Raw genomic sequence first — 115,343 nt, 5'->3', positions numbered from 1 at the left:
AAAGCGATAGCGCACCAATACCCAGGCCAAGATCACGCCAAACACAACATTGACAAGCGCTGCAATGAAGGCTGTGCCAAAGCTCGTTTCAAGCGCTTTTATGGTGCGTTCGTCAGTGACGATACGCCAGAACCCCGACAGGCCGACATCGGTTGAGCGCAGCACGAGAGCCGCAAGCGGAATAAGAATAAGAAGGGTCAAATAGGCGACACTAAAACCGAGTGTCAGTCCGAAACCCGGAATGACACTCGGTTTTCTGAAATGCCACCCTGCTCTGACCGGTGCAGGGCGCGAAGACATCAATATTTGTTCCCTTTTATTGATCTTGCGTGTGACTGCGTCCTAGTGGGTCGAAATTAAACCACCAGCCGGATTATTTTGCGGGCTTGTATATCTGGTCGAATGTTCCACCATCGCCAAAGTGATAAGGCTGCGCCTTGGCCCATCCGCCAAAGATTGGATCATCGATCGTCACGAGCTGCAATTGTGGAAACTCGCGCTTCTGGTCAGCAGGTACGACGTCCGGCTTGGATGGACGGTAGAAATGCTTGGATGCAAGCGCCTGACCTTCCGGCGAATAGAGATATTCGAGATAGGCCTCTGCAACTTTGCGGGTGCCATTTTCATCGGCATTCTTGTCGACCAGCGCCACTGGTGGTTCTGCGAGGATGGATTGCGGTGGAACCACGATGTCAAAAGCATCTTCACCGAATTCAGCGATCGAAAGATAGGCCTCGTTTTCCCAAGCCAACAACACATCGCCAAGCTGGCGCTGCACAAAGGTCGTTGTCGAACCGCGTGCACCGGTATCAAGCACAGGCACGTGGCGGAACAATTCGCCGATATAATCCTTTATCTTAGCTTCATCGCCGCCATACTCCTTATAAGCCCACGCCCAAGCCGCCAGATAATTCCAGCGTGCACCGCCCGAGGTTTTCGGATTGGGGGTAATGACCTCGACACCGTCCTTTACCAGATCACCCCAATCCTTGATGGCCTTGGGATTGCCCTTGCGAACGAGGAAAACGATCGTGGAGGTATAGGGGGAGGAATTGTCCGGAAGACGTTTGCGCCAATCCTTGTCGATTTTCCCGGAATGTTCGACAATCGCGTCGATATCACTTTCCAGAGCAAGCGTCACGACATCAGCCTTAACGCCGTCAATGACCGAGCGTGCCTGTTTGCCCGATCCACCATGGGAAACGCGGATGGTCAGATTTTCGCCTGTCTGATCCTTCCAGTGTTTTGCAAAGGCCGCGTTGTAATCCTTGTACAGCTCACGCGTCGGATCATAGGACACATTCAGCAACGTCTGATCGGCATGGCTTGCCTGAATAGTTCCTGCCAGTGACGCCGTTGCCACAAAAGCTGCAAGCGTTAATGAGAATCTCGATATGTTGTTCGACATGTTCAGGGCCACCTCTCCGCGTTTCATTCATCAAACAGTATCAGAGGTCTGAGCTCACAGGATGCCACAAGGTTTCTCTTATTTGAAAGCAGTTCGGAAATTATGAGCAATCCTAATGGATTGTGAGGAATAAATTTCTACCTCCCTCCTCCAATACCTGGAAGGAAGGTAAGAATTATCAATGTTAAGATAGAAGAGATGCCGGTTCTAAAATTGGCAGTTCCCCGGAAAAGGTGGGACCCGGATTGGGATTGCGGGGGCAAATTTAGTCCGGGTCCCGGCCGATCTAACGACCAGCAGAGCTAAAACGGATAAAGATGGATTAGGTTCCCGTACAAAATTGAAATTTTAAGACTTTTTTCTGCTACGCATTGCCAAACTGCTTGCGGCGAACAGAGTTTGATATTTGCAAAGACAACTATTGCCATATTAAGGCGCATCCCGAAAAGTGTGAAACGGTTTTCGGACAAAGATGCGCGTTAAAACAGATAATTAGAGCACCGATCTGATCCAATCAGATCGAAACGCGCTCTAGGGTCCAGACTCAATTGAGCCACCATGTGACGATGGCAGCGATATAGCATGTGGCTGTAAAGTTCAGCATGAGCTTGTCATATCGTGTCGCGACCCTCCTCCAGTCCTTGAGGCGGCAAAAGGTGCGTTCGATGATGTTTCGGCGGCGGTAGGCAATTGGGTTGAAAGGTTTGATCCGCTTACGGGTCGGATTATTTGGAATGACCGGTTCAGTGCCGCGAGCTTTGAGAAAATCGCGTAACGCGTTGCTATCGTAAGCCGTATCGGCAGCGCACAGGTTGCTTGGCGGCAGTGGCTCAAGCAGTGGGATGGCAATGGGAGCGTCACCGCGCTGCCCAGGGGTTATTCTCAGTGCGACTGGGCGGCCACAACCATCGACAACAGCATGTATTTTTGTCGATCTGCCGCCTCGCGATCGACCGATGGCTTGAGCTTCCGCCCCCCTTTTCCGCCAGCAGCAGATCGGTGCGCCTTTGCGGTGGTGCTGTCGATCATGTGAATGTCGCGATTGGTCGTCTGCACCAGTGCTTCGAATAGTTGCCGCCATATGCCTTTGGCAGACCAACGATGGAAACGATTGTAGATGGTTGTCGAGGGACCGTAGACAGCGGGGCAATCCTGCCACCGACAGCCAGTGCGCAGCACATGGATGATGCCGCTAATCACCCGGCGGTCGTCAGTTCGATGCGCGCCGGGTTGGTTCGTTGGAAGCAAAGGAGCGATCACTGCCCATTGCCGATCATCAAGCCAGAATTCTCCTGCCATGCTCCAAAACTCCCGTTATCAGGAGAGTGAATCATGAAGAAGTAATTTGATCAAATGTTTAATTGGGTTTGGAGCCTAAGGCGTGAGGATAGCACCGACAGGCCAGATAACAGGTCGGGCGAAGGAGAAGTCGTTATGCAAAAAGGCCTATACAATACAGGTATCGCAACCGTCATGACAGTTCTCACGGCAAGCCCGGTTCTGGCGCAATCAATCAGCCGGGATTCCATTATTCGCATCGACTACGTCTGCGAACGCGGCGTTGTCGTGCCGGTCACCTACATTCATGCAGGCGAGGAACCAGCTTTCGCGGTCCTCGACGCTGAAGGCAAGATGGTCGCGCTGCAATGGCACGACGCTCTCAAAAAATATGTCGCCATGGATGAGCAAGACAGCTATCGCTGGGCTGAAAAAGACGGCAAAGCCATCTTAAGCCACCTCGAAGCCGACGATTCAGCCAAAGAGGCGACAATTCTCTCGTCCTGTCGCGCTGACGATAGTGAACAATAAAGCATTTCCGGCAAAAGCGGGAACCGCTTTTGCGTTCGGAAATGCGTAAAAATAAATAATCAGAGCGTTTCGAACGGTTCGGTTTTAACGAAACCGCTCCAATGATCAGGGGACGAGATAGTGCTTGTCCCACTGATCCTGCGGAACTTCATCACCAATATCATAGTCGAATGATACGACGTTGATGTGCTCGTCATCCGTCTTGCAAACGAAAGCGAGCTTATACCAATGCTCGCGACTGCGAAACGCAGCACCTTCAGCCTGAATGCTGTTCTTTCCCGCTACTGGATCAGAAAAAGCATAGGCCAGAACCTTGTCGACCGAAAACTTTCTCTCGTCCCGGCTGATCCGCTCCATCGCCTCGACATCGCAGCGCTGTTCAAGACGCGTTGCAGGATCGAGCTTTTCAAGCTGAGCCTTTTCGAGCGCTGTCATAGCCATGGACGGCGCACTCACAGAAACGACGACCGACATAGTAATGAACGACAAAAGGTGAGCGACGAATGAATTCGGGATCAGAGCAGATAAAAATTTCATGAGATTTCGGGCAACTCGCTTCGCAAGAGATTTAAGAAAGAGGTTAGAGCATCCAGTTGAGATTGAATCGTTAGAACTGCTCTATCTATTTTTTTGCATTATTCGACACAAAACCGCTTCGCACTTTTGTTGGAAATTCTTTAATAACACACTCTTTGCGTCAGCTTGTCGACCATCACGGCAATTTTATCGGCCTTCATCCCCACAAGATCGCCCCGCGCTGTCAGGAAACATTCTCTTCAAACAAGGTGCGATCACGGCCCGCTTCTTTAGCAGCATAAAGTACCTTGTCGGCACGTTCCACAACTTGCCAGAGGTCATCCTGGTTTCGAAGCCTGACAACACCAAAGCTGCATGTAACGTTTGCGCCACTTGAGAGACGCGAAAATTCGCGTGCCTTGACGCTTTCCCGTATCTTCTCGACCAAGGCGAATGCGGCATCTGACGGCATGTCATTGAGATAAAGAATAAACTCCTCGCCGCCGGTACGTGCCGTCAAATCACCGCTCCTTAAATGCGACTGGAGAACATCGGCAAACTCTTTCAACACAACGTCGCCCGTTGCGTGACCATAAACATCGTTGATCGTTTTGAAGTAATCGATGTCACAGGCCACAACCCAACCCGAAACATTGCTGCGCCCCATAGCCAACATGCGCGTTTCCAGCCCACGTCGGTTGAGAAGCCCTGTGAGGGGATCGCTATCGCGCTCATTAACCAGCTCATTGAATCGATCAGCGCTTGCTGCTGCAAACAACACCAGACCCGCAATAACCGCTGCAACGGCTGTCGAAAAAACTGTCCATTGCCAGAAAGGCGTGAAGGCAAAATCGACCGGCGTATCTTCACTGACAATGGAATGCGCAGTCAGCAGTGTGCGTGGAAAAAATTGCACCGCCACCAGAACCAGCATGCCCAGTATGAGCTTGTCAGCAGGAGAACCATGAACGAGGCCGCGCAGATACCAGACAATACCCAGAATCACACATGCAAGCCCGAGATTGAGAACATACACCCGGCCAAGCAGGCTTGGATGGGGATACAGAAAATAGATAACGCCACCCAGGACGAGCGTAAGACTTGCAGCGCAGAACCAGAGCGGCAAACTGAGGCCTGATCGGCGTAGAATCCCATGCCCGCCTGCCAAAGCACCAAGCACGTAGACTGTGGCCGTCAACATCGTGTTCTGACCATCATCAGCGGGTATATCGACAAGCTGAGCAAGCATGGCCAAGCCAATGCAGAAAAAGCACAACGCGCACCACAAAAGATAGCGACGCAGTTGATCTGCAGCCCAGACAATGACGAAGGCCAGTGAAAACAGGAGCAGAACGGCTGGCAGTACATAGAGCATTTAATTATTATCTTATTTCAACTGTTGGAGAGTCTTATCGCCTTCCTTCATTAAAAACACAATTCAGTAAATTAGAATGGCCATCGAAACGCAGACTGTTCCGATGAAACGCTCTTGATTTCAAGTATCCGCCCGTGCTTGAAACCTGCAAACGCAATCGGCACTCTAGCTGTATGACCACTAGGCATTGAATAAGCGGTCAAACGGCAATTTGCCGCGAAAGGAAGAGATATGAAGCCCGTTTTCCTGCAACTGCAATGCACGCCTGGCAAGACTTATGAAGTTGCGGACACGCTCTTTCAGCGTGAGATCGTTTCGGAACTCTATTCGACGAGCGGCGAATATGACCTTCTCGCCAAAATCTATGTCGCTGAAGGTGACGATATCGGCAAGTTCATCAATGAAAACGTGCTGAACATTCCAAACATCGTGCGTTCGCTGACCACCCTCACATTTACCGCGTTTTAGAGCACGTTTGACTTGGCCGAATCCGATACACGCGTCTCGAGGTTGTAAATAGCCCAGCAGTAAAGATTTGATTCACCATTAGTCTATTATCCTGATCACTCAGGGAACCTCCCTGTGTCCTTGCGCATTGACTCTGTGATAGCCCGCCCAAATGGGCTTCACGAAAGATTAGATCGAAAGCGACACTGGAAAGAAGATGGATAATCTTGAACATAGGCGAGTACTGGTCGTAGAGGACGAAATTTTCGTCGCCCTCGACGTGGCCGCCACTGTAGAAGATGCCAACGGAACGGTTGTCGGTCCCGTGGGTACCGTAAGGCAGGCCATAGATATTATAAATAAACAGGATGTCGACGCAGCTATTCTCGACGTCAACTTGGCTGATGGCGATCTGGAACCCATTCTTGACAGGCTGAAAAGCCGGAACATCTTCGTAGTCATTCACACAGGCGGTGGATTGCCTGCGCATCTCGCGGCTCGCTATCCGGAAATGCCCGTTTTCCAGAAACCCGTTCCACCTTACGTGCTGACAAGAGCGTTGGCCTCAGCACTTACACCCAACATGGCTCAAGGCGTCTGATGCGTCAAAGCTTCCCCGATTTTGCAACCGTGTTGAAAGAAGTTGAAGCGGATCGCGACAGCGATGATCAGTTACTGCGACCAACTGTTAATCTCGCGTCTGCAGTGTTTTCTGCCGGGTTCAATCCTGTTTCAAACGGGTCTTACACGACAGAAAGTATTGTTCCTCAATTTGATCTTCAAGACGTTGATAATGATCGGGACAAGCTTGAACGCGAAATGTGTGACCTGGCAAAGCGAATGGAAATCCAGTCGCAAGCATCCATTAGCAAGGAACTCAATCTGCGGCCTGAGATGAAACGGGCAGAACTTCAACGTCTGCGCCGCCTGTTCGCTGCGCAAAATCACCCTGACCGGTTGCCACAAGAGTTTCGCCTTGCCGCAGAACAACGCATGAAGACAGCCAATGCGCTGCTTGATAGCGCCATGGTAACGGCTGGAAGTTAAAGCTTCTCGTTTTCCGCCTATCTCATCCAGAATCCACGTCGCCGGTTTTGGGGTGCGCAGCCAATCAAAGAAATTTCGTTACGTTTGAGACGCTAAATCTTTTGCATTATATCAATACTATGCTAGATTGTTGTTGTCGGTGTCTGCGATTGCTATTGCACGCCTGAACTTTTCCGCTGAACGCAATGTCCTTAAAGGATCGCGCCCGGTGCAAGCGCTGGGGCAATTTGCGCTTTGCTCTGCGGGAATGGTTCTGCCATACCGGCATCACAGGTTAGCGCATCCCGAAAAATGTGAAGCAGTTTTCGGATAAGATGTGCATCACAAAGTAGAATAGAGCGCATTTCGACCCTATTTAAGGGGCGAGGTTCACTCTGAGATAGTCCTAAAAGGTTTGAAAATGCCTCCTTATCGTTCGCGTACTACCACCCACGGCCGCAATATGGCTGGCGCGCGCGGCCTATGGCGCGCCACCGGCATGAAGGATGAGGATTTTGGCAAGCCAATTATTGCTGTGGTGAACTCGTTCACCCAGTTTGTGCCAGGCCATGTGCACTTGAAAGACCTCGGCCAGCTCGTCGCGCGTGAAATCGAAGCGGCTGGCGGCGTTGCCAAGGAATTCAACACCATTGCGGTCGATGACGGCATCGCGATGGGCCATGACGGCATGCTCTATTCGCTGCCATCGCGCGAGCTCATCTCCGACTCAGTTGAATATATGGTCAATGCTCATTGCGCCGACGCGATGGTCTGCATTTCCAACTGCGACAAGATCACTCCCGGCATGCTGATGGCGGCACTGCGCCTCAATATCCCGGTCGTGTTCGTTTCCGGTGGCCCAATGGAAGCCGGCAAGGTCGTCTGGGACGACAAGGTCAAGAAACTCGACCTCGTGGATGCGATGGTTGCAGCCGCCGATGACAGTTACACCGACGATCAGGTCAAGCAGATCGAGCGCTCCGCTTGTCCGACCTGTGGCTCGTGTTCAGGCATGTTCACAGCAAACTCGATGAACTGCCTCACCGAAGCCCTCGGCCTCTCGTTGCCCGGCAATGGCTCGACGCTCGCAACCCATGCTGACCGCAAGCGCCTGTTTGTGGAAGCTGGTCATCTGATTGTCGATCTCGCTCGCCGTTATTATGAGCAGGACGATGAAAACGTACTGCCACGTTCGATTGCAAGCTTCCCGGCCTTTGAAAACGCCATGACGCTCGACATCGCCATGGGCGGCTCGACCAACACGGTTCTGCATCTGCTGGCAGCTGCACAGGAAGCTGAAATCGACTTCACGATGGCTGATATCGACCGTTTGTCGCGCCGCGTGCCGGTGCTCTGCAAGGTCGCACCCGCCAACAACACCGTTCACATGGAAGACGTGCATCGTGCAGGCGGCATTATGGGCATTCTCGGTCAGCTCGACAAAGCGGGCCTGATCAATACTGCGCTCCCGACCGTGCACAGCGAAACCATGGCCAAGGCGCTCGACCACTGGGACGTCACGCGCACAAAGAGCGAAATGGTGCACAAGTTCTATTCCGCCGCTCCCGGCGGTGTGCCGACACAGGTCGCCTTCTCACAGGATCGCCGCTTTGACAGCGTCGATGCCGACCGCGAAACAGGCGTTATCCGTTCCAAAGAACATGCTTTCAGTCAGGACGGTGGTCTGGCTGTGCTTTATGGCAATCTGGCCGAAGATGGCTGCATCGTGAAAACGGCAGGCGTGGACGATTCCATCCTGAAATTCTCCGGTCCTGCGCGTATCTTTGAAAGTCAGGACACGTCCGTCCTTGCAATTCTGAACGGTAAGATCAAGGCTGGTGACATTGTGCTCATCCGCTATGAAGGTCCGCGCGGTGGCCCTGGCATGCAGGAAATGCTCTATCCAACCAGCTATCTGAAGTCGAAGGGTCTGGGTAAGGCTTGCGCGCTGATCACCGATGGACGTTTCTCGGGTGGCTCTTCGGGCCTTTCGATTGGTCACGTTTCGCCGGAAGCAGCTGAAGGTGGCACGATCGGTCTGGTACGCGAAGGCGATATCATCGATATCGACATCCCGAACCGCAAGATCCATCTGGCCGTTGATGATGCGACGCTGGCCGAACGCCGCGTCGAGCAGGAAGCAACGGGCTGGAAGCCGCTGGAAGAACGCAAGCGCAAGGTTTCGACCGCGCTGAAAGCCTATGCCTCCATGGCAACCAGTGCTGCCAAGGGCGCTGTGCGGAAGTTGCCGGATTGATCGGAGAGATTATTTAAGGCGGCGCGAGCCGCCTTTTTATTGCAACCTTGAGTAACTCCCACGTTATACCATCAATCGGAGAATCACTTGATGGTGAGGGGTATAATTAGTGGTGCGAGAAAATTTTAAATCCAATAAGGCGCTTTTGTGCGCAGTATTCCTTATACCTTTTATAATGGGCGCTATGTCGTTTTATCTGGACGGCATACTTGGTCTGGGCGGAAATTTTCGGGAACTGACCGTCATCGCCCCCGCTATTGTAGTTCTCATAGCATCGCTTCAGGCACTTAATTCCGATGCACTGATTAACGGCCACACACTTCCCTCTCGGGGGCTCCTGTTCGTCGGCGCTTTGCTGCTTCCCCTCGCGCAGCTAGTTTATCTGTTACGCACACGCAAACCGTTGCGCGCCATCTGGCTGCTCATCCTGTTCTGGATAACATTGTCTCTGTCGCTCTTCGCGGGCGCAATCGCCTGTTTGATCGTCGTCCTGATTGTGAATCAATTCTGACGTCTCAACATCCAAACCAGACATGGCAATATCCCTGTTATCGGTTGCCAAGCGCGCCAGTCACCACAGGCATCAAATCATTCTTCACAGATTCCGGCGTAAACGGCCCGACATGCTTGTAGATAATCTTGCCATCTGGGCCGACGAGAAAAGTTTCGGGCACGCCATAGACGCCCCATTCAATGGCTGAGCGTCCGGCACGGTCGGCTCCGACTGCAGCGAATGGATTGCCGAGATCGCCCAGAAAGCGGCGCGCGTTTTCCGGCTGGTCCTTGTAATTGAGGCCGACCACGCGGATGCGTTCATCCTTGGCGATTTCCATCAGCAATGGATGTTCCTGACGGCAAGGTACGCACCACGACCCCCAAACATTGACCAGTGTGAGCTTGCCTATAAAATCTTCGCTGTTGAGACCCGGCACAGGCGCACCATCGCGCACCAGGCCCTCGACAGGCGGAAGACTCGTCTGCGGTGCCGGTTTGCCAATCAGTGCCGAAGGAATGGTCGTATTATCCTTGCCTGACAGAAGCTGTACGGCAAAAATTGCGGCCAACCCGACAAAGATCAGTAGCGGCAGCAACGCCACCCATGTGCGTGATTTTTTGGCCGCATCGGTTTTCTGCACCGTCTCGGTCATTGCGCTGAACCTTTAGCCGAACGGCGGCGCACGCCCTGCGCCTCGAGCCGTTTCAGCTCATTCTTCAGCATACGCTGATCGATCAATATCCAGCCAATGGTGATGGCAAGTGCTCCTGCGGCAATACCATAGGACGTTACAACAAAAGCCATGTGGCTCATTGAACTGCCTCCCCTTGGGTCTCGGTACGTTCTCTTTTCATACGGCTGCGGTCGGCATTGCGAGCCGCGAGCTTTTTCATCATGGCCACGCGACGGCGCCAGATTTCATTGCGCATCGCCATCATGTGCAGCGTGAGAAACAGCAGCGTGAAGCCAATCGCCATCACAAAAAGCGGACGCAGCATGGAGCCGTCAATGGTCGGGCCGTCCATGCGGAAGACAGAGGCTGGTTGGTGCAAAGTATTCCACCAGTCGACCGAGAATTTGATGATGGGGATATTGATGAAGCCGACCAGCGTCAGAACCGCAACAGACTTGGCGCTCTTGGTGGGATCATCCACGGCGCGCGACAAAGCGATAATGCCGAGATACATGAGAAACAGCACGAAAACGGAAGTCAGCCGTGCATCCCACACCCACCACGTTCCCCACATCGGCTTGCCCCAGAGCGAACCTGTGGCCAGCGCCAAAGCAGTGAACACTGCACCCAAGGGTGCGGCTGCGCGAATAGAAACATCGGCCAGCGGATGACGCCAGACCAATGTACCCAGCGATGAAATAGCCATAATTGAGTAACACATCATGGAAAGCCATGCGAAAGGCACATGAATATACATGATACGGACTGTAATGCCCTGCTGGTAATCCTCTGGCGACAGGAAAACCATATATAGCCCGACGGCTAGAAACAGGGCAGACAGAAGCCCAAGCCATGGCAAGACCCTGCCCGCAAAGGTCAGGAAGCGTGTGGGATTTGCCAGATCAAGCCAGCTTGTGGTTTTCGCGATGTCTTTCGTCATGCGCTATACTTAACCTCCCCCCGTATGCCGTTCAATTGACCGTAATCAACTGCGTCAATCCGCCAAACATTATAAGTTTGGAAAACCGGCTCCCGCTTTTCGGGATCACATTATATTTGAGCATTATCCTACGCAAAACCGCTTCACACTTTTGCTGGAAATGCTTTAGTCCGCCGAACTTTTTAATGAAGCTGCTGCAGCCAGCGGACCCAAAACCGCGAAAAACAAAGTGAGTGCACACAGAATAAGGAATGGTGCAAAAAAGGGGGCCACGGCATCAGTCGCGCCATAAGACGCAGATACGCCAAAAATCAGCACCGGAATGGTCAATGGCAGTACGATGACAGAAACCAGCAAACCACCGCGCGGCAAGGCTACGGCCAATGCCGCACCCACCGCTCCTATAAAGGCAATCGCCGGAGTACCGACCAGAAGTGTGAGTGCTGTCGCAGCCGTGGCGGTTGCATCCATGTTCATGAACAGCCCTAACATCGGCGAAGCAATCACCAGCGGCAATACGCTTGCCACCCAATGGGCCAGACATTTCACAAAAACGGTAAATGCCAGCATATGCCGATCAGCGCCAATCAACAGCAGATCAAGCGAACCATCCTCGCGATCGGCCTGAAACAGCCGGTCCAATCCCAGCAATGTTGCCAGCAATGCACCGATCCACAGCATGGCTGGGCCGATGCGCGACAGGAGATTGAGATCAGGACCGACGCCGAACGGCATCACCGAGATCACAGCGAGGAAGAACAAAATTCCAATCAGCGCGCCGCCTCCGGCGCGAAAACTCAGGCGCATATCTCGGATAAAAAGCGCCAGCATCACACAGCCTCAAGCGAATAGTCGGCCATATCGAGCGACTTGATGCCAATGTTTCTTTCAAACGCAGTTTCGGACGCGAAACCAGCTTCTGAAATGGTGTCTAAGCCCAACGGGATATGCGTGGCGGCAATAACCAGTCCGCCGTCTTGCATATGTCCACGCATGAGCCCTGCAAAGCGCGCCTCTGATGCTTTGTCGAGCCCAGCAGTCGGCTCATCTACAATCCACAACGGGCGATGACTGACCAGCAGCTTGGCAATTGAAACGCGCCGCTTCTGTCCCGTGGAAAGATAACCGAAAGGCAAATGCTCGACGCCAGGCAAATCAACTGCCTCAAGCGCCTCGTCAATACCAAGGCGTGGCTCGCCATTGAACTTTTGCCAGAACAACAGATTCTCTCGCACACTCAAGGCAGGTTTCATGGCATTCTGATGGCCGAGATAGTGGCAAGCCGCGCGAACAGGAAGCGCGGTTCCTTCATCAAACAACGTAATCGTACCTTCTTCCAACGCAAGAAGACCGCATATGATTCGGAGCATTGTTGATTTGCCAGAGCCGTTCGGACCTGTGACCACCAGCGCTTCGCCGGAAGACAATTCGAAGGAAAGGGCAGAGAAGATCGTCTCGCCGCCGCGCTCACCCGCCAGATTTTCGGCCTCAAGCCGCATTTTCTCTCCTTAGAGCGCCAGGCGCTCTGCAAGGCGCACAAAGGGTCGCTCTAACAGTTAAACTTGCTGCATATTTTTATCTTAAACTGATTCAAGTTTAAGAAATTATGCAATAGGCGCGTCCAGCTCGGGCTAAACACGAGGATCGCAACATTTCGCCGCAAGGGAGCAAATTCACGATATTCTGTCTGGAATCGTTTTAGGAAACTCTCTATATGAGGGCTACCATGCCAGCGGTCGGTGTGGAAACGAATTTTGGCCGATCTCAAAGACTTGGGGCCCGTGAGGGCACAGGTTTCGGGACGGACAGCGGAAATGACTGCACCCGCACCTTTAGCGCGTCCTTGAAACGCAGCAGAGGCGTTCGTCCTGGTTTTCCGGCCAGTAGCATGAAGGACGAACGCAGTGTCACACATTGACAGCTTTAAATGCCGCAAAACCCTTACCGTCGCCGGTAAGGAATATGTTTATTACAGCCTGACCGAAGCCGAAAAGAACGGCCTCGAAGGCATCTCCAAGCTCCCGTTCTCCATGAAGGTTCTGCTCGAGAACCTGCTCCGCTTCGAAGATGACCGCTCTGTCAAGAAGTCGGACATCGAAGCCGTTGCCAAGTGGCTGAATGATCGCGGCTCGGCAGGCGCGGAAATCGCCTACCGCCCGGCACGCGTACTCATGCAGGACTTCACCGGCGTTCCCGCCGTTGTCGATCTGGCAGCCATGCGCGACGGCCTGAAGAACCTGGGCGGCGATCCGGAAAAGATCAACCCGCTGGTTCCAGTTGACCTCGTCATCGACCACTCAGTCATCGTCGATGAATTTGGTAATCCGCAGGCTTTCAAGGCCAATGTGGACCTCGAATATCAGCGCAATGGCGAACGTTACCGCTTCCTCAAGTGGGGGCAGCAGGCGTTCAAGAACTTCCGCGTTGTTCCTCCGGGCACAGGCATCTGCCATCAGGTGAACCTCGAATATCTGGCACAGGCCGTATGGACCAAGGAAGAAGACGGCGTGACCGTTGCCTATCCTGACACCTGCGTTGGTACAGACAGCCACACAACCATGGTCAACGGCCTTGGCGTTCTGGGCTGGGGTGTTGGCGGTATTGAAGCTGAAGCCTCGATGCTGGGTCAGCCTGTTTCCATGCTGCTGCCGGAAGTTATCGGCTTCCGCCTGACCGGCAAGGTCAAGGAAGGCGTGACAGCAACCGATCTCGTGCTCACCGTTACACAGATGCTGCGCAAAAAAGGCGTGGTTGGTAAGTTCGTTGAGTTCTTTGGTCCGGGTCTCGACAATATGACCCTTGCCGATCGCGCAACCATTGCGAACATGGGCCCTGAATATGGCGCGACCTGTGGTTTCTTCCCGATCGACAAAGAAACGCTGAACTACATGAACACGACCGGTCGCGAAGAAGACCGCATCGCGCTCGTTGAGGCTTATTCGCGTGCACAGGGCATGTGGCGTGAAGCAGACAGTCCTGATCCGGTATTCACGGATATTATCGAACTGGATATGAGTGAAGTCGTTCCGTCGATGGCTGGTCCAAAACGGCCAGAAGGCCGTATTGCGCTGGAAAACATCGGATCGGGCTTCGCAACCTCACTTGAAACCGAATACAAGAAGACCACCGGCCAGACTGCGCGTTACGCTGTTGAAGGTGAAGATTTCGATCTCGGTCATGGCGATGTGGCAATTGCCGCAATCACCTCCTGCACCAACACCTCCAACCCAAGCGTGCTGATTGCTGCTGGTCTTCTGGCCCGCAACGCAGTTGCCAAGGGCCTCAAGACCAAGCCTTGGGTCAAGACCTCGCTTGCTCCCGGCTCTCAGGTGGTTGCCGCTTATCTTGAATCCGCTGGACTCCAGAAGGATTTGGATGCGCTTGGCTTCAACCTCGTCGGCTTCGGCTGCACGACTTGCATCGGTAACTCCGGTCCATTGCCTGCACCGATCTCCAAGACGATCAACGAAAAGGGCCTGATCGCGGCTGCCGTTCTGTCCGGCAACCGTAACTTCGAAGGCCGCGTTTCGCCGGACGTGCAAGCAAACTACCTTGCTTCGCCGCCGCTCGTCGTTGCTCACGCTCTTGCCGGTACGGTCACCAAGGACCTGACCAAGGAGCCGCTTGGTGAAGATCAGGACGGTAACCCTGTATTCCTGCGCGATATCTGGCCTTCATCAGCTGAAATCCAGGAATTCATCGCCAAGAACGTTACCCGCAAAATCTTCTCCGAGAAGTATGCGGACGTGTTCAAGGGCGACGAAAACTGGCAGGCCGTTCAGGTTCCTGCTGGCCAGACTTATGCATGGGACGACAACTCGACCTATGTGCAGAACCCACCTTACTTCGTGGGAATGGGCAAGTCGGCAGGTCAGATCGGCGACGTCAAGGGTGCACGCATCCTCGGCCTCTTCGGCGACAAGATCACCACCGACCACATCTCGCCTGCCGGTTCGATCAAGGCACAGTCGCCTGCCGGCAAATACCTCATCGACCATGGCGTCGGTATTGCCGACTTCAACCAGTACGGCACACGTCGCGGCAACCACGAAGTGATGATGCGCGGCACCTTCGCCAACATCCGTATTCGCAACCACATGCTGGGCGAAAACGGTCGTGAAGGCGGCTACACCATCCATTACCCGTCGAAGGAAGAAACCTCGATCTACGACGCGGCCATGGAGTATAAGGCAGAAGGTGTGCCACTCGTCGTCTTCGCGGGCGTCGAATATGGCAACGGCTCGTCGCGTGACTGGGCTGCAAAGGGCACCAACCTGCTCGGCGTCAAGGCCGTGATCGCACAGTCGTTTGAGCGTATCCACCGCTCCAACCTCGTTGGCATGGGTATTGTGCCTTTCGTCTTCGAAGAAGGCACAAGCTGGCAGACACTGGGTCTGAAGGGCGACGAAATCGTCTCCATCGAAGGCCTTGCCGATGTACGCCCACGTCAGAAGGTCGACGCTTCGATCACCTATGCCGATGGTACAGTGAAGAAGGTTCCGCTCATCTGCCGTATCGATACGTTGGACGAGCTCGACTACATGAAGAACGGCGGCATTCTGCAGACCGTTTTGCGCGATCTCGCTGCTTAATCAGCGATGCGCTTCAAACTAAAAGCCGCCGGAGCAATTCGGCGGCTTTTTCTATCTTATTGGCCTGAACGGATCATTTCGCGGATTTTGACGGCCTTTTCGAAATGATCGAGAGTGTGGATCTTTATCCACCACTCAGCGGCTTCCATAAGAAGCTCTGGCTCCGTGTTTTTGTTGGCGAAGAATGCATAGAACGAAATGCCGACCGTATCGCCCTTCTTCGCAATCTTCTCATCGCAGATGGCAATGGCCGTTTCTCTCAAACTCGGTCTCATTCTCAATCTGCCTTTTATTAAAGCGCGACGCTGCACATATACCCAAAAAGCCAACTGCCGCGTATGGGAGACATATCTTAGAGCGTGTCGCGCTTAATCGCACCCATGGCGCTCGCTCTAGATTCTTTTAATTGTCGCATGTTCGCGGGAGCCCAAATGAATCCATTTGGGCTCCCGCGAACATGCTTTAGTGAGGTAAAAGAAACACACTGTATGCAAATCTCACTGCAACGTGAATTCCTATTGATCGTCGTAGTTCCTACATAATAGATGTCAGCGTCAATTATTGTAGGATGAACCCAAAGTGACCTTCCATTACCCTTTCCATGGGACACATACATGGCTTTCCGGCGACTATGTTCCCGGCTTGCGCGGTGTTTGTGCTGCATTGGGGCTGGCGTTCACCGGTTGCCTATCAATGCAGGGCGTAGCGAAAGCTCAGGATAGCAGCACGCGAACATCTGTTCTCGAACTCTATACCAGCCAAGGCTGTAAATCCTGTCCGCAGGCTGACAAGAATTTGGCGAAATATGCCGACGACGCCAATGTCCTGGCTCTATCGTTCCACGTTAATTACTGGGATTACATGGGCTGGCGTGACACGCTCGCCTCACAGGACAATACAGACCGCCAGAACGCCTATCGCAATTCTTTCAATGCCAAGATGGTCTATACGCCTCAGGCGGTCGTCAATGGCTCATCGGAAATGAATGGTGGCGATGCTGAGATCGTGAAGCAACATCTCGATGCGAGCAAGCTCAACGTACCTGTTTCGATCAAAAAGCTGGATGATGGGCGCTTGTCGATTGAGATTGCGGCCGGCGAAAAACCAAAGAAACCCGTGCATGTCGTTATGTTCTACCTGCGCGATTCGGTTACCATTCCGATCGACAAAGGTGAGAACGCCGGACAGTCCGTTACCTATCGTAATACGGTGTCGGACATCAATACGATTGGCATGTGGGATGGCCAGGCTTTGAAAATCGAGCTGCCAGCTTCCGAGCTGACCCGGAAGGATGTGACCGGCTGCGCTGTGGTTTTGCAGCAAAGTAACAGTGACAAAGCGCTCGGTCCAATTCTGGGTGCCGCAATATTCAAGCAGAAAGTTCCGCTCGGGCTTTAGGAGCCGTTTCGGAAGCGATCCTTAAACACAGCAACATCTAAGCCCGTTATGGCTGATACTTTATCATTTGCGGGAATGTTGCATCTGTCTGAGTGGCTAGAGCGCCGTGCGCCTTCTTGGGCGCACAAAGGTCGCTCTAACACTCTATATTTACAGCATAATTTTACCTTAAACTGATTCAAGTTTAAGGAATTATGCTGTAGGCCAATGAAGGTTGGTTCGGCTCGGGCAGTCCTTTGGGCGGGGGGCTTGGGGTCGGACATACCCGAACCGAACCGTCTCAGGCAACATGGTGATGCTGACGTCATAATCAGGCCGGAATGCGAAGTTGACAAGGCCAAAATGTGGCTGGCGATCACCATTGAGAACAGCTTTTCTCTTTTCGTGAACAGCTAATATACAACAAATTGGGGGTCCGTTTTTGTCGATCAGCTCATAGAAAGCCGACCGTATCAGCGCTTGATCTTGCAATCATTTTACAAAAGCATCACCTTACCGTCATGAGCTGATTTGATCGGAGCTCCTGCATTCCCTTTACGATCACCTTGGCATTCCTCACACTCATGGCACTCCTGACGGTGAAAGGAAGAAAATGGATATACCAAGCGCTGCGAATGAAGATAAGTCTTCGCATTCGCCCTCTCATCCATCGGCGACGCCAAAAATTGTCCCTTTAGCGCAATCACGTCCGCCTGCTCCCACCGTAAGCTTTGACAGACACGAACTTGGTAAAATCCTGAACATTTATGGACGCATGGTCGCCACAGGTGCGTGGCGCGACTATGCGATTGACCATCTGGCCGATAGGGCAGTGTTCTCGATCTTCCGACGAGCAAGCGAGGTTCCACTGTTTCGCGTGGAGAAAAATCCCAAGCTAGCACAGAAGCAGGGTGCTTATTCGGTCATCGCTGCAAGTGGCCTCATCATGAAGCGCGGACACGAGCTCGAACGCGTGCTTCGTGTCTTCGATAAAAACCTCAAGCTGGTCGATAATTGATCAGCTAAGAGGAACCTTACCCGGATCAACTGTGCAGCCGCCGTTGAGCGACAATTGCATGAGAACAGTATCGAGCCAGCGTCCATGCTTGAAGCCCGAACCCTGAATACGTCCGCTATGGATAAAGCCGAGGCTCTCATGCAGCTTCACCGATCCGATATTGTGCTCGCCATCACCAATCACGGCCAGAAGCTGTCTGAAGCCTAAGGCGGTCGCGCGCTTAATAAGCTCGCCAAGCAGCAGCTTACCGATACCCTTCCCTTTCGCATCCGGGGCGATATAGATCGAGTCTTCTGCAAGCCAGCGATAGGCAGGCCGGGTACGGAAATAGCTGATATAGGCATAGCCCAGCACCAGCCCATTTTCTTGCGCAACAAGAATTGGAAAGCCTTGCTCGGCAAACACGTCGAAGCGAGTTTTCATAGCTTCGACAGTGGGCGCTTCGATCTCATAAGAACCAGAACCGTTCAACACTGCCTCGGTGTAGATCGCAGTAATGGCATCAATATCGGTGGGCTGAAAATCGCGGATATGGAGCATGTCTTAAGCCAGAGGTCAGATTCAGATTACTCCTTCAACATGCCTTGAAGACGCTCAATTGAAAAGCAAAAAGGGCAGCGTTTCCGCTGCCCTTGTGCGTAATTCAATTCCAGCTCTATTAGTCACGGTTACCCATGAACTGCAGCAGGAACATGAACATGTTGATGAAGTCGAGATACAGACGCAGCGCGCCCATAACGATCTTGCGGCCCTGCGTGTCCGAAGCATCGCCTTCGTAGTACATTTCCTTGATCGACTGCGTGTCGTAGGCAGTGAGGCCTGCGAAGATCAGAACGCCGATCACCGAGATTGCAAACTGCAGCGCGGTGGAGCCAAGGAAGATGTTGACGACAGAGGCGATGATCAGGCCGAACAGGCCCATCATCAAGAACGAGCCCATTGCGGAAAGATCACGCTTGGTCGTGTAACCGTAAAGCGAGAGCGCTCCGAAGGAAGCAGCCGTTACGAAGAAAGTGCGCACGACGCTCTGTCCGGTATAGACCAGGAAGATCGACGACAGCGACAGACCAACGAGGGCTGCATAGCCCCAGAATACGGCGTTAGCGGTCGAAACCGACAGACGTTCGATACGGAAGCTCAGGAAAAATACTGCTGCGAGCGGTGCAAGCATGACCACCCAGCGCAGAGGAGACGTGTAAAGTGCTGCACCAAGTGCAGTAAGCATCTTGCCGTTTGCCATCTGCGCGACAGCGGCAGACGGGTCGTTGGTCACTGCCAGAGATGCGACGGCGAATGCAGCAAGGCCGGTAACGGCCAAGCCGATAGCCATCATGTTGTAGACACCCAGCATGTAGCTGCGCAGTCCCTGATCAATGCTTGCATCAGCGCGAGCGCCGCCTACCGGCCTCTGCTGCGCCTGAATATTGCGAAAGTCAGCCATGACTTAAATCCTCTTGCCTTGTCCCGTCCGGTGTCGGGGCTTGGCTCATTTCGAGCCGCTCCCAGGCGCCGCTGGCGGGACCCCAGCATGCCTGCGTTTATTATGGGCATTTCAGAGCTTACGTACAAGTACTACCTGTAAAAAATCGTGATAAGGCAGCTTGAAAACTCAAACGCATTCTCCATGCTATCCAATCATTTAGCCGGTATTTAGCCCAATTATGATCCAAACATTACAAATGGTTCATATGGTTCGCAGCACGGTTGCAGGTTTCTGACCCAACACTCGCCATGTTCCAGCAAGGCCGAAACCAACGGTGAGGACCAGTGCAACCGCGACTGTCATCAGAGCCACATCCGGCAGGAACTGCGCTTTAAGCTTCATCACTTCCACCACAACATACCAACCGGCCGCACTTCCTGCGACCAGTGCAAATACCGCCGTTGCAAGCCCGAGCAGCATGTATTCGACAATATAAGCGGCAATGAGCGTGCCACGCGTGGCACCCAGCGTTTTAAGCACAACGGCATCGTGAACGCGGGCTCGATTGCCCGCAGCCAAGGCCCCGCCAAGCACAAGCACTGAGGCCGCAAGCGCAATCGATGCAGCCGCACGGATTGCCGTAGCAAGCTGACTGATCAGATCATTGGCAACATCAAGCGCATCCGTCACGCTGACAGTGGTGATCGCTGGCCAGGTTTTCGTAACCTGTCGCAGCACATCAGGCGCAAGGTTCTTCTGACCATCAGGAATGGTCAAGGTTGCAAGCCAAGTGGCGGGGGCCCCGGCAAAGGTATTGGGCGAAAACACCATGACGAAATTCATCGCCAGCGTTTCCCATTGCAACTGCCGGAAACTTGCAATTTTTGCATTGATGTTGCGACCAAGCACATTAACCGTGACGGTATCGCCCAGCTTCAGGCCAAGCTCCTTGCCTTCGCGTTCTGCAAAAGACACGAGCGGCTCGCCGCTATAATCTGTTGGCCACCAAGCCCCCTCTGTGAGGGTTGAATTTTCAGGAACCTTGTCGGCAAAGGTGATGCCACGATCGCCCCGCAATACCCAAGCAGCTTCCGGCGGAATGGTCATATCGCGTACATTCGTGCCGTTAAAGGCCACAATACGTCCACGCAGCATGGGACCGGAGGTAAGCTTGCCGTCGGGCACGATGCCGCTCACAAGCTTGGTGAAGTCACCGATGTCGTTGTTCTGGATATCGACAAAGAAGAAATCTGGTGCCTGAGCAGGAATGTTCTCCGTCACCTGACGGCGTAGATTGCCGTCGATCAGTGCAATCGCCACCATGAGTGTAAGACCGAGGCCGAGCGACAAAACCACCGAAGGAGTCAGCGCGCCTGGACGATGAATATTGCCGACCGCAAGGCGAACGGCCGTTGAACGCATGCGCGGTGCACGGCGGGCAAGCCAGCGGATAGCGTCAGCCACCAGTCGCAAAACACCGAAGGCTGCAATCGACGAAACGATAAAGATAGCCGCGATCCGGCGGTCATAGGCGACGTAAAGCGCCAGCCCCGCCAAGGCCGCAATCAGCAAAACAGCAAGGCTGAGATAAAGGAATGGTGGGAAGCCACGCTGCTCAAAACCCTGTTCGCGGAAAAGTGCTGTCGCCGGAATATTGCGCGCGCGGCCCAGCGGTATGATTGCAAAGGCCAGAGTCGTGATGAGGCCGAAAACTGCAGCAAGTGCTAACGCATCCGGGAAGAAGCCACCTCCACATGCGACGGGAAGATAATTGGCGAGCGCTGCCGCCGCCGCAAAGGGCATGATCGTCGCCAGAACCAGTCCTATTGCAATGCCGATGAGACCGATCACCATGATCTGTACCAGATAGACCAGCACGGCAAAGCGCGCAGGCGCACCCAATGATTTGAAGGTCGCTATCACACCGCGCTTGCCGTCGAGATAGGCACGAACGGCATTGGCAACCCCGACACCACCAACGATGAGGGCGGTCAGTCCGACCAGTGTGAGAAACTGTGAGAAGCGCTCGATATTGGCGCTCAGCGCCGGTGCGGCGTTGGCGCGCGAACGGATATTCCAGCCTGCATCCGGAAAATCGGTACCTGCCCGCTCACGCAATTGCGCGATTGCTGAGTCCGGCGCGCCATCTGGCAATGCAACCTTGTAGATATGATCGACAAGGCTTCCAGGCTGGATCAGTCCTGAAGCACGTAAACCATCCATTGAGACCAGAAAGCGCGGCGCGAAATTAAATCCCGATGATAAGAGATCGGGTTCGCTTTCAATCAAAGCACGCAGTTCAAAGGTTTCGGAGCCGAGCAGCACTTTCGCACCAAGCGACAGGCCCATTCGATTGAGGAAATCCTGACTGACCGCAGCACCATAGGTCCCATCCTGCTCTTTGGTCATATCCGCAAGCGACTGCTGGGGCTGCACTTTCAGCTCACCATAGAGCGGATAGGCAGCATCCACCGCCTTAACCTCAACGAGCGACTGATCGGTGCCGTCCGGTATGCGCGCCATGGAGCGCATGGTGGCACTTTCCGCAAAGCGGCCCTGCTGCTCGATAAAGGCGCGCTCATTCGTGCTTGCCTCACGTTGATTAAGCGAAAAGCTCATATCACCGCCGAGAATGCTCTGACCTTCCGAAGCAATGCCTGTGCTAACAGAACGCGCGACGGAGTTCACACCGCCAATGGCTGCGACGCCCAGCGCGATACAGGCGAGAAAAATATAGAACCCGGATAAACCACCGCGCATTTCACGTAATGCAAAACGCAGCGCGAGTGAAAAAGACTTCGTAAATCTCATACGCCAGCCGCCGCTTTTTCGAAAACAACAGCATCTGCGGCGGACACCTCAATGCGTCCTGAACGCACTGGGATCTCATGGTCGCAGCGTGCAGCCAGAGACGGATCATGTGTGACCAGCACCATGGTCAAACCGTTTTCGCGCTGCTTGGAAAACAGCAGATCAGTAATCTGGCGACCCGTCGCCGTATCGAGATTACCTGTCGGTTCATCCGCAATCAGGATTTTGGGGCTTGGCGCAAGTGCACGGGCAATCGCCACGCGTTGCTGCTCACCACCAGAAAGCTCTGAAGGATAATGCGTGAGGCGCTCGCCAAGACCGACAGCAATAAGCTCTCGTTCGGCCACTTCAAATGCATCCTTGCGTCCGGCAAGTTCCAGAGGCACGGCAACATTTTCCAGCGCTGTCATATTGGGAATGAGGTGGAAGGACTGGAAGACGATCCCGATATTGGCACCGCGGAATGCCGCGGCTTGATCCTCGGTCATCTTGCTGATTGTCTCGCCTGCAATCTTCACACTTCCGTTATCGACATGCTCAAGACCAGCCAGAACCATCAAAAGGGTAGACTTACCCGAACCCGATGGACCTACGATGCCGACGGACCGTCCCTGGGCAATTGAAAGTGAAACGCCCTTGAGGACATGGACCGATGAAGCTGCATGTCCAAGTGTGAGATGAACGTTCTCAAGTTCAATAATCGGGCCAAAAATCGGGGGAGTCACCTGTTCCGTCACGCGTTTTTCTTCCTATATGAATATTGAAGAGCCAAAGCGCGCCACAAAATTGAACTTGTTTTGCGCCAGAAATTGAAGAGAAGTCCGAGGAGAAGTTCTTCGGGTGATTTTCCTACCTTGTTGCTAGATATGGGTTGCTGACAATGCGTTTCAAACTCTCGATCCCGGCATGGCTGTCGATTTTTGCGATAGTTGGATATTTTCTTGCCACAAGCTTGCCTATCGCACACGCTCAGGAAGAGCCGACTGGACTCGAAGACGCACTGCCTACCGAGCAGCTGGCGCAGGTGAAAATTGTTGGTTTCGGCGATAGTTTAATGGCGGGATATCTTCTGCCTTCCAATGCGGCATTCCCGCAGCAGCTTGAAAAAGTGCTTGATGAAAAGGGCTACGAAGTCACCATTGAGAATGCGGGCGTGTCGGGCGACACAACCACCGGCGGCCTTGCTCGCATCGACTGGTCGATCCCCGATGGCACCGACCTGGTGATCCTTGAACTTGGTGCTAATGACGCATTGCGGGGAATTTCACCTGACATCACCGAGAAAAATCTCGATGAAATGTTGTCGCGCCTTAAGACACGCGGCATCTCCGTTATCCTCGCAGGCATGATGGCGCCGCCCAATATGGGCAAGGATTACGCTGATAAATTCAATCCGATCTATCCCAAGCTCGCCCAGAAATACGGCGTGCCACTCTATCCCTTCTTTCTGGAAGGCGTTGCCGCACAAAAGGAATTACAGCTGGAAGATGGCATGCATCCCAATGAAAAAGGGATTGAAACCATGGTCGCGAAGTTTTTGCCTATGATCGAGAAGAACCTGAAGGATATACAAAAGACGGGGACATCCGGCGGTTGATATTGTGGGGCGAGATAAACAGCTTGCCTCCGACAGCGAAGAATGATTCGCTAGAAGATGTAGAACGATTCGAGGAGGATGCCTTATGCCGCGTCTCTTTACTGCCCTCGAAATCCCGCGCGACGCCGCGCTTTCGCTCTCGTTATTACGAGGCGGTCTTCCCGGCGCGCGCTGGATTGATGTCGAAAACTACCACATAACCCTGCGTTTTATTGGAGATGTGGAAGGCCACGTGGCCGATGAGATTGCCAATGCGCTTGATCGCGTAAGGCGTCCCGAATTCATGCTCAACCTGTCGGGTGTCGATGCTTTTGGCTCCAAAAAGCCGCACAGCATCTATGCGGGCGTATCCCCCTCATCTGAACTCAACGCATTGCAAGGTGAAATCGAACGCATCTGCCAGAGGCTTCGCATTCCTGCCGATCCGCGCAAATTCATACCCCATGTGACTTTGGCGCGATTGAGAAATGCCCGCATTGATGATGTGGTGCATTATCTCTCTTCACGCGGCAACTTCTCGACACTACCCTTCAAAGTAGGTCGCTTCGTGTTGATGTCGTCACGTGATTCTGTGGGCGGTGGACCTTACGTTGTTGAAGAGGCCTGGCCTTTGATCGCTGCATCACGCCAGAACTGGTCAGCCAACGCATTGGAAGACGCCAGGATCATCCGGTAAACCTCTTCGAAATCCCCGATCTGACCGTAATAAGGATCGGGGATTTCAACCGGCCTTCCTTCGGCGATGTCGGTGAGAAGTCCGACACGGGCACTCGCGTTTGCTGGCTGTCGCTGGCCGATCATCCGCATGTTGTAGTGATCCATACCCAAAATAAGATCAAAACGCGTGAAATCAGCGGCGATCAGCTGACGGCAACGTTGGGCTGAGATATCAAGACCATGACGTGCAGCAACCCGGATCGAACGATCGTCAGGTTCTTCGCCTGTGTGATAACCATTTGTACCCGCAGAATCGATCAGCACATGATCAATTCTGCGCTGTTTCAGCACTTCGCCCATCACACCTTCTGCAAGCGGCGAACGGCAGATATTGCCTGCACAGACAAAAAGGATACTGGTCGGGGCTGAATGGGTCACGAAACTCTCGCAGCTATGATAAGTTGATACCAGGGACCCAACATAGGCAAAAGACGATGGCACGCAACAGGTTGACAGAAGAAGAGCTGAAAGAAGCGCTCACTGACCTTGAAGGCTGGCAGAAAGTCGAAGGCCGCGAAGCCATCCAAAAAACTTTCAAGTTCAAGGATTTCAATGTGGCTTTCGGCTTCATGACACGCGTAGCGCTTCACGCCGAGAAGCTCGACCACCATCCAGAATGGTTCAATGTCTATAATCGTGTCGATGTTACGCTTTCGACCCATAGTGAAAACGGTATCACGGAACTTGATATCAAATTAGCGCGCAAGATGAATACATTTATCTGAATCTATTCAAACCTTTGAAATATAAACTATAATAATCTTTTTCTGGAAGTTGAAGCTGCCATCACGGTTTCGGCATGAGTAAGGCAGCACCTTCGCCAGATCGACCTTTTCGTTCCAGTTCTGCCCCAACGCACCGCCATTCACGCTTCTGATAAAAACGTCACCAATGGCAATGGCCGAATGAAATATGTGCCCGGCTCTGACATCATAGAAGCCGATTGCTCGTCCATAGGGTAGCGCCGAATAGCCATTCCACAGCTCTCCAGCTTTGAAATTCAGCAACGGAATCCAGTTTTGTCCAGATGTGCCGCGTAATGTATGCTCTGAAATACCAGCGCCCAGTAGGAACCGCATATAGGCGGTAATGTCGTAGCAAATGCCATCCATTACATCGATATTGACCTGATCGCCAATATCCTGTGCCGCGGCCAGTTGATGACCGCGATAGAACTGACTTGACCGGTCGGTGCGCACAAAGTTTTCGCCATAGCCGGTTAGATGCATAGAAAATCTCCACTTAATCAGATCGGGCAGATCGAGAAACCGCTCCGTTTTGGCTAAGGCTATATTCCTGTGATTTGGGAGAGTTGGTGTAGCTGACGGTTCTCTCAGGGGAACCACAACCCCAAATCTTGAAAAGTGGTCGCAATATTCCCATCTGCAGTATCGTCATGTCTTAGCTAAAAACCGCATCCCGAAAAAGTGAAACAGTTTTCGGACGAAGTGTGCGGTAAAAAGCGCGTTAACTGGCTGACAGGAGTTTGAACGAAAGATGGATAGCGTCAAAATTGATGAAATCCTCGAACCCGGCGATGAGGGCGACTTCAACAATCGCAGCGAGCGGGTGAAAAAAGGATTCTGGAAGACCGCACGCCGTGCCGGTCGCATGGTCCCGTTCATGGATGAGGTCGTGGCTGCCTATTATTGTGCGCTCGACCAGAACACACCGACGCGCGTGCGTATGACACTGATGGCAGCGCTTGCCTATTTCGTTCTGCCTTTCGATGTCATCCCCGATATGTTGGTCGGCATCGGCTTTACCGATGATATTGCAGTGCTGATGGCGGCTCTGACTGCAGTTCGCACGCATATTACCCCGGCACATAAAATTGCCGCCCGTGAGGCCCTGCGCGACGAGGAAGAGGCAGCTTAAAGCAACCTCCAGTCTTCACATTTTTGTTATGGGGCATCATCACGATGATGATGCATTGACGCGATATGACAAACTCTTGCCGCTTTCTTTTGGATGAAGTTGGCAACGGGATCGCGGGGCCTTGGCCTGACTGCTCAAGTTTTCTTTCAAAACTTCACCGTTTGGTAACCCAGATTAAGGCACATTAAGGGTCACCAAACGGGACGGCGTGTTGAACGGCGACATCCCGATATTCGACTTTGAAGCAAACGAAAGAGAACCGGTAAAAAACCATGCTTGGAAAATCGATCGTCGCGGCTTCGGTGTTCACGATTGCAATGGCGGGCTCGGCTCTCGCCCAGACACCGACCCAGATTAAGCAGTTCGACGCCTGGGGCGCCTACAGCTATCAGTCAGGCAATGGCAAGGTTTGCTATGTCCTGTCCGTTCCGACGCAGAAAGCGCCAGCCAATGTTGATCACGGCGACAACTTCTTCCTCGTGAGCCAGAAGCCAGGGCAGAACATCAGCTTTGAGCCACAGTTCATGGCTGGCTACGAGCTGAACGCCAATGCGAATGCCAAGGTCATCGTCACCATTGGAAACCGCAATTTTACAATGTTCGTCAACGGCAAATCCGGCTGGATGGAAAACGCCGCCGAAGAGCCACAGCTGATTGCAGCGATGCGCGGTGGTTCAGATATGAAAGTGCAGGCACAGTCCAAGCGCGGCACCAAGACCAATTACACCTATTCGCTCAAAGGCATTTCGGCAGCACTCGCAGCCATTCAGAAGTGCAAATAAGCCAGTCGGTTCAAGCTAAATTACTAAGCCGGGGCTCCGCTCCGGCTTTTCTTTTCGATACCGAACCTATCATACTGCATATCAGCTAAAACATAGAGCGGGATGACGGAGCGAATATTGTGTGCTATGTCCGCGCGCAACAGGCTCGCATAATCAAATGAACGAGCCCATATATCCATGTAATCGGTAGTGTTTATCGGCGCGCTTTATGCGGCGTCCTCAACAGTTGAAAACAGATGTCCATTTCATTCGACTTAACCATTGATGATACGCGCGACCAGCTTGCCCGCCATGTGCGCGCAAATATGGAGCAAAAGCCGTCGCTCATCGGCATGTCGCGTGAAGAAATGGCCGAGGAGCTGCTCAAGGTCGGCGTGACGCCAAAGCAGGTCAAGATGCGCATCGCGCAGCTCTGGCATTGGCTCTATGTGCGCGGCGTGTCCGACTTTGCAGATATGCGCAATATCTCCAAGGACCTGCGCGTTCTTCTGGCCCAGCATTTCACCATTGCGCGTCCGGAAGTCGTTGAAGAACAAATCTCGCAGGATGGCACGCGCAAATGGCTGTTCCGCTTTCCGCCTCGTGGCGCTGGACGCCCCGTCGAAATCGAATGCGTTTATATTCCTGAAGAAGGTCGCGGTACGCTCTGCATTTCCTCACAAGTGGGCTGCACGCTGACCTGCACTTTCTGCCATACCGGCACACAGAAGCTGGTACGTAATCTCACCTCAGAAGAAATTCTGGCACAGTTGATGACGGCCCGGGACCGGCTTGGCGATTTTCCAGACACGAACACGCCAGACGGCGCCATCGTTCCGGCCGAGGGACGCAAAGTTACCAATATCGTTATGATGGGTATGGGCGAGCCGCTTTATAACTTCGAGGAAGTGAAAAAGGCTCTGCTGATTGCGTCTGATGGCGATGGGTTAGCGCTTTCCAAGCGCCGCATCACGCTTTCAACTTCAGGCGTTGTGCCAGAAATCTACCGCACCGGCGAAGAAATCGGCGTGATGCTGGCAATTTCGCTTCATGCGGTGCGTGATGAATTGCGTGACCTTCTGGTACCGATCAACAAAAAATACCCGCTGGAACAACTCCTCAAGGCTTGCCGCGAATATCCGGGTCTGTCGAATGCCAAGCGCATTACGTTTGAATATGTGATGCTCAAGGATGTGAATGACAGCATGGAAGACGCCAAGCTTTTGGTAAAGCTTTTGCGCGGGATTCCTGCCAAGATCAACCTGATCCCATTCAACCCATGGCCTGGCACCAACTACCAGTGTTCCGACTGGGAGCACATTGAACGCTTCGCTGATTACGTGAATGCTGCAGGCTACGCCTCGCCGATCCGTACCCCGCGCGGCCGTGATATCCTTGCTGCCTGCGGTCAATTGAAGTCGGAATCGGAACGCATGCGCAAGAGCGAACGTCTGGCGCTCGAAGCCATGATGATTGCCGGACACGGAGACTAAGCGCGTTTGACCGATACATTCGATTACATCACGCGTTTTGTTGTTATTGTTTTCGGCTATTGCTGCGCGGTTCTCGCCGCAGGCTATTTTCTTGCCGCGGTTCTTTACGGCCAGTTCGACCTCAACGCGTTGCTCCGACACGATGTTGATGGTAACGCCGCTTTCAACCCTTTTGTTGGAAATTGGGGCTCTGAAGGTTTTCAGGCTGCATTGCACTTGGGTGGATTCTTCTTTGCAGGTATTGCAGGCGTATTCAGCTTTTTCCCAGTACTTGGAATGGTCATCTATAGTGAGACCAAGCCTGTAACATCTTCGCTTTTCTATTGCGTAGGTGGACTGTTGATCAGCTTGTTTGCCATGATCTCAATCGGCCTTTTCACATGGCAGATGGAACCGATCGATTCATTCTCTGTCATGCTTTACACCACCGTCGCCTGCTCTGGCATTGTCGGCGGCTTCGTTTATTGGCTGATTGCCGGTCGCAAAGCCGGACGATTGTTAGCCCGCCCGGCTGAATAGCGATTTACTTAGCCTGTGCGGTGATGATTTTCAGCGCGAACGCTGAGAAAACACCGGCGAAAAGCCAATCCACAATCCGTGTGACCGTTGGGTTTTTCTTGAGAAGACCGGCAAACCTGTCTGCTGCAACCACCATAGGAATGGTGAAAGGCAGCGCTAGCGGAATGAACGACAGGCCAAGGAAGAACAGTTTTCCCATGGCGTGCGGATCATGTGCGGAAACAAACTGCGGCAGGAAGGTCATGTTGAACAGAATGATCTTCGGGTTGAGCAGATTGATGCCAAGCCCCGTCGCCCAATTCTGAACCAGCGTATGCTTCTTGCCGCCGTTTTTTTCCGGCGAGAATGCCGAACCTTTGCGGATCGCCTGCACTGCAAGCCAGACGAGATAAACTGCACCCACCACCTTCAATGCAGTGAAGGCTGCAGGCGAAGCGAGGATGAGCGCTGAAAGCCCAAGCGCTACCATGCTCGTATGCACAACAATGCCGGTGCTTGCGCCTGCCATACAGGCAAAACCGGCTGCCTTACCTTCAGACAAGGCACGACCGACAAAAAGCGTCATATCCGGGCCAGGCGTTATGGATAAAATTGCAGTGGCGATCACGAACTGGACGAAGATGGTCCATTCGGGAATGAAGGTCAGATTTGTCAGAAAAGACATCGAGAGGCACTCCGAGAATTCGCGGCAAGCTAACGCGAATTCATTTCCGCCGCTATAGGATTTTTTAAGCCTTCTTGGAGACTCTTATTTATGCGTATGCGACCCACCCGCGATAGGTGAAAGACGCATAAAAAAGGCTCAGATTTTTGAAGCCCGCATCATGTATCAGCGTCTCATCCTGTTGCGGCGTAAGAATATGCAAACGCTCATTGATTGCAGCACTGGCTTTCACTGCACTTGCCAGATCGACACCGGAATCATTCAAAAAGGCAGAATAGCGCGACAGCCACAATGCTCGCTCATCAGCATCCTCTTGCTCAAAACTGAAATGCGCCATGATAAATGGTGCGTCGAGTTTCAGACGTCGATAAACGTCTGCAAGAGTTTGTTTGCGCGTTTTCTCATCCAGAAAATGCATGGTCAGCAAACAGACTGCTCCATCGAACGGTCCCAGAGCTGCGCTGTCGATATAGCCTTCCTGGAAATTCACGCGGTCCGTATTAGGGCCAAGACTTTGCCGCGCCAATTTCAGCATTTCTGCGGAAGGATCGACACCTTCAAAGGTCCAATGCGGATGATTTTCAGCAAATAGCTTGAGTTCAAGACCACCACCCGCGCCCAACACCAGAATACGTGCGGTATCGGGGACGTGTTCAGCAAGCAGCAAACGAGTCATGCGCTGCATATCCCGAAAACCCGGCACAGCCTTCGGCGGCCCTTCTACATAATGCGCGACAACCTGCGGATCGGTAAATGGATTGCTTGATTTAATCATGTAACTTTTATAGTTACAAATCAAGATGGCAGTCAAGACTGTCCATATTGGCAGATGAAGCTTTCTTTTCGCCGACAAAGCGCCATCCGGCTTGCGCGCGGCTTAGCAACTGATAAAAGAACTGCAACATCCTGTTCTACAGCCCTTTGGGCTACAATCGCATCTCAGACGGAAGTGAACTATGAGCAAGCTGAAAGACGTTAAAAAGGTCGTTCTCGCCTATTCCGGCGGTCTCGACACCTCGATCATCCTGAAATGGTTGCAGACTGAGCTTAACGCAGAAGTCGTCACCTTTACCGCCGATCTTGGCCAGGGCGAAGAGCTTGAACCAGCACGCAAGAAAGCTGAAATGCTGGGCATCAAAGAAATCTTCGTTGAGGACGTGCGCGAAGAATTCGTGCGCGATTTCGTCTTTCCGATGTTCCGCGCCAATGCCGTTTATGAAGGCGTCTACCTGCTCGGCACATCGATTGCCCGCCCGCTGATCTCCAAGCACCTCATTGAAATCGCCAAGAAGACCGGCGCCGACGCTATTGCGCACGGCGCAACCGGCAAGGGTAACGATCAGGTTCGCTTTGAGCTTTCCGCTTATGCGCTGAACCCGGACATCAAGATCATCGCTCCATGGCGCGACTGGACATTCAAGAGCCGCACGCATCTGCTCGAATTTGCTGAACAGCACCAGATCCCGGTTGCCAAGGACAAGAAGGGCGAAGCGCCGTTCTCGGTTGACGCAAACCTGCTGCACTCTTCGTCTGAAGGCAAGGTTCTGGAAGATCCGGCAATCGAAGCGCCAGAATATGTGCACATGCGTACGATTTCGCCAGAATCAGCACCTGATACACCAACCATCATCAAGATTGGCTTTGAAAAGGGTGATGCCGTTTCGATCAATGGCGAACGTCTGTCGCCTGCCACACTGCTTGCCAAGCTCAATGATTATGGCCGAGACAACGGCATCGGTCGTTTAGACCTTGTTGAAAACCGTTTCGTCGGCATGAAGTCGCGCGGTGTCTACGAAACCCCAGGTGGAACGATCCTGCTGGCTGCCCACCGTGCCATCGAATCGATCACGCTCGACCGAGGGGCTGCGCACCTCAAGGATGAGCTGATGCCACGTTATGCAGAGCTGATCTATTACGGCTTCTGGTTCTCACCAGAGCGCGAAATGCTGCAGGCCGCTATCGACCTCAGCCAGCGCCACGTTGAAGGCGAAGTCACGCTCAAGCTCTATAAGGGCAATGTGATCGTGACTGGCCGTGAAAGCGATAAGTCGCTTTATTCCGACAAGCTCGTCACATTTGAAGACGATCAGGGCGCTTACGACCAGAAGGACGCAGCAGGCTTCATTAAGCTCAATGCACTTCGTCTGCGTACACTCGCAGCACGCGACCGTCGCTAGGCCTTTAAAAGCACGACAAAAAGCCCGCCTCCCGGCGGGCTTTTCAATTCAAGAATACCTAAAAGACACACAGACATGAGGCATGAGATTTTGCTTCTCTATCTGGCCCTGCCTGCCTGTATTTTACTCGGCATTTATCTGCTGATCCGCTGCGTTTCCATCCTATGGAAAATCATTGCGCCTAATGTCCGTTACCGTTTTCCAGCTGATAGCCAGACGCAAAATTTTCATTTGCCAAAGGTAGGGCGATATATGATCAGCATCGTGTTTCCGCCGTTCACTGTTCTCACAGGAACGGCTTATTTCTCAGCCCAATTCACTATCAAAGCACGCGCGTCTGGCACACGGGTTCCCTATCATTCCGCGAGCCGTTCTCTGCTAAGCGTCAGGCGTACAGATATGCGCGGCTATGCTGCTCACGCCTTGGGTTATTTTGATTGCAACGTGTCGGGTGATTACGAGATTACCTGTCTTAATCCTGAAAATATCCGTGCGAATTTCCAGCTGGAAGTATCACCTCACGTTTCCTTTCTGAAGCTCGCGCCAGTCATTTTAGGAACCATTCTTGCAGCAGGAATGAGCATAGGTGGAACGATTGTTTCGCTACTTTGGATGACTGGCAGGATTGGTTGAGATTCAGCTGGCGTGCTTGATACCCGCCAGCATCTTTTCCTCGCCGGGGCGCAAGGTCAGCACCCGAACGCCATTGGCAGTGACAGCCACAGTATGCTCGAACTGCGCCGACAATTTTCCGTCGCGCGTTACCACCGTCCAGCCGTCCTGTTTCGTCTTCACCTTGGCTGCGCCTTGATTGAGCATTGGCTCGATGGTGAACACCATACCTTCACGCAAACGCTCACCTGTGCCCGGCTTGCCAAAATGCAGAACCTGCGGCTCCTCATGCATCTCGCGTCCAATACCATGCCCGCAATATTCGCGCACCACACTGTACTCATGACGCTTGGCGTATCGCTCGATGGCATAGCCAATATCGCCCAGCGTTGCACCGGGACGCACAGCGGCAATCCCCTTCCACAGTGCCTCATAAGTCACACGGACCAACCGCGAGGCAAAGGGAGCAACTTCACCAATCATGTAAGTCTTACTGGAATCGGCGATATAGCCATCCTTCTCCAACGTGATATCGAAATTGATGATCTCGCCATTCTCTATTGTGTCATCATTCGATGGCATCCCGTGGCAGACGACCTCGTTCTTCGAGGCATTCAACACATAGGGATAATCATACTGCCCTTTACTGGCGGGTCGCGCATTCAGATCCCGCGTGATGTAATCCTCGACCAGATCATTCACCTGCATCGTTGTCATGCCAGCAAGCGGCGTGCGGTCAAGGAGCGCAAAAACCGAGGCCAGCAATGCTCCCGATACTGCCATCTTTTCCACTTCGGCAGACGTCTTGGTCATGTTGGCCTGACCACCATGACGGAAAGCTCTACCTGCGCTGCACGCAATTGCATCTGAACAATTTCATTGAATGACATGTCGGGATTGGCCTGCGCCAGCATGCCGATTTTCATCCAGTATTCGGCTTGTGCATTGATCGAGCGACACATGACATCGCTCGCCTTGCGCACTTCCTCATGCAGTTCGTCGTCAATTTTCACAATGCCCATAGCCCTACCCAGTTAAGTGATCCGTATGCGAAATATATATGTTTCGTATATACGCGTTTATCAGGTTTTCTCAATCATCGTTGTATCATAAAATGAATTGATTTTAATATGGCGCCATACTATATGGTGCCGTATGGATATTATAGAGCAAAAACATCACGCCCTGTTGAGCGAACTGAAACGTCGGAACAGCCCTTCTATGGGCGACCTCAAAACCTGTTTTGAGGTCTTATCTCTAGCTGCGGCAATAGACCGGGATTGCGCCAATAGGCTCGCGCCCCACAAGCTTTCTGAAGGTAAGTTTGTTCTGTTGTTTTTGTTGCAGAACGCACCTGATGGCCTTTCTCCGCACACACTTTCAGAGCGCGCGGGTGTAACACGCGCGACGATCACCGGCCTGCTGGATGGGCTGGAGCGGGATGGCTTCGTCAAGCGTCATTCCGACATGCAAGATCGCCGTAAGCTGACTATCCAGCTGACTCCCGAAGGCGCCCAACTGGCGCAACAGCTTTTCGATGAGCATACGACGTGGATTGCAAGCCTGATGAGCGATCTTTCTCTCGGCGAACAACAACTTCTGAGCACATTGCTACGTCGCATCTGGAGCCGCACCGATGCGGGACGCTCTTTCAAGATCAACGACACCTTAAGGGAAATGACATGACCTATTATCTCGCCGAGCTTTATTCTCCGAAATCGAGCTGGCACGCACTGAGCCCTGAAGACAGGCAAGCCTTCTTTGAAAAAGTCGGCGTAGGTATGGGTGGTCTTGCAGCTCTTGGTATCGAAGCCCTGGCTCTAGGTCCCGTTGATGCAACAAAGCCTTATGCACCGAAACAGAGCTTCTTTGCCATCTGGCGTTTTCCAGACGAAGCAGCACTCGATATGTTGATTGCCGGAATCACTGCTACCGGCTGGCACGATTATTTTGACACCATCAATGCAACAGGCGCAGGCACTGATCTTCCCGGCCATCTTGCGCAATTGGCAGCTGTGCCTTTCAAAGAAGCAGCCTGACCTGATAGATCCGCGGCTATAAATGCTCCGCCTTAGGGTCCAGACTCAATTGAGCCACCATGTGACGATGGCAGCGATATAGCATGTGGCTGTAAAGTTCAGCATGAGCTTGTCATATCGTGTCGCGACCCTCCTCCAGTCCTTGAGGCGGCAAAAGGTGCGTTCGATGATGTTTCGGCGGCGGTAGGCAATTGGGTTGAAAGGTTTGATCCGCTTACGGGTCGGATTATTTGGAATGACCGGTTCAGTGCCGCGAGCTTTGAGAAAATCGCGTAACGCGTTGCTATCGTAAGCCGTATCGGCAGCGCACAGGTTGCTTGGCGGCAGTGGCTCAAGCAGTGGGATGGCAATGGGAGCGTCACCGCGCTGCCCAGGGGTTATTCTCAGTGCGACTGGGCGGCCACAACCATCGACAACAGCATGTATTTTTGTCGATCTGCCGCCTCGCGATCGACCGATGGCTTGAGCTTCCGCCCCCCTTTTCCGCCAGCAGCAGATCGGTGCGCCTTTGCGGTGGTGCTGTCGATCATGTGAATGTCGCGATTGGTCGTCTGCACCAGTGCTTCGAATAGTTGCCGCCATATGCCTTTGGCAGACCAACGATGGAAACGATTGTAGATGGTTGTCGAGGGACCGTAGACAGCGGGGCAATCCTGCCACCGACAGCCAGTGCGCAGCACATGGATGATGCCGCTAATCACCCGGCGGTCGTCAGTTCGATGCGCGCCGGGTTGGTTCGTTGGAAGCAAAGGAGCGATCACTGCCCATTGCCGATCATCAAGCCAGAATTCTCCTGCCATGCTCCAAAACTCCCGTTATCAGGAGAGTGAATCATGAAGAAGTAATTTGATCAAATGTTTAATTGGGTTTGGAGCCTAGAGAGGCTATCTGATAAAACCAGATCGAAATACCCTCTAAAACGGAGCATTTTTCTTATCCACATTTCCTCACAGCTGATGCCGCTTGACTCTTGCTTCACACGATTCAATACTAGAACATATAGAGAACAAACGATGGAATCTAAACGTGAGCGGCATCGACATCGCGGCGTTGCGGCGCATGGTTACGGCCATTGAAGGCAACGACCCACAAGACAGTTTTGCAAATGAGGCACTCACGGGCTTCGGACGTGCGCGCAGCTTCACACTTGGTTTTCCCGGTACAGATGATGCTTTTCCGCATGGTCTTGCAGGCGATGCGCTGCATGAGGTTTTTGCTGAAAACCCCAGCGCACATATGGCGGCAACTGGCTTTGCACTGGCGCTTGCGTTGCGGGCTTCGCAGGCACAAAGGCCGATCATATGGATCGAGGAAGAAAGCGCATCAAACGAATATGGCGGACTTTATCCTCCGGGCCTTCATGCCTTCGGTATTGATCCGTCGCGTCTTTTGATTGTGCGATGCCCCACTGCACAAGACGTGTTGAAGGCGGCGGGTGATGTATTGGAAGCAGGCAACGGCAGCAAGGCAGCGTACCTCGTTGCGGGCATCGTTGCCTCAGTGACAGGCAAACCGAAGTGTCTCGATCTCACAGCCTCGCGCCGTCTGCTTCTAGCGACCGAGACGGCCCAGCTTCCAGCGATTTTACTGCGTAGCCATCGGAGTGCAGTGCAAAGTGCCGCTGTCAGCCGTTGGCGTATAGCCCCTGCTCCGTCGCAGACCAGTGGGGCAAATGCGCCAGGAAAACCTGCCTTTGCAGCCGTTCTGGAGCGGAATCGCCACGGCACATGTGGTCAGTGGATCATGGAATGGAACAATGAAACCCTTGAATTTGGTGCAAGAGAAAGAGCAGGCCGAGCGTTCGTTCCTCGCACTCTGGTTCCCCTTTCTGCCGACGGATCGGTTACGCCGCGTCGCATCGCCTGAAGCTGTGCGTAATCTGCCGCTTGTCGTCACTGAACGCACCGCCAATGCGCTACGAGTGACAGCAGTGGATGCAGCTGCAGCCACGCTCGGCATCTTTCCCGGCATGGCGCTGACTGATGCACGCGCACGGGTGGAGATGCTTGATGTGGCACCTGCCATGCCGGAGCGCGATGCAGCTCTCGTCAATCACCTTGCTCATTGGTGCGAGCGTTACACGCCACTTGTGGCGTTCGACCCGCTGCATGGTTTGATGCTTGATATTACGGGTTGTGCCCACCTCTTCGGTGGGCTTGCAGCCATGCGTATTGATGTGACGAAGCGCATGGAACGAGCAGGCTTGTGCGTACAGGCAGCGATTGCCGATAATGCTTTTGCCGCACGGCTTCTGGCGCGCGGAACCAAAGGCGGTGTGTTTGACCTGGCACAAGCCGATGCGCTTTTGCCTCGCCTGCCGCTTTCTTCCCTTGAACTGGCAGAGGCCAGTGAGACGGGTCTCAAACGTGCAGGCCTCAAGCGCCTTGGCGACGTCATGCAGCTTCCGCGCTCTGCCCTTACGGCCCGTTTCGGTCCTGATCTTGCGGCCAAGCTTGACCGACTGGCACGGCAGACGCGCGCGCCGATTTCGCCACTGCGTATGATGTCGCTTGCCACTGTCGAGCACAGGCTTTCGGAGCCGATCACCGTCATGGAGCTTATTGAGCAGATATTACAGGAACTGGCACAGGAACTGTTCGCGAGGCTTGAAAAAGACGGTAAGGGCGCAGTCCTCATTGAAGCATCTTTTTTTCGGGTGGATGGTCAGGTTCGCCATATTCGGATTGAAACGGGTCAGCCTTTGCGCGACATCCGGATTTTCTGGCGTCTTGCGCGCGAGCGGCTGAATGCGCTGACAGATCCGCTCGACGCGGGTTTCGGCTTCGACATGATCCGGCTTGCCGCCCTTCGCAGCATCACACTCGCGCAGCATCAGACCGGACTTGATCAGCACGAAGAAGACGATGCCGGCTTCAGCCAGCTCATTGATCGATTGTCAGCACGGCTGGGTCCACAGCGCGTTCTGGTCACATTTCCACGAGATACCCATATGCCAGAGCGTGCCTTTGGCCTGCGAGCTGCTCTTCATTCGACGCGTCAAAATGAGGCAAGTTATCAAAGTGCTGCCGTCCTGCCAGGCGATCCGCCTGCACGACCTATAAAGCTGTTTCATCCACCACAGCTGATTGAGACAACAGCCGAAGTACCCGACAGTCCACCCTCGTTCTTCATATGGCGTCGGGTCCGTCATCATGTGCGTCTTGCCGAAGGACCTGAGCGGATAGAACAGGAATGGTGGCTCTCTATCGGTCAGACAGCCCAGGACTTGCGCGATTATTATCGGGTTGAAGACGAAGACGGCCAGCGATTCTGGATTTTTCGCGAGGGGCTTTATGTGGGCGATAACCTGCCACGCTGGTTCCTGCATGGGTTATTCGCATGATAAACCGCTATTATGAAATGGCTGCGACCTCCAATTTTTCATTCCTCAGTGGTGCATCGCATCCGCAGGAACTGGTGGAGCAAGCCTATGCACTTGGGCTATCCGGTATAGGAATAGCCGATCGTAACACGCTGGCCGGGGTGGTACGGGCGCACGCTGCCTGGAAGAGTTTTCGCGACACGTGCAGCTTCCGGCTTTTCATCGGTTGCCGACTGACCTTCATTGACGGAACGCCGGAGATGGTGGTTTATCCGCGTGATCGTTCAGCCTATGGTCAGCTTTGCCGGTTGCTCACAGAGGGCAAGACACGCGCTGCAATCAAGGGCGAATGCCATCTTCTTTGGGCAGACTTACAGTTTCGGGCACGACAATTCCAGATCGCTGTGTTTCCTTCCGAAAATCCGGGACTTGAGTTTTCAACCCGGTTGGCAGGCATCGCTACCGCAGCACCCGGCTGCGTCTGGCTGGCGCTTGCCATGCCGCATCAGGGGCAGGACGGACGACGCGCAGAACAGACTGCCCGTATTGCAGCCGAAACCGGTGTGCCTCTTCTCGCCACTAATGACGTGCTTTATCATCATCCCGACCGCCGCGCTTTACAGGATGTGTTGACCGCAACACGCCATCACACATCCGTTTTTGCCGCTGGTCGGCTGCTTGAGAAAAATGCCGAGCGCCACCTGAAACCAACCCATGAGATGGTGCGGCTGTTTCGAAACTATCCGCAAGCAATCGATGCCACGTCCGACTTCACTACCCCCATCACCTTCCAGCTCGATGAACTGAGCTATGATTATCCTGATGAGCCAGTGCCACCAGGCAAGACACCGCAACAGCATCTGCATGATCTCGCATGGGAGGGTGCTGCCCGGCATTATGGTGCGGATACGATACCGGAAAAGGTCAAAGGGCTGATCAACAAGGAACTAGCGCTGATCGAACAGCTCAACTATGCGGCCTATTTTCTAACCGTCAATGACATTGTGCAATATGCGCGCTCCAAGAAAATTTTGTGTCAGGGGCGCGGCTCAGCAGCCAATTCCGTGGTCTGCTTCTGTTTAGGCGTTACCGGCGTGGACCCGACTGAAGTGGATCTTCTGTTTGAGCGTTTCATTTCGGCCGAGCGCAAGGAACCGCCGGATATCGACGTCGACTTCGAGCATGAGCGGCGCGAAGAGGTCATGCAATATGTTTATGAACGTTATTCCACTGATCGTGCGGCCATTGTAGCGACTGTTATCAGTTATCGTTCGCGCAGCGCCATTCGTGATGTCGGCAAGGCACTGGGACTGACCGAAGACGTCACAGGCGCGCTTGCAAATACAGTCTGGGGCATATCGGGCGGTGGGATCGACAAACAGCATATCCGACAGGCGGGGCTTGACCCCGACAACCCGATCATAAGGCGTGCAGTAGAACTGGCGCTGGAGCTGATCGGCTTTCCACGCCATCTTTCGCAACATGTCGGCGGCTTTGTGCTGACCCGTGACCGCCTGGACGAGACTGTGCCAATCGGTCCTGCGGCGATGGACAAACGTTCCTTCATCGAATGGGACAAGGACGACATCGACGAAGTGGGCTTGATGAAGGTCGATGTGCTGTCACTTGGCATGCTTACCTGTATCCGCAAAGCCTTCGATCTCATTCACACGCATAAGCCTCAGCATTATGATGGCAAGAAGCTGACGCTCGCCACACTGCCGCGCGAGGACAAAGCCGTCTACGACATGCTTTGCAAAGGCGATTCGCTCGGCGTGTTTCAGGTGGAAAGCCGCGCACAGATGAACATGCTGCCACGCCTGCGCCCACGAACATTCTACGATCTGGTGATTGAAGTTGCCATCGTGCGCCCAGGCCCTATTCAGGGTGATATGGTGCATCCCTATCTGCGGCGGCGGAACGGTTTGGAGCCGGTGATATACCCCTCTCCGTCACCAGAGCATGGGAAGCCCAACGAACTACGCAATATTCTGGAGAAAACCAAAGGCGTGCCGCTGTTTCAAGAGCAGGCCATGCGTATTGCCATAGAGGCGGCAAAGTTCACGCCCGATGAAGCCAATCAGTTGCGCCGTGCCATGGCAACCTTCCGCAAGATGGGCACCATCCATACCATGCAGGAGAAGATGATCGACGGCATGGTGAACCGTGGCTACGACCGGACGTTTTCCGAGAACTGCTTCAACCAGATCAAGGGATTTGGCGAATATGGTTTTCCCGAAAGCCATGCGGCGAGCTTTGCGCACCTCGTCTATATTTCCGCATGGCTTAAATGCCATCATCCAGAGGTGTTCGCGGCAGCTCTTCTGAATTCCCAGCCCATGGGGTTTTATGCGCCTGCCCAGATCGTGCGCGATGCGCGCGAGCATGGTGTGACGGTGTTGCCTGTTGATGTGAATTTAAGCCAGTGGGACAATATTCTGGAGGATACGCTCGATATTCGACCAGCGCTTCGGCTCGGCTTTCGCCAAATCGATGGACTATCCGAAAATGCTGCAAAACTTCTGATTGCCGGTCGGCATGAGTCTTACCGTACCATTGAGGACATGCATCGACGCCTGCGGATTGACAGGCGCGCCTTCACGCTGCTTGCCGATGCCGATGCTTTCGGCTCACTCGACATTGACCGGCGCGCAGCCCTCTGGGCCGTACGTCGTCTGCCCAATGATGAAACACTGCCACTGTTCCGTGCCGCCGAAACAAGTGAACTGGCGGAAGAGCCAAAAGCCCACCTGCCAGCGATGGCAGCGTCCGAACATGTGATTGCCGACTACGAGACGACGCGACTTTCACTCAAGGGACATCCGCTACAATATCTGCGCGAAGGTCTGGCTGCGACAGGAGTCTCGACCTGTCACGCCGTGCAAGAGGGAGGCAATGGCCATCGCATGAAAGTGGCCGGTATTGTCACCGTACGCCAGCGTCCCGGCAGCGCCAAGGGCGTGGTGTTTCTCACCATCGAAGACGAAACAGGCATTGCCAATATCGTCGTCTGGCCAAAAATCATGAAGGCTTTTCGCCGTGAGGTGATGGGCGCTCGTCTCATCCGCATTGAAGGCCATGTCCAGCGCAGCCCTGAAGGCGTCGTGCATCTGGTGGCCGCAAAGCTCGAAGACCATTCAAACGCACTGATCGACTTAAGCGGTCGCGACCCGCAACGGCTCATTGCGCCATCACAGGCTGCGCATCACCCGAGAAACGTAAGAATTATGCCGAAATCCCGCGATTTTCACTAGAGCATTTCTGGATTAAGTTGAAGCATGATAAATTCTCTAACTATTTGTTTTTACGCACATCTTGTTTCGAAAACCGGCTCCCACTTTTCGGGACGTGCTCTAAAATAGCTAATTCCATGTGCCTACAAAGAACACCGCACAATAATGCAGTGCTGCGCCAACCACGACGAAGCCGTGCCAGATGGCATTCTGAAACCGCAGGCGTTCCCACACATGAAAGATCACCCCCAGAGAATAAACCATGCCGCCTGCCGCAATCAGCCAAAACACGGCCGAAGGCAATGATTGCACCATGGTGTCATAGACCATGACACCACTCCAGCCCAATGCCAGATAAAGCAGGATCGACAACCGATCAAAGCGACCCGGCATGAACAGCTTGAGCATGATGCCAACAAAAGCCACGCTCCACACAAAGAGCAAAAGTGGTATGGCGCGATCACCCATATGGACAGCAAAGGGCGTATAAGTTCCAGCGATCAGCAGATAGATCGCCGAGTGATCGAAGCGACGCAGGAACCATTTGGTGGGTGAAACCGGCCAGATATTATAGACCGCAGAAATTCCGAGTGCTGCAAGCAAGCTCGCGAGATAGACGCCGGACGAGATCAACGTGGCTGCAGACATGTTCGGCAGGAAATAAATGAGCATTGCAATGGCACCCGCAAAAGCAAGCGCCACTCCCAGCACATGGACCACACCATCTGCCCAAAGCTCGGCCCGATCATATTTCCATTTAATTGGATAAGGCAGTTTTACATCCATCACACACGCTCACGTCTTTAAGGCATGTCTCCCAAAAGTGGGCATCAGTTTTGGGAGACACCGCAACACTCTTTTGTTAAAGCATTTCCAGCAAAAGTTGGAACCGGTTTTGCGTTCGGAAATGCGTAAAAACAAATAGTTACAGCGGTTCCAACGATTCAATATTAACTGGAACCGCTGTAAGACAGCAAACTGCCATCGCTTTGCAGCGTCAAGATGACAGTTTGTCGGATGGGGCTATTGCGCGGAAGGCGTATAGGAAGCCTGAATTGGTGCGACACCTGGCAACGGAGCAACAGCTGCATCTGGCAGAGTTGCCGTTTCGGATGACGCAGCGGCAGCATCGCGGGTCGGACCGGTACGCTTCCAGCTGCCATCAAGCCCGGTTTCCTGCAACAATCCCTTGCGCTTAGCATCGTAATAGTAGCCGCGTGCATAGAAGCGAACGGCCTGACCTTCATCACCACCGGCAACCTTATAGGCACCCGAGAGGTAACGAACCGCGTATTTCAGATTTGTTTCGGCGTCGAGAAGGCCCTTGGCATTGCCCTTATAACCCATGCCGCGCGCAGTTGGATGGCTGATCTGCATCAGTCCCCAATATGGTCCATTGCGCGCGCCCGGATTGAAGCGGCTTTCGCGATGCACAACGCGGCGCACCAGACGCTCCGGCACATCATAGGCAACAGAATATTTGGTAATCAGCGCATCGAGTTCTTCCGGCGCGTGATCGGGTGTCTCAAACGCCATGTTAGCAGCCATGGAAGCTGGAGAGGCTTCCGCCTGCGCACCAGCATAGGCCATCATTGGCTCGGACTGGCCGCGAATGCCCGGAATAGGGACATTGGTCGGGAGAACCGGGTTTTCCAGCGATGCAACTGTCTGCATTCCATCAGCAGGAGTAGCCGCATCCGCAACTGTGGTTGCGCCTGCGGCTGGAGTTGCCGTGTCGCCCGTTGCAGATGCGGTAGCCGTTGAATTTTCAGCTGGCGAAATCAGTGCGGTCTTTGCAGGCTTTCCGTCACTTGTCGTGTTACAGGCGCTGAGAGCAACTGCACAACCAAGGAGAAGAACGCCTTTAAGAAAGGTCAGAGAAAGCGGTTTTGATTGAGCTTTTATACGCATGAGTGACCGATCCTATGAATCGAAATCTTGTTCGATACGTTTTTCGAGTTCAACCAGATCGGCTGGTAGAGGCATGCCTGTGGCTTTGAGCGCATTGAGCTTTTCGCGAACTGTCTCGCGAATCTCATGAACGTCCTGCGGCTGGTTAACCATCTGCTCAAACAGCAGAGCAATTTCCGCCTTGATGTCCTCGAATGCCATAAGACCCTCTTGGCTTGAGCGGGTCCGTTTTGCGACCCGGTTCAGTCAATATTCTTTCAATCGATAACCGTCATCTACCACGCAAAATACGTGAAGCGAAAGCCCAGAACGTCACGGACGTGTCAAAATGAATATTTCAATCGGTAACAGAACGCTCTTAAACCTTACAAAATACGCGGCAGCATCGTATCTATCGCATTGAATTCATGCGCGAAAATTCCAAAGTCATCCAGGCCGAGACCACCATCGGGATCGAACAGATAAATGCTCATCCAGACGAGCGCACATGTCAGCAAAATCGCCAATATCGTCAAAAGCAGAAGGCGGCGACCGAGGGCGGCTTTGTGGCCGGCTCCGTCCTGTGGTGTCTTGTTCATGTTCAATCGTCGTTTGTGGCGTTCAAATCTTCGGGCGGTGTACCATGTTCTGACGGTGCTGCAAGGTATCCTTGCTGCACGAGCGATTTACGCAAAATATGGATGATGGCCTCGGTCTGGTTCAGACCGGGATGCTTTTCGTTGATAAAGCGCTCAAGGGCGTCATGTATGTCAACGGGAAGATAGGTGCTCATCATTCCTCCTTCGAAAGGTTCTCGATACGCCAATCATTTCTGGCTGTTTCTGGCCGTTTCAGGACAGGATTTCGTCAAACAACTTTCACCGAAATCGTGCCGACACCATCCACATTTCCCTGCAGAATGTCTCCCCGCTTCACGGCACCCACACCGGCCGGTGTGCCGGTATATATCAGATCACCCGGTTGCAAGACAAAGAGAGACGAAAGATACGCGATGGTTTCGGGCACTTTCCAGATCATCTGGTTGAGATCACCTGCCTGACGCTGCTCGCCATTGATTTTCAGCGTAATTGCGGCTGATTGCGGATGACCGACTTCAGACACCGGCACGATGGCCGAGCAAGGTGCTGAATGTTCGAAGGCTTTCGCCACTTCCCACGGGCGACCGGCCTTTTTAGCTACAGCTTGCAAATCGCGCCGCGTCATATCAATACCGACCGCATAGCCATAGACATGATCAAGTGCCGTCTCGACCAAGATATCGCTGCCGCCTTTCTTGAGCGCCACAACCAGCTCGATCTCGTGATGCACGTCTTCGGTCTTTGGCGGATAGGGGAAATCGCCACCATCAATCACAAGGTTATCTGGGTTTTTCTGGAAGAAAAAAGGCGGATTACGGGTTGGATCGCCGCCCATTTCGATGGCGTGATCGGCATAATTCTGGCCCACGCAATATATGCGATGCACGGGAAAACGTTCTTCAGTGCCCTTCACAGGCACAAAAGTCTGCGGTGAGGGCGCGAAAACATAATTGGTCATGAATGGCTGATCCCGTGAGAATTCTGATGCATTTCCAGCACAAGTGCCTGAGCTTATTTGCGTGGGATAATGCGTAAAAGAGTTAGTGCAGTTCCAAAGATTCTATCTTAACTGGAGCCGCCTGCCTGCATCATGCAGGCAGGAATCGGCTGCTGCAAGTCTCGATAATACAAATTTCCGTCACGTCTTATGTCGAAGCGACCACGTATTCCGCATCGCGTGAAGTCGAAACCACGAGTTCGGCATTTGGAATATCATTGGAAAGCGCCCGCTCCCGGGCTGCACCTTCAGTATGCCCGTAATCGAGCCACCGCTGGATAAGACGACGCTCCAGTTCCGCAAAAGGCACGTCCAGAAAAATAGTCATATCGAAAAACGGCGCAAGGCGCGTCCATGGCTCCTGGTTTAGAAGCAGATAATTACCCTCAACCAGCAGAACCTGATGCTCGCCCCTAACGATTGATGCGCCAGCACGCGCCAGATCCAGCGTGCGGTCAAAAGCTGGAATGACGATGTCTTCAGAGGCTTTTTTCAAGCGCTCCAGAAGTACTGCAAAGCCTGCGCAATCAAAGGTCGGCGGCGAGCCTTTGCGGCTGCGCAACCCACGCTCATCTAGGATTGCATTATCGAGATGAAACCCGTCCATGGGCACGACCACGGCAGGTCCAACACCGTCTTTATTGATCGCGTCCCGCAGAAAATCCGACAGGGTTGACTTGCCCGCGCCGGGAGGTCCAGCGATCGCGACAATCAGACGATCTTGCTTGTTTGAAAGCCGTGCAAGAATTTCCGCAGGCAGACTTTCAGCTGGACAACGTGTCATAGGATGGAGCCTCAATCGAAAATTAGAAGAGTTTCTGTAAAACAGCACACAGTTTGTTATTTTCAAACAATAAGTTTGATCTATCTTGTCTTGCAATGACCGCAAAGACTGATCACTTGCTAATTCAAATTATTGAATCGAATGGGAAAATTATGACTGTCAAAACAGTTGCCACCACGCCCTTTCAGGATCAGCAGCCCGGCACCTCCGGACTGCGCAAGAAAGTCCCGGTTTTCCAGCAGCCCAATTATGCTGAAAACTTCATCCAGTCAGTTTTCGATGTGCTGGAAGGTTTCAAAGGTAAAACCCTTGTGGTCGGCGGCGATGGACGCTTTTACAATCGCGAAGTGATCCAGAAAGTCATGAAATGCGCTGCTGCGAACGGCTTTGGTCGCATCATGGTCGGTCAGGGTGGTATTCTTTCGACCCCTGCCGCATCCAATATGATCCGCAAATACAAGGCTTTCGGCGGTTTGATTCTCTCTGCGAGCCATAACCCCGGCGGGCCCAACGAAGATTTCGGTATCAAATACAATATCGGGAATGGTGGCCCGGCACCGGAAAAGATCACCGAGGCGATATTCGCCCGCTCCAAGGTGATCGATCAGTATAAAATCGCTGAAGTTGCAGATATCGATATCGACACGATTGGCACGGCCAAAATTGGCGAGACTGAAATCGTCATCTTCGATCCGGTTACGGATTATGCCGAACTGATGGAGAGCCTGTTCGACTTTGACGCAATCCGCGCCATGATCAAGGGCGGCTTTGGCATCAAATTCGATGCCATGCATGCCGTCACCGGCCCTTACGCCAAAGAAATTTTCGAACGTCGCCTCGATGCACCAGAAGGCAGCGTGATGAATTTCATGCCGCTGCCGGATTTTGGTGGCCATCATCCGGACCCCAACCTCGTCTATGCCAAAGAGCTTTACGACCTGCTGATGTCGGATAATGCGCCCGATTTCGGTGCAGCATCGGATGGCGATGGCGACCGCAACCTCATTATCGGTCGTGGCGTCTTCGTGACCCCATCCGATTCGCTCGCCATGCTTGCAGCCAACGCGCATCTGGCGCCGGGTTACAAAGATGGCATCAAGGGCATTGCGCGCTCTATGCCGACGAGTGCCGCTGCTGACCGTGTGGCGGAAAAGCTCGGCATCGGCATGTATGAAACACCAACTGGCTGGAAATTCTTCGGCAATCTGCTTGATCATGGCAAGGTCACGATCTGCGGCGAAGAAAGCTCCGGCACCGGCTCAGATCATGTGCGCGAGAAGGACGGGCTATGGGCCGTTCTCCTCTGGCTCAACATTCTGGCCGTGCGCAAGGAAAGCGTAAAAGCCATCGTGGCAGAGCATTGGGCGCGTTTCGGACGCAACTATTATACGCGCCATGATTACGAAGCCGTTGATTCCGACATAGCAAAGAAGCTTGTTTCTGATCTACGCGGCAAGCTTGCAAGCCTGGCTGGCGCGAGCGTTAATGGCCTCAAGATCGAGAAGACCGACGATTTCGCCTATCGTGATCCGATCGATCATTCGGTAAGCGAACATCAGGGCATCCGCATCTATTTCGAAGGCGGGTCGCGCGTCGTTTTGCGTTTGTCAGGCACCGGCACATCGGGAGCCACTATCCGCATTTATATCGAGCGCTACGAAGCAGATCAGGCCAAGCACAATCTGGATACGCAGGAAACTTTGGCTACTCTGATTGACGCCGCCGAACAAATCACTGAAGTGAAAAAACGCAGTGGACGAACCGAGCCGAGCGTAGTTACCTAAAGCCTGTTTCCACTCTTGGGAGACGAACTATAATAAAAAGGGCCCGAAAGGGCCCTTTTCTAGTTTAGTCAAAAACAATCGCCGGAGCGGGCTTTCCAGCTCCCTTGCCCGCCTTCATGTTTTCCCAAACTTTGCGAGCGATGTCGCGATAGATCACCGCATGTTCGCTCTCCGGCTCCACGACTGTAATTGGCGTGCCATTATCGGAATGGGCGCGTACATCCATGTGAAGCGGCACTTCCCCCAGAAAAGGCACGTTCAGCCGTTCAGCTTCCTTGCGTGCACCACCATGGCCGAAAATATCGTAACGCGTGCCGGTATCAGGCGCGATGAAATAGCTCATATTCTCCACAATGCCCAAAAGCGGTACATCCACCTTACGGAACATGTTAAGGCCCTTGCGCGCATCGATCAAAGCCAGATCCTGTGGCGTAGACACGATGACTGCGCCCGCGAGCGGAACCTGCTGCGCCATGGTGAGCTGTGCGTCGCCAGTGCCGGGAGGCATATCGACGACGAGTACATCCAGTTCGCCCCACGCCACTTCACGCAACATCTGCGTCAGCGCCGAAATGACCATCGGCCCACGCCAGATCATGGGCGTGTCTTCTTCCACCATGAAGCCCATGGACATGACCTTAAGGCCATAATTTTCCATCGGCTTCAGCGTACGGCCTTCAATCGTTTCGGGTCGCCCCGAAAGACCGAGCAGGCGCGGCATGGAGGGCCCGTAAATATCTGCATCAAGAATGCCGACCTTAAGCCCATTGGCCAACATGCCGAGCGCGAGATTGACCGCCGTCGTAGATTTACCAACGCCGCCCTTGCCTGATGCAACAGCGATGATCGCCCCAACACCGGGAACGCCGGGCTTGCCAGCAGGACGTGGCGGGGAAGCATGACTATGGGCGGCGGCAGGAGCTGGAGCCGGTCGTGGTTGAGGTTTCGGTGGTGGTGGAGCATCATCGCTGGTCCGACCACCTTTCTTTTCCGCAGTCAGCGTCACCAGCGCACCGGACACGCCCGGGATTTCCTTCACTGTTTTTTCAGCGGCAAGCCGCATCGGCTCAAGCGCATTCGCACGATCCGCCGGGACTGTGATGGAAAAGAAGACCTTGCCGTCGGCAATAAAAATATCCGACACCAGACCGAGCGACACGACATCGCTTTCAAAATCTGGACCTGTCACGGCCTTTAGCCGTTCCAGAACCTGTTCACGCGTTACGCCTGACATTATTCAAACCTCGTCTGCAGCAAGTCCTCGTCTGCAACACGCATTGAGCTTGCCCGCTTTGCATGTCTTGAGATAATCCAGTTTTAGCCAAAAGGCCAATAGATCCGATAAAAGAGTTTCCAGCAGGCAGGTGACATCATGGCTAAAGCCGTCCATTCAATGATACGCGTTCTCAATGAGGAAAGATCCGTTTCCTTCTACGATCAGGCCTTCAGGTTGAAGATCGCAGAGCGTATCGATTTTGAAACTTTCACGCTGATCTATCTGCGCAATGAGGAAACTGATTTTGAGGTCGAGCTGACCGTCAACAACGGCCGTACTGAACCTTACAATCTTGGCGATGGTTATGGACATCTCGCCGTTGTCGTCGATGATCTTGATGCCGAATACACACGCTTCATGGAGCTAGGGCTCAAAGTCGGCAAGCTCGTAGACTTCAAGAATGGTGATGTGCAGGTCGCGCGCTTCTTTTTCGTGGAAGACCCGGACGGTTACAAGATCGAGGTCATTCAGCGCGGCGGGCGATATGTGTAATTAGGCAGTAAGGCAGTATTGCCGTTAGAACCTTACACAACCAAACATGCTGCCCTATTCCCTTAAAGCGCTGCTATTTGACGCTTGGCAAAGACGGCCATGATGAATTAGTTAAAGCTCTGCACAAAGGAGAAGCTGAGAGTTGAAGGCCGGTGCTACACATTTGCGGGTGATGCTGGCAGTACGTTTGCTAAGCGTACTGGCGCTGATGCTCGTTGCTTTCGCACACAAGCCGATCAATATCGCATCTGCTGAAGAGTTGCTGCTTGCAGAATATGTTCTGCCCGATGGCACTTATCCGGTGCTCTGCATCACTGATCATGCGGTTGATAAAAGCGGCCATGGCCACGATCAGCATCTGCACAACAGCAATGTCTGCGAAGCCTGCCGAATTTCATCTGCATACCTGTGCCCGCAACCTGCTCCATCGACAGGGGCAGCACCGCAAATGGCTTTGGCGCTTACAGTTGTGCCATCCCAGCCTGTTCTCTGGCGTGACATCTATCCGCCATCGGCGCCGCCACAAGCGCCCCCCTTCGCCTGAAACCAGTCTTTCAACGCGTGCTTAGAGCTAAGCTGCGCCCGAACACATGACTATTCAGGTTTATCACAATGAAAAATTTTCGTTCTTTCGCACCTGCCGTTTCTATTATTGCTCTTTTTGCTTCCGCAGGGATAGCAACTGCCCATTCATCGCTTGAAAAGAGCGAAGCTAAAGCAGGTGGCTTCTATAAGGCGGTCGTTCGTATTCCACATGGTTGCGAGGGCAAGGCTACAACGGCGGTAAAGGTCGAGCTGCCAGAAGGTTTTATCTCTGCACAGCCGCAGCCAAAAGCGGGCTGGAAAGTTGAAACCGCCAAAGGCGATTACGCTGAGAGCTATAAGGTCCACGGCAAGGATGTGACCTCCGGCGTCAAGCAGGTGACATGGAGCGAAGGCGATCTGCCAAGCGATTTTTACGATGAGTTCGTCGTGGTTGGTCAGCTTGCAAAATTCGACAAGGACACAACACTCTCCTTCCCCGTAACGCAGTTCTGCGGAACCGATGATTCCGTTGCCTGGACCGAGATTGCCAAAGAAGGTCAGAACCCGCACGATCTGGAGCATCCTGCTCCGCAGCTTCAAGTGCTGGCAGCGACCGACTCCGATGAACATGCCGGCCACGGTGGGCATGGTTCGCATAACGACCAGGCAAATCATGGCGATCACGCCATGGCCCCAATCAAGGTCGGAGATCTAACAATCACCGCCCCTTCGATCCGCGCCATGGTTCCAGGTGCGAAAGTCGCTGGCGGTTTCCTGACCGTTGCAAATGAAGGCAAGGTCGCGGACAAGCTGGTTAGCGTCAGCACCACAGGCGTCAAGCGCGTTGAAATCCATGAAATGAGCATGGAAAATCAAGTCATGAAGATGCGCAAGCTCGACGGCGGGCTGGATATTCCAGCGGGAGAATCCGTGGAGCTGAAATCGGGCGGATATCATCTGATGTTCATCCAGCCGGAAACGCCTTACAAGGAAGGTGATAAGGTTTCCGCGACACTGGAATTCGAAAAGGCTGGCAAGATTGATCTCGAATTTCCAGTGACCCCGCAAAGCGGTAAATCCGACGACCATTCAAATCATTAAAGCATGTCTCCCAAAAGTGGAAACCGGTTTTGGGATAAAGAAATGCGTTAAGATAAACGATTAACGCGCGACACGCTTTAGAGCGCGTTTCGATCTGATTGGATCAGATCGGCGCTCTAATTATCTGTTTTAACGCGCATCTTTGTCCGAAAACCGTTTCACACTTTTCGGGATGCGCTTTAATATTGAGAGCAAAGGGCGATGACGCGCTTCTCTCCGTGCTTTATGCGCCCGTTTGCCGCAACCGCTACCCCGTTGTAGCGGTTGCGTTCTTCGTTTATTGCTATAAACATGAATGTAATAGTCTAGAATAATTCTACACTATTGAAATAATTCATCTTTTTAAAAGCTGAGTAATTGACTCCAGATCAAAATGCGGCTTTTATGCATGTGAGTTATTTTGTGCAACCTTTGATGTCTGGGCCTTGAACCCTTTCGATTGGAGGACCTGATGATCGGTCTCAGTGAATGCCGGTCCGCAAATGTGGATGGATTGCCATGGCAACTTCATCTTTTGCCGACCGGATATTGCAATGCGCGAGGGGAAACAGAACGCCTCGCGAAGCATAAGCAGCAAAGCTGCGCATTTGTTCGGCCCTCTGAATGGAGGCGAACATGAATATGCGTATCTCGGAGCTGAACGGCACCAACAGCGTGGGCTATTATGATCGCCTGCCGGAAAAGCTGGTGCTTGAAGGCTATCGCCGCTGGACTGCCGGTTTTGAAACCGGATCGATCATTCCCTGGGAAATGACCTGGGGCCTCTATTCGGAAGTGCTTGGGACCTCTGAAGCAAAGCGTGCAATCGCCGAGCTTTCCCAGTTTATTCGTGTGCTGCGCCATTGTGCAAGCTGTCAGTTGAGAGCTTTTCCATTCGACTCGCACCATGTGTGCCGAGAGGAATGTCTGACGCTGGGCCTGATTTCAGGTATCCAAAATCAGGATGGCTTGCTGCTCGATACCTGCCTTGAGGCAATCGCCTGTAAACGGCGTTGCGACGATGTGGCAGATGCGGCCCGCAATTTTGCCGACACATTGGCCGATTTCGGACAGACTTTGTTGCCAATACCGATCCATGCCATCGACATTGCTTTGAACATTACCCGTCGCGCGACCTTTCACTAATTTCAGGAACGCTGCGTAGGAAACCACTTTGATTGAGACCGCTCATTGCGGCGCGAGGAGAACAAAATGCAAGCCAGAACCGAACGACGCCTCGGCTTTGTTGCAGCCATTGCTCTAACGACAGCATCCTTTGCCATGCCGGCAATATCCACCCAGATGGCGCAAGATATGACCGCCCCGAAATCACAGACACTCCACGCTTCAGTGGATAGCATGAAGATTGAGCTTTCACGCCTCGTCGCTTTTGCCGACACAGCAGCCAAGACAGGTCGTTACGAATAATCGTCGCGAACGAAGCATCCGAATAACCGGGCAATACGACCTCCAGTCAGCCCGGAAAACTTTAGAGCGTGTGCATTTCCTGAATGCACACGCTCTTTTCTCTTTGCGCGTCTTATCCGAAAACCGCTTCAAATTTTTCCGGATGCGCTCTAATTCTTTTGCGAGATGAAACACCGATCATCCAACGATGATCGGTGCCTTTCCCTGAACACGATTATATAGATCAATGATGTCCTGATTCATCAGGCGGATACAGCCCGACGACATCGACTGGCCAATCGACCACCATTCAGGTGATCCGTGGATGCGGTAACCCGTGTCGCGACCATTCTGGAAGATATAAAGCGCACGCGCGCCGAGCGGGTTTTGCGGGCCCGGCTCCTGACCGTTGCGATACTTTTCAAGGTCTGGCCTGCGCTGGATCATTTCCGGCGGAGGCGTCCAGCGCGGCCATTGCTTCTTGTACTGAACATTGGCGCGGCCCTGCCATTCAAAGCCCGCCTTACCGATGCCAACGCCATAACGGAGCGCTTCACCACCAGGGAGCACGTAGTATAGGAAGTGGTCCTTGGTGCTGACCACAATCGTTCCCGGCGCTTCGCCTGTCGGATCCGGCACTATCTGGCGACGGAATTCTTTCGGCACTTTGGCATAAGGAATCGCTGGAAGCGCATATTGCCCTTCCTGCACCGCCGCATACATCACGTCAGGCGTAGTGATCGCCTTGTCCACGCTAATTTGCGGACGCATCGGTGTAATGCCGCCGGTGGACATCGGATCGACGTTCATCTGGAATGCAGACATGTCCATCGTTTGTGAACAGCCCGTAACGCCACCCAGCAAGACAGCACCCGTACCGAGCAGAAAATGACGACGGCTTAATTTCTCATTCAACTTAGACATACAAATCGCCCAACTCGAAACAATCGGCAAAATGCCTTCTTATCGTTTCGACAATTTGCGTCCTTATGGTTGAGGAAGCGTTAATCCACTCGCGTAAACGTTAAGAAAAATGGTTGCCGCCAATTGTTGATTAATAAAAAAGGCCGGGCATGAGCCCGGCCTTTTTGATCAAATTCTGCCGATCAATCAATAATCTTTTTCATAGAAAATACCGCCGCTGGAATCGCCTTCCGATCCCAAAGCACCCTTGACCTTGAGGTTTCTGGAAATGTCGAGATTGACGGTGCCCTTGGTCGAACCGCCGGAACCAGCTTCCACGCCAAGATAGATATTATCGCGAATATAACGACCGGCGCGTACAGCGGTTTCGCCCTTGCTGTCGGTTACGACATCAATATCGTCTAAGCCCGTTCCCTGGCGCAGTTTGCCCATCAGCGAGTTGTTGGAACCGCCAGCAAGTTCGGCCGCTGCGGCTGCGAGCTGCGCAATCTGGAAGGCCGACAATTCGCCAATCGAGCGCTTAAAGATGAGATGAGCAAGCACTTCATCCTGCGGCAGTTCCGGCGAGGAAGAGAAGACGATATTGAGATTGTCGACCGTGCCAGTGACTGTCACAATGGCCGTAATATCATCACCTTCGCTGCGCGCAACGAAATTAAGCTGCGGATTAAGATCACCCACCAGCGTTACGTGACCTTCATCAAAGGTAATGCGCTGACCAAGAATGCCGATGCGGCCACGGATCAGGTCGAACGAACCCACCGGTTTGATATCCGTCACAGGTCCGGTCAAACGAACGCGTCCACCCAATTCCGTATCGAGGCCGCGACCCCGCACAAAGATCTGGTTTGGCGCGTTCACAGTGACATCGAGACGTGGCACTGTTGGACGTGCTGTCGGTGTTGGCACCCTGCTGCGGCGCGTCTCTACCTTGGCACGATCGAGCGTTGCCTGAACATTCTTTGGCGTATTTATATGGCGAACAGGAACGTAAGCCGCTCCGCCGCCGAGATTTTCTGGAACCGTAATCTCGGCACGATCAACATCAATACGGCCTGAAATCAGCGGATCGCGCATCAGCGGGCCGGTGATCGAGATGCCGCCATTGACGGTCGCGACTACCAGCTTGCCGTCCGCGTAGCGAGCACGGTCAAGCTTGATGTCGATATAGGCAGGGAAATTGGCCGCTGCATTGGTCGAGATCGTGCCGGTCGCAGAAATTGCGCCACCGCTGCCAAAAGCTGCATTGACCTGACGGAGTGTAATGGTCTCACCCTCCATCGCCCCCATGACATTGATGTTGTTGAGGCGAACATTAGTTTCAGGATCAATGAACTGTGCGCCAGACGTCGAGAACATACCGCGCAGCTGCGGCTTATCAAAGCCACCCGAAACACTTGCTGTGAGCGACAGCGTACCACTTGCCTGCGCACCGCGATCCGCGAGGAAGCGATTGGCGAGCGCCAGAGGCAAGCTGCCCGAAACATTCACACCGAGCCCCTGTCCTGAGAACGGCACCTTGCCGTTTGCGGTAACATTGAGGCCCTGCGGGCCATCAACTGTCAGCGAGGAAATATCGACGGCCTTAGCGGCGTAATTTCCTGCAGCCTGAAGGCTCAAAGGTGCTAGGCCATTATCGCGCAGAGGTTTTGCCGCCAAACCTGTGCCACGCAGATTAAAGCTTGCGGCTGGATTGGTGAGAGGGCCTGTAATGCGCGCCGTGCCTGTTACATTGCCGGCAAGGTCCTGCCCCTTAACGGCACCATTAAGAGCAGTCAGCGGCAGATTGGCGAGATTGATATCGACCGCCATGTCGCCCTGCCCAAGCGGTACTCCGCCCTTCGCAGTGACATCGATGCCGCCTCCGCCCGTGACATGGGCATCAACATTCAGACGATTGTTGTCGGAGCTGCCCTTTGCATCCGCATTAAGTGGTGCGATGCCTTGATTTTTCAGCTCAGCCGCAGTCAAGCCGCGCGCAGCAATATCGAAAGCCGCATTTGGCTTTTCACGCGTACCTGTGACGCGTGCCGTACCGTTGATCGTACCGCCGAGGCCAAGCTCAGGTTTGAATGTATTGGCAAGTGCAAGCGGCAGATTGGAAAGAGCAACCGAAAGATCAAGACGCTCTCCGATTGCACCATTGACCTTGACCTGACCGTCACCCGTATTGACGATGATATCGCCAAACGAGATGTCGCTTCCCTTCATGGCAATGGTTGCAGGTGCCGCAAGCGTTGCTGACAATGCGCCCTGCTTCACGTCGGCCGATGTCAGCCCCAGTTCAAACCCGCCGTCCTTGGGTTCAAGTGAGCCGGCAGCATTCGCAACCGTACCAATTTTGAGTTTGGTGCTGGCCGTAAAATCAGTCTTTGTGCCGGTTGCATTGGCCTTGGCATCGAAATTATCGATCCCAAAAGTGCCTACCAGAATGTCGCGGGCACCCGCGGCACCATCCACAACCGGAACACCGAACAGGTCTTGTGCTGTAAGCGCGATGTCAGCAGACGCAATGTGATTGCCGTTGATCTTCAGACCACTGGCCTTGGCATTGACGGTCGCATTCTGGCGCTCGCCATTTGCATCTAGCGTGATGTCGGCATTCGCAGCGCCTGTTGCATCGGCAAGGAAAAGGGCGGCAGCCGTCGAAATATCCGGCGCATCCACATTTAACTGACCAGCCAGCAGTCCCTTGGCGTTCTGTGTGAAATTGCCCGAAAGATGCGCGCCACCTGCGTTGAAGACGAGGTTCGTCAGACGCTTCTCGTCATTGACGATATCGATCAGCGACCCGATATCGACGCGTTCTCCATTAAGGAATGCACCGCCTGCAAGCTTGCCTGAAAGCGATGCACCCGTAGTTGCATTGCCATCCAGAAGCGCGTTGAAATCAAGAGCCCCTTCGGAAAGCTTGCGGTCCGCAAGCGCCCCTTGTGGAGCATCGGCGCGCAGTGCCAGTGCAATCAGCTTGTCCTCGCCGCGCGCGCTGCCTTTGATCGTCATGCGACCGGAGGCTTTGTCAGACAGAAGCTTGAGATCAGACAGCGCGACGCCAAAATCGAAATCGGCTTTGTCGGATGCGAAAGAGCCATTAGCGGTAATTTCGCTCAGCTCGTTGCCGATGCGAAAATTGCGCGCAGAAAACCCTTGTGCGCTTCTTGCGATTCCACCGCTCAGCTGAACATTGCCGTCAAGAATATTGTCGACCGCTTCCGTGCCGGTGCGCATATTCTGTGCGTTGCCATCCAGCATAAAGTCAAACGCACCGCTGATCGGGCTAAGATTGCCTGATGCCTTCACATCAATGCTGCCCGCCAGATCGCGATCGGCCAGCGCACCATAAGGCGCGAGGCTTGCGACCTTAGCGAGAATATCGCCGTTGAAAACAAAATCATTGATCTTACCCTGAAGCTCTAAGCTGAGGCCGTTGCCTTCGATGCTTGCTTTGTCAAGATCGACAGCAGTACCGGCACGCCAGCCACCTGCGATCGCCAGATCAATTTTGTCGCCAAGCGCCTCAGCAATTTTTGCGTCTGTCGCATCGATACCGCTCACGCCGCCCTTAACATCAAAGGTTACACGGCGATTGGCGGCATCGTTGAGGTTTTCAGCAGCGCCACCCATGTCGAGCGCGATGCTCGACGCGGAAACAGTCGCATTCTTGAAGCCAGCAATCGCAAGCTTTCCGGTCCAGTCATTGGTCGGACGGTCGCCGTAAGCAATCTGAAGCGTTGCATTGTTGATGGTTGTCTCACCACCCTTGACCGGCAAGAGCACCTGCCCCTTGCTATCATCCTGAATATTCGCATCAACGCGCAGCTTGTTCAGAAAGCCATCGCTGCCCGATTCCGCAGAGGCTTTCACCTTCAATGCAGCCGTCGTCAACGCCAGATCGTCAAGGCGGAAACCACCACCATCTTTCAGAAAACCGTTCGCAGACAAGGCAGTTTCAGCACCAAAGAAGTCGCGAAATGCCGGAGGAACCAAAACAGCGATCGGACCATCCACACGAGTTGCAAAGACGCGGCCATCGGCCTGACGCGCCAATGTGAAGCCACCTGTCAGCGTGCGATTGCGATTGGTATCAAGTGCCAGGTCAATCTTGAGATCGTCAAGCGTTCCCTTACCCGTCAAAGTGAGATCAACCGGCGGGCGTCCATCGATATTGAGCAGATTGGCGACGATGCCATTGGCAGGCTCTGCGACTTTGAGATCAAGATCAAGCTTCTGATCGGCATTGGCATAAGCCGCTCTGAGCGCAAAATTGCCGCCCGGCCCATCAAGACGCTTGATATCAAAGGCTGAATTCAACGATCCGTCGGCGAGCGACAGATTGCCGTTGAGTGATACTTCCGACTGAAGCCCAAAAATATCCTGCCCAAAATGCAAGCGCGCCACATCGAGACTATCTATATTGACCGAGAGCGGTAGCTCCGGCAGGCTGAAGCTTGACGATTCCGGCGATGGCAGGCTGTTGTCCGGCAATGGCTTGCGGATGATATCGATACGCTCGGCCACCAACGACTGGATGCTCAGGCGACCAGTGAAGAGTGCCGTACGGCTCCAGTTGAGCTTGGCATTCTCGATACGCAGCCACACGCCTTCACGGTCGGCAATGGTTATAGCGCCAACACTTGCTTCAGACGACAGAAGGCCACTCAAGCCCGAAAACTGGATGCGACGGTTCGGTGCGGAAAGTTTGCTCTCCACAAAAGAAATAAAATACGACTTCTCTTCTTCCGCCTGCTCCTGCGCGACCACAGGAATGGCAAAGAGAATGAAGGCTAAGAGTGCGAGAAATCTGGTCAAAACGCCTGTCCTATGCCTACGTAGAACGCATAGCTCGGATCGCCCGAGCGGCGGTTAAGTGGAAGTGCGACGTCAAGACGGATAGGTCCAAGCCCCGTCAGGTAGCGCAGACCCAAGCCCGCGCCGATACGCATTTCTTCCGAAAAATCTGGATAGGATTGCTCGCCCACATAGCCCGCATCGACAAAGCCGACCACACCGATGGAATCGGTTACGCGTGTGCGTACTTCGCCCGATGCCTCGACCAGAGAGCGACCACCGATAACGTCACCAGTCGATGTTTCAACACCAACGCCACGATAGGAATAGCCACGGATTGAACCGCCGCCGCCTGCAAGGAAGAGCTGATTCGGTGGGAGATCTTCAATCTCCGCACCGACGATAGAACCAACTTTCACGCGGCCTGCAAGAATCACGCGGTTTGTTGCGCCAAAACCGTAATAGGCACGGCCTTCCGCGGTGAAACGGGTCGCAAAATTGCCCCGCTGGAATTCGTAGAACGGTTGAACATTGCCTTCGAGATAAACGCCGGAGCTTGGATCAGGCTTGTTGTTACGGCCATCATAAAGGAGATTGCCTTCAAGCCCGCCGGTCGTGAATTCGCGTGTTCCGAAATAATCGTCATCGAAGCGGCCATGGCTCGCCTTGGCATAAAGCGCACCTGAAAGCTCATCGCTGAAAATCTGCGTAAACCCGGTTTTCGCGTTGATCGAGGTTTCGGTATAAGCGTCGAGCACTTCGCGCTTGGCATCAAGTGCGGCCACGAAATCCGTATCCGGTGTGAAAACGCCCGGCTTCGTGAAGCTTGTGCCAACCATATAGGTGAAGTTGGCCGGATCGAACGAGTTGTCCTGCGAGCCACCGACACCGCTGACCTTGGCATCAAAGCGCAGACGCTCGCCTTTGCCAAACAGGTTGCGATGCATCCAATATCCTGTCACACCAAAACCATCGAGCGTCGAATATTCAGCACCAAAGCCAAAGCGGCGTGGTTTGCGCTCCTGAACATTGAGCGTCATCGGCAGATTGCCATCCGGTTCAATCTGCTCGGCTTCCTCAAAATTCATTGCACGGAAGACTTCCATGCGTCCAAGACGCTTCTTCGCCTTCTCAATATCGTCTGGATCATATTCCTGCCCCGGTTTCAATCCTGTCATCCAGGCGATGAATTGCGGGTCCATACGCGCAGTACCCACCACGCTTACAGGGCCATAATGTGCCTTGCGACCAGGATCGAGTGATACGTCGGCTGCAAGCGTGTTTCCATCGTGATCGGCGACGATATCTTCGCCTGTCACCTTGGCTTTCGCATAGCCTTGCTGACGCCACGCTTCAACCGCGAGACGTTCAGCTTTCAGGATTGTACCGGAACGTGCAACTTTGCCCGGTGCGAAACCTGCTTCTTCAGGCGATTGCACCTTGTCTTTCTTATCGACAGGTGGTGGCGCGATATTGGAAATTGCCGTACGCGAGAACAAAAACTGCGGACCGGGATCGACTGAAATATCGATTTTGGCATTGTCGGGAATATCCGCATCTACGGGAATGTCGTTGGCTTCGCGTCCATCAACCTTGAGGGAAATCGTGCCGCCATAGCGCCCTTCGCCATAAAGCGACGACAGGATACGGCGGTAATCACCGCGTGCCTTGGCAAGCAGTCCAGCGGAACCTGAGGCGGGCTTATCCTCGTCTGAAACCAGACCGGATGCGCCTTCAATAACAGATTTCAAATCCGCATCGCTGCCGTCGGCATTCTTTCGACTGCCTGTCGCTTCTACATTCACTGAATAGTGTTTCGGATCAGAGATGACCGCATCGGCATCTTCCGTCTTCTCTTTACCCCAAAGACGGACGCCAAAAATTTCGAACGCCAATGCAGGCGACACCGTCATTGAAGCAAATTGCACCGCGAGCGCGAGCACAATGAGACTTCTTCCCTGTATCGTCCTGTTACTCCAAGTCATACACGTTACTGTCCGGTTTCTATTTCACGACCGCTTGGGTAGCGCTTCGTCCTCCCCCAATCCCAGGACGATTCAGGGATTAACATAGAGTAGTGGGAAGGCCAAGCTTCAACCCAAATGCGTTATGACATTTCAAGCCCGGATGAGATTTAATCTAAGAAAAACCGAATATACGCGACGGTCCGATTAGAATCTCAAAGCGCTTCCAAAGCTCAAAGGTCAACTATTCCCTATTTTGAATAGATTGAGTCAATGGAGAGTTAATGGAGAGCGTTAATATTGAGACTGCTAGAATGCGTTTCGATCTGACCGGACCAAATCGGCTCGCTAATCATTTTTCTACGCGCATCTTATCCGAAAACCGCTTCACACTTTTCGGATAAGATGCGCTCTAAAGTTGGAACCGCTCAGATAGCAAAATGATTGCGGCCCGCTGGAGGGAGGGGAGTCCAGCGAGCCGCGGATCAGGTCATCAGGAGGGGAGGATAACGACCTGATATTTAAAAGACCGCTATTATTTTTAACGCCCGGCGTGCATTGGCCGCATGTTTCCAAAATGCATGCCACCGCCGCCGAAACCACCGAAGTGATCTGGGCCAGACGTGAAACGTGGTCCTACACCCCGACCAGGCCCCCAGTTTCCACGTCCGCCGTTCGGCCATCCTCTGCCGCCCCATTGCGGGCCATGCCCCCAACGTGGGTTCCAGCCATTGCGTCCACCGCCACGATTGGACTGGCAGTTGCGACCGATACAACCATTGATGTAATTCGGGCCACCGCGCCAGCCGGGACCACCACCCCAGCCTGGTCCCCAATAGCCACCGCCCGATGCCCAACCTAAACCGAGACCGAGTCCGAAGCCGGGAGCCCAACCATTATCGTATCCGTCATTACTGACGATTACGGTCGTGTTGGATGGGGCAGCGTAAGCGCCATTATACGAACCAAAGCGGACATAACGCGCCGAGACGAAACCAACACTGCTGCCATTATAAATCTGGCACCAGCCGTTGCGGCAGGAACCGGCATTAACCGTAATACCTGCAGGAAGTGTTGCAAGCCGTCCGTAATTTGCACCTGGGCCGGAGCGAACATTGACTGAAGCGGATATATAAGCCGTAGCCGCAGAAGCAATTGCGGGAGTGAAGAGTGCTGAGGCTACAATTGCCATACCAACAAGGTGGTTTTTTACAAGCATATTCTTAAATAAAGACATCACAAATTCTCCAAAACACAGAGCAAATAGAGACGAATTAATTATCAAACACGATGCACACTATAACAATATTGCTCACAGTGCAAACAACATACACAATAGTGGTAAATGCATGACTTATATTAGAATAATCTATACTTAGTTATATGCGATATATATGCTGTGTTTACAATAAATTGATTAAAATTTTACATTTATTTACTTATATAATTCGAACTACCGATTGGGTCGCTCTTCAGATATTTTGGGGCAAACTTTGCGCGCCCGCGAAAACCAGCCGCCGTATCCTATCTGCGTCCGAAGGCAACACGGGATTATAGACGATCATCCCAAGGTCCGGACGTCCGTCGACGGCGAATCCCGAATATTCAAGTTCCAAACGCCCAAGCTTTGGATGCAAAAGTCGCTTGGTTCCTTCGCTGTAAACACCGATGTCATTGTCACGCCAAAGAGCTGCAAATTCCGCGCTTTGTTGACACAGTTCCTCGACCAGTTCAGTAACCTCCGATGCCGCTCCAGCACGTGTCGCATCGGCGCGAAATGCCCCCAATACAAAGCGGGCCACCTCGCCCCAGCCATCCTGTTTGGCCCTGATGTCGGAATTGCAAAAGATCCGTTTGAGAATATTGCGATCTTCCGGCGGCAGAGTGCTGTAATCTGTCAGCACAATTGCGGCGGCCCGGTTCCATGCCACAACATCCCATGTGGCTGTCTTGATGATCGCAGGGCTGGTTACCATTGCGTCGATCAGACGTTGCAGCCGAGGAGTGATTTCTGATGGCCGTTTGTAAAACACTTCGGGAGGATGACCGAAGGCAAGCATGAAAAGATGTTCGCGCTCCGGTTCAGTCATCATCAGTCCGGCCGCAATCCGATTTAGGACATCCGTCGAGGGTGAGCCACCCCGCCCCTGCTCAAGCCAAGTGTACCATGTTGGGCTGATATTGGCGCGCTGCGCTACCTCCTCACGCCTTAACCCGGGCGTGCGGCGGCGACCTGCAGCAAAGCCCAAGGCGGTCGGATCAAGCCGCGCACGACGGTCTTTGAGATATGAGCCAAGCAGGGAATTGGTCTTTTCCGACATGGTTTGCCTGTTAGTTATGATACTATGATAATGTCACTACTTTAATAGGATGATTAAGCATCGCAGATTGTCGCCAGAACAACAAGGAGACCATCTTCATGCGAATTTTTCTTACAGGCGCGACGGGCTTTATCGGTTCACATATCATCCCTGAACTTATCTGGGAGGGCCATGAAGTGCTCGGCCTCACCCGCTCCGATGCTGGCGCTGAAAAGCTCGTAGCGGCCGGAGCAGAAGCACATCGCGGTGATATCGAAGACCTCGAAAGCCTTCGTCGAGGTGCTGCTCAATGCGATGCCGTCATACACACCGCGTTCGACCATAACTTCGCGAACTTTCAGGCCAACTGCGCGAAGGATAATCGCGTGATCGAAGCCCTTGGCTCTGCGCTTGAAGGGACTGAGCGCCCGCTCGTCATAACCTCAGCCACTGCCATGGGAGCGGCAGTTCCTGGTGAACCTGCTGTCGAAAGTCACTTCAATCCCCATCATCCCAACCCACGTGTGGCTTCAGAACTAGCGGGATATGAGCAGTTGCAACGCGGCGTCAATGTATCCGTTATGCGGCTTTCGCAAATCCACGACACACGCAAGCAAGGCCTTGTGAGCGAACTCATCCCGCTTGCGGTCGGGTCCGGGGTCTCAGCCTATATCGGCGAAGGCGCCAATCAGTGGTCGGCAGCCCATATTGATGACACTGCGCACCTCTACCGGCTTGCAGTGGAGCGGGCGGAACCGGGCGCGCGTTATCATGCCACAGCCGAGCAAGGCATTGCGTTCCGCGCGATTGCTGAGGCCGTCGGCGCAGCGCTCAATCTACCGGTGGCATCACTTAATGGGCAGGAAGCGGCTGAACACTTTGGCTGGCTTACAGCATTTGTCAGCAAAGATATGTCGGCGTCAAACACATTGACACGCGAGCGGCTCGGCTGGAATTCACTCGGACCCGGATTGCTGGAAGATCTGGCGCAATTGGAGCGATGAAATAAGAAGAGCTATATGCTTCCAAAATGAAAGCGCCCCGGAGGGAACCGGGGCGCCACGCGGCTTTTAAGGGGGAGAGGGAGGAAAAAAGCCGCGGAACCGGGCCGTCAGGCCTGGTATCAGATGATCAGAAGGCCGGCCAAAACCGGCCTTTTGAAATGCGTTTATGGCAGATTACGCGCATCGTCCGGCGTCATATACATCGGCATCATGTTGGTATCGAGGTGATGCATGACCCAGATAGAACCAGCAAGCACGATAGCCAGAATGATGACCGTGAAGATCAGCGCGAGGATGTTCCAGCCATTTTCCGACTTCGGGTCAAGGTGCAGGAAGTAAACCAAATGCACCACGATCTGAACAGCAGCCATACCGATGACGATTGCTGCAGTCGTTGCTGGCGTAAAGTAACCGTTCATTGCCAGCATAAACGGAACGATGGTGAGAATGATCGCAAGAGCCAAACCAATCAGGTAGGACTTCAGGCTGCCATGTGCGGCTTGATCGTGTGTTTCGTGTCCAGAGCTCATCACAATACACCCAGCAGATAGACAAGGGTAAAGACGCCAATCCAGATGATGTCCAGGAAGTGCCAGAAGAGGCTCAAGCACATCACGCGCGTCCGGTTCTTTTCAGTCAGGCCGTCACGCAGAAGCTGGGCCGAAAGCACCAGAATCCAGACCAGACCTGAAGTAATGTGGAGACCGTGCGTTCCGACCAGCGCAAAGAATGCCGAAAGGAATGCCGAGCGGCCCGGACCTGCACCTTCAACGATCAGGTGATGGAATTCATAGATTTCCATGACCAAGAACGCTGCACCGAGCAGGAAGGTAACGCCCAGCCAGAACAGAACACCTGCACGGTTATTCCTGTACATCGACAGCGTCGCCAGACCATAGGTCAGGGACGACGCCAGCAGCAGCATGGTTTCAGTCAACACAAACTGCAGGTCGAAGAGTTCACGGCCGGTTGGGCCGCCCGCGAACTGATGCGCCAGAACGGCATAGGTCGCAAACAATCCCGAGAAGAGAACGCAGTCGCTCATCAGATAGATCCAGAAGCCGACCAGCGTGGTCGACCCTGCATCATGATGATCTTCGTGAGCGGGATGCTCGTTTCCGCCCTTGAAAGGGCCGGTAGTCGTAACGGTCGCGCTCATGGATCAGGCCTCCTGAGCATTCAGTTGCCGAGTATGTGCGTCTTCGACGCGCTGTACTTCATCGGCCGAGACATAGAAGTCTCTGTCATTGTTGAAGGAGTGGGCGATAGCAACTGCGAAGACCGCGATAAACGATGCAATTGCCAGCCACCAGATATGCCACACCATTGCGAAGCCAAATGGAATGCACAGGATACCGATGATAAAGCCTGTTCCGGTGTTCTTCGGCATGTGAATGCGAGCGAACTTTTCGGTACGACGAACATAACCGTTCTGTTTCATATCCCACCAGCTGTCGTGATCACGCACGTGCGGAACTTCAGCGAAGTTGTAGAATGGTGGAGGCGAAGAAATCGACCACTCGAGCGTACGTCCAGTACCCCAGGAGTCGCCATCAACGACGCGCAGTTTTTCGCGATCACGAATAGAGATCATGATCTGGAGAACCTGGAAGACGATGCCAAGCAGGATGATCGCAACGCCAACAGCTGCAATGATCAGGTAGATGTGCCATGCCGGATTTTCGGTGTGGTTCAGACGACGGGTCATACCCATCAAGCCGAGCACGTAGAGTGGCATGAACGCCATGATGAAGCCAACGAGCCAGCACCAGAACGCCTTCTTGCCGAGACCTTCATGCAGCTTGAAGCCGAAAGCCTTTGGCCACCAGTAGATGAGACCGGCAAAGCAACCGAACAGAACGCCCGAGATGATCACATTATGGAAGTGGGCGATCAGGAATACGGAATTGTGCAGCACGAAATCTGCAGGCGGAACAGCAAGCAGAACGCCCGTCATACCACCAACAACGAAGGTACACATGAAGCCGATGGTCCACATGACCGGCGTTTCCATGCGGACGCGCCCCTTATACATAGTGAAGAGCCAGTTGAAGACTTTTGCACCTGTGGGGATCGAGATGATCATGGTCGCAACGCCGAAGAAAGCGTTTACGCTTGCACCGCCACCCATGGTGAAGAAGTGGTGAACCCAGACGAGGAACGACAGAATGGTGATGGCAACGGTCGCATAAACCATCGACGCATAGCCAAACAGGCGCTTGCCCGAGAAGGTCGCAATGATTTCGGAGAAAACACCGAAGCAAGGCAGAACCAGAATATAGACTTCCGGGTGTCCCCAGATCCAGATGAGGTTGACATACATCATCGGATTACCGCCACCATCATTGGTGAAGAAGTGGAAATCCAGATAACGGTCAAGTGACAGCAGGGCGAGTGTCACAGTCAGGATCGGGAACGCAGCCACGATCAAGACGTTCGAGCAGAGTGCGGTCCAGGTGAAAACCGGAACCTGCATCATACCCATGCCGGGAGCACGCATCTTAATGATGGTGGTGATGAGGTTCACGCCCGAAAGCAGCGTACCCATACCGGAAATCTGCAGGGCCCAGATGTAATAATCCACCCCGACATCTGGACTGAACTCCTTGCCGGAAAGTGGCGGGTAAGCCAGCCAACCAGTTTTCGCGAATTCACCGATACCGAGAGAAAGATTGATCAGGATCGCACCAGCAACCGTCAGCCAGAAGCTCAACGAGTTGAGGTATGGGAATGCCACGTCACGCGCACCGATCTGAAGCGGTACGGCAAAGTTCATCAGACCAACAATGAAAGGCATTGCCACGAAGAAGATCATGATCACGCCGTGAGCGGTGAATATCTGATCGTAATGGTGCGGCGGTAGGAAGCCTTCATTGGCGCCCGAAGCCAAAGCCTGCTGGGCACGCATCATCACAGCGTCCGAGAAGCCGCGGAACAGCATCACGAAGGCCAGGATGATGTACATGATGCCGATGCGCTTGTGATCGACAGAGGTCAGCCAGTCGTTCCACAGAACGCCCCACTTTTTATAGTAGGTAATGGCTGCGAGAATAGCGAGCGCCCCACCAGCTATCGCGGTCAGTGTGACCATGATGATAGGCTCGTGATAGGGGATCGCTTCGAGCGTAAGTTTTCCGAACATTTCTATTCTTACTTCGATTGGAGTGCGATCAGCAGCTTAGCCCCGGATAGAACATCGGGGCTAAGCTGCATCGGCAAATCAGTTTTCAAGCTGCGTAAGACGCTGCGGCTGGATGGCGCAAATGATGTCATTTGCCCACAGGCTGAAATCGACCGGCGATGACTTGCGTAGATTTGCGCGAGCGGCTTGAGCCATCTGGGCCTGATGCATCTGATCATCAAGGCAGACGGACTTGCCGTCCCAGCAACGGTTCACGATGTTATGAAACAGTGCCTTGTCATTATAGGCAAAGTGCTGAACCGGAGACTTCTCGCTCGGCTGAACGAGCGAAGCATAACGCTCACGCGACAGTTCCTGACCCGAGGCCTTGGCATCGGCGATCCATTTGTCAAAGCCTGCCTGATCAACAGAATGAGCCTTGAAACGCATCTGGGCAAAGCCCTGACCGCTATAATTGGCGGAAATACCGTCAAACACACCTTCATGATCGGCAATCAGGTGCAGCTTGGTCTGCATGCTTGGCATGGAATAGACCTGACTACCGAGCTGCGGAATGAAGAAGGAGTTCATGATATTGCTGGAGGTTAGCTTGAAATTGACCGGCACACCGACTGGCATTGCCATTTCATTGACCGATGCAACACCCTGATCCGGGTAGATGAACAGCCACTTCCAGTCGAGCGCAACAACTTCGACATTGATCGGCTTCACATTGGATTCCAGCGGACGATAAGGATCAAGCTTGTGCGTGGCGATCCATGTCACTGTACCAAGAACCACAATGATGGCGCATGGAATAAGCCAGACTGCAGCTTCAATCTTCGTCGAGTGATGCCAATCTGGCTTGTACTCTGCCTTGTCGTTGGTGGCACGATACTTCCAGGCGAAGTAAAGGGTCATAAAGATGACCGGCAGCACGACGAGAAGCATCAATCCAGTCGCAAAAAGCATGAGATCGCGTTCTGCCACACCGATCTCTCCCTTCGGAGAGAGCAGGACCTGGTTCTCGCAGCCGGCGAGGAACGCCGTGAGGGCCAAGACGGCGAACGAAACGATCGTCCGGGGGGTGCCGTGTTTCATTTGTCTTTCCATCCTGCGCGCAGAGCTTTTGCTCTGGTGCATTCGTCATTTCCTAGATTTCGGTAAGTTCTGAAAATTTCAAACGTACCGTTATAACGAATAATTCCGTTTGTCACGCGTCAGACCAAAAATGTATTGGATCGAAATGTCGCGGCTGCATATGCAATGTGAGTCATAATCGCCCCACCCGGAATCAAATTGGATAAAACCAATTCCCGTCGGTGGCTCCCTACAAGTTCATCTCTGAATTTTCAAGACGATATTCAATGTTAAACTGAAAGTGATTAAACCTTACTCGAAAATCAAATATATAGAATTCATGAAGATTAAATAATACTAATAGAGTTTATTCAAATTTGCGAAGGTTAATAAGTTCAACATATAACAGCTTCGACATTGCCTATAACATAGCGATGCAAATAACTCTATGCATTTCGCTTCGCATTGGACTCTAGAGGGCTCTTCAATCTGATTGAATCAGATCAGCGCTTTAACGTTTTATTTTAAGGCGCATCTTTTCCGAAACTGTTTCACACTTTTCGGGGTGCGCTCAGATCGATTCCAGTTCGTGTTTTGATGTTATAGGTTACACTTGCAGGAATATGATCTAACGGAACGCTTATGATTTTTGGTAATTGGCCGATTGAAGAAACTGAAGGAGCGATGCTTGCTTATGCAATTGCTGCAGGCTCCCACAGCTTTCGAAAAGGCACTCTGCTCACACGCGATCAGATCAAGATATTAGGACAGCAAGGCATCACGCATGTTTTTGCCGCGCGCCTTGAGGAATACGACATTGGCGAAGATGAAGCGGCTCTTGCTATCGGAAAACTGCTGATTTCAGACAATATAGAGCCGGGCAAACCTGTTACTGGTCGTATAAATCTCTTCGCCCGTCACGACGGACTGTTCCACGCAGATGCGACAGCCATCGACAAAATCAACCTGCTCGATTCACGCATTTCGGTCGCAACCTTGCGCAACGATTGCCGCGTTAAAGGCGGCCAGATGGTGGCTACGGTTAAAATCATTCCCTTTGCCGTCCCGGCAATGCTGATCGAGAGCCTCCACATCTTACAAGGCGGGCAGAACGTTCTTGATGTCAGATCATTCAAGGCGACGAAGATTGGGATGATACAATCTCAATTGCCCACCATACGTGACACCGTTCTCGACAAAACAACGGAGTTGATTGCCAAACGCGTGGAGCGCAATCACGGCTCAGTCATAAAGGAGTGTCGTGTTGCTCATGAACAAGATGCAATAGCAAAGGCAATCGACGAACTTCTTTCGTCCTGCGATGTGGTCCTGATCTTCAGCGCCGCTTCAATCGCAGACGCAGCTGATATTGTTCCGCGCTCAATCGTGGCGTCTGGCGGAGAGATTTTGCGCATAGGAATGCCGGTTGATCCGGGCAACCTTCTCGTTCTGGCACAGTGCCGCACCAAACCTATCGTCGTCGCCCCCGGATCAGCGCGCAGTGCTCGCGAGAACAGCCTCGACTGGGTTCTGGATCGCCTGATGGCAAACATGGATCTTACTGCAAATGATCTTGGGAAAATGGGCGTTGGAGGGCTTCTGCTTTAAAGCTGCCCTCCGAAAAGCGTGAAATAGCTTTCTGAAAACGCTTAAGCGTCGTAGTCGAACACAAGAATGCCTTCGATGCCATTTTCGGCAAGTTCGACAAGCCTTGTTCCAACAATCACGTGGTCAGGGTGAGGAAGATAGGCATTGCGCGCTGCTATATCCGCAAAATCGACGACAAAGCCATGCCGGAAACCCTTCTCCAGAGCTTCAGGACTGACATTCCCGCCTGTGCTGACGGCAACAATGCCATCAATCTTATCCCGCAGCGCGATAACCTGATTAAGCGCATCCTCAATATCACCAGACCCGATATCAGACCTGAACCGAATAAGAACGATGTGGCGTATCATTCGTTACCTCCCCATGAAATATCGCGCCACATTATGACGTATCGCGGAAACTGTGAAACGATTTTCAGGAAGATATGTATGAAATCAAAAGCCATAGGCATGAGGAAGTTTTCATTCCCGATTTCGAACGGCTCCGGTTAAGAGTGAATCGTTGGGGCTGCGTCTCACTCTTTTTCGTTAGGTAGTTTCGAACGAAAGCCGCACCACTCCCCCTGAAAGGGCAAATGCGGTCAAAGTCCAGTGTGTCGTTTCCAAAACGAAAAAGGCCGGGCTGAACCCGACCTTCCGCTTTCATTCTGGTTGCGCCAGTACATCCGTGGTCGCATTGCCGAATGAATTCCCGATACATAGAGAGATTTAGCACCCCACCATTTCAAGATTGTGACAATCACAAACATTCCGCCTGATTGCCTAAGGTATTTGCAGCCAAAACCAAACAGGCTGATAGTTCAGCTCTTAACAAATTGCTCGCCCTTGGAGCGGGGTTCGCTCTCAATCAATGAGATCAACGCTCCAATTGTTCGCTTTTGCGCGCATCTTTTCCGAAAACCGTTTCACAGTTTTACGGATGCGCTTAAATCAAACAGCTTCCGATCACGCTGCCATTGGCGTGTGCGTCGGTTCCTGATGGTTGTATTCCCAAACTTCGATCAAACACTGCCGCATCAGATCAAGATCCACCGGACCAATCCGGCTTAGTACGAGATCCAGCTCATCAGGCTCCACACCTCTGTTGAGAAGCTCAACGATTGCCTCGGTCAGAACTCTTTTGTCGTCAAATCTATAGCGCTGCATAAAACCTGCTCCGCTAATTGCCCCATTATGATACAGACAGACTAAACCAGTATGGTTAACCGAAGCTTACCTTTTGATAACCATTCCGGAAAAATCGGCCCCCGCTTGTTGGTTCATTTTCGTATTGATTAGTGATACCAAACCTAAAAAAGCCCCTATTAAATAAAATCAAAATATATTCTTATAACAACAATATTGCGCCTTATTCTTACTACATAGATTGAGGAATCCAAGCAAAAAACAATTTCGCCCTTCATTTAATCATGTGCTTTTAAATGAAAACCATGAACTTCTTCAAAAGTCATGCATCATGGTCTTTAAACCGCATGCGCTTGCCCGGCCTCCTGATCCTAATCGGAGCAGGTTTTCTGGGCGGCTATCTTATTACGATTCAATATAAGGGTAATGTCCATACGATTATCGCAGGACAAGCCTATCGCTCCAATCAGCCAAATCCGTCTCGTATCACTCAGCTGCAAGCACTTTATGGCATCAAGACGATCATAAACCTGCGCGGCGCTGAGCCTGGCGCAAAATGGTATGATGAAGAGGTTGCAACTTCCAAGGCCCTCGGCATTCAACACACTGATTACGCGATGTCGTCCAGCCGACAATTGACGGCCGAGCGAACACGCGAACTCATCACGCTCATGCAAAAAGCTGAAAAGCCGATCCTTATTCATTGCAAAGCGGGATCCGACAGAACCGGCCTCGCCGCAGCGCTCTATGTAGCGGCCGTCGCCAAAGGAAGCGAGCGCAAGGCCGAAGGCCAGATGTCAATCGTTTACGGTCATTTCGGCGTTCCATTCAGTCCGACTTATGCAATGGAGCAGAGCTTTGAAGCTATCGAAGCTGAACTTGGCTTTCCCGGTTCCTGAAAATCGAACGAAAATTGGGAAGCGCACTGCGAGCCCAAAACAAAAACGCCGGGGATGAACCCCGGCGTTTTCTGTTATTTCAGACAGAGATCAGTCGAGACCGACGATCTTGCCATCCGACCACTTGAACACGTCGAAGCTTGGCGAAGACAGATCGCCCGTTTCGCCGTAAGTCAGCTTGCCGATAACCGTTTCGATTGGCTGACCGTCACGAAGAGCCTTCGCAACTGCTGCTGAATCGTCAGTCGTACCGGCGCGTTCAATACCGCTCGCAAGAACCTGAACAGCGGCATATGCATTCATTGTGAATGCTTCGACCGGAATGTTCTTGGCTGTCAGCGCATCAACAGCTTCCTTCGAAGCCGGGTTTTTGGTCGCATCAACGGCGTTGGTGAAGAGCGTGCCTTCAGCATTGGTGCCACCGATGGCCCAATATTCGGTATTGGACAGGCCTTCGCCGCCTAGGATCAAAGCTTTGAGGCCCGCATCATGCAGCTGACGGGACAGAAGACCGCCTTCACCATGATAGCCGCCGAAGTAAACGATTTCGGTTCCGGCGGCTTTCAGCTTGGAGACGAGCGCGCTGAAGTCCTTGTCGCCTGGGGTAACCGAATCATATTGAACTTCGGTGATACCGCCTTTGTTGATTGCAGCCTTGAAGGAATCTGCGAGACCCTTGCCGTAAGCGCCCTTGTCATGAACGATTGCGACCTTCTTGTCTTTGAAGTTCTTCAGGAAGTAGTCGGCCATGACATCAGCCTGCTGGTCGTCGCGGCCACAAGTGCGGAACACGTTTTCCAGACCACGTGCGGTCAGATCCGGACCCGTTGCAGTTGGCGTAACCATCAGAACGCCGTTTTCCGAGAAAACGTCGGAAACAGGAATTGCCACGCCGGTCGTGACCGGACCCACAACGAACTTGATGCCGTCGCCAACGATCTGGTTGGCAGCCGAAACGCCCTGCTTTGGTTCACCGGCGTCGTCAGCAAACTTCAGAACGATTTTTTCGCCCTTAATCCCACCCTTCGCATTGATGACTTCAACGGCGGTTTCCGCGCCCTTCTTGACCTGATCGCCATAAGCAGCAACCGGACCGGTAAGCGGCGCAACAACGCCAATCGTGATATCTGCATAAGCGGCACCGGCGAAGCCGAGTGTAGCGGCGAAAGCCACGCTGGAAAGCAGTTTCAGATTCATTCTTTTTCTCCTTTGGTGAGGTCTCGTTTTTTCCCGATGACCTCAGACAACCCATGCCGGTCAAATCTCAGCGCGCTTGCGCTGCCGATTTACCGGGCCCTCCCTTTTTTTCATCGTACGATCTCAAAGGGTCAATCCAAAAGCACGCCGCACCATCACCCTTTTCAGGTGCCAGAGCCATAATATTATCCGAAATCGCACCTGCTCTTTCGGAATCATGCTCCAGAATGGGAGCGAGCTTTCATGATGTAATAAGAATGCATTTCCGGCTTCCGATTGCAAGGGGCCAAGTGCCCGCAACTACAACGAAAATCGGCCTCCCAATAAATGCCTACCCTCCTCTTTTCCATGATGGTGAAAGCTTCGCAAAAAAGGCCGCGATCCCCTCGGCGGCCTCTGGCGTTTCCCATGTATCGGCAAGGCTGGTGAGCGTCATTTCAATCACTGCTTCATCAATCGGCGCGCCGAGTGAATGCACCAGCCGTTTTGAGGCCGCGACCGCTGCCGGGGCCGTCGAGAAATAGGGTTTTATCTCAGCTTCAATCGCTGCATCGAGACTCTCGAATTCGACCACCTCGTGCAGCAAGCCCATATGCCTTGCTGCTTCTGCATCAAACAGCCGTGCCGAGGTGAATGTGCGCAGCGCATGCGCCTGACCGATGCGAGCCACCACATAGGGGCTGATGGTTGCAGGAATAAGTCCTAGTTTGGTTTCCGTCAGCCCGAAGCGTGCGCCGGTCAAACCAATCGCGGCATCGCACACGCTGATAAGGCCAACACCGCCGCCATAGGCTTGCCCGTTGACGCGCCCGATCAATGGCTTTGGCAGGTCGCGCAAGGCTTTCAGCATCAGCGCCAGCTTGCGCGCCGCCTCAATACGGTCCGCGCGCGTTGCATTCACCTGTGCCTGCATCCAGCCAAGATCGCCGCCAGCACAAAAACTTGCGCCACTGCCCGTCAGTACCACGATACACACAGCATCATCATTTGCCAGTCGAAGCGTTGCGTTTAGCAGCTCATCGATCATCAGATCGGAAAGCGCATTATGCTGCTCAGGACGGTTCAGCGTCAGTGTCGCGACGCCGCGCTCATCGACAGCAATGCGGATCGTCTCAAAGTCTGTCATGCCGCCCTGTCCTGCCGTAGCGCCTGTGCGAACAACGCGGCTGATCGGAGCCTGTCGATATCAAGGCCGGTTTCAAAACCAAGTCCATGCAACATCTCGGCGACCAATAGCGTATCGACGTTGCCCTTGGCACCTGGTGCAAATGGACAGCCGCCCAAGCCTCCGACCGAAGCGTCGAACACGCGCAAGCCGTTCTCCAGACTGACGCGAATATTATCAAGCGCCCGCCCATTGGTGTCATGGTAATGACCGGCAAGACTGTGTGCAGGAGCGATGTTCAAAACTGCATCAAGCATTGGTATAACCGTTTCCGGTGTTCCTCGCCCGATTGTGTCGCCGAGGCTCACTTCATGACAGCCAAGCGAAAAGAGCTGTTCCGTGACATCAGCCACTGCCTGCGGGGCTGTTGGACCATCATAGGGGCATTCCACCACGCAGCTTACATAGCCGCGAATAGCCAGACCGTCATTGATGGCAGCCCCAATGACCGGTGCAAGCCGCTCGATGCTTTCCGCAATCGTGCAGTTGATATTGGCCTTGGAGAAACCTTCGGAAGCCGAAATAAAAACGGCAATTTCATCGACACCAGCAGCGGCTGCCGCTTCATAGCCCCTCATATTCGGCACCAGTGCCGAATAACGAACGCTGCCGGCACGGCGGATACCAGCCATGACGTCCGAAGCATCTGCCAGTTGTGGCACCCATTTGGGGCTGACGAAACTCGTTGCCTCTATACGGGAAAACCCGCAATCGGAAAGCCGGTCGATCAGCGCGATCTTGTCACGAGTCGGCACAAAACGTTTTTCATTTTGCAGGCCGTCACGCGCTGCCATTTCGACGATTTCCACGTGCTCAGCCATGTTCTTCCTCCAGTTCGATTAACAACGCACCCTCATTGACCTGATCGCCCGCAGCAACGCTTACAGACGCGACCTTGCCATCACGCGGCGCTGTCAGTGAAAGCTCCATCTTCATGGCTTCCATCGTGACCATCCTATCGCCTTTGGCGACGTTGGCTCCTTCGACAACCGAAACCAGCCTTATCAATCCGGGCATCGGCGATAGAATGCGGCTTTCGCCTGAAGCTTCCTCTTGCCCACTGACAGACTGCACATGATGAAATATGGTGTCGTAGCCTTCAAACTGCACGGTTACATCGTGACCGATACGCAGAACAGACGCCGCAGCAACGCGGCCATCAATAGCAAACCGAACCAGACCATTGTCGTACGAGCAGACTTCGAGACCGCCAAAGACGAAGTCGAAATGCCTACTGCCTTTGATGGTGAAGCGCACCAACTGGCGCTCGCCGTGATGATCGAGCAGAACCGAATGCGATGCATCACCCCACAAACGAAAGCCCGGCAGGCGCGCCCAGGGATCGCTTTCTTGCGGTGCATTGAGAAGATCGAGCGCACCGAGTACAGCCAGTGCGAAAGCAATCTCGGAAGGCTTCTCGTCCCTGAACAGAACGGCCGTCTCACGTGCAATCAAGCCAGTATCGACATCGCCTTTACGGAAAGCCTCAAGCTTGCAAAGATCGGACAGGAACTGCCGATTGGTGACAAGTCCGGCGATACGAGTTTTGCCCAGCGCTATATCGAGCCGGTTCAGCGCCTCGTCGCGCGTTGCTCCATGGGTGATGATCTTTGCGATCATCGGATCGTAGAACGGCGTGATCGTATCACCCGTACGCACACCTGAATCGACACGTGCATTTTCCGGCGGTGCAAACAGTGCAAGCTTGCCTGTTGCGGGCAGAAAATCGCGCGCCGGATCTTCCGCATAAAGCCGTGCCTCGAAAGCCCAGCCATTGATCGTAAGCTCGTCCTGACGTTTCGGCAAAGCTTCGCCTGATGCCACACGCAACTGCCATTCGACCAGATCAAGTCCGGTAATTGCTTCCGTCACAGGATGCTCAACCTGTAGCCGCGTATTCATTTCCATGAAGAAGAAGCGGTCGGCGCGAAGTCCTTCCGACACATCGGCGATGAATTCCACCGTACCCGCACCACTATAGCCAATAGCTTGTGCGGCCTTGACCGCAGCCTCGCCCATCGCAGCGCGCATCTCTTCCGTCATACAGGGGGCAGGTGCTTCCTCGATCACCTTTTGGTGGCGGCGTTGCAGCGAACAATCGCGCTCAAACAGATGCACGGCATTGCCAAAACTATCGCCAAAGACCTGTACTTCGATATGGCGCGGCTTGGTCATGTATTTTTCGACCAACACCGCATCATCGCCGAACGAAGCTTGCGCCTCGCGCCGAGCGCTTTCAAGTGCAGTTGCGAAATCCGCGCCCTGATTGACACGCCTCATACCCTTGCCGCCGCCACCAGCCCGCGCCTTGATGAGCACCGGATAGGTGATTGCATCAGCCTTATTTTTAAGAAAAACGCCGTCCTGATTGTCACCGTGATAGCCGGGCACGACAGGCACACCTGCTTTTTCCATCAGCGCCTTGGCGGCATCTTTTAAGCCCATGGCGCGGATAGCCTTGGCCGAAGGGCCGATGAAGACAAGCCCCGCGGCCTCGACTGCGTCCACAAAGCCTGCGTTTTCAGACAAGAAACCATAACCCGGATGGATGGCTTCTGCTCCGGTATCCATGGCAGCTTTTATGATCGCTTGGATATTGAGATAGCTTTGCGCGGACGGTGCCGGGCCGACATGCACCGCCTCATCGGCCATTTCGACATGCAGCGCATTCGTGTCTGCATCGGAATAAATTGCGACAGTGATAATGCCCATTTTGCGTGCGGTGCGGATAACCCGGCAGGCAATTTCTCCGCGATTGGCAATCAGTATCTTTTTGAACATCTGATAGCCCTCACATTCTAAACAGGCCGAAACGCGTCAGCTCAACCGGCGCATTCAGCGTTGCAGAGAGTGAAAGACCGAGCACTTCGCGGCTCTTGCGCGGATCGACAATACCGTCATCCCAAAGCCTTGCCGACGCATAAAGCGGGTGGCTTTGGCGCTCGAACATTTCCAGTGTTGGGCGCTTGAATTCCGCTTCTTCCTCTGCCGACCAGCTACCGCCGGTTCGTTCAATCCCATCACGCTTGACCGTTGCCAGCACGCCTGCCGCCTGTTCGCCGCCCATCACCGCGATGCGGCTGTTCGGCCATGTCCACAAAAAGCGCGGCGAATAAGCCCGCCCCGCCATGCCGTAATTGCCCGCGCCATAGGAGGCGCCAATCAGCATGGTGATTTTGGGCACATTGGCGGTCGCAACTGCCGTCACCAGCTTGGCCCCGTTCTTGGCTATGCCTTCGGCCTCATATTTTCGCCCAACCATGAAGCCGGTGATGTTTTGCAGAAAAACCAGCGGAATATTACGCTGGCAGCAAAGCTCGATGAAATGCGCGCCCTTGAGTGCTGCTTCAGAAAACAGCACGCCATTATTGGCGATAATGCCAACCGGCATACCGTAGACGCTAGCAAAACCGCACACAAGCGTGGTGCCGTAGCGCGCCTTGAACTCATCGAAATCGGAACCGTCGACCAGACGTGCGATCACCTCGCGCACATCATAGGGAATGCGCGTATCGGCGGAAACGACGCCCAGGATTTCTTCCGGGTCATAAAGCGGGGGAGCGCCGTCGCCTCTTGGAATGAACCCGCGCTTTTCGCGGTTGAGATTAGCAGCAATCGCACGCGCAATTTGCAGCGCATGCGCATCGTCATTGGCCAGATGATCGGCAACGCCGGAAAGCCTTGTATGCGTGTCACCACCGCCGAGATCTTCCGCGCTCACCACCTCTCCGGTTGCAGCTTTGACCAACGGTGGACCCGCCAGAAAGATGGTGCCCTGATTGCGCACGATCACTGTCTCGTCGCTCATGGCAGGCACGTACGCACCGCCTGCCGTGCAAGAACCCATGACCACGGCGATTTGCGGAATGCCCGCCGCCGACATTTGCGCCTGATTATAAAAGATGCGCCCGAAATGATCGCGATCCGGGAATACCTCATCTTGATTAGGTAAGTTCGCACCGCCTGAATCGACCAGATAGACGCATGGAAGGCGGTTTTCGCCAGCGATCTCCTGCGCCCGCAGATGCTTTTTCACGGTGATAGGATAATAGGTGCCGCCCTTCACCGTCGCATCATTACAGACGATCATGCATTCGCGGCCAGATACACGCCCGATGCCGGTGATAATGCCGCCTGAAGGCGCTGCACCCTCATACGTGCCGTGAGCTGCTGTCAGCCCTACTTCCAGAAAAGGCGAACCAGGATCAAGCAATTGCGCGACGCGGTCACGTGGCAGAATTTTCCCCCGCGAAACATGGCGTTCACGCGCTTTCTCGCCGCCACCATCGATGGCAAGTTGAGACGCTTCCGCTACGACATCGATCGCCGCCAGCATCGCCTTGCGATTGGCTTCAAAAGTGGTGCTGCGGGTCGAGATTTCTGATTTCAGAACCGGCATCAGCGGGTCTCCTGAAAGAGTTCCCGTCCAATCAGCATGCGGCGGATTTCAGATGTGCCTGCGCCGATTTCATATAGTTTTGCATCCCGCAGCAGACGCCCGGTCGGATAATCATTGATATACCCATTGCCGCCCAGTGCCTGTATTGCCTGCAACGCCATCTGCGTGGCGTTTTCAGCTGCATAGAGAATGCAGCCAGCCGCGTCCTTACGCGTCGTCTCGCCACGATCACAGGCCGCTGCCACAGCATAAACATAGGCGCGTGAGGCATTGAACAGCACATACATATCGGCAAGTTTGCCTTGCATAAGCTGAAACTCGCCAATCGGTTGGTCGAACTGCTTGCGCTCATGCACATAAGGCACGACGACATCCAGACAAGCCGCCATGATACCAAGCGGACCACCCGCCAACACCACGCGCTCATAATCCAGGCCGGACATCAGCACATTGACGCCCTTGCCCACCTGCCCAAGCAGATTTTCAGCTGGCACTTCACAATCCTCGAACACAAGTTCGCAGGTGTTGGAACCGCGCATACCAAGCTTGTCGAGCTTCTGCGCGGTCGAAAACCCCTTGAAACCTTTTTCGACGATGAAGGCACTGATCCCGCGCGGGTCTGCCGACGGATCGGTCTTGGCATAAACCACCAGCACATCGGCATCCGGGCCGTTGGTGATCCACATCTTGTTTCCGTTGAGAACGTAACGGTCGCCGCGTTTCTCGGCGGCAAGTTTCATCGAAACGACATCGGAACCAGCACCCGGCTCAGACATGGCGAGCGCGCCGACATGCTCGCCGGAAATAAGTTTTGGCAGATATTTTGCGCGTTGTTCGGGAGAGCCGTTACGCTTGATCTGATTGACACAGAGATTGGAATGCGCGCCATAGCTCAGGCCAATCGACGCCGACGCGCGGCTGATTTCTTCCATGGCAATACAATGAGCGAGATAGCCCATACCAGCACCGCCATAGTCTTCAGGAGCGGTGATCCCAAGCACACCAAGCTCACCCAGTTCACGCCAGAGATCCATGGGAAATGCATTGTTGCGGTCGGTGTCGGCAGCAAGCGGCGCAATGCGGCTTTCCGCAAAACGGCGCACAGTATCCCGAAGGGCTTCGATCTCCTCGCCAAGACCGAAGTTCATGCCCGATGCAAACATACTCGTCCTCCACAAGTTCTGCCCGGCTGCTGTTTTTAAGAACAGCTATGTTCCGGTCAGAGTGTCCCGTGGCGATCAAATAGGCAATGGGTTTGCGCGGCGTTCTGTGGCTATTTATTACCCTATAACGAAATTATCTTTCGCTGTCTAATCCTGCTCAAGATCGACAAGATTGCGATAAAGTTCCAGTGCTTCCGGGTTCGCCAGCGCTTCCCTGTTTTTCACGTCGCGTCCGTGCACAATGTCACGCACGGCAAGTTCAACGATTTTTCCAGACTTAGTACGCGGAATATCTTTGACCGCCACGATCTTCGCTGGCACATGGCGCGGCGTAGCACCTGTGCGGACTTTCGTCTTGATGCGTGCTTTCAGATCATCGTCAAGCGCAACACCCTCAATCAACCGCACGAACAGCACCACGCGCACGTCATGATCCCAATCCTGCCCGATGCAGAGCGCTTCCACGATCTCCGGCATCTGCTCTACCTGATTGTAAATCTCCGCCGTGCCGATCCGCACACCGCCTGGATTAAGCGTCGCATCCGAACGGCCATGAATGATGATGCCATCATGCGCGGTCCATTCAGCGAAATCGCCATGACACCAGATATTGTCGAAACGCTCGAAATAAGCCGCCTTATATTTCTCGCCGCCCGGGTCATTCCAGAATTGTAACGGCATAGAGGGGAAGGCTTTGGTGCAGACCAGTTCGCCTTTTTGCTCACGTACCGGCTTACCATCGTCGTCCCACACATCGACAGCCATGCCGAGACCCGCGCCTTGAATCTCGCCTTGCCACACTGGCTCGGTCGGCACACCGAGTACGAAGCAGGAAACGATATCCGTACCGCCTGAGATTGACGCCAGATGCACGTCCTTCTTGATCCCCTCATAGACGAAGGCAAAGCCTTCCGGCGACAAGGGCGAGCCGGTGGAGGAGATTGTCCGCAGTGCGGAAAGATCATGTGTCTCGCTGGGCTTCAATCCCGCCTTCGCTACAGCATCGATGAACTTGGCCGACGTGCCGAAATAGGTCATGCCTTCGGCTGCCGCATAGTCAAACAATGCGTTCCCATCAGGATGGAAAGGCGAGCCGTCATAGAGCAACAATGTTGCGCCGGTGGCGATGCCTGACGCCAGCCAGTTCCACATCATCCAGCCACAGGTGGTGAAATAAAAGAAACGGTCGCCATCGCGAATATCCGCATGCAGGCGGTGTTCCTTCAAATGCTGCAACAGCACGCCGCCCGCGCGATGTACGATGCATTTCGGAATGCCCGTCGTGCCGGACGAAAACAGGATACAAAGCGGATGATCGAATGGCTGGCGGGTGAATTCGACCTCTTTTGCCATGATTGATGCAAGTGCATTATCAAGCGCAATGCCCCTCTCGGCTCGGCTTGCAACAGCTTCTGCCTCACCAAGATAGGTCACAATGACGGATCGTTTTAATCCCGGCAACTTCGCCGTCACTTCTGCAATCTTGTCGGATACGTCTATGCGCTTGCCATTGTACCAGTAACCATCGCAAGCGAAAAACAGTTTTGGCTCAATCTGACCGAAGCGGTCCAGCACACCCTGAACGCCAAAATCCGGCGAGCAGGATGACCAGACAGCACCAATCGACGAGGTCGCCAGCATGAGAGCCACGGCTTCCGGCATATTGGGCATCATACCCGCGATACGATCACCGGGCTTTACCCCTTCTGCCAGCATAAATTGCTGGAGCTTAGAGACGAGTGCATGAAGGTCATCCCATGTCAGGCGGCGCTCGACCTTGTTCTCCCCACGAAAGACGATTGCTTCAGTCTCGCCTTTCTTGTGCAGGAGGTTCTCTGCGAAATTGAGCATGGCTTGAGGGAAAAATTGCGCCGTACGCATATGGCCTTCGTCGATAAGAGCTATCTCGCCACGTGTACCAATTACATCGCAGAAATCCCAGAGCGACGTCCAGAAACCGGCACGATCTTCTACGGACCAGCAATGCAATGCCTGATAATCAGCAAGTTTCCGACCTGTCCTCTCCTCTGCCTGCACGCGAAACTTCTCGAGCGCGCTTGCCGCGATGCGCCTAGCATCGGGTTGCCACAGCGGATGGATGTCAACGGAAATAGCCTCTTTAATCATCATTCCTCCCAGAATCATGTGAAGCTGAAAACCGTCTTCCGGTCAGCTCCAACACGAATTTCTAAAAGAGACTTGCCGCCTCGTCCATGCCTTTGCTGAGAAACATATTTTCTTGATGCAATGCGATGTTCTTTACAAAGGTCAGGCGGTTCCCTCTGGAAGCGGCAACTTCGTAGATTCATCTTCTTGGTTTACCCACGCATTAATACGCATAACGAGCCAGCGATTGATTGGGTTTTCGAAAAGGTGCCAAGCGACAACTGCTGCCAGAAGGCTTGCCGAAACACCACCACCGATCAGCAATATTGCCCCCATTGTGGTCTCTCCCCAATGTTGCGGAATGGCATTGAAAAAGACGAGCCCTACGAGAGGATGCAGAATGAAAATGCCGAAGCTGTATCGGGACAGCGTCACCAGTGGACGAAGCCGCAGCGGCGTATAGATATTCTCTATGGCGGCAAGATAAAGCACGTAAAGGCAAAAATAGAGAAAGGCCAAACGCAACGGACCCTCCAGCGTGGCCGGCTCGCCTGCAACGCTTTCTGGATGATAAAATAGAAAGATCATCAGACAAGCAGCGAGCGCAATCTTAATTAAGATTGCTGGAACTTTATGGTGCGTTTGCCGTGCAAGCCACATTCCAAAGAGGAACGACGGCAGAGCGCGTAAAACGCCAATATCAGCAAACTGAATACGAGTGATCGACAATACATTCAGCTTCTGCGCCAGATATTCCCCGCCCATCACAGCAACGATGATGACGATGAGGATCAAGCCTCCAAGACGGTGGCACAGAATGTCGAACAGCGGAAAACAGAGATACATTAAGAAGAGCGCGCTCAGCGACCAGCTGACGTAATTATAAGAAAGTGTTCTTCCGAGCCCCCAATCGTGAATAAGCAGCAATTGCGTGAGCCCATCCGACAGGCTCATATTGGGTTCAGCAGTAGGATGAAGCAGGCCGGTGGCAGTGAGGACAGACAGAAGCGCAAAGCACGCAAAGGTTATTGCGTGTAGCGGATAAATTCGCGCCAGACGCTTTCCGACAAAGCCAATATAATGGCGCCTATTCCATATATAATTATCTCGACGTGCAAGAAACAATCCAGAAACAATAAAAAAGACATCGGTAAAATAAGAGAATGTTAATATAAGCTCTTGCAGGTGATCGCTCTTCACGGGAAGCCGGAAGGAAAAATGAAAGATTGCGATTCCCAAGCACAGAAGAAACCGCAAACCGTCGAATTCAGCAATCCTCTTCATTCAACGTATCACTGACAATTGTTTCAATGAAACTTCAGTAGCAATATTGAGTGAAAAGTCGAGCGAAACTTAATATTGGCAAATATGAAACCAAATCAGGTTTTTCTGAATGTTTTTGTAAATCTAACATCACTGGGGATTTTGGTGGAGCCAAGCGGGATCGAACCGCTGACCTCTTGCATGCCATGCAAGCGCTCTCCCAGCTGAGCTATGGCCCCATCCGGCCTCTTTCGAGGTGGGCCAGACAGGAATTACTGTCTGGTGTGGCGGCTTATTAAATGGCTCGCTACAGAAGATCAAGAGCTAAATCACAACTCTTTTGGTATCTGCCAAAAATAATTTGCCGATTATGCTCAAGCTGCCTTCAAGATAGGCCAAAGCCGCAAAAAGAAATATTAAAACGCAACAAGGCGGCCCAATGAGCCGCCTTGTTGAAACTGATCCGTGAAGACCGGATTAGACTTCTTCGTCGTCACCGCCGACGCCGCCACCCAGAATACCGGATACGTCGTCGTCTTCGTCTTCCTCTTCTTCGAGGAATGTATCGTCATCATCGTCGCCAAGATCGACGTCGTCGTCGATTTCCGGCAGATCTTCGCCGCCCTTGGCTTCGTCGTCCGCATCCTCGAGAGAAACGAATTCTGGCTTTTCCAGTGCGGTATCCAGCTCTTCGGCTTCTTCTTCCTGTTCGGCCGCACGGCTTTCCGCTACAGTCGCTTCAAAATACGACCGTGGGTACGAAATGCCGGTGTAAGGCGAAACAATCGGGTCGCGATTGAGATCGTAAAACTTCTTGCCCGTTTCCGGATCGATGCGCTTGGTACCAAGTTCAGATTTTGCCACGTTTAGCCTCGTGAGTTTTTATCCCTGTCGTGCCTGTGGCACTCCACGCCTCTTGTTGTCCCCGTCGCGCCTGCGACGTTTTAGGCCGCTTGTTCATCCGGGTCACAAATTCATTCAAACCGCGTCTGCTACGCTTACATGCTTTAAGCTCGCCATTATACTCCAAACCTTCAGTTGGTGAGGAGAAGGCGTGAAGCGCGCCTTACGGTGTTGTTCGGTGCATAAACGCAATTTGCAGCTTTTGTCAAAGCCAAAGACTCATTCTGCTCTCTTACAATGCCTCAAATCACGCATTGGCGGATGACCCCGCCCTGTTCCTGTGCTAGGAAGCTGCCGCTTTGATCAATCCCGCGTGAATAACGCCCAAATGAGACAGTGAAAAATCCATGTCCCATTCTGCATCCCCGAAACCTGCAATCGCCCGCCATTCTGAGGCACTTAAGGGTGAAATCCGCATTCCGGGTGACAAATCTATTTCCCACCGCTCCTTCATGTTCGGTGGTCTCGCATCAGGTGAAACCCGCATTACAGGTCTGCTGGAAGGCGAGGACGTCATCAATACAGGCCGTGCCATGCAGGCCATGGGTGCCAAGATCCGCAAAGATGGTAATGTCTGGGTCATCAACGGTGTCGGCAATGGCTGCCTGTTGCAACCAGAAGCGCCGCTCGATTTCGGTAACGCCGGAACCGGTGCCCGTCTCACCATGGGCCTCGTCGGCACTTACGATATGACGACGACCTTTATCGGTGACGCATCGCTGACCTCGCGCCCTATGGGCCGTGTGCTTAATCCGCTGCGTGAAATGGGCGTTCAGGTAAAGGCTTCCGAAGGCGATCGCCTGCCGCTGACATTGACAGGCCCAAAGACAGCCAATCCGATCAGCTATCGCGTGCCTATGGCTTCTGCGCAGGTGAAATCTGCAGTTCTGCTTGCCGGCCTCAATACGCCAGGTGTCACCACCGTCATTGAACCGGTCATGACGCGCGATCACACTGAAAAGATGTTGCAGGGCTTTGGTGCCGACCTTTCGGTCGAAACCGACAACGAGGGTGTTCGCCATATCCGCATCACCGGACAAGGCAAGCTTATCGGACAGACCATCGACGTGCCGGGCGATCCTTCATCAACAGCCTTCCCACTTGTGGCGGCGCTGCTTGTTGAAGGTTCGGATGTCACCATTCGCAACGTGCTGATGAACCCGACCCGCACTGGCCTTATCCTCACTTTACAGGAAATGGGCGCAGACATCGAAATCATCGATCCGCGTCTTGCGGGCGGTGAAGATGTTGCCGATCTGCGCGTGAAATCCTCGAAGCTCAAGGGCGTTACTGTTCCTCCGGAACGTGCGCCTTCGATGATCGATGAATATCCGGTTCTGGCGATTGCGGCTTCTTTTGCTGAAGGCGAAACCACCATGGATGGTCTCGACGAACTGCGCGTCAAAGAATCAGATCGTCTTGCAGCGGTCGCCCGCGGCCTCGAAGCCAATGGCGTCGATTGCACCGAAGGCGAAATGTCCCTGACCGTTCGCGGTCGTCCAGACGGCAAGGGCCTGGGCGGCGGTACAGTTGCCACACACCTTGATCACCGCATCGCAATGAGCTTCCTCGTCATGGGGCTGGCTTCAGAAAAGCCGGTCACTGTCGATGACAGCACGATGATCGCCACTTCATTTCCGGAATTCATGACCATGATGCCGGACATTGGTGCGAAAATCAAAGTAAGCGAGCAGCAATGACAAGCTTCGTCGTTGCCATCGACGGACCAGCAGCTTCGGGCAAGGGAACTCTTGCCCGACGCATTGCCATTCATTACGGTATTCCTCATCTCGATACCGGGTTAACCTATCGTGCAGTTGCGAAAGCGCTGCTCGATAAGGACTTACCGCTCGATAATGAGGTGATTGCGGCGGAAGTCGCCCTTCATCTCGATCTGCACGAGATGGACAAGAACGTGCTTTCTGCCCATGCCATTGGCGAGGCGGCCTCCAAAGTGGCTGTCATGCCTGCCGTACGACGCGCACTTGTTGAAGCGCAGCGTAATTTTGCAGCCGCATTGCCATCAAGCGTGCTTGACGGACGCGATATCGGAACGGTCGTCTGTCCACAGGCCGAAATCAAGCTCTTTGTGACTGCCTCGCCGGAAGTGCGTGCACAGCGCCGCTTTGAAGAGATCGTCGCAAAAGGTGGCACGGCCGATTTCGATAAAATTCTGGCCGATCTCAAGACGCGCGACGAGCGCGACATGAACCGCACGGATTCGCCGTTGCGGCCTGCGGAAGACGCGCACTTGCTAGATACGAGCGAAATGAGTATAGAAGCGGCATTTCTTGCGGCGAAAAAGCTGATTGATCACGCTTTCGCGCAGCACAAGGCATAATATCGGGATAGTCGCGAGACTTTCTGGTATAATTATGCCCTAGAAATGCTGGATAATTCGGGGTTTGTTCCTATATAGGTCTCACCCGCATTTATAACCTGACTTCGCGTTCCACGCGCCGGTTGTCCCAAAGGGACGGAACCGAAGGACAGGCCTAACGCAACGCTAACCCCCGGCGCCGCATCCGATGTTGTTTCATACCGGATGCATCAGGAGTATTTATGTCTGAATTCAATCCCTCTCTCGCAGACTTCGAGTCGCTGCTGGCCGAATCCTTTGCCAACAATGACCTTGCAGAAGGTTATGTTGTAAAGGGTCGCATCGTTGCCATCGAAAAAGATATGGCAATCATCGATGCAGGCCTCAAGGTCGAAGGTCGCGTACCGCTGAAGGAATTCGGCGCGAAGGGCAAAGACGGCTCGATGAAGCCGGGCGACGAAGTTGAAGTTTACGTTGAGCGCATCGAAAACGCACTCGGCGAAGCTGTTCTGTCGCGCGAAAAAGCACGTCGTGAAGAAAGCTGGGGCAAGCTCGAGCAGAAGTTCGCCAATGGCGAGCGCGTCGATGGCGTTATCTTCAATCAGGTCAAGGGTGGTTTCACCGTCGATCTCGATGGCGCAGTTGCATTCCTTCCACGTTCGCAGGTCGACATTCGTCCGATCCGCGACGTTACCCCGCTCATGCACGTCCCACAGCCTTTCGAAATTCTCAAGATGGACAAGCGTCGCGGCAACATCGTTGTCTCGCGTCGTACCGTTCTTGAAGAAAGCCGTGCGGAACAGCGTTCGGAAATCGTTCAGAACCTTGAAGAAGGTCAGGTTGTTGAAGGCGTTGTCAAGAACATCACCGATTACGGTGCGTTCGTTGACCTCGGCGGCATCGACGGCCTCCTGCACGTTACTGACATGGCATGGCGCCGCGTCAACCATCCTTCGGAAATCCTCACCATCGGCCAGACGGTCAAGGTGCAGATTATCCGTATCAACCAGGAAACTCATCGTATCTCGCTCGGCATGAAGCAGCTCGAGAACGATCCTTGGGATGGCATCGGCGCGAAGTACCCGATCGGCAAAAAGATCACCGGCACTGTCACGAACATCACCGACTACGGTGCATTCGTCGAAATCGAGCCAGGCATCGAAGGCCTGATCCACGTTTCCGAAATGTCGTGGACCAAGAAGAATGTCCATCCGGGCAAAATTCTTTCGACCACTCAGGAAGTCGAAGTCGTTGTTCTCGAAGTGGATCCGGTCAAGCGCCGCATCTCCCTCGGTCTCAAGCAGACCCTCGACAACCCATGGACCACGTTCGCTCAGAAGTACCCACAGGGCACGATCGTTGAAGGCGAAGTCAAGAACAAGACCGAATTCGGCCTGTTTATTGGTCTCGACGGCGACGTTGACGGCATGGTTCACCTCTCCGACCTCGACTGGAACCGTCCAGGCGAACAGGTTATCGAAGAGTACAACAAGGGTGAAGTCGTTAAGGCTGTCGTTCTCGATGTTGACATCGAGAAGGAACGCATCTCGCTCGGCATCAAGCAGCTTTCCGGCGACAAGGTCGGCGAAGCAGCAGCTTCGGGTGAACTGCGCAAGAACGCCGTTGTAACCTGTGAAGTCACAGCAGTTACCGATGGTGGTCTTGAAGTTCGTCTCGTCGACCACGACCTCGACAGCTTCATCAAGCGCTCTGATCTGTCTCGTGACCGCGATGAACAGCGTCCAGAACGCTTCACCGTTGGTCAGAAGGTTGACGCTCGCGTCATCGCCTTCGACAAGAAGACCCGCAAGCTGCAGGTCTCGATCAAGGCACTCGAAATCGCTGAAGAAAAAGAAGCAGTTGCTCAGTACGGTTCGTCCGACTCAGGCGCTTCGCTCGGCGATATTCTTGCTGCAGCCATGAAGAAGTCGGAAACCAACTAATAGGTTCTGATCTTCTGCCAAAAATGAGAAAGCCCGCCATTCGGCGGGCTTTTTCTTTTCTGCATATGCATATCCATAAGAGCTTCGGCGCTTAGTTCTCAGACGCGATTTGAGCTGATAAGAGTGAGATTCAACGCTCTAAACTCCTTTTAATTGAAGCACGATCTTATCGACCCTCGTTTCATTCTGCTCGGAATTATGCTTTAAAATTCCATCCTCACACGACGCCGAGCAGATGGATGAGACCCAAGCTGATTGCCCCCAGAACCAGCAGCGAAAGAATGGCGGTGAGCGTTACGCGTCCACCCGCTGAGGCAACGGAGCGTATATCGACACCCAATCCCAGTGCAGCCATGGAAATAATCGTCAAGGCTGTCGATGCGAATTGAATGCCTGGCAGAATGGTGTTCGGGATGAGATGCAGCGAGCGCAGCGCCATCATACCGAGAAATCCAATGATGAACCAAGGCACGAGTTGCAGGAAGCCGGGCTTTACCTCTGCGTCCTTGTTACCGGCCAGAACCGATAGCGTCAGAATGACCGGCCCCAGCATCAGCACGCGCACCAGCTTGACCAATGTTCCAAGCTGCACGCTGATGGTGGCTATCGGCGCAGTGGCTGCGAGAACCTGCGGCACGGCATAAACCGTTAAACCGGCGAGAATGCCATATTGTGTATGTGACAGGCCCAGCAGTGGCACCAGCAGCGGCAGGCACAGCACGACGACAACACCGAGAATGGCAGTAAACGCGATTGAGGCCGCGATATCTTCGCTGTCTGCCCCAATGACTGGTGCTGTGGCCGCGATGGCCGAGTTGCCGCAGATTGAATTGCCACAAGCAACCAGAACGGCCATGCGATGAGGCAATTTAAACAGCCGCCCGATGCCATAGCTGAAGGTAATCGCCATCATCACAACGCAGGCAATGCCGAGTATTAAGCCTGGTCCGGCATCAATCACAGCACTTGCACTGATGGAAGCACCGAGCAAGACAACGGCAATCTCCAGCAGCATTTTTGCTGAAAAGCTGATGCCTTTGGCAAATTGCTTGCCGGGGCGAAAAATGCTTCTGACTGCAGTCCCGATCAGGATCGCCAATACCAGCGCTTCGAGCCAAGCTTTGCCCGTATAGTGCTCCTCGACCTTTTCAAGCCCGACAGCAACTGCTGAGACGGCGAGGCTAAGTGCTAGGCCGGGGAGAATGTTCTTGAATTTATTCGATGTTGCGGCTGTCATCTGGTTTGGCATTCATATCTTGAGAAATATTTTCCAATCAGATGCCGCATTTCTTCTGTTCATTCCATCACATTATATGTCACAATTCATTCGATAAGATCGAACGATTGACGCTATGACACTGGAACAATTACGTATTTTCATTGAAGTCGCCGAGCGTGAGCATCTCACCCGTGCTTCCGAAGCGCTTCATCTGACGCCATCGGCGGTGAGTTCAGCGATCCGAACGCTGGAAGACCGCTATGGTGCGATGCTTTTCAATCGCATTGGGCGTCGGATTGAGCTGACCGGTGATGGGCGTATGTTTCTCGATGAAGCCCGCGCAACACTTGCGCGAGCACAATCGGCGGAGCGTATGCTTTCGGAGCTTGGCGGCGGCAAACGCGGCTCGCTTGCCATACATGCGAGCCAGACCATCGCCAGCTACTGGCTGCCGCCCTATCTCGCACGGTTTCATGCCACCTCACCCCTCATCGAGGTTCGGCTTACGCTTGGCAATACAGAAAGTGTGACTGAAGCTACCGAAGCAGGGCTCGCCGATATCGGGCTGGTTGAAGGCGCTGTTCAGGCACCCACACTTTCATTGCGCAAGGTCGGCACAGATCAGCTCATTGTCGTCACACGACCTGATCACGAATGGTGCGATGCCGGTAAGCTCGCATGGGACACGCTGTTTCATGGAAAGTGGATACTGCGCGAACATGGCTCAGGCACCCGCAGCGTATTCGAGGATGCAATGCGCGTCGCAGGCTACAATCCTTCACGTCTTAACATCGCACTGGAATTGCCATCCAACGAGGCCATCTGCTCTGCCGTATTGTCTGGCAACTATGTCACCGCGATTTCTGAACTGGTGGCAGCGCCACATCTTGCCGCGGGCACACTGGTAAAAGCCAACTTCGTGTTGCCACAGAGACAGTTTCTCATGCTTTCGCACAATGATCGCTATCAGACCAAGGCGCTCAAATCTTTCGCCGCCATGCTGATGAAAGAACCAGACATGTCGCGCACAGAACAACTCCCCGACCGATAAGCGCTGTAGGCTTCCAGCACGGGGATGTCCCCCGCACATCTCGACCCCATTATGCGGATCGGGACTGATCCGCACTGTCGATCTGGAGGAGGTAGACATGAGCAGGAATAGAGGCGTCGTGTATATGCGCCCGGGTAAAGTCGAAGTTCGTGACATTGATGATCCGGTATTGAGCGCACCTGATGGTCGCAAACTTGATCACGCCGTCATCCTGAAAGTCATCACAACCAATATTTGCGGCTCCGACCAACACATGGTGCGTGGTCGTACCACTGCCATGCCCGGCCTTGTGCTCGGTCACGAAATCACAGGCGAAGTGATTGAAAAAGGCAGCGATGTCGAAATGCTTGAAGTGGGCGACATCGTTTCGGTACCGTTTAACGTCGCCTGTGGGCGCTGCCGCTGCTGCAAATCGCAGGACACAGGTGTCTGCCTCACAGTCAACCCCTCGCGCGCCGGTGGCGCTTATGGCTATGTCGATATGGGCGGCTGGATTGGCGGGCAAGCGCGCTATGTCATGGTGCCTTATGCAGACTTCAACCTGCTGAAATTTCCAGATCGTGAACAGGCCATCGAGAAAATTCGCGACCTGACCATGCTTTCCGACATTCTGCCCACCGGCTTCCATGGTGCGGTGAAGGCTGGCGTTGGGGTAGGCTCGATCGTCTATGTGGCAGGTGCCGGTCCTGTTGGGCTTGCTGCAGCAGCATCCGCCCGCATCCTGGGCGCTGCAGTCGTCATGGTTGGAGACTTCAATAAGGAACGTCTTGAGCACGCACGGAAAGTGGGCTTCGAGCCGATTGATCTGTCCGCCAGCGATCGCCTCGGCGATATGATTGCCGAAGTAACCGGCAGCAATGAAGTGGATAGCGCCATTGATGCGGTAGGCTTTGAAGCACGTGGTCACAGTGGCGGTGAGCAGCCGGCAATCGTGCTCAACCAGATGATGGAAATCACGCGCCCTGCCGGTTCCATCGGCATTCCAGGTCTTTATGTGACGGAAGATCCGGGTGCTGTCGACAAGGCAGCCCAGCAGGGAAGTCTTTCCTTACGCTTTGGTCTTGGCTGGGCAAAGGCGCAGTCTTTCCATACAGGACAGACGCCAGTGGTTAAATATAATCGCCAACTGATGCAGGCCATTTTGCACGGACGTCTGAACATTGCCGAAATCGTCAATGCGCAGGTGATTTCGTTGGATGACGCACCACAAGGCTATGAAAGCTTCGATCAGGGCGTGGCGAAGAAATTCGTCCTCGACCCGCACGGGATGCTGACAAAGGCCGCTTAAAATACTGATGCCGGGAGTTTTGGCTCCCGGCATCAACGTTAGCGAATTGATTTTACCAGTTCAGGCTGGGTGAAGCAGGTCGGGGCCATTCCATTCTTGGATTGCCACAGACCGATTGAGCGGCGGGTTTTAAAGCCAGGCAGGCCATCAGCCTTGCCAACATCATATCCCTGTACCTGCATGCGCTTTTGCATGGCCTGAATGTCAGAACGGTACATGGTGCCGACATTGCCCCATTGTGTCTGGAAATCGCCCGCACCATAGGCAATGCGATCACCAACATGACCGATGAAGAGCGCATAAAGATCGCTCATATTGTAATCTTTAATCACGTAGAAATTAGGCGTCACGATGAAGGCTGGGCCATAGCGACCAGCGGGCATAAGCAAAAAGCCTTCGCCCTTCATTTCATTGGCAGGAAATGCCTTGCCGTTAGCACGACTGATGCCGAGCTTTGCCCACTCGCCAAACGTCTTGCCCTGATCAGGCCCTTCCAGCGAACAAGAAACACTCTGAGGCACATTGACCTCGTAGCCCCAATCGCGCCCGCTCTGCCAGCCATGGATTTTGAGATAATTGGCAATCGATGCCAGCGTATCCGGGACTGAGTTCCAGATATCGCGCTTGCCATCGCCATCAAAATCAACGGCGTGTTTGAGATAAGAAGTCGGCATGAATTGCGGCTGACCGAGTGCGCCGGCCCATGAACTTTTCATCGAACCATTGGCAATGTAACCGCGTGAGGTGATCTCAAGTGCTGCGATCAGCTCCTTGCGGAACATGTCCTTGCGCGTTGCCATGAATGCTTTGGTGCCGAGCACTTCAAACGCATTGTATGGAATCTTGACCGTACCGAAGCCCGACTCACGTCCCCAAATGGCGACAACGATGCGCCCCGGCACGCCATATTGCTGCTCAATTTTTTTAAGCAGACTTGCATTCTGGCCAAGACGCGCCTTGCCACCACTGGTGACGGAACCAAGCGTCTTGGCGTTGAAATATTTGCCAGGGGCACCGAATTCGGCCTGCTTCTGTTCTTTGGGCGTCGTTGGCTTTTCGCCGGGAATCACCAGATCAGGCAGCTTCCAGTTGATGGTAACGCCTGCAAAAGCTTGTTCGAAAATTGCACGTGAAACGCCGGCAGCTTTGGCTTCAGGCCAGAGATCTTTTTCTATCCAGTTGCGATACTGGCTTTCAATTTGCGCTTTGGACGGTGCTGCAATCGATGGAGTAATGGCAGAAGCCGCGAACAGGCCGAGAGCAAGTTTCAAGCTTCGGGTCCATCTTCCTGCCATCACGCCTGTCTCCAAATTTCAGAATGTTTATAGTGCGGTTCGCGCTCGCAGAGCTGCTGCAAGCGTTCCTTCGTCCAGATAATCAAGCTCACCACCCACTGGCACACCATGCGCAAGTCGTGTGACACGCACATCGAAATCGGTTAGCTGATCGGTAATGTAATGGGCGGTCGTCTGCCCTTCCACCGTCGCGTTAACAGCAAGAATCACTTCCTTGATTTCGCCAGATGCTACGCGTTCAACCAGCCCCTTGATGTTGAGATCATCCGGACCAATGCCATCAAGCGGCGACAGCCGCCCGCCAAGCACATGATAGCGAACATTCATCGTGCCAGCCCGTTCCAGGGCCCAAAGATCGGACACGTCTTCCACGACGATCAGCATGGATGGATCGCGGCGATCATCAGTACAAATGGTGCAAGGATCGGATGTATCGACATTGCCGCAGCATGAGCAGATGCGCACTTTTTCGGCAGCATCCTGCATCGCCCCGCCCAGCGGGATCAGCAGCGCTTCTTTCTTCTTGATCAGGTGCAGCGCCGCGCGGCGTGCCGAACGCGGGCCAAGCCCCGGCACACGGGCCAGAAGCTGGATAAGACGTTCGATTTCAGGACCGGCTATACGTTTGGACATGCTGCTTTGGGACGTAGGGCTGCTTCGGGGAGTAGAGGAATAAGGATGTAGGCAAAGGCAGCAGAGGAGCAATCATGCTCTCTGCTGCCTTACTCTATCAAAACGGCAACTTGAAGCCCGGAGGGATCGGCAACCCAGCGGTCAGTGACTGCGTCTTTTCGGCCATTTCGGCTTCGAGCTTCGCCTTGGCATCGTTGTGGGCCGCAATGATCAGATCTTCGAGGATTTCCACCTCTTCTTCCTTGGCAAGCGACGGATCGATCTTGAGAGCCGATAGTGTGCCTTTGCCTGAAAGCGTGATCGTGACCAGACCACCACCCGAAGATGCGGTTGCTTCAAGATTGGCAATCTCGTCTTGCATGGCCTTCATCTTGGCCTGCAATTCTTTCGCCTGCTTCATCATGCCCATCATGTCACGCATGGGTTCACTCCATAGTCTTTTAAAATTCAGTCGTCGTCAGAAGGCGCGCCAGGCACGTCTTCAATCGTATCCAGATCAATATCGTCATCGTCACTCTGTTCTGCAACGGCAATACGGACATCCGTAATCTTTGCGCCAGGAAAAGCAGCCAAAATGGCGGCAACATCCGGGTCTGCCCGCGCATCGGTGACAAGATTGTCGCGACGCTCGGTTTCAGCTTCCGCAACCGTCTGTCCTGAAACATCACGCGCTACGGTCACAATCCAGCGAATGCCGGTCCAGTTAAGCAGGCGCTGCGAGATATCGCTCGGCAATGATTTCGGTGCATCATCCGTCAGGCCGATTTCAAGCCGCCCGGCGGCGATGGATGACAATCGCACGCAGTTCTTGACCAGAATCTTGAACTGCATGTCACGATACTTGTCAGCCAGAGCAACGATATCAGCAAGGCTGTTGATCGGAACAGAAGGCTGCGGCGTATTATCGACGAATTGCTGGGGCGCAGGAGGCTGTACTGGCTGCGGCTGTGTTTCCACAAGGCGCATCGCAGTCGCAGGTCCACCCGATACGGGCATCATGGACGACGCAATTGCATCCGCATTTACCCGTGCCTCGGACTGAGAGCCACCATTAGGCTTTGCTCCACCCGATGGCTGCGGACGCGATGCCGAAACCGAACCGTTCTCCAGTCCCTTCAGCGCTTCATCGAGCGTTGGCAAATCGGCAGCATGCGCCAGACGGATCAACAGCATTTCAGCTGCCTGAATAGGACGGGTTGCGGTGTCGACTTCCGCAATGCCCTTGAGCAGCATCTGCCATGTGCGCGAAAGCACACGGACCGAAAGCTTTTGCGAAAAATCGCGGCCACGCACACGCTCATCTTCCGACAGCGAAACATCTTCCGCAACGTCAGGCGTGAAGCGCAGGCGCGTCACCAGATGATTGAAGTCTGCGAGATCAGTCAGCACGACCGACGGATCAGCACCGACGTCATATTGCGCACGAAATTCGGTCAGAGCGCCAGCCACATCGCCACACATTAGCATCTCGAAGAGATCGATAATGCGCGCACGGTCGGCAAGACCCAGCATGGAACGCACTGCCTCTGCCGAAACATGACCAGCGCCATGGGCAATCGCCTGATCGAAGATGGAGAGCGAATCGCGGGCCGAGCCTTCGCCCGCGCGCGCAATCATCGCAAGCGATGTATCGTCGACCTGGATCTGTTCGGCTTCCGCAATCCGCCGCAGATGTGCGGCCAAAGTGCCCGATTCGATGCGGCGCAGATCAAAACGCTGACAACGCGACAGGACCGTGATCGGAACTTTTCGGATTTCGGTGGTAGCAAAGATGAATTTGACGTGCGGCGGCGGTTCTTCAAGCGTCTTCAAAAGGCCGTTGAAGGCCTGATTGGACAGCATGTGCACTTCGTCAATGATGTAGACTTTGTAGCGTGCCGAAACAGGGCGATAACGCACCTGCTCTATAATCTCGCGGATATCATCGATACCCGTATGGGAGGCCGCATCCATTTCGATCACATCGACATGGCGGCCTTCCATGATAGCCTGACAATGTTCGCCAAGCACTGACAGATCGATTGTCGGCTGGTCAATAGAATCAGTCTTGTAATTGAGTGCACGCGCCAGAATGCGCGCCGTCGTGGTCTTGCCCACACCGCGCACACCGGTCAACATCCAGGCCTGCGCAATGCGGCCAGTCTCGAACGCATTTTTCAGCGTGCGAACCATCGGCTCCTGACCGATAAGATCATTAAAATTCTGAGGACGATATTTGCGGGCGAGAACGCGGTAGGCGCCATCGGCGGCCAAGTCTGCGGATTTCGTGTCCATTGCGACCCTTCCGTTCCCTGTTCGCTTTTTTCCAATCTCGAAACTCTAAACAGTTTGGATCGGAGACGAAAGTGCCTTCGACAGTGGTTTACTGCCAATCAACAGCCATCATCGTCGTGAAAGAAAAGGTGGGAGGCTGGCACGGCGACCCGTGCCTGGCTCGTTAGGGCTGCTTCCTTCCGGACCTGACCCGGTTGGCGAGTGGCTCGTCCACCACCAACCTCCCACGCTGCATATCGTCAATTGCGAAGCAAAAAGCAAGCGAAGGGTCAAAAAAAATGATAAGAAATCAGTTATGGAACAGTTTGAACTCGATAAACGGCTTGATGCCGATACTTTTTCAGTCGCCAAGCTCGGCTTGTGCGAACTGCGTCTCATGAATGACAAGCGCTGGCCATGGCTGATCCTCGTGCCGCGCCGCGCAAAACTGGCTGAAATTCACGATATGACGCCGCTCGATCAGACCATGCTGACTTTTGAAGCCGCCATTGTTTCACAAGCGCTCAAGAAGGCAACTGACTGCCACAAGATCAACACCGGCGCTTTGGGCAACATTGTTCGTCAGCTCCATATGCATGTGATTGCGCGCAATGAAGGCGATGCTGGTTGGCCCGGCCCTGTCTGGGGTCATGGCACCCGCGAAACCTATGGCGACACAGATGCGCACACGCTGATCGAAAAAATCCGAACTGCCCTCTAATTCCTCCCTGAAACATTCCCCCGAGATCATCATGGCTTTCCGCCTTTACGACCTGCCGGAAATTGAACCGAGCCGTTTCGTCGGCTTCGCTGGCAACCGCATCGACCGTCTTTCCGAAAAGCGACAGGATGATTCGGCTTTCACCGCACTGGAACTGCCCGAAACGCGGATAATGATTCTGGGCGGAAGCCGACTGCTTCTCGATTACACAAAGGACAGCGCTCCTCGCGCGCTATTTACACTGAAAGAAGCTCAAGCTTTTTTGCCCGATCTGCATGAACCGGTGCTGCTGGGTTTACAGGACGGTGCACCGATGGTTGCACTCACGGCTCCACTTGATCCCGACCAGCTTGAGGCTCCCTATAAGGCGCAGGATTATCGCAGCATTTATATGGAAGGTCTTGTGCCCGCCGATATCATCGGTGCGCTGGCACAGGCTGCAGCCCTAACTGCATGGCATAGCAATCACCGATTTTGCGGACGTTGCGGCACAAAAAGCGAAATGCGCGCCGGTGGTGCAAAACGCGTCTGCCCAAATTGTGGAGCCGAACATTTTCCACGAACCGATCCGGTCGCGATCATGCTGCCCATTCGCGGTGAAAAATGCATTCTGGCACGCAGCGCGCACTTCGCTGCCGGGTCCTATTCTTGCCTTGCAGGTTTTATCGAGCATGGCGAGACGATTGAAGCCGCCGTTCGCCGCGAAAGTTTTGAGGAAATGGGCTTAGCGATCGGGCGCGTTGGCTATCACGCCAGCCAACCATGGCCATTTCCTTATTCATTGATGATCGGTTGCCATGCCGAAGTGCTGTCAGACGATTTCGCAATCGACCGCACGGAGCTCGAAGATGGCCGCTGGTTCGAAAAAGCTGAAGTGCGTGAGATGCTTGCTGACACACATGAAAATGGGCTGCGTGTCCCGGCAACCGGAGCTATTGCAACCCATCTGATCAGAGCCTGGGCCGAGAACTAGAGCGGCTCAACCGCTTTAGTTCTTTGTTTGCGCATTTTCCCTCCGAAAAAGCGGTTCCCCGTTTTGCGGGAGATGCTGGAATTATTCAGCTGCCAGCAGCTGCGTACCGCGAATGTCGCTCCCCTTATAGACACCAAGTACGCGCACTTCTTTGGAGAAGAATTCAAGTTCTTCCAAAGCGAGCTGCACATTGCGGTCTTCCGGATGACCCTCGATATCCGCGTAGAATTGTGTCGCGATAAACCGGCCGCCCAGCTGATAACTTTCAAGCTTGGTCATGTTCACGCCATTGGTCGCAAAGCCACCCATTGCCTTATATAGCGCGGCCGGCACGTTACGCACACGGAAGACAAACGTGGTGATGATACGTTCGTCTTTTTCCGGGCGCAGTTCCCATTTCTTTGTCTTCGAGAGAACAACGAAGCGGGTCACGTTGTCTTCCGCGTCCTCAACATTTTCCTCTATGATATCAAGACCATAAAGTTCAGCCGCGAGACTAGGTGCAAGAGCTGCCATCGAACGATCCTGCAAATCAGCCACAAGGCGAGCAGCGCCTGCGGTATCGCCTGCGATCACCGGCTTCCAGCCATTACTCCGAATGATGTTGCGGCACTGACCAAGCGCATGGATATGGCTGTGAACCGTCTTGATCTCATCGCGCTTCACACCGGGAAGAACCATGAGCTGGAAATGGATCGGCAAGAAATATTCGCCAACAATGTGCATATCGGCAAGCGGCAGCAGGTAGTGAATATCTGCAACGCGACCCGCAAGCGTGTTCTCGATCGGAATCATCGCAAGATCAGCAGCACCGCTTTCTACAGCGTTAAACGCATCTTCAAAAGTCGGACACGGTAAAGGCTCCATATCGGGAAACATGTTGCGGCAAGCCGTGTCGGAATTGGCGCCCGCTTCACCCTGAAAGGAAATCCGGTTGGTCTTCATCGTGTTCGTACTTTCTCAAATGCCCTCGAAGAACTGAGGGCTTTCTTGGTTATAAACCCTTTGCGATAATTTCACGTGCCCGGTCAAGATCAGCCTGCGTATCAACGCCCAGCGGAACTGTTTTGACGATCTCTGCGTCAATGCGCATTCCATCTTCAAGTGCACGCAGCTGTTCCAGCTTTTCGCGCTTTTCAAGCGGCGACGGTCCAATCTTCACAAAGCGCTCAAGTGCTGCACGGCGATAAGCATAAAGCCCAATATGATGGTAGAGCGGGCCGTCGCCATAAGGAGCTGTCGCGCGGGTAAAATAAAGCGCACGCAGACGCTCACCGCCGGGCTGTGGTGAACCGACAATCTTCACCACATTCGGATTGATCTTTTCTTCGTCCAGTGTGATTTCGACGCCAAGTGTCGCAATATCTGCAGGCCCATCTTCCAAAGGGCGGAGCGCACGACGGATGGTTTCCGGATCGATCGTCGGCAGATCGCCCTGCACATTGATGATCGCCTCGACTTCACCCTGCGGATCAACTTTCTGAAGAGCCTCATAAATGCGATCAGAACCCGATTCATGATCGCCGCGCGTCATAATGACCTCATGACCATGCGCCCGAACAGCTGCAAAAATCTCTTCACTGTCGGTCGCGACCACGGTGCGTCCAAGCGATGCCGCCGCCGCACGATCTGCCACATGCACGATCATCGGCTTGCCGCAAATATCGGCCAGCGGCTTGTTCGGCAGGCGTGTTGAAGCCATCCGCGCCGGTATAAGTGTCAGTGTTTTCAAAGTCTGAAGCATGATCGCCTCTTGGTGTTTAATTTGGCCGTAAAAGGTCTGTCGAAGCCTTCTGGCAATCTTTATCTGCACGGCAAATGCAGCAAAAGTGTCAAAAAGTCACGGGTCTGGAACCCCTTATAGGTGTTGCATCACCCCTGTAAAAGACCTAGTTTCCGCCCGACGCCGGGGAGAGACTTGCCAGCCTTTTAACACAGGTTTTGCATGCCGGCTTTGGAGGGCGTTGAGTAGAGGGAGCGCTGACCGGCGATGAATTCAACCCGGACTAATAAGTTTATCATGGCTTTTCTGGCAACGGTTTTCGTTGTTATGACGACGGGCATTCTGTCCGACACGCTGTTTCATGCGCCAGCCCCTGAGAAGCCAGGTTTCATAATCGAAGCGGCAGAGGCTTCGACTGGTGGGGAAGCTGCACCAGCCAAGGAAGAAGTGTCGATTGCTACACTGATGCAATCCGCTGATCCGGCACGCGGCGAAACCGTCTTCAAGCGTTGCGCAGCATGCCATACAGGCGAAAAGGGTGGCGCCAACAAGGTCGGACCACATCTTTGGGATGTTCTGGACCGTCCGGCTGCCTCTGTTGAAGGCTTTGGCTATTCGGCTGCAATGAAGGAATTCGGCGCAGGCGGGAACAAGTGGGATTATGAACATCTCAACAAGTTCCTCACTTCGCCAAAGGGCTTCATCAAAGGCACGGCTATGGGCTTTGCTGGGGACAAGAAAGACAATGAACGCGCCGATCTGATCGCTTATCTGCGCACATTATCTGACAACCCAGCGCCGCTTCCAACCGCTGACGCGACTCCTGCTGAAGGCACGGAAGCCAAGCCAGAAGGTGCAGCCCCTGCAGGCGAAGCAGAAAAACCTGCGGAAGCTCCAGCTGGAGAACAGAAGCCTGCCGAACAGGCACCTGCTCCGGCACAGCCTGCCCCAGCGAACTAAGCTGATTAAATTTCAAGAAAAAGCCGGGTTTCGACCCGGCTTTTTTATTGCCGGCATGTTTTTTCAACTTGTGCCTTTCTTCCTCCGCAAAAACCCATAAAAATCAATTCGACAATATCCGAAGCAGAAACGGAGATGCTGGATGAGAGGTTTTTGGGCGGGAGCGTTCGCGGTCACCATGCTGGCGAGCACGGTATCGTTTAGTTACGCAACGGATGCCGCGCCAGAATGGCGATATGCTTCAAGCCTTATCGGCGAGCCCAAATATCCGGCTGATTTCAAGCATTATGATTATGTGAACCCTGGTGCACCCAAAGGGGGCGTCCTCAATCAGGTGGCGGTCGGCACCTTCGACAGCCTCAATCCATTCGTGGTTCAGGGTGTTGCCGCCGCAGGCCTCGCCGATTTCGGCGGCGGAATGCTCTACGATACATTGATGACCGATGCGCTTGATCAGGGCTCAACGCAATATCCGTTGATCGCTGAAGCTTTGCAGTATCCTGATGATTTTTCATGGGTGAAATTCAAGCTCAATCCCAATGCCAAATGGCATGATGGAGAACCGATTACCGTCGATGACGTGATCTGGTCGTTTGATATTCTCAAGAAGCAGTCGCCGCTCTACAACAAATATTATGGCGACGTGGAGAAAGCCGAAAAGACCGGCGACCATGAGGTGAAGTTCACCTTCTCGCAGTCAGGCAACCGCGAACTGCCACAGATCGTGGGGCAGCTCGCAATCCTGCCCAAGCATTGGTGGGAAGGCAAGGATGCGCAAGGCAAGCAGCGTGACATCAGCCGTCCGACGCTGGAAATTCCACTCGGATCGGCCGCCTACAAGATCAAGAGCATGGTGCCGGGCCGCTCCATCGTGTGGGGACGTGTTGCCGATTACTGGGGCAAGGACCTTGGCGTCAATGTTGGGCGCAACAACTTTGATGAAGTGCGCTACGAATATTACTTCAATGAAGATGCGACGTGGGAGGCCTTCAAAAAAGGTGGCCAGTACGATTATCGTAATGAGAATCGCGCTCAGCGCTGGGCGGAGCAGTATAACTTCCCAGCCGTGCAGCGTGGCGATGTCGTCAAGAAATCCTTTCCGTTCAATGCTGTTGGCCGAATGCAGGGCTATTTCCTGAATACACGCAAGGAGAAATTCAAAGACCCGCAAGTGCGTCAGGCACTGACCTATGCGTTCGACTTTGAAACCATGAACCGCCTGCTGTTCTTCAATCAGTACACGCGCATCAACAGCTATTTCGCGGGCAACGAACTACAGCTGAGCGGTGCACCGACGCCAGAAGAAAAAGCAATTCTTGAAACTGTGAAGGATTCGCTTCCGCCCGAAGCGCTGACTGAAGAATTCAAGCTGCCAGTCTACGATACTCCACAGGCAACGCGCGATAATCTGCGCAAAGCGCTTCAGCTTTTTGGTGAGGCAGGCTGGAAACTGCAAGGTAACAAGCTCGTTGATGCCAATGGTCAGCAGTTCACGATCGAATTTCTTGGTAAAGATCCAACCGACGAGCGCATCTATAACCCGTTTGCCGCAAGCCTACGCAAGATCGGTATCAATGCGACTGTGCGTATTGTCGATACAGCTCAATACCAGGCCCGCGTCAATGATTTCGATTATGACGTAATCACTTCGATCACGGCACAGACTGCCTCTCCCGGCAACGAGCAGCGCGATATGTGGGGCTCGAAAGCCGCCGACTTCAAAGGCAGCCGCAATTATGCGGGTATCAAGAACCCGGCCATCGACAAGCTGATCGACCGCATCATCTATGCCAAGGATCGTGATGAGCTGGTGGCGGCGAGCCACGCGCTCGACCGCGCATTGCTGTGGAACTATTACGTCATTCCACAATGGTATTCAGACCACATCAACGTCGCCTATTGGAACAAATTCGGCATGCCGGAACAGCAACCCGACTATCTTGGGATTGACCCATTCTCGTGGTGGATCGACCCGACGAAAGAAGCCAAGCTTAAAAACAGTTCCGACTAGAGTGGCCTCAATTAAGATTGAATAGTTGAAACCGTTCTATCTATTTGTTTTTACGCATTATCCTACGCAAAACCGCTTCGCACTTTTGCTGAAAATGCTTTAAGGACGCCTTTCCAATGTCGGGCTTTCATCTCAATCGCCGCCATTTCCTTGGACTTTCAGGCAGTGCCGCTCTCGCAGCCTGCTTTCCGGAAATTGCTTTTGCAAAGCTCCCCACAGACAAGCCCTTGCATGGTCTATCTGCTTTCGGCGAACTGAAGTATCCGCCCGATTTCGCCCATTTCGACTATGTGAACCCCGATGCGCCAAAGGGTGGCACCTTTACGCTGGCGCCATCCACATGGGTGTGGAACCAGAACATGGAGACTTTCAATACGCTAAACACGCTGACGTTCAAGGGTGATGCGCCGCCGCGCATGGAGCTGACCTTCGACACATTGATGGTGTCAGCACTTGATGAGCCCGACGCTGTTTATGGCCTGATCGCTGAAAATGTAACACTATCCAAAGACCATCAGACCTGCCTCTTCAAGCTGCGCAAAGAAGCTCGTTTTCACGATGGTTCGCCAATTGAAGCGAAGGATGTTGTGTTCACTTACGAGACGCTTAAGGAAAAGGGACATCCGCAATTAAGGCAGATTCTTGCAGCGCTCGAAGCTGTAAAAGAAATCAGTGAACGCGAAGTGCAGATGCATTTTTCGGCTGAAAGTGGCCCCAATGCCATTCTCGACGCAGTTACACTGCCAATTCTCTCCAAAGACTGGTTCAAGGAGCGAAATTTCGATGCGACAGGCCTGGAACCGATCCTTGGATCAGGTGCTTATCGCGTCGGGAAAGTCTCTGCCGGGCAAGCGATTGAATATGACCGGGTTGATGATTATTGGGCCAAGGATTTACCAGTGCAGCGCGGCTCCAGCAACTTTGGCCGCATCCGCATTGAGTTCTACCGTGATAGACAGCCAGAATTCGAAGCCTTCAAGAAAGGCAATATCGATTTTCGATCTGAAAACGTAGCAAAGAACTGGGCCACAGCTTACGATTTTCCTGCCATTCAGCAAAATAAGATCATCAAACGCACATTTCCAAGGGAAAAGCGCCCACTCATGCAGGCCTGGGCGATCAACCAGCGCCGCGAGCGTTTCAGCGACCCACGTGTGCGTGAAGCGATCAATCTGTGCTTCGATTTCGAGTGGACCAATGCAAACCTGTTCTATGATACCTACCAACGGTCGCAATCTAACTTCAACGGTTCCGACTTTCAGGCCGTGGGCATGCCGACTGCTGATGAACTGAAGGTACTTGAACGATTTCGGGGCAAAATTCCCGAAGCGGCCTTTGGCGAAGTCCCTGTCATGCCTGTTTCAGATGGTACAGGCCGCGACCGTAAGCAGTTTTCCCGCGCTATCGAGTTGATGGAAGCTGCAGGCTTTGAGCGAAACAAAGGCCAGTTTCACGGCAAAAACGGTGAAAAATTCACGCTCGAAATTCTAAGCAATTCCGAATCTCTCAATCGGGTCTACAATCCTCTTGTCCAGAAAATGCGCGCCATTGGCATCGATGCCAGTGTACGATTGGTGGATCCGAGCCAATACCAGGCCCGCATGCAGGATTTCGACTTCGATCTCGTCGGCATTGCGATGCAGTTTGGCGCAACGCCCACCAAAGAATCACTGGCTGGCATGTTCGGATCAGAATCAGCCAAAACACCCGGAAGTTATAATCTTCCCGGCACATCTGACCCCATTATCGACGCATTGATCGAGGATGTGGGCAAAGCATCCACGCGTGACGAACTGGTCGCAACGATCAGGGTGCTTGATCGGTACTTGCGTATCAGGCTTGAGTGGATTCCAAATTGGACGGTGGCGAATCACCTGGTAGCTTATTGGGATCGTTTTGGTTTCAAGGAGCCAAAGCCTGATTACGGCTTTCCAGTCGAGACGCTTTGGTGGATTAAAGCATGAGCCCGAAAAGTGGAAACCGGTTTTCGGGATCATGCTCATAATAAACAAGAAGGCAAAAATTGTTGGCAAGCCATAAGAACAAAATGAACATCCGGAGCATTGAAGGCTGATGGGCGCTTATATTTTACGCCGCCTTCTCCTGATGATCCCGACCATCTTGGGCATTATGGCCATATCTTTTGCCGTCGTTCAGTTTGCCCCCGGTGGGCCAGTTGAACGCGTCATTGCTCAGCTTTCCGGTCAGGGTGGCGATGCGTTAGACCGCCTTTCCGGCGGTGGCGGCGACTTCGGCCAGAGTGGCATGGATAGCGGCTCCGTCAACTCCAAATATCGCGGTGCGCAGGGCCTCGACCCGCAATTCATCGCTGATCTTGAAAAGCAATTCGGTTTCGACAAACCACCGCTTGAACGCTTCGGTCTGATGCTCTGGAACTATATGCGCTTCGATTTCGGGCATAGCTATTTCCGCGATATCAGCGTGATCGACCTCATCAAGGAAAAGATGCCAGTGTCGATTTCGCTCGGTCTGTGGCTCACATTCCTGTCCTATCTGATTTCGATCCCGCTTGGCATTCGTAAGGCGATCAAGGAAGGAACGCGTTTCGATACCTGGACCAGTGCTATCATCATCGTCGGCTATGCAATTCCGAGCTTCCTCTTTGCGATCCTGCTGATCGTGCTTTTTGCGGGCGGCTCGTTCTTTGACTGGTTCCCGCTACGCGGCCTGACCTCACCTGATTTCGCGCAAATGTCATTCTGGGGCAAAATCGGCGATTACCTTTGGCATATGGTGCTGCCTGTGACTGCTTTGGTGCTCTCGGCCTTCGCCACCACCACGCTTCTGACCAAGAATTCATTTCTGGAAGAAATCCGCAAGCAATATGTCACGACTGCACGTGCCAAGGGCCTGACCGAAAATCAGGTGCTTTACGGCCATGTTTTCCGCAATGCAATGCTGATCGTGATTGCCGGTTTTCCGGGCGCTTTCATCTCGGCCTTCTTTACTGGCTCGCTGCTGATTGAAACCATCTTCTCACTCGATGGGTTGGGCCTGCTTGGCTATCAATCAATTATCAATCGCGATTATCCAGTCGTATTCGCCAATCTGTTCATTTTCTCGCTGATCGGGCTTCTCGTCGGACTCCTATCCGATCTCATGTACACATGGATTGATCCGCGCATCGACTTTGACCGGAGGGATGTGTGATGACAGATACCATTCTCACCCCGGCCACAAAACCTGTGAAGCGCCCATTCCTTTCGCCGCTCAACCGCCGCCGTTGGCAGAATTTCAAAGCCAATAAACGCGGTTACTGGTCACTGTGGATTTTCCTGTTTCTGCTTGTTGCAGCGCTCTGCTCCGAGTTTATCGCCAATGACCGCCCCATTCTCGTTTCCTATAAGGGCGAATTGCTGGCGCCGGTTTTTGTCGACTATCCGGAAGAGAAATTTGGCGGCTTTTATGCCGTGACCGATTATCGTGATCCTGTCATTCAGGACGAAATCAACCAGAATGGCTGGGCCATCTGGCCGCCGGTCCGCTACTCCTACAACACCGTCAATAACGACATTCCGGAAGCAGCTCCCTCAAAGCCTTTCTGGCTGTATACCGAAGAGCAGCGCTGCCAGCGTTATCCGCAAGGGGTGAATGATCCCAATTGCATTGTCGGCAATTTCAACTGGCTCGGCACTGATGATCAGGCACGTGATGTCTTTGCGCGTGCGCTTTACGGCTTCCGCATTTCTGTGATGTTCGGCCTGATCCTGACGTTCTTCTCGGCAATCATTGGTGTGACGGCAGGTGCAGTGCAGGGTTATTTCGGCGGCTGGGTTGATCTCATCTTCCAGCGCGTCATTGAAATCTGGTCATCGATTCCGGTGCTTTATTTGCTGCTAATTATAGCTGCGATCTTACCGCCGGGGTTCTGGGTGTTGCTCGGCATCATGTTGCTGTTTTCATGGGTCGCTTTCGTTGGCGTGGTGCGTGCGGAATTCCTGCGCGCCAGAAACTTCGAATATGTGAATGCGGCGCGCGCCCTTGGTGTGAAGAATGGCACAATCATGTGGCGACACCTTTTGCCCAATGCCATGGTTGCAACACTGACCTTCTTACCGTTCATTCTCAATGGCTCCATCACCACACTCACTTCGCTTGACTTCCTTGGGTTCGGATTGCCTCCGGGCTCTGCTTCGCTTGGAGAGTTGCTCGCGCAGGGCAAGAACAACCTTCAGGCGCCGTGGCTTGGTATTACCGGCTTTGTGGTGATCTCATTGATGCTGTCGCTTTTGATCTTTATTGGCGAAGCAACACGCGATGCATTCGATCCACGAAAGGCATTTCAATGAGTGGGCCAACGAGCGGATCAATGAATAAAAAGATGCTTCTTTCCGTCCGTGATCTTTCGGTGGCCTTCCGTCAGAACGGCGAGGAGCGAATTTCCGTCGACCACGTTTCCTTCGATATTGCAGAGGGTGAAACCGTGGCACTTGTCGGTGAATCCGGTTCGGGCAAGTCAGTTTCTGCGCTGTCTATTCTCAAGCTCCTGCCTTATCCGGCAGCAAGTCATCCATCCGGTGAAATTCTTTTCAACGGCAAGGATTTGATGACGGCATCAGAGCCTGAATTACGCCGCGTGCGCGGCAATGATGTCACCATGATTTTTCAGGAGCCGATGACCTCGCTCAATCCGCTGCATTCAGTGGAACGGCAGATCAGCGAAATCCTGAAAATGCATCAGGGCATGGGTGATCAGGCCGCACGTGCACGAACGCTGGAGCTTTTGCACGAGGTTGGCATTCGTGAACCGGAAAAGCGCCTGAGCGCCTTCCCGCACCAACTTTCAGGTGGTCAGCGTCAACGCGTGATGATCGCCATGGCACTTGCCAATAAGCCTAAGCTGCTGATAGCCGATGAACCTACAACCGCGCTCGATGTGACGGTGCAGGCGCAGATATTACAACTTCTCGCAGAGCTTAAAAGCGCTCAGGGCATGTCGATGCTCTTCATCACCCATGATCTTGGTATCGTGCGCAAAATCGCCGATCGGGTTTGTGTGATGAGCAAAGGGAAGATCGTCGAAACCGGTCCGACCAGGGAAATCTTCGACAATCCGCAGCATGAATATACAAAACATCTTCTCGCGGCAGAACCAAAGGGCGAGCCTCCGCTGGCTGATCTCAGCGCAAAGAAGGTGATGGAAGGCAAGGACGTCCGCGTCTGGTTCCCGATTAAGAAAGGGTTCCTGCGCAAGACCGTTGATCATGTGAAGGCAGTGGACGGCATCAATATCGAATTGCGTGCCGGTCAGACGCTCGGCGTTGTCGGAGAATCAGGGTCCGGCAAGACAACACTTGGTCTCGCTCTTTCACGCATGATTTCGTCGCAGGGGGAAATCCGCTTTGAGGGACGCGATATTGCGAAATACAGCTTTAAGGACATGCGCCCGTTGCGTCGCGAAATGCAGATTGTGTTTCAGGACCCATTCGGCTCGCTGAGCCCACGCATGACCATTGCCGATATCATCGCCGAAGGGCTTCTGGTGCATGAGCCGAAGCTGTCGGCCGACGCACGTGATGAACGTGTGGTGGCGGCACTCAAGGAAGTGAACCTCGATCCCGACAGCCGCTTCCGCTATCCGCACGAGTTCTCGGGCGGTCAGCGCCAGCGTGTCGCGATTGCGCGGGCGATGGTTCTCAACCCGAAATTCGTCATGCTGGACGAGCCGACCTCAGCGCTCGACATGAGTGTTCAGGCTCAGGTGGTCGATCTTTTACGCGCATTGCAGAAAAAGCATGACCTGGCTTATCTTTTCATAAGCCACGACTTGAAAGTGGTGCGGGCGCTGGCCAATGATGTGCTGGTGATGCGCAATGGCAAGGCAGTCGAATATGGAACGTCAAAGGAAGTCTTTGCCAATCCAAAAACCGACTATACCAAGGCGTTGATGGCGGCGGCCTTCCACATGGAGGCTACCGAGGGAGGAATAAGACAATGACGACAGCGGACAAAAAAATCTTTCTGTCTTTGACCAACTGGGATCCGGCTATTTGGGTCGACAGCTTTAAGACACACGCGCCTGAGCGCAATGTCGTGACTGAACGTGGCGAAACCGATCAAAGCGTCGAGTATGCGCTCGTCTGGAAGCAGAAGCCCGGCTCGCTGGCCAATCTTCCAAATCTCAAAGTGATTTTCTCGCTCGGTGCTGGCGTTGATCATGTCTTTCACGATCCGCACATTCCAGACGTGCCGCTCGTGCGTGTTATCTCAGATGATCTCACCATGCGCATGACCGAATATGTGGTCTGGCAGGTGCTTGATCACCATCGTCTTGGCGCAAATTACCGCAAACAGCAGAAGAACCGGGTCTGGCATGAAGACCCGCGCCAGCCAGCGGCCCATGAAGTGACTGTCGGTATCATGGGGCTGGGGGTTCTCGGTCGCGATGCAGCAGCCAAGCTCAAGACGCTCGGCTTCAATGTCACCGGCTGGAGCCGTCGCCCCCAGGAAATCGAGGGCGTTCAGAGCTTCAACGGCAAGGAAGGCTTCGTACGCTTTCTCAAAACGGCCGATATTTTCGTCTGTCTTCTGCCTTTGACACCTGACACCAAAGGCATTCTGTCGATGACAATGTTTGCGCAATTGAAAAGCGACGGCCCACTGGGCGCGCCTGTGCTGATCAACGCAGGTCGTGGCGGCTTGCAGAACGAAGCGGATATTCTGGCAGCACTGGATCGCGGGCTGCTTTCGGCTGTAACGCTTGACGTTTTCAATCAGGAACCGTTGCCAGTTGATAGCCCGCTCTGGACACATCCGAAAGTGACGATCACCCCGCATTCGGCTGCAAGCTCGTCAGCATCTGCCATTGTTCCCCAGATCATCCGTCAGATTGAAGCTTTCGAGCGTGACGGAACTTTGGAAAATGTGGTGGATCGCACCACGCAATATTAAGTTAAGTCCTAATTGAAATCTTTCCGTCCTCGCCGACCATCACGTGATGGCCGGCGAGTTTCTTTTGGGCCTCCCGATCATACTCGACGGCAATCGGCACGTCATGTCCCATCTCGCGCGCAACGATGAGACCAAGAAGCAGAATGGCATCTGGTTCGTGCAGAACAATCGCCGCCGGGGCCAGGCCAGCATGAACCAGTTCCAGCAACACAGCTGCCGCAGAAGACGACCCGATGGTGCCCGGCAGGCATAAGACATAACCCGAAATGCTCTGACCATGTTCAGGATGACGAACATCGGCGATACGGCCGGTTTTGGGATCAACACCGCCCCAGAAACTGATAGGGGCTGAGAGGACCAAAGCCTGAGCTTGAGCGGCCTTTCCGGCGACGAGGACGGACGATGTGAAAGTGATTTCACTCACGCTGCCTGCCTCGCAAAAATCGGGCGGCCAGCGACAGCACTCTCAACGCATTCCTCAAGCGACCCATACAGCACGCCATAGCCCGTATTTCCCGGCGCATAATGGGCAAATTTACCCGAATTGGTCATCAGAACGGCATTATCCTTAGTTGGCAAAATAGGTGTGACAACAACGCAAGTATCAGCGACAATCACAACGCCTGCTTTTTCAAGCAGTTGTCTGCGCCCATTCTTTTCCAGTTCCACAAGAGCATGTCGTCCGGTGCAGGCATAAAGCGGCACGGCCAGCTTGCGGGCAGCAATGGCTCTTTCAAGACGGTCGAACTCAGCAATCGACAAATGCGGACTGCCAATAGCGACCGCATCAATCGCATCCACATGGTCGACCGTCGACAAACGTTTGCGCGTGGCCTCAATCATTTCCTGCGTCACATGGATGATGCCTTCAGGCCTCTGATGCTGAAGGGCGGTTTCAAGATCGGGTGCTTCCGGCGTTACACCGGCAACATGGAAAAGCCCGACTGAACCCACCGAGGCTGCGGCAGCACCAAAAGCTTTCAGTGCATCTTCATCCGGGTGCACACGGGCTCCTGCCACCACGCCAATATTTGTGCCCACACTGCGCCCAAACAGGTTGCCTAGAATCGGCCATGCGACCTCAGAACCAAGAAACGCAGGATTGATTGCCGAAATATCGAGAACGACCGTCGCGCGACGATTCTCAGTTCGATGCAGCCCGTAATCCGGCGCACGACCAGCGATAGCACAAGCTATATCGAGGAAATCGCCATAACGGTTGGTCCGTGCGCCCAGCACGGAATTACAAAAAACAACGGCATTCGATTCGCCCCAGGCAACATCGGTTCCTTTTTCCGGGCGATGACCCGCCTGATAAGGCGCACAAGTCCAAGTCGGCTCGCAACCAAGCTTGATATAGGCGCGCATCATGCGCTTGGCCATTTCCGCCTCATGCTGCGGAAGGAGATTGTGCGAGCAACCGGTGAGATCGATGGAACCAACATTCAGCGTTGCGCGCACTTTGGTTTTCGCACCACCATCAACCAGCCTTTCGGCAAACAGCGTACCGCTGTCCCCATGATAGAGCGCACCATCAATATGAGCTGAAGCAATTGGGATAAGACGCGGTGCGCCCATCAGTCGTGCTGTATCAGCCACAATACGCATAGCCATCGCAGAACCTTCGCCCTCAGCACCGGACGCTATCGACTGCTCTTCATGCGTTAATGTCAGTGCCACGTGTGATCTCCTTGCGCATGGTGATCGATGTCGTGCGCGTAAAGCCAGTATGAGCCGTCTCCGCTACCTTGCGATAGCCTAATTTCTCAAAGACCGCATGGTTGCGCGTAAGCTCAATGCGGGTCTGCAGCTCCATCACGGGTTTGCCACACGTTACTGCATGCTGCTCAACCTTTTCCACGAGGTTGCGCCCAGTCCCCTGACCTTCAAAGCCACGGGCGACTGCGAGCTTACCAAGATAGAAGTGATCATCTTTTTCCTTGATGAACACACAGCCTGCCAGTTCTTCACCAATGAAAGCTGCAAATCCCGTTTCGTCTTTCGCCTTCTCCTGCAGATTATCTGCCGTCAGATGGCGTGCGGAAGATGGTGGATCAATAATACCATCCATATAGGCAAAACTCTCCTGAATGAGCCGGAGAAGATCTTTCCAGCGATCAAAATCCGAACCGATGAGGCAAATGCGGAGAGCCGTCATTTGGGTTTACGTGCCTTATAGCGAATGATTTCGAACCGCACATTCAATGCATTGTAGAGCAGAAGCCGACCAACAAGAGGCTCACCAATACCGGTCACCAGCTTGATCACTTCCATGGCCTGCAAACTGCCAATCACCCCCGGTAAAACGCCTAAAACGCCAGCTTCTGCACAAGTCGGCACTGAGCCCGGTGGCGGCATGTCTGGAAACAGATCGCGATAAGATGGATTGGGATTGCCGTCAGCACCACTGGCATAAGGCATAAGCACCGTGACTGTTCCATCAAAGCGACCCATAGCGCCCGTCACCAGAGGGCGTCCAGCCAAGGCTGCAGCGTCAGCCAGCGCATAACGGGTAGCAAAATTGTCAGAGCCATCGACAACAACGTCGTAATCGCTGATGAGAGCTTGTGCGTTCTCGGCATTGAGCCGCAACGAATAGCCTTCAACCTTCACATGTGGATTAATGCGAGCAATCGAAGACTTGGCGCTCTCCACCTTTGCCTGGCCGACACTTTCCGTATCGTGGATCACCTGCCTTTGCAGGTTCGACAATGAAACCGTATCGTCATCGACGAGGCCGAGCGTGCCTATACCGGCAGCGGCCAGATATTGCAGCACAGGCGCGCCAAGTCCGCCTGCGCCCACAACAAGGACGCGAGCGGCTTTCAGCATTTGCTGACCTGGGCCACCGATTTCCGGCAGCACAATATGGCGCGCATAGCGCTCCAGTTCTTCGGATGAAAAGGGCTTTGATGGTGCATTCATGATGCTTGAACATAGGCCCGCTCAAATGACCTGTCAGCGACTATTTTTAGATTTTTGTCAGTTCGCCCGCCGCCACGTTGAAAAACTGCGCGTCACCTTCTAGCGCTTCGAACAGCGACCGGTCGGTGCCAGTCATGAAGACCTGCCCACCAAGATCATCCAGAATTCCGAACAGAGCGGCACGGCGCCCGATATCGAGGTGAGCCGCAATTTCATCAAGCAGCAGAATCGGCGCCATGCCCGAAAGCTCGCCCGTCAACCTTGCATGCGCCAGAATGAGGCCGATCAGCAACGCCTTCTGCTCGCCGGTAGAGCAAAGTGCTGCAGGCATGGATTTGGGCCGATGCTGAACAATGAGATCAGTACGATGCGGGCCATCCAAAGTGCGTCCGGCAGCGCGATCCCGAGCACGCCCGTCGCGCAATGTGCGCCGAAAATCCTCTTCAAGATCAAGGGCTGCTTCCAAACTAATCCGTTGTTCAAGCGATCCTTCGAGAAAGCAATCCGCTTTGGGAAATGGACCATCACTGGGAAGCCGCTCAATCATCGCAGCAATCATACGCATTGCCTCAGCGCGCGCAGCAGCGATCGCGATGCCGAGTTCGGCCATTTGGCTTTCAATCGCTTCCAGCCACTGATTATCGCTGTTTCCGTCGCTCAACAGACGATTGCGAGAACGCATCGCCTTTTCATAATCAAGCACGCGCTTGCCGTGACTGGTATCGATTGCCAGCACCATGCGATCGAGAAACCGTCGCCGATCCGATGCGCCGCCGGTAAACAGCCCGTCCATCGACGGAACAACCCAGAGAACGCGCGCATAATCAAGGAGTTCATCGCCCGATGCGGCAATACCATTGATACGGACCTTGCGGCCACCTTCGCCGCCACCTGCAGTACCTGTGCCGATTTCGACATCGCCATAAATCATACAATCGAGTGATGCGTGGATGGCAAAGCCATCATGCTTAATTTCGGACCCATTCGTTCGCGCGACATCATCATAGGATGCGCGCCGCAATCCCCTGCCCGGAGACAGGAAGGACAAAGCCTCAATGAGATTGGTTTTGCCTGAACCGTTTTCGCCAGTCAGCACAACATGGCCGGAGCCAAGCGGCAACGTGAGTTCCGAATAATTACGGAAATCAGAAAGTTTAAGCCGCCGGACCGAGACTCGATCCGGACGGCTTAGATTTGGTTCAGAGATGCTCACGATCTGTTTTCTTTAAGGTCCTAAACACGCATCGGCATCAGGACATAAAGCACATCTTCGTCACCCGTATCGCGCACGAGTGTCGGCGAACCGGCATCGGCCAGCATGAAAACTGCTTCGGAACCGGAAAGCTGGCTTGTGATGTCGAGCAGGTACTTTGAGTTGAAGCCGATATCGATCGGATCAGCATCGTAATCGGCAGCCAGTTCGTCAGTAGCACTACCCGAATCGGGATTGTTGACCGTCAGTGTCAGCTGGCCATCGGCAATAGAAAGCTTAACCGCACGGCCACGTTCGCTCGAAATGGTGGAAACGCGATCAACAGAAGCCGCAAAATCCTGACGGCTGATGGTAAGCTTCTTGTCATTGCCCGAAGGAATCACCCGCTGATAATCCGGGAATGTGCCGTCGATCAACTTGGAAGTTAGAACGACGGAACCGACTGTAAAGCGAATCTTCGCATCCGACAGTTCAACCGACACAACAGTGTCCGGCACATCAACGAGCTTCTGCAGTTCAGCAACAGTTTTGCGCGGAATGATGATGCCTGGCATTCCTTCCGTGCCCGACGGTGCTTCCAGCTCAGCGCGAGCAAGACGATGACCATCGGTTGCAACTGCGCGCAGCTTCAGTGCACCGTCGCTTTCAATGGCATGGAAATAGATACCGTTGAGATAATAGCGGGTTTCTTCCGTCGAGATCGCAAACTGTGTGCGGTCGATGAGGCGCTTTAAAGCCTGCGCATCGATGCGGAAGGAATGCGAGAACGAACCGGCTGTCAGTTCCGGGAAATCAGACTGTGGCAGGCACTGCAAGCGGAACGATGACTTGCCCGAAATGACGGACATCGAGCCGCCATCGGGGTTGGTCGACAGCATGACTTCTGCGCCATCAGGCAGCTTGCGCACGATATCGTAGAGAAGATGCGCTGGAACCGTTGTTGCTCCGGCCTGTTCGACCATGGCAGCGGTTGCTTCGTTCACTTCAAGATCAAGGTCCGTTGCCTTGAGCGCGAGGCTTGCGCCTTCGGCTTGCAAAAGCACATTGGACAGAATCGGAATCGTGTTGCGACGCTCCACGACACGGTGGACGTGGTTGAGTGACTTGAGAAGGTTTGATCGCTCTAGGGTAACACGCATATTGAAACGCACTCGCTCTCTAGGACAGGGCAACCGCGTAACGGGCAGATGCCCCCATCAATAAGGCGCCTTAGCGCCAGAAGGTTTGCTAAAGTGGCAGATTTTTGAGCCGAAAAGCAAGCCCACGCCGCATCGCAAAACGACACGGCGCAGGCTTTTTAACGAATTTCTACAGATCAAGCAGCCTGATCGTTGATGAGGCGCTTCAGCAGCTCGAGTTCCTGCGCCAGCTTGCCATCGGCACCGACCAGATCTTCGATCTTACGCACAGCATGAAGCACAGTGGTGTGATCGCGCCCACCAAAACGACGACCGATTTCCGGCAGCGAACGCGGAGTCAGCATCTTGGCCAGATACATGGCAACCTGACGCGGCTTCACAATGGTGCGTGTGCGGCGATTCGAAAGCAGATCCTGCTTCGACACATTGTAATGACGTGCCACGATACGCTGAATTTCTTCAATGCGAATACGCTTAGGTTCGCCAACGCGGGTCAGATGACCGAGGAGTTCATCGACACGGTCGATGGACAGGTTTGGCTCGAATGACTGGCGGAACAGAAGCTGGTTGAAAGCGCCTTCCAGCTCGCGACCCGACCCGGTGACGGTGCGAGCAACATGCGCGAGAATTTCATCGTCAATGTTGAGGCTTGAATCTTCAAGCTGTGCGGTCGTGAGGCGACGACGCAGCATTTCAACACGCATTTCGTAATCAGGTGCTGCAACTTCAAGAGCAACGCCACCCTGAAGGCGCGAGCGAACGCGGACATCAAGTGATTCCAGCTCCGATGGCGGGCGGTCTGCTGCAACAACAACTTGCTTGGCGCTATCGAGCAGCGTGTTGAGAAGATGACAGAACTCATGCTGGATCGACTTGCCCTGCAGAAACTGCATGTCGTCGATGACGAGCAGGTCGATGTCACGCAGCTGTTCCTTGAAAGAAAGCGCATTGTTGTCGCGAATCGCAGTCGCAAAACGCCACATGAAATATTCGGCAGTCAGGTAAACGACGCGGGCCTTTTCCTGACGCTGCAGGGCAGCCGCCGCAATCGCCTGCAAAAGGTGAGTCTTACCAAGACCGACAGATGCATGGATGAAAAGCGGGTTGAAGCGCACGGCACTTGAGCCTGCTTCTGCAATGGTGCGGGCAGCAGCAAGAGCCACGCGGTTGGATGCACCATCGATGAAAGAATCAAACGTGTAACGCGGATCGAGCGGGGAGCCGAGAACCGAACCGGAAGCCGATTCTGCCACGACAGCCGAGCCACGCTTTTCAGCGCTTGGCTGACCAACTGGGAAAACGACCTTTTCACGCATGGCGGAAGGTGACTTGGCGTCAATGGCTTCGTTGGTTTCAGCAGGTGCTGCAGTGCGAACGACACGGCTCACTCCGCGCACAACCACTTCAACTTTGAGAATCTGCGGGTGTTCTTCCTGCCATAGTTCGGTCAGCAGTTCAGAATAATGATTGTTAATCCATGAGCGAAGGAAAGCTGTCGGAACCGACAGGCGAACCACGCTTTTGGACAGATCGTCGAGCTTCAGACGGCCAAACCAGCTTGAATAGATCTCGCTGCCGACGCGGGCTTTCAGCTTTGCTGTCAGACGTTCGAAAACGTCATCACCGACGACATTACCAGCGCTCACCATGAGGCTGTTTTCTTTTCCAGTAGCAGAAGATCCATGGATACGGTTCGCATGCGCATCATCACCCATCGTTGCCGTCGACTTACCAGTCATCAT

Annotated in this window: 108 protein-coding genes, 1 tRNA gene, 1 other RNA gene and 2 pseudogenes (1 of these 112 running past the window's edge); 46 read left to right on the top strand and 66 right to left on the bottom strand. The window is 53.5% G+C overall.

Annotated elements, in window-relative coordinates; genetic code table 11:
- The 3 genes and pseudogenes from cysT to CES85_RS10025 form a co-directional block, all read right to left on the bottom strand.
- Window positions 1-300, bottom strand: partial view of a sulfate ABC transporter permease subunit CysT gene (cysT, locus tag CES85_RS10035; RefSeq protein ID WP_095445872.1) — the 5' end (the start) only. The gene continues 567 nt to the left of window position 1, outside the view; 300 of the gene's 867 nt are visible here — the first part of the coding sequence; its start codon is at window positions 298-300; its stop codon lies beyond the left edge, outside the window.
- A 73-nt stretch (window positions 301-373) separates the two neighbouring features.
- Window positions 374-1,408, bottom strand: a complete 1,035-nt coding sequence (locus CES85_RS10030; protein WP_095445871.1) for a sulfate ABC transporter substrate-binding protein — start codon at window positions 1,406-1,408, stop codon at window positions 374-376.
- Between the two features lie 613 nt (window positions 1,409-2,021).
- Window positions 2,022-2,707 (bottom strand): annotated as a pseudogene (locus CES85_RS10025) (IS5 family transposase); the annotation flags it as partial.
- 135 nt (window positions 2,708-2,842) lie between these two features.
- Between CES85_RS10025 and CES85_RS10020 the strand changes: the two are divergent.
- A complete protein-coding gene (locus CES85_RS10020) occupies window positions 2,843-3,217 on the top strand; it encodes a lysozyme inhibitor (protein ID WP_280523392.1) in 375 nt (124 codons plus the stop codon).
- A 105-nt stretch (window positions 3,218-3,322) separates the two neighbouring features.
- Here the strand turns inward: CES85_RS10020 and CES85_RS10015 are convergent, their stop codons facing one another.
- Window positions 3,323-3,754 carry a DUF930 domain-containing protein gene (locus tag CES85_RS10015; protein WP_095445870.1) on the bottom strand — a complete coding sequence of 144 codons (432 nt, stop codon included), beginning with the start codon at window positions 3,752-3,754 and terminating at the stop codon, window positions 3,323-3,325.
- 223 nt (window positions 3,755-3,977) lie between these two features.
- Window positions 3,978-5,108 (bottom strand): GGDEF domain-containing protein, encoded by a 1,131-nt coding sequence (locus CES85_RS10010; protein ID WP_095445869.1) that lies wholly within the window; start codon window positions 5,106-5,108, stop codon window positions 3,978-3,980.
- Window positions 5,109-5,339: 231 nt separating this feature from the next.
- On the opposite strand from CES85_RS10010, the gene CES85_RS10005 reads away from it, so the two are divergent.
- From CES85_RS10005 to CES85_RS09985, 5 genes are all read left to right on the top strand, one after another.
- Complete coding sequence (locus CES85_RS10005; RefSeq protein ID WP_024898218.1) at window positions 5,340-5,576, top strand: Lrp/AsnC ligand binding domain-containing protein; 237 nt, start codon at window positions 5,340-5,342, stop codon at window positions 5,574-5,576.
- 196 nt (window positions 5,577-5,772) lie between these two features.
- Window positions 5,773-6,156 carry a response regulator gene (locus tag CES85_RS10000; RefSeq protein WP_095445868.1) on the top strand — a complete coding sequence of 128 codons (384 nt, stop codon included), beginning with the start codon at window positions 5,773-5,775 and terminating at the stop codon, window positions 6,154-6,156.
- Window positions 6,156-6,602, top strand: a complete 447-nt coding sequence (locus CES85_RS09995; protein ID WP_095445867.1) for a hypothetical protein — start codon at window positions 6,156-6,158, stop codon at window positions 6,600-6,602. The genes CES85_RS10000 and CES85_RS09995 overlap by 1 nt, the downstream gene beginning before the upstream one ends.
- A gap of 400 nt (window positions 6,603-7,002) precedes the next feature.
- A complete protein-coding gene (gene ilvD, locus CES85_RS09990) occupies window positions 7,003-8,838 on the top strand; it encodes a dihydroxy-acid dehydratase (protein WP_095445866.1) in 1,836 nt (611 codons plus the stop codon).
- Between the two features lie 184 nt (window positions 8,839-9,022).
- On the top strand, window positions 9,023-9,349 hold the full coding sequence (locus CES85_RS09985) for a hypothetical protein (protein WP_157743450.1): 327 nt from the start codon (window positions 9,023-9,025) through the stop codon (window positions 9,347-9,349).
- 37 nt (window positions 9,350-9,386) lie between these two features.
- On the opposite strand, the gene CES85_RS09980 is transcribed toward CES85_RS09985, so the two are convergent.
- The 5 genes from CES85_RS09980 to ccmA form a co-directional block, all read right to left on the bottom strand.
- Window positions 9,387-9,986 carry a DsbE family thiol:disulfide interchange protein gene (locus CES85_RS09980; RefSeq protein WP_095445864.1) on the bottom strand — a complete coding sequence of 200 codons (600 nt, stop codon included), beginning with the start codon at window positions 9,984-9,986 and terminating at the stop codon, window positions 9,387-9,389.
- Window positions 9,983-10,147: a heme exporter protein CcmD gene (gene ccmD, locus CES85_RS09975; RefSeq protein WP_095445863.1), complete on the bottom strand. Its 165-nt coding sequence runs from the start codon at window positions 10,145-10,147 to the stop codon at window positions 9,983-9,985. The genes CES85_RS09980 and ccmD overlap by 4 nt, the downstream gene beginning before the upstream one ends.
- Window positions 10,144-10,947 (bottom strand): heme ABC transporter permease, encoded by an 804-nt coding sequence (locus CES85_RS09970; RefSeq protein WP_095445862.1) that lies wholly within the window; start codon window positions 10,945-10,947, stop codon window positions 10,144-10,146. The genes ccmD and CES85_RS09970 overlap by 4 nt, the downstream gene beginning before the upstream one ends.
- 165 nt (window positions 10,948-11,112) lie before the next feature.
- Window positions 11,113-11,778, bottom strand: a complete 666-nt coding sequence (gene ccmB, locus CES85_RS09965; protein WP_094578708.1) for a heme exporter protein CcmB — start codon at window positions 11,776-11,778, stop codon at window positions 11,113-11,115.
- Window positions 11,778-12,446 (bottom strand): heme ABC exporter ATP-binding protein CcmA, encoded by a 669-nt coding sequence (ccmA, locus tag CES85_RS09960; RefSeq protein ID WP_095445861.1) that lies wholly within the window; start codon window positions 12,444-12,446, stop codon window positions 11,778-11,780. Before ccmA ends, ccmB begins: the two co-directional genes overlap by 1 nt.
- Before the next feature lie 405 nt (window positions 12,447-12,851).
- Here ccmA and acnA point away from each other — a divergent pair, with 405 nt between their 5' ends.
- A complete protein-coding gene (acnA, locus tag CES85_RS09950) occupies window positions 12,852-15,539 on the top strand; it encodes an aconitate hydratase AcnA (protein WP_095445860.1) in 2,688 nt (895 codons plus the stop codon).
- 56 nt (window positions 15,540-15,595) lie between these two features.
- Here the strand turns inward: acnA and CES85_RS09945 are convergent, their stop codons facing one another.
- Window positions 15,596-15,814, bottom strand: coding sequence for a DUF6500 family protein (locus CES85_RS09945; protein ID WP_095445859.1), 219 nt, complete (start codon window positions 15,812-15,814; stop codon window positions 15,596-15,598).
- A gap of 388 nt (window positions 15,815-16,202) precedes the next feature.
- Between CES85_RS09945 and CES85_RS09940 the strand changes: the two genes are divergently transcribed.
- Both CES85_RS09940 and CES85_RS09930 read left to right on the top strand, forming a co-directional pair.
- Entirely contained in the window at window positions 16,203-16,937 is a 735-nt protein-coding gene (locus tag CES85_RS09940) for a DUF1223 domain-containing protein (RefSeq protein ID WP_095447823.1), read from the top strand.
- A gap of 592 nt (window positions 16,938-17,529) precedes the next feature.
- Window positions 17,530-17,934, top strand: a complete 405-nt coding sequence (locus CES85_RS09930) for a DUF2794 domain-containing protein (protein WP_095445857.1) — start codon at window positions 17,530-17,532, stop codon at window positions 17,932-17,934.
- Here the strand turns inward: CES85_RS09930 and CES85_RS09925 are convergent, their stop codons facing one another.
- The 4 genes from CES85_RS09925 to CES85_RS09910 form a co-directional block, all read right to left on the bottom strand.
- The gene (locus CES85_RS09925; protein WP_095445856.1) at window positions 17,935-18,474 is read right to left on the bottom strand and encodes a GNAT family N-acetyltransferase; all 540 of its coding nucleotides are present in this window, start codon (window positions 18,472-18,474) and stop codon (window positions 17,935-17,937) included.
- A 118-nt stretch (window positions 18,475-18,592) separates the two neighbouring features.
- Window positions 18,593-19,375, bottom strand: a complete 783-nt coding sequence (locus CES85_RS09920) for a Bax inhibitor-1/YccA family protein (RefSeq protein ID WP_095445855.1) — start codon at window positions 19,373-19,375, stop codon at window positions 18,593-18,595.
- Between the two features lie 243 nt (window positions 19,376-19,618).
- Window positions 19,619-22,168: an ABC transporter permease gene (locus CES85_RS09915; RefSeq protein ID WP_095445854.1), complete on the bottom strand. Its 2,550-nt coding sequence runs from the start codon at window positions 22,166-22,168 to the stop codon at window positions 19,619-19,621.
- Window positions 22,165-22,893, bottom strand: coding sequence for an ABC transporter ATP-binding protein (locus tag CES85_RS09910; protein WP_095447822.1), 729 nt, complete (start codon window positions 22,891-22,893; stop codon window positions 22,165-22,167). The genes CES85_RS09915 and CES85_RS09910 overlap by 4 nt, the downstream gene beginning before the upstream one ends.
- A 155-nt stretch (window positions 22,894-23,048) precedes the next feature.
- Here CES85_RS09910 and CES85_RS09905 point away from each other — a divergent pair, with 155 nt between their 5' ends.
- Both CES85_RS09905 and thpR read left to right on the top strand, forming a co-directional pair.
- Window positions 23,049-23,765 (top strand): arylesterase, encoded by a 717-nt coding sequence (locus CES85_RS09905; RefSeq protein WP_095445853.1) that lies wholly within the window; start codon window positions 23,049-23,051, stop codon window positions 23,763-23,765.
- An 85-nt stretch (window positions 23,766-23,850) separates the two neighbouring features.
- The gene (gene thpR, locus CES85_RS09900) at window positions 23,851-24,441 is read left to right on the top strand and encodes an RNA 2',3'-cyclic phosphodiesterase (protein ID WP_095445852.1); all 591 of its coding nucleotides are present in this window, start codon (window positions 23,851-23,853) and stop codon (window positions 24,439-24,441) included.
- Here the strand turns inward: thpR and CES85_RS09895 are convergent.
- Entirely contained in the window at window positions 24,351-24,860 is a 510-nt protein-coding gene (locus CES85_RS09895; protein WP_244923272.1) for a low molecular weight protein-tyrosine-phosphatase, read from the bottom strand. The genes thpR and CES85_RS09895 overlap by 91 nt on opposite strands.
- A gap of 56 nt (window positions 24,861-24,916) precedes the next feature.
- Between CES85_RS09895 and CES85_RS09890 the strand changes: the two genes are divergently transcribed.
- Window positions 24,917-25,207 (top strand): 4a-hydroxytetrahydrobiopterin dehydratase, encoded by a 291-nt coding sequence (locus CES85_RS09890; RefSeq protein WP_095445850.1) that lies wholly within the window; start codon window positions 24,917-24,919, stop codon window positions 25,205-25,207.
- Window positions 25,208-25,213: 6 nt separating this feature from the next.
- Here CES85_RS09890 and CES85_RS09885 read toward each other — a convergent pair whose 3' ends face one another.
- On the bottom strand, window positions 25,214-25,711 hold the full coding sequence (locus tag CES85_RS09885; RefSeq protein ID WP_095445849.1) for a hypothetical protein: 498 nt from the start codon (window positions 25,709-25,711) through the stop codon (window positions 25,214-25,216).
- Between the two features lie 268 nt (window positions 25,712-25,979).
- Here CES85_RS09885 and CES85_RS09880 point away from each other — a divergent pair, with 268 nt between their 5' ends.
- From CES85_RS09880 to CES85_RS09865, 4 genes are all read left to right on the top strand, one after another.
- Complete coding sequence (locus CES85_RS09880) at window positions 25,980-26,360, top strand: YkvA family protein (RefSeq protein ID WP_095445848.1); 381 nt, start codon at window positions 25,980-25,982, stop codon at window positions 26,358-26,360.
- 272 nt (window positions 26,361-26,632) lie between these two features.
- A complete protein-coding gene (locus CES85_RS09875) occupies window positions 26,633-27,142 on the top strand; it encodes an invasion associated locus B family protein (RefSeq protein WP_024898243.1) in 510 nt (169 codons plus the stop codon).
- 236 nt (window positions 27,143-27,378) lie between these two features.
- Entirely contained in the window at window positions 27,379-28,614 is a 1,236-nt protein-coding gene (rlmN, locus tag CES85_RS09870) for a dual-specificity RNA methyltransferase RlmN (protein WP_095445847.1), read from the top strand.
- Window positions 28,615-28,620: 6 nt separating this feature from the next.
- Window positions 28,621-29,133: a hypothetical protein gene (locus CES85_RS09865; RefSeq protein ID WP_095445846.1), complete on the top strand. Its 513-nt coding sequence runs from the start codon at window positions 28,621-28,623 to the stop codon at window positions 29,131-29,133.
- A 4-nt stretch (window positions 29,134-29,137) separates the two neighbouring features.
- On the opposite strand, the gene CES85_RS09860 is transcribed toward CES85_RS09865, so the two are convergent.
- Window positions 29,138-29,797 (bottom strand): LysE family translocator, encoded by a 660-nt coding sequence (locus CES85_RS09860; RefSeq protein WP_095445845.1) that lies wholly within the window; start codon window positions 29,795-29,797, stop codon window positions 29,138-29,140.
- A gap of 88 nt (window positions 29,798-29,885) precedes the next feature.
- Window positions 29,886-30,572 (bottom strand): class I SAM-dependent methyltransferase, encoded by a 687-nt coding sequence (locus CES85_RS09855; protein WP_095445844.1) that lies wholly within the window; start codon window positions 30,570-30,572, stop codon window positions 29,886-29,888.
- A 181-nt stretch (window positions 30,573-30,753) separates the two neighbouring features.
- On the opposite strand from CES85_RS09855, the gene CES85_RS09850 reads away from it, so the two are divergent.
- Together CES85_RS09850 and CES85_RS09845 are read left to right on the top strand one after the other, a co-directional pair.
- Window positions 30,754-31,974: an argininosuccinate synthase gene (locus CES85_RS09850; RefSeq protein WP_095445843.1), complete on the top strand. Its 1,221-nt coding sequence runs from the start codon at window positions 30,754-30,756 to the stop codon at window positions 31,972-31,974.
- A 75-nt stretch (window positions 31,975-32,049) separates the two neighbouring features.
- A complete protein-coding gene (locus tag CES85_RS09845) occupies window positions 32,050-32,607 on the top strand; it encodes a hypothetical protein (RefSeq protein ID WP_208636300.1) in 558 nt (185 codons plus the stop codon).
- Window positions 32,608-32,610: 3 nt separating this feature from the next.
- Here CES85_RS09845 and map read toward each other — a convergent pair whose 3' ends face one another.
- Both map and CES85_RS09835 read right to left on the bottom strand, forming a co-directional pair.
- Window positions 32,611-33,399, bottom strand: coding sequence for a type I methionyl aminopeptidase (map, locus tag CES85_RS09840; protein ID WP_095445842.1), 789 nt, complete (start codon window positions 33,397-33,399; stop codon window positions 32,611-32,613).
- Complete coding sequence (locus CES85_RS09835) at window positions 33,396-33,608, bottom strand: ParD-like family protein (protein WP_095445841.1); 213 nt, start codon at window positions 33,606-33,608, stop codon at window positions 33,396-33,398. Before CES85_RS09835 ends, map begins: the two co-directional genes overlap by 4 nt.
- 133 nt (window positions 33,609-33,741) lie before the next feature.
- Here CES85_RS09835 and CES85_RS09830 point away from each other — a divergent pair, with 133 nt between their 5' ends.
- Complete coding sequence (locus tag CES85_RS09830; protein ID WP_095445840.1) at window positions 33,742-34,272, top strand: MarR family winged helix-turn-helix transcriptional regulator; 531 nt, start codon at window positions 33,742-33,744, stop codon at window positions 34,270-34,272.
- The gene (locus CES85_RS09825) at window positions 34,269-34,625 is read left to right on the top strand and encodes a DUF6616 family protein (RefSeq protein WP_095445839.1); all 357 of its coding nucleotides are present in this window, start codon (window positions 34,269-34,271) and stop codon (window positions 34,623-34,625) included. The genes CES85_RS09830 and CES85_RS09825 overlap by 4 nt, the downstream gene beginning before the upstream one ends.
- A gap of 114 nt (window positions 34,626-34,739) precedes the next feature.
- Here CES85_RS09825 and CES85_RS09820 read toward each other — a convergent pair.
- Window positions 34,740-35,425, bottom strand: a pseudogene (locus CES85_RS09820) (IS5 family transposase); the annotation flags it as partial.
- Window positions 35,426-35,651: 226 nt separating this feature from the next.
- On the opposite strand from CES85_RS09820, the gene CES85_RS09815 reads away from it, so the two are divergent.
- From CES85_RS09815 to CES85_RS09805, 3 genes are read left to right on the top strand one after another with little or no spacing between them, the layout of a single operon-like run.
- A complete protein-coding gene (locus CES85_RS09815) occupies window positions 35,652-36,491 on the top strand; it encodes an ImuA family protein (RefSeq protein ID WP_095445837.1) in 840 nt (279 codons plus the stop codon).
- Window positions 36,382-37,968: a Y-family DNA polymerase gene (locus tag CES85_RS09810; protein ID WP_095445836.1), complete on the top strand. Its 1,587-nt coding sequence runs from the start codon at window positions 36,382-36,384 to the stop codon at window positions 37,966-37,968. Before CES85_RS09815 ends, CES85_RS09810 begins: the two co-directional genes overlap by 110 nt.
- Window positions 37,965-41,201, top strand: coding sequence for an error-prone DNA polymerase (locus CES85_RS09805; protein ID WP_421522209.1), 3,237 nt, complete (start codon window positions 37,965-37,967; stop codon window positions 41,199-41,201). The genes CES85_RS09810 and CES85_RS09805 overlap by 4 nt, the downstream gene beginning before the upstream one ends.
- 108 nt (window positions 41,202-41,309) lie before the next feature.
- Here CES85_RS09805 and trhA read toward each other — a convergent pair whose 3' ends face one another.
- From trhA to CES85_RS09770, 7 genes are all read right to left on the bottom strand, one after another.
- Window positions 41,310-41,966 carry a PAQR family membrane homeostasis protein TrhA gene (gene trhA / locus CES85_RS09800; protein ID WP_095445835.1) on the bottom strand — a complete coding sequence of 219 codons (657 nt, stop codon included), beginning with the start codon at window positions 41,964-41,966 and terminating at the stop codon, window positions 41,310-41,312.
- Between the two features lie 237 nt (window positions 41,967-42,203).
- Window positions 42,204-43,091 (bottom strand): lytic transglycosylase domain-containing protein, encoded by an 888-nt coding sequence (locus CES85_RS09795; RefSeq protein WP_095445834.1) that lies wholly within the window; start codon window positions 43,089-43,091, stop codon window positions 42,204-42,206.
- A 12-nt stretch (window positions 43,092-43,103) separates the two neighbouring features.
- Entirely contained in the window at window positions 43,104-43,292 is a 189-nt protein-coding gene (locus CES85_RS09790; protein WP_024898257.1) for a hypothetical protein, read from the bottom strand.
- Window positions 43,293-43,456: 164 nt separating this feature from the next.
- Entirely contained in the window at window positions 43,457-43,669 is a 213-nt protein-coding gene (locus CES85_RS09785; RefSeq protein ID WP_095445833.1) for a hypothetical protein, read from the bottom strand.
- A gap of 2 nt (window positions 43,670-43,671) precedes the next feature.
- Window positions 43,672-43,863: a hypothetical protein gene (locus CES85_RS09780; protein ID WP_024898259.1), complete on the bottom strand. Its 192-nt coding sequence runs from the start codon at window positions 43,861-43,863 to the stop codon at window positions 43,672-43,674.
- Window positions 43,864-43,937: 74 nt separating this feature from the next.
- Window positions 43,938-44,627 (bottom strand): fumarylacetoacetate hydrolase family protein, encoded by a 690-nt coding sequence (locus tag CES85_RS09775; protein WP_095445832.1) that lies wholly within the window; start codon window positions 44,625-44,627, stop codon window positions 43,938-43,940.
- A gap of 187 nt (window positions 44,628-44,814) precedes the next feature.
- Window positions 44,815-45,450, bottom strand: coding sequence for a nucleoside/nucleotide kinase family protein (locus CES85_RS09770; protein ID WP_095445831.1), 636 nt, complete (start codon window positions 45,448-45,450; stop codon window positions 44,815-44,817).
- 152 nt (window positions 45,451-45,602) lie between these two features.
- On the opposite strand from CES85_RS09770, the gene CES85_RS09765 reads away from it, so the two are divergent.
- The gene (locus CES85_RS09765) at window positions 45,603-47,234 is read left to right on the top strand and encodes an alpha-D-glucose phosphate-specific phosphoglucomutase (protein WP_095445830.1); all 1,632 of its coding nucleotides are present in this window, start codon (window positions 45,603-45,605) and stop codon (window positions 47,232-47,234) included.
- 64 nt (window positions 47,235-47,298) lie between these two features.
- Here CES85_RS09765 and CES85_RS09760 read toward each other — a convergent pair whose 3' ends face one another.
- Complete coding sequence (locus CES85_RS09760; RefSeq protein ID WP_095445829.1) at window positions 47,299-48,468, bottom strand: Mrp/NBP35 family ATP-binding protein; 1,170 nt, start codon at window positions 48,466-48,468, stop codon at window positions 47,299-47,301.
- A 138-nt stretch (window positions 48,469-48,606) separates the two neighbouring features.
- Here CES85_RS09760 and CES85_RS09755 point away from each other — a divergent pair, with 138 nt between their 5' ends.
- The 5 genes from CES85_RS09755 to CES85_RS09735 all read left to right on the top strand — a co-directional run bounded on the left by CES85_RS09755 (window position 48,607) and on the right by CES85_RS09735 (window position 52,035).
- Window positions 48,607-49,002 (top strand): VOC family protein, encoded by a 396-nt coding sequence (locus tag CES85_RS09755; protein ID WP_095445828.1) that lies wholly within the window; start codon window positions 48,607-48,609, stop codon window positions 49,000-49,002.
- Window positions 49,003-49,144: 142 nt separating this feature from the next.
- Complete coding sequence (locus CES85_RS09750; protein ID WP_421522210.1) at window positions 49,145-49,546, top strand: hypothetical protein; 402 nt, start codon at window positions 49,145-49,147, stop codon at window positions 49,544-49,546.
- A 68-nt stretch (window positions 49,547-49,614) separates the two neighbouring features.
- Entirely contained in the window at window positions 49,615-50,628 is a 1,014-nt protein-coding gene (locus tag CES85_RS09745; protein WP_095445827.1) for a DUF1775 domain-containing protein, read from the top strand.
- Between the two features lie 615 nt (window positions 50,629-51,243).
- Complete coding sequence (locus CES85_RS09740) at window positions 51,244-51,753, top strand: hypothetical protein (protein ID WP_191793747.1); 510 nt, start codon at window positions 51,244-51,246, stop codon at window positions 51,751-51,753.
- Window positions 51,754-51,819: 66 nt separating this feature from the next.
- Window positions 51,820-52,035 (top strand): hypothetical protein, encoded by a 216-nt coding sequence (locus CES85_RS09735; RefSeq protein ID WP_095445826.1) that lies wholly within the window; start codon window positions 51,820-51,822, stop codon window positions 52,033-52,035.
- Window positions 52,036-52,212: 177 nt separating this feature from the next.
- Here CES85_RS09735 and CES85_RS09730 read toward each other — a convergent pair whose 3' ends face one another.
- The 5 genes from CES85_RS09730 to CES85_RS09710 all read right to left on the bottom strand — a co-directional run bounded on the left by CES85_RS09730 (window position 52,213) and on the right by CES85_RS09710 (window position 62,011).
- Complete coding sequence (locus CES85_RS09730) at window positions 52,213-52,938, bottom strand: L,D-transpeptidase (RefSeq protein ID WP_095445825.1); 726 nt, start codon at window positions 52,936-52,938, stop codon at window positions 52,213-52,215.
- 186 nt (window positions 52,939-53,124) lie between these two features.
- Entirely contained in the window at window positions 53,125-57,747 is a 4,623-nt protein-coding gene (locus tag CES85_RS09725; RefSeq protein WP_095445824.1) for a translocation/assembly module TamB domain-containing protein, read from the bottom strand.
- Complete coding sequence (locus tag CES85_RS09720) at window positions 57,744-59,711, bottom strand: autotransporter assembly complex protein TamA (RefSeq protein WP_434063359.1); 1,968 nt, start codon at window positions 59,709-59,711, stop codon at window positions 57,744-57,746. The genes CES85_RS09725 and CES85_RS09720 overlap by 4 nt, the downstream gene beginning before the upstream one ends.
- Before the next feature lie 520 nt (window positions 59,712-60,231).
- Window positions 60,232-60,927 carry an SH3 domain-containing protein gene (locus tag CES85_RS09715; RefSeq protein WP_095445822.1) on the bottom strand — a complete coding sequence of 232 codons (696 nt, stop codon included), beginning with the start codon at window positions 60,925-60,927 and terminating at the stop codon, window positions 60,232-60,234.
- Between the two features lie 235 nt (window positions 60,928-61,162).
- Window positions 61,163-62,011 (bottom strand): helix-turn-helix transcriptional regulator, encoded by an 849-nt coding sequence (locus CES85_RS09710; protein WP_095445821.1) that lies wholly within the window; start codon window positions 62,009-62,011, stop codon window positions 61,163-61,165.
- A gap of 98 nt (window positions 62,012-62,109) precedes the next feature.
- On the opposite strand from CES85_RS09710, the gene CES85_RS09705 reads away from it, so the two are divergent.
- The gene (locus CES85_RS09705; RefSeq protein ID WP_095445820.1) at window positions 62,110-62,994 is read left to right on the top strand and encodes an SDR family oxidoreductase; all 885 of its coding nucleotides are present in this window, start codon (window positions 62,110-62,112) and stop codon (window positions 62,992-62,994) included.
- Window positions 62,995-63,158: 164 nt separating this feature from the next.
- Here CES85_RS09705 and cyoD read toward each other — a convergent pair whose 3' ends face one another.
- The 4 genes from cyoD to cyoA all read right to left on the bottom strand — a co-directional run bounded on the left by cyoD (window position 63,159) and on the right by cyoA (window position 67,216).
- Complete coding sequence (gene cyoD, locus CES85_RS09700) at window positions 63,159-63,524, bottom strand: cytochrome o ubiquinol oxidase subunit IV (protein ID WP_095445819.1); 366 nt, start codon at window positions 63,522-63,524, stop codon at window positions 63,159-63,161.
- Window positions 63,524-64,153 carry a cytochrome o ubiquinol oxidase subunit III gene (cyoC, locus tag CES85_RS09695; protein WP_095445818.1) on the bottom strand — a complete coding sequence of 210 codons (630 nt, stop codon included), beginning with the start codon at window positions 64,151-64,153 and terminating at the stop codon, window positions 63,524-63,526. The genes cyoD and cyoC overlap by 1 nt, the downstream gene beginning before the upstream one ends.
- Window positions 64,154-64,156: 3 nt before the next feature.
- Window positions 64,157-66,136, bottom strand: a complete 1,980-nt coding sequence (gene cyoB, locus CES85_RS09690; RefSeq protein WP_024898275.1) for a cytochrome o ubiquinol oxidase subunit I — start codon at window positions 66,134-66,136, stop codon at window positions 64,157-64,159.
- Window positions 66,137-66,214: 78 nt separating this feature from the next.
- Window positions 66,215-67,216, bottom strand: coding sequence for a ubiquinol oxidase subunit II (gene cyoA, locus CES85_RS09685; protein ID WP_095445817.1), 1,002 nt, complete (start codon window positions 67,214-67,216; stop codon window positions 66,215-66,217).
- A 621-nt stretch (window positions 67,217-67,837) separates the two neighbouring features.
- On the opposite strand from cyoA, the gene CES85_RS09680 reads away from it, so the two are divergent.
- Complete coding sequence (locus CES85_RS09680; protein WP_095445816.1) at window positions 67,838-68,803, top strand: molybdopterin-binding protein; 966 nt, start codon at window positions 67,838-67,840, stop codon at window positions 68,801-68,803.
- A 41-nt stretch (window positions 68,804-68,844) separates the two neighbouring features.
- Here the strand turns inward: CES85_RS09680 and CES85_RS09675 are convergent, their stop codons facing one another.
- On the bottom strand, window positions 68,845-69,153 hold the full coding sequence (locus tag CES85_RS09675; protein WP_095445815.1) for a Dabb family protein: 309 nt from the start codon (window positions 69,151-69,153) through the stop codon (window positions 68,845-68,847).
- A 594-nt stretch (window positions 69,154-69,747) separates the two neighbouring features.
- Window positions 69,748-69,948, bottom strand: a complete 201-nt coding sequence (locus CES85_RS09670) for a hypothetical protein (RefSeq protein WP_095445814.1) — start codon at window positions 69,946-69,948, stop codon at window positions 69,748-69,750.
- A 284-nt stretch (window positions 69,949-70,232) separates the two neighbouring features.
- Here CES85_RS09670 and CES85_RS09665 point away from each other — a divergent pair, with 284 nt between their 5' ends.
- The gene (locus CES85_RS09665; RefSeq protein WP_095445813.1) at window positions 70,233-70,826 is read left to right on the top strand and encodes a tyrosine-protein phosphatase; all 594 of its coding nucleotides are present in this window, start codon (window positions 70,233-70,235) and stop codon (window positions 70,824-70,826) included.
- Between the two features lie 90 nt (window positions 70,827-70,916).
- On the opposite strand, the gene CES85_RS09660 is transcribed toward CES85_RS09665, so the two are convergent.
- From CES85_RS09660 to CES85_RS09615, 10 genes are all read right to left on the bottom strand, one after another.
- A complete protein-coding gene (locus CES85_RS09660; RefSeq protein ID WP_095445812.1) occupies window positions 70,917-72,023 on the bottom strand; it encodes an ABC transporter substrate-binding protein in 1,107 nt (368 codons plus the stop codon).
- A gap of 331 nt (window positions 72,024-72,354) precedes the next feature.
- Window positions 72,355-73,149 carry a crotonase/enoyl-CoA hydratase family protein gene (locus CES85_RS09655; protein WP_095445811.1) on the bottom strand — a complete coding sequence of 265 codons (795 nt, stop codon included), beginning with the start codon at window positions 73,147-73,149 and terminating at the stop codon, window positions 72,355-72,357.
- The gene (locus CES85_RS09650) at window positions 73,146-74,009 is read right to left on the bottom strand and encodes a hydroxymethylglutaryl-CoA lyase (RefSeq protein WP_095445810.1); all 864 of its coding nucleotides are present in this window, start codon (window positions 74,007-74,009) and stop codon (window positions 73,146-73,148) included. The genes CES85_RS09655 and CES85_RS09650 overlap by 4 nt, the downstream gene beginning before the upstream one ends.
- Window positions 74,002-75,969 (bottom strand): acetyl/propionyl/methylcrotonyl-CoA carboxylase subunit alpha, encoded by a 1,968-nt coding sequence (locus CES85_RS09645; protein WP_095445809.1) that lies wholly within the window; start codon window positions 75,967-75,969, stop codon window positions 74,002-74,004. The genes CES85_RS09650 and CES85_RS09645 overlap by 8 nt, the downstream gene beginning before the upstream one ends.
- A 10-nt stretch (window positions 75,970-75,979) precedes the next feature.
- Window positions 75,980-77,587: a carboxyl transferase domain-containing protein gene (locus CES85_RS09640; protein WP_095445808.1), complete on the bottom strand. Its 1,608-nt coding sequence runs from the start codon at window positions 77,585-77,587 to the stop codon at window positions 75,980-75,982.
- A complete protein-coding gene (locus CES85_RS09635; protein WP_208636305.1) occupies window positions 77,587-78,735 on the bottom strand; it encodes an isovaleryl-CoA dehydrogenase in 1,149 nt (382 codons plus the stop codon). The genes CES85_RS09640 and CES85_RS09635 overlap by 1 nt, the downstream gene beginning before the upstream one ends.
- Window positions 78,736-78,897: 162 nt before the next feature.
- The gene (locus tag CES85_RS09630; protein WP_095447818.1) at window positions 78,898-80,880 is read right to left on the bottom strand and encodes an acetoacetate--CoA ligase; all 1,983 of its coding nucleotides are present in this window, start codon (window positions 80,878-80,880) and stop codon (window positions 78,898-78,900) included.
- A 138-nt stretch (window positions 80,881-81,018) separates the two neighbouring features.
- Window positions 81,019-82,140 (bottom strand): acyltransferase family protein, encoded by a 1,122-nt coding sequence (locus CES85_RS09625; protein WP_095445806.1) that lies wholly within the window; start codon window positions 82,138-82,140, stop codon window positions 81,019-81,021.
- Between the two features lie 142 nt (window positions 82,141-82,282).
- A tRNA-Ala gene (locus tag CES85_RS09620) sits at window positions 82,283-82,358 on the bottom strand.
- Between the two features lie 238 nt (window positions 82,359-82,596).
- Entirely contained in the window at window positions 82,597-82,983 is a 387-nt protein-coding gene (locus CES85_RS09615; RefSeq protein WP_095445805.1) for a TIGR02300 family protein, read from the bottom strand.
- A gap of 386 nt (window positions 82,984-83,369) precedes the next feature.
- Between CES85_RS09615 and aroA the strand changes: the two genes are divergently transcribed.
- The 3 genes from aroA to rpsA all read left to right on the top strand — a co-directional run bounded on the left by aroA (window position 83,370) and on the right by rpsA (window position 87,285).
- Window positions 83,370-84,722: a 3-phosphoshikimate 1-carboxyvinyltransferase gene (gene aroA / locus CES85_RS09610; protein WP_095445804.1), complete on the top strand. Its 1,353-nt coding sequence runs from the start codon at window positions 83,370-83,372 to the stop codon at window positions 84,720-84,722.
- A complete protein-coding gene (cmk, locus tag CES85_RS09605) occupies window positions 84,719-85,363 on the top strand; it encodes a (d)CMP kinase (RefSeq protein WP_095445803.1) in 645 nt (214 codons plus the stop codon). The genes aroA and cmk overlap by 4 nt, the downstream gene beginning before the upstream one ends.
- Before the next feature lie 221 nt (window positions 85,364-85,584).
- A complete protein-coding gene (gene rpsA, locus CES85_RS09600; RefSeq protein ID WP_095445802.1) occupies window positions 85,585-87,285 on the top strand; it encodes a 30S ribosomal protein S1 in 1,701 nt (566 codons plus the stop codon).
- Window positions 87,286-87,502: 217 nt separating this feature from the next.
- On the opposite strand, the gene CES85_RS09595 is transcribed toward rpsA, so the two are convergent.
- Window positions 87,503-88,522, bottom strand: a complete 1,020-nt coding sequence (locus CES85_RS09595; RefSeq protein ID WP_095447817.1) for a YeiH family protein — start codon at window positions 88,520-88,522, stop codon at window positions 87,503-87,505.
- 115 nt (window positions 88,523-88,637) lie between these two features.
- Here CES85_RS09595 and CES85_RS09590 point away from each other — a divergent pair, with 115 nt between their 5' ends.
- Together CES85_RS09590 and fdhA are read left to right on the top strand one after the other, a co-directional pair.
- A complete protein-coding gene (locus tag CES85_RS09590; RefSeq protein WP_095445801.1) occupies window positions 88,638-89,555 on the top strand; it encodes a LysR family transcriptional regulator in 918 nt (305 codons plus the stop codon).
- A gap of 97 nt (window positions 89,556-89,652) precedes the next feature.
- On the top strand, window positions 89,653-90,843 hold the full coding sequence (gene fdhA / locus CES85_RS09585; RefSeq protein WP_095445800.1) for a formaldehyde dehydrogenase, glutathione-independent: 1,191 nt from the start codon (window positions 89,653-89,655) through the stop codon (window positions 90,841-90,843).
- Window positions 90,844-90,881: 38 nt separating this feature from the next.
- On the opposite strand, the gene CES85_RS09580 is transcribed toward fdhA, so the two are convergent.
- The 5 genes from CES85_RS09580 to ffs all read right to left on the bottom strand — a co-directional run bounded on the left by CES85_RS09580 (window position 90,882) and on the right by ffs (window position 95,270).
- On the bottom strand, window positions 90,882-92,138 hold the full coding sequence (locus CES85_RS09580) for a lytic murein transglycosylase (RefSeq protein ID WP_210318452.1): 1,257 nt from the start codon (window positions 92,136-92,138) through the stop codon (window positions 90,882-90,884).
- Window positions 92,139-92,165: 27 nt separating this feature from the next.
- Window positions 92,166-92,771: a recombination mediator RecR gene (gene recR, locus CES85_RS09575; protein ID WP_095445798.1), complete on the bottom strand. Its 606-nt coding sequence runs from the start codon at window positions 92,769-92,771 to the stop codon at window positions 92,166-92,168.
- Between the two features lie 97 nt (window positions 92,772-92,868).
- On the bottom strand, window positions 92,869-93,192 hold the full coding sequence (locus tag CES85_RS09570) for a YbaB/EbfC family nucleoid-associated protein (protein ID WP_094578639.1): 324 nt from the start codon (window positions 93,190-93,192) through the stop codon (window positions 92,869-92,871).
- Window positions 93,193-93,218: 26 nt separating this feature from the next.
- Window positions 93,219-95,045: a DNA polymerase III subunit gamma/tau gene (locus tag CES85_RS09565; protein ID WP_095445797.1), complete on the bottom strand. Its 1,827-nt coding sequence runs from the start codon at window positions 95,043-95,045 to the stop codon at window positions 93,219-93,221.
- A 128-nt stretch (window positions 95,046-95,173) separates the two neighbouring features.
- Window positions 95,174-95,270: signal recognition particle sRNA small type (gene ffs / locus CES85_RS09560), an RNA gene on the bottom strand.
- 70 nt (window positions 95,271-95,340) lie between these two features.
- Between ffs and CES85_RS09555 the strand changes: the two genes are divergently transcribed.
- Window positions 95,341-95,745: an HIT domain-containing protein gene (locus tag CES85_RS09555; RefSeq protein WP_095445796.1), complete on the top strand. Its 405-nt coding sequence runs from the start codon at window positions 95,341-95,343 to the stop codon at window positions 95,743-95,745.
- A 31-nt stretch (window positions 95,746-95,776) separates the two neighbouring features.
- Complete coding sequence (gene nudC, locus CES85_RS09550; protein WP_095445795.1) at window positions 95,777-96,718, top strand: NAD(+) diphosphatase; 942 nt, start codon at window positions 95,777-95,779, stop codon at window positions 96,716-96,718.
- 81 nt (window positions 96,719-96,799) lie between these two features.
- On the opposite strand, the gene CES85_RS09545 is transcribed toward nudC, so the two are convergent.
- Window positions 96,800-97,663, bottom strand: a complete 864-nt coding sequence (locus CES85_RS09545; protein WP_095445794.1) for a prephenate dehydratase — start codon at window positions 97,661-97,663, stop codon at window positions 96,800-96,802.
- A 49-nt stretch (window positions 97,664-97,712) separates the two neighbouring features.
- Entirely contained in the window at window positions 97,713-98,462 is a 750-nt protein-coding gene (locus CES85_RS09540) for a 3-deoxy-manno-octulosonate cytidylyltransferase (protein WP_095445793.1), read from the bottom strand.
- Window positions 98,463-98,708: 246 nt separating this feature from the next.
- Here CES85_RS09540 and CES85_RS09535 point away from each other — a divergent pair, with 246 nt between their 5' ends.
- The 7 genes from CES85_RS09535 (at window position 98,709) to CES85_RS09505 (ending at window position 108,324) form a co-directional block, all read left to right on the top strand.
- A complete protein-coding gene (locus CES85_RS09535; protein ID WP_095445792.1) occupies window positions 98,709-99,401 on the top strand; it encodes a c-type cytochrome in 693 nt (230 codons plus the stop codon).
- A gap of 142 nt (window positions 99,402-99,543) precedes the next feature.
- Window positions 99,544-101,412, top strand: coding sequence for an extracellular solute-binding protein (locus CES85_RS09530; protein ID WP_095445791.1), 1,869 nt, complete (start codon window positions 99,544-99,546; stop codon window positions 101,410-101,412).
- Between the two features lie 116 nt (window positions 101,413-101,528).
- The gene (locus CES85_RS09525; protein ID WP_095445790.1) at window positions 101,529-103,376 is read left to right on the top strand and encodes an extracellular solute-binding protein; all 1,848 of its coding nucleotides are present in this window, start codon (window positions 101,529-101,531) and stop codon (window positions 103,374-103,376) included.
- 109 nt (window positions 103,377-103,485) lie between these two features.
- The gene (locus CES85_RS09520; protein WP_024898308.1) at window positions 103,486-104,583 is read left to right on the top strand and encodes a microcin C ABC transporter permease YejB; all 1,098 of its coding nucleotides are present in this window, start codon (window positions 103,486-103,488) and stop codon (window positions 104,581-104,583) included.
- Window positions 104,583-105,722, top strand: coding sequence for an ABC transporter permease (locus CES85_RS09515; protein ID WP_095445789.1), 1,140 nt, complete (start codon window positions 104,583-104,585; stop codon window positions 105,720-105,722). The genes CES85_RS09520 and CES85_RS09515 overlap by 1 nt, the downstream gene beginning before the upstream one ends.
- Window positions 105,723-105,742: 20 nt before the next feature.
- Window positions 105,743-107,371 (top strand): ABC transporter ATP-binding protein, encoded by a 1,629-nt coding sequence (locus CES85_RS09510; RefSeq protein WP_095445788.1) that lies wholly within the window; start codon window positions 105,743-105,745, stop codon window positions 107,369-107,371.
- Window positions 107,368-108,324: a 2-hydroxyacid dehydrogenase gene (locus tag CES85_RS09505; RefSeq protein ID WP_095445787.1), complete on the top strand. Its 957-nt coding sequence runs from the start codon at window positions 107,368-107,370 to the stop codon at window positions 108,322-108,324. Before CES85_RS09510 ends, CES85_RS09505 begins: the two co-directional genes overlap by 4 nt.
- 1 nt (window position 108,325) lies before the next feature.
- Here the strand turns inward: CES85_RS09505 and CES85_RS09500 are convergent, their stop codons facing one another.
- The 7 genes from CES85_RS09500 to dnaA form a co-directional block, all read right to left on the bottom strand.
- Window positions 108,326-108,739, bottom strand: coding sequence for an aconitase X swivel domain-containing protein (locus CES85_RS09500; protein WP_095447816.1), 414 nt, complete (start codon window positions 108,737-108,739; stop codon window positions 108,326-108,328).
- Between the two features lie 5 nt (window positions 108,740-108,744).
- Complete coding sequence (locus CES85_RS09495; protein WP_191793750.1) at window positions 108,745-110,004, bottom strand: aconitase X; 1,260 nt, start codon at window positions 110,002-110,004, stop codon at window positions 108,745-108,747.
- Window positions 109,982-110,482, bottom strand: coding sequence for a GNAT family N-acetyltransferase (locus tag CES85_RS09490; RefSeq protein ID WP_095445786.1), 501 nt, complete (start codon window positions 110,480-110,482; stop codon window positions 109,982-109,984). Before CES85_RS09490 ends, CES85_RS09495 begins: the two co-directional genes overlap by 23 nt.
- Entirely contained in the window at window positions 110,479-111,249 is a 771-nt protein-coding gene (locus tag CES85_RS09485) for a molybdopterin-synthase adenylyltransferase MoeB (RefSeq protein WP_095445785.1), read from the bottom strand. The genes CES85_RS09490 and CES85_RS09485 overlap by 4 nt, the downstream gene beginning before the upstream one ends.
- A 46-nt stretch (window positions 111,250-111,295) precedes the next feature.
- Complete coding sequence (recF, locus tag CES85_RS09480) at window positions 111,296-112,462, bottom strand: DNA replication/repair protein RecF (protein WP_095445784.1); 1,167 nt, start codon at window positions 112,460-112,462, stop codon at window positions 111,296-111,298.
- Between the two features lie 20 nt (window positions 112,463-112,482).
- The gene (dnaN, locus tag CES85_RS09475) at window positions 112,483-113,601 is read right to left on the bottom strand and encodes a DNA polymerase III subunit beta (RefSeq protein WP_095445783.1); all 1,119 of its coding nucleotides are present in this window, start codon (window positions 113,599-113,601) and stop codon (window positions 112,483-112,485) included.
- A gap of 176 nt (window positions 113,602-113,777) precedes the next feature.
- The gene (dnaA, locus tag CES85_RS09470) at window positions 113,778-115,343 is read right to left on the bottom strand and encodes a chromosomal replication initiator protein DnaA (protein ID WP_095445782.1); all 1,566 of its coding nucleotides are present in this window, start codon (window positions 115,341-115,343) and stop codon (window positions 113,778-113,780) included.

Source organism: Ochrobactrum quorumnocens (genome assembly GCF_002278035.1).
In the GTDB taxonomy this organism is placed as follows: Bacteria; Pseudomonadota; Alphaproteobacteria; order Rhizobiales; family Rhizobiaceae; genus Brucella; species Brucella quorumnocens.
Note: the sequence above shows the minus strand (reverse complement) of the source record. Positions and strands in the feature narration are given on the sequence as shown.

Excerpts from the sequence above, each read along its gene's own strand:
- map (WP_095445842.1), bottom strand. The coding sequence starts at position 33,399 with ATGACCAAGACGTCTGCCGAAGTGGAAAAGATGGCAGTATCGGGAGCA.
- CES85_RS09915 (WP_095445854.1), bottom strand. The coding sequence starts at position 22,168 with ATGAGATTTACGAAGTCTTTTTCACTCGCGCTGCGTTTTGCATTACGT.
- CES85_RS10010 (WP_095445869.1), bottom strand. The coding sequence starts at position 5,108 with ATGCTCTATGTACTGCCAGCCGTTCTGCTCCTGTTTTCACTGGCCTTC.
- CES85_RS09930 (WP_095445857.1), top strand. The coding sequence starts at position 17,530 with ATGGATATACCAAGCGCTGCGAATGAAGATAAGTCTTCGCATTCGCCC.
- cyoC (WP_095445818.1), bottom strand. The coding sequence starts at position 64,153 with ATGAGCGCGACCGTTACGACTACCGGCCCTTTCAAGGGCGGAAACGAG.
- CES85_RS09640 (WP_095445808.1), bottom strand. The coding sequence starts at position 77,587 with ATGCCGGTTCTGAAATCAGAAATCTCGACCCGCAGCACCACTTTTGAA.
- CES85_RS10020 (WP_280523392.1), top strand. The coding sequence starts at position 2,843 with ATGCAAAAAGGCCTATACAATACAGGTATCGCAACCGTCATGACAGTT.
- trhA (WP_095445835.1), bottom strand. The coding sequence starts at position 41,966 with ATGGATGTAAAACTGCCTTATCCAATTAAATGGAAATATGATCGGGCC.
- CES85_RS09995 (WP_095445867.1), top strand. The coding sequence starts at position 6,156 with ATGCGTCAAAGCTTCCCCGATTTTGCAACCGTGTTGAAAGAAGTTGAA.
- CES85_RS09780 (WP_024898259.1), bottom strand. The coding sequence starts at position 43,863 with ATGAGCACCTATCTTCCCGTTGACATACATGACGCCCTTGAGCGCTTT.
- CES85_RS09825 (WP_095445839.1), top strand. The coding sequence starts at position 34,269 with ATGACCTATTATCTCGCCGAGCTTTATTCTCCGAAATCGAGCTGGCAC.
- CES85_RS09985 (WP_157743450.1), top strand. The coding sequence starts at position 9,023 with ATGTCGTTTTATCTGGACGGCATACTTGGTCTGGGCGGAAATTTTCGG.
- CES85_RS09755 (WP_095445828.1), top strand. The coding sequence starts at position 48,607 with ATGGCTAAAGCCGTCCATTCAATGATACGCGTTCTCAATGAGGAAAGA.
- aroA (WP_095445804.1), top strand. The coding sequence starts at position 83,370 with ATGTCCCATTCTGCATCCCCGAAACCTGCAATCGCCCGCCATTCTGAG.
- CES85_RS09540 (WP_095445793.1), bottom strand. The coding sequence starts at position 98,462 with ATGCTTCAGACTTTGAAAACACTGACACTTATACCGGCGCGGATGGCT.
- CES85_RS09945 (WP_095445859.1), bottom strand. The coding sequence starts at position 15,814 with ATGAGACCGAGTTTGAGAGAAACGGCCATTGCCATCTGCGATGAGAAG.
- CES85_RS09970 (WP_095445862.1), bottom strand. The coding sequence starts at position 10,947 with ATGACGAAAGACATCGCGAAAACCACAAGCTGGCTTGATCTGGCAAAT.
- CES85_RS09845 (WP_208636300.1), top strand. The coding sequence starts at position 32,050 with ATGAGGCATGAGATTTTGCTTCTCTATCTGGCCCTGCCTGCCTGTATT.
- ccmB (WP_094578708.1), bottom strand. The coding sequence starts at position 11,778 with ATGCTGGCGCTTTTTATCCGAGATATGCGCCTGAGTTTTCGCGCCGGA.
- ccmA (WP_095445861.1), bottom strand. The coding sequence starts at position 12,446 with ATGCGGCTTGAGGCCGAAAATCTGGCGGGTGAGCGCGGCGGCGAGACG.
- CES85_RS09710 (WP_095445821.1), bottom strand. The coding sequence starts at position 62,011 with ATGTCGGAAAAGACCAATTCCCTGCTTGGCTCATATCTCAAAGACCGT.
- fdhA (WP_095445800.1), top strand. The coding sequence starts at position 89,653 with ATGAGCAGGAATAGAGGCGTCGTGTATATGCGCCCGGGTAAAGTCGAA.
- dnaN (WP_095445783.1), bottom strand. The coding sequence starts at position 113,601 with ATGCGTGTTACCCTAGAGCGATCAAACCTTCTCAAGTCACTCAACCAC.
- CES85_RS09595 (WP_095447817.1), bottom strand. The coding sequence starts at position 88,522 with ATGACAGCCGCAACATCGAATAAATTCAAGAACATTCTCCCCGGCCTA.
- CES85_RS09920 (WP_095445855.1), bottom strand. The coding sequence starts at position 19,375 with ATGGCTGACTTTCGCAATATTCAGGCGCAGCAGAGGCCGGTAGGCGGC.
- CES85_RS09545 (WP_095445794.1), bottom strand. The coding sequence starts at position 97,663 with ATGAAGACCAACCGGATTTCCTTTCAGGGTGAAGCGGGCGCCAATTCC.
- CES85_RS09515 (WP_095445789.1), top strand. The coding sequence starts at position 104,583 with ATGACAGATACCATTCTCACCCCGGCCACAAAACCTGTGAAGCGCCCA.
- CES85_RS09720 (WP_434063359.1), bottom strand. The coding sequence starts at position 59,711 with ATGACTTGGAGTAACAGGACGATACAGGGAAGAAGTCTCATTGTGCTC.
- ilvD (WP_095445866.1), top strand. The coding sequence starts at position 7,003 with ATGCCTCCTTATCGTTCGCGTACTACCACCCACGGCCGCAATATGGCT.
- nudC (WP_095445795.1), top strand. The coding sequence starts at position 95,777 with ATGGCTTTCCGCCTTTACGACCTGCCGGAAATTGAACCGAGCCGTTTC.
- CES85_RS09885 (WP_095445849.1), bottom strand. The coding sequence starts at position 25,711 with ATGCATCTAACCGGCTATGGCGAAAACTTTGTGCGCACCGACCGGTCA.
- CES85_RS09875 (WP_024898243.1), top strand. The coding sequence starts at position 26,633 with ATGCTTGGAAAATCGATCGTCGCGGCTTCGGTGTTCACGATTGCAATG.
- CES85_RS09830 (WP_095445840.1), top strand. The coding sequence starts at position 33,742 with ATGGATATTATAGAGCAAAAACATCACGCCCTGTTGAGCGAACTGAAA.
- CES85_RS09510 (WP_095445788.1), top strand. The coding sequence starts at position 105,743 with ATGAATAAAAAGATGCTTCTTTCCGTCCGTGATCTTTCGGTGGCCTTC.
- CES85_RS09905 (WP_095445853.1), top strand. The coding sequence starts at position 23,049 with ATGCGTTTCAAACTCTCGATCCCGGCATGGCTGTCGATTTTTGCGATA.
- CES85_RS09665 (WP_095445813.1), top strand. The coding sequence starts at position 70,233 with ATGAACTTCTTCAAAAGTCATGCATCATGGTCTTTAAACCGCATGCGC.
- cyoD (WP_095445819.1), bottom strand. The coding sequence starts at position 63,524 with ATGAGCTCTGGACACGAAACACACGATCAAGCCGCACATGGCAGCCTG.
- CES85_RS09765 (WP_095445830.1), top strand. The coding sequence starts at position 45,603 with ATGACTGTCAAAACAGTTGCCACCACGCCCTTTCAGGATCAGCAGCCC.
- CES85_RS10005 (WP_024898218.1), top strand. The coding sequence starts at position 5,340 with ATGAAGCCCGTTTTCCTGCAACTGCAATGCACGCCTGGCAAGACTTAT.
- CES85_RS10015 (WP_095445870.1), bottom strand. The coding sequence starts at position 3,754 with ATGAAATTTTTATCTGCTCTGATCCCGAATTCATTCGTCGCTCACCTT.
- CES85_RS09570 (WP_094578639.1), bottom strand. The coding sequence starts at position 93,192 with ATGCGTGACATGATGGGCATGATGAAGCAGGCGAAAGAATTGCAGGCC.
- CES85_RS09785 (WP_095445833.1), bottom strand. The coding sequence starts at position 43,669 with ATGAACAAGACACCACAGGACGGAGCCGGCCACAAAGCCGCCCTCGGT.
- CES85_RS09520 (WP_024898308.1), top strand. The coding sequence starts at position 103,486 with ATGGGCGCTTATATTTTACGCCGCCTTCTCCTGATGATCCCGACCATC.
- cyoB (WP_024898275.1), bottom strand. The coding sequence starts at position 66,136 with ATGTTCGGAAAACTTACGCTCGAAGCGATCCCCTATCACGAGCCTATC.
- thpR (WP_095445852.1), top strand. The coding sequence starts at position 23,851 with ATGCCGCGTCTCTTTACTGCCCTCGAAATCCCGCGCGACGCCGCGCTT.
- CES85_RS09790 (WP_024898257.1), bottom strand. The coding sequence starts at position 43,292 with ATGGCATTCGAGGACATCAAGGCGGAAATTGCTCTGCTGTTTGAGCAG.
- CES85_RS09635 (WP_208636305.1), bottom strand. The coding sequence starts at position 78,735 with ATGAACTTCGGTCTTGGCGAGGAGATCGAAGCCCTTCGGGATACTGTG.
- CES85_RS09890 (WP_095445850.1), top strand. The coding sequence starts at position 24,917 with ATGGCACGCAACAGGTTGACAGAAGAAGAGCTGAAAGAAGCGCTCACT.
- CES85_RS09980 (WP_095445864.1), bottom strand. The coding sequence starts at position 9,986 with ATGACCGAGACGGTGCAGAAAACCGATGCGGCCAAAAAATCACGCACA.
- CES85_RS09580 (WP_210318452.1), bottom strand. The coding sequence starts at position 92,138 with ATGGCAGGAAGATGGACCCGAAGCTTGAAACTTGCTCTCGGCCTGTTC.
- CES85_RS09730 (WP_095445825.1), bottom strand. The coding sequence starts at position 52,938 with ATGTCTAAGTTGAATGAGAAATTAAGCCGTCGTCATTTTCTGCTCGGT.
- CES85_RS09555 (WP_095445796.1), top strand. The coding sequence starts at position 95,341 with ATGGAACAGTTTGAACTCGATAAACGGCTTGATGCCGATACTTTTTCA.
- CES85_RS09535 (WP_095445792.1), top strand. The coding sequence starts at position 98,709 with ATGAATTCAACCCGGACTAATAAGTTTATCATGGCTTTTCTGGCAACG.
- CES85_RS09525 (WP_095445790.1), top strand. The coding sequence starts at position 101,529 with ATGTCGGGCTTTCATCTCAATCGCCGCCATTTCCTTGGACTTTCAGGC.
- CES85_RS09655 (WP_095445811.1), bottom strand. The coding sequence starts at position 73,149 with ATGACAGACTTTGAGACGATCCGCATTGCTGTCGATGAGCGCGGCGTC.
- rlmN (WP_095445847.1), top strand. The coding sequence starts at position 27,379 with ATGTCCATTTCATTCGACTTAACCATTGATGATACGCGCGACCAGCTT.
- CES85_RS09705 (WP_095445820.1), top strand. The coding sequence starts at position 62,110 with ATGCGAATTTTTCTTACAGGCGCGACGGGCTTTATCGGTTCACATATC.
- CES85_RS09650 (WP_095445810.1), bottom strand. The coding sequence starts at position 74,009 with ATGGCTGAGCACGTGGAAATCGTCGAAATGGCAGCGCGTGACGGCCTG.
- CES85_RS09810 (WP_095445836.1), top strand. The coding sequence starts at position 36,382 with ATGAAACCCTTGAATTTGGTGCAAGAGAAAGAGCAGGCCGAGCGTTCG.
- CES85_RS09735 (WP_095445826.1), top strand. The coding sequence starts at position 51,820 with ATGCAAGCCAGAACCGAACGACGCCTCGGCTTTGTTGCAGCCATTGCT.
- CES85_RS09805 (WP_421522209.1), top strand. The coding sequence starts at position 37,965 with ATGATAAACCGCTATTATGAAATGGCTGCGACCTCCAATTTTTCATTC.
- CES85_RS09855 (WP_095445844.1), bottom strand. The coding sequence starts at position 30,572 with ATGATTAAATCAAGCAATCCATTTACCGATCCGCAGGTTGTCGCGCAT.
- rpsA (WP_095445802.1), top strand. The coding sequence starts at position 85,585 with ATGTCTGAATTCAATCCCTCTCTCGCAGACTTCGAGTCGCTGCTGGCC.
- CES85_RS09850 (WP_095445843.1), top strand. The coding sequence starts at position 30,754 with ATGAGCAAGCTGAAAGACGTTAAAAAGGTCGTTCTCGCCTATTCCGGC.
- CES85_RS09880 (WP_095445848.1), top strand. The coding sequence starts at position 25,980 with ATGGATAGCGTCAAAATTGATGAAATCCTCGAACCCGGCGATGAGGGC.
- CES85_RS10000 (WP_095445868.1), top strand. The coding sequence starts at position 5,773 with ATGGATAATCTTGAACATAGGCGAGTACTGGTCGTAGAGGACGAAATT.
- CES85_RS09490 (WP_095445786.1), bottom strand. The coding sequence starts at position 110,482 with ATGACGGCTCTCCGCATTTGCCTCATCGGTTCGGATTTTGATCGCTGG.
- CES85_RS09795 (WP_095445834.1), bottom strand. The coding sequence starts at position 43,091 with ATGCGTATAAAAGCTCAATCAAAACCGCTTTCTCTGACCTTTCTTAAA.
- CES85_RS09565 (WP_095445797.1), bottom strand. The coding sequence starts at position 95,045 with ATGGACACGAAATCCGCAGACTTGGCCGCCGATGGCGCCTACCGCGTT.
- recR (WP_095445798.1), bottom strand. The coding sequence starts at position 92,771 with ATGTCCAAACGTATAGCCGGTCCTGAAATCGAACGTCTTATCCAGCTT.
- CES85_RS09645 (WP_095445809.1), bottom strand. The coding sequence starts at position 75,969 with ATGTTCAAAAAGATACTGATTGCCAATCGCGGAGAAATTGCCTGCCGG.
- CES85_RS09670 (WP_095445814.1), bottom strand. The coding sequence starts at position 69,948 with ATGCAGCGCTATAGATTTGACGACAAAAGAGTTCTGACCGAGGCAATC.
- cmk (WP_095445803.1), top strand. The coding sequence starts at position 84,719 with ATGACAAGCTTCGTCGTTGCCATCGACGGACCAGCAGCTTCGGGCAAG.
- CES85_RS09485 (WP_095445785.1), bottom strand. The coding sequence starts at position 111,249 with ATGAATGCACCATCAAAGCCCTTTTCATCCGAAGAACTGGAGCGCTAT.
- CES85_RS09860 (WP_095445845.1), bottom strand. The coding sequence starts at position 29,797 with ATGTCTTTTCTGACAAATCTGACCTTCATTCCCGAATGGACCATCTTC.
- CES85_RS09835 (WP_095445841.1), bottom strand. The coding sequence starts at position 33,608 with ATGGGCATTGTGAAAATTGACGACGAACTGCATGAGGAAGTGCGCAAG.
- CES85_RS09675 (WP_095445815.1), bottom strand. The coding sequence starts at position 69,153 with ATGATACGCCACATCGTTCTTATTCGGTTCAGGTCTGATATCGGGTCT.
- dnaA (WP_095445782.1), bottom strand. The coding sequence starts at position 115,343 with ATGATGACTGGTAAGTCGACGGCAACGATGGGTGATGATGCGCATGCG.
- CES85_RS09740 (WP_191793747.1), top strand. The coding sequence starts at position 51,244 with ATGAATATGCGTATCTCGGAGCTGAACGGCACCAACAGCGTGGGCTAT.
- CES85_RS09925 (WP_095445856.1), bottom strand. The coding sequence starts at position 18,474 with ATGCTCCATATCCGCGATTTTCAGCCCACCGATATTGATGCCATTACT.
- CES85_RS09660 (WP_095445812.1), bottom strand. The coding sequence starts at position 72,023 with ATGAATCTGAAACTGCTTTCCAGCGTGGCTTTCGCCGCTACACTCGGC.
- CES85_RS09530 (WP_095445791.1), top strand. The coding sequence starts at position 99,544 with ATGAGAGGTTTTTGGGCGGGAGCGTTCGCGGTCACCATGCTGGCGAGC.
- CES85_RS09775 (WP_095445832.1), bottom strand. The coding sequence starts at position 44,627 with ATGACCAATTATGTTTTCGCGCCCTCACCGCAGACTTTTGTGCCTGTG.
- CES85_RS09715 (WP_095445822.1), bottom strand. The coding sequence starts at position 60,927 with ATGTCTTTATTTAAGAATATGCTTGTAAAAAACCACCTTGTTGGTATG.
- cyoA (WP_095445817.1), bottom strand. The coding sequence starts at position 67,216 with ATGAAACACGGCACCCCCCGGACGATCGTTTCGTTCGCCGTCTTGGCC.
- CES85_RS09505 (WP_095445787.1), top strand. The coding sequence starts at position 107,368 with ATGACGACAGCGGACAAAAAAATCTTTCTGTCTTTGACCAACTGGGAT.
- CES85_RS09760 (WP_095445829.1), bottom strand. The coding sequence starts at position 48,468 with ATGTCAGGCGTAACGCGTGAACAGGTTCTGGAACGGCTAAAGGCCGTG.
- CES85_RS10030 (WP_095445871.1), bottom strand. The coding sequence starts at position 1,408 with ATGTCGAACAACATATCGAGATTCTCATTAACGCTTGCAGCTTTTGTG.
- CES85_RS09770 (WP_095445831.1), bottom strand. The coding sequence starts at position 45,450 with ATGACACGTTGTCCAGCTGAAAGTCTGCCTGCGGAAATTCTTGCACGG.
- CES85_RS09625 (WP_095445806.1), bottom strand. The coding sequence starts at position 82,140 with ATGAAGAGGATTGCTGAATTCGACGGTTTGCGGTTTCTTCTGTGCTTG.
- CES85_RS09590 (WP_095445801.1), top strand. The coding sequence starts at position 88,638 with ATGACACTGGAACAATTACGTATTTTCATTGAAGTCGCCGAGCGTGAG.
- CES85_RS09745 (WP_095445827.1), top strand. The coding sequence starts at position 49,615 with ATGAAAAATTTTCGTTCTTTCGCACCTGCCGTTTCTATTATTGCTCTT.
- CES85_RS09680 (WP_095445816.1), top strand. The coding sequence starts at position 67,838 with ATGATTTTTGGTAATTGGCCGATTGAAGAAACTGAAGGAGCGATGCTT.
- ccmD (WP_095445863.1), bottom strand. The coding sequence starts at position 10,147 with ATGAGCCACATGGCTTTTGTTGTAACGTCCTATGGTATTGCCGCAGGA.
- CES85_RS09630 (WP_095447818.1), bottom strand. The coding sequence starts at position 80,880 with ATGATGATTAAAGAGGCTATTTCCGTTGACATCCATCCGCTGTGGCAA.